Raw genomic sequence first — 114,074 nt, forward strand, 5'->3', positions numbered from 1 at the left:
GCCGTCGTCTGTACGACGTGCAGTGGCGAGGGCGCCGCTCCCGGCACCACCGCCCAGACCTGTGACATGTGCCGTGGTCGTGGTGAGGTCTCGCAGGTCACGCGGTCCTTCCTCGGCCAGGTCATGACCTCCCGGCCCTGCCCGCAGTGCCAGGGCTTCGGCACGATCGTCCCCAACCCGTGCCCCGAGTGCGCGGGCGACGGGCGGGTGCGGTCGCGGCGGACGCTGACGGTCAAGATCCCGGCCGGTGTCGACAACGGCACGCGCATCCAGCTGGCCGGTGAGGGCGAGGTCGGGCCCGGTGGCGGTCCCGCCGGTGACCTCTACGTCGAGATCCACGAGCTGCCGCACCCGACGTTCCAGCGGCGCGGCGACGATCTGCACTGCACGGTGACGATCCCCATGACGGCGGCGTCCCTCGGTACGAAGGTGCCGCTGGAGACGCTGGACGGGCTGGAGGAGGTCGACATCCGGCCCGGCACGCAGTCCGGGCAGTCGATCCCGCTGCACGGGCGCGGTGTCACGCATCTGCGCGGTGGCGGGCGGGGCGATCTGATCGTCCACGTCGAGGTGCAGACGCCGACGAAGCTGGACCCCGAGCAGGAGGGGCTGCTGCGGCAGCTGGCCGCGCTGCGGGGTGAGGAGCGGCCGACGGGGCAGTTCCAGCCCGGTCAGCAGGGGCTGTTCTCCCGGCTGAAGGACGCGTTCAACGGGCGCTGAGTGGGGTGCGTTGTCGGGTGCGGGTGCGTGGGGCTTCTCGCGCAGTTCCCCGCGCCCCTGAAAAGCGCGCGGGGAACTGCGCGAGCAACCCCCACCCACCCGCACCCCACGAACAACCGCCCGTCCCCGATTCGGCTCCCCCCGGAGGGCATGGCACCATGCCGTCATGTCCTCCGCACTGACCGATCTCGTCCCGCTCCCGATCGTGCAGGCCCCGATGGCGGGCGGTGTGTCCGTGCCGCGCTTGGCCGCCGCCGTGTCCGAGGCCGGCGGGCTGGGGTTCCTCGCCGCCGGGTACAAGACGGCCGACGGGATGTACCAGGAGATCAAGGAGCTCCGGGCGCTCACCTCCCGCCCGTTCGGCGTGAACCTCTTCATGCCACAGCCGGAGTATGCCGAGCCCGCCGCCGTCGAGGTCTACGCGGAGCAGCTCGCCGGTGAGGCCACCTGGTACGGCGCCGAGCTGGGCGACCCGGACAGCGGGCGCGACGACGGGTACGAGGCCAAGCTCGCCGTACTGCTCGACAACCCGGTGCCCGTGGTGTCGTTCCACTTCGGCTGCCCGACGCCCGAGGTCATCGAGTCGCTCGCCCGCAAGGGCACCCTCACCCTGGTCACCGCGACCTCGGCGGAGGAGGCACAGGCCGTGGAGCGGTCCGGGGCCCACGCCGTGATCGTCCAGGGCGTCGAGGCCGGAGGCCACCAGGGCACCCACCGCGACGACCCCGAGCGGGACTGCGCCGGCATCGGGCTGCTCTCGCTCGTCGCCCAGGTCCGCGAGGCCGTGGCGCTGCCGCTGGTCGCGGCCGGCGGCATCATGCGCGGCAGCCAGATCGCCGCCCTCCTCACGGCGGGCGTGAGCGCGGCCCAGCTCGGCACGGCGTTCCTCGCGACCGCCGAGTCCGGCGCGCACGCCGTGCACAAGCAGGCCCTGACCGACCCCCTCTTCGTCCGCACCGAGCTGACCCGGGCCTTCTCCGGCCGTCCGGCCCGGGGCCTGGTCAACCGCTTCCTGCGCGAGCACGGCCCGTACGCGCCCGCCGCCTACCCGGAGGTCCACCACCTGACCTCGCCGCTGCGCAAGGCCGCCGCCAAGGCCGGGGACGCGCAGGGCATGGCGCTCTGGGCCGGGCAGGGGCACCGGATGGCCCGGGAACTGCCGGCCGGTGAACTGGTCGAGGTGCTGGCCGCCGAGATCGCCGCCGCGCAGCACGCGCGGGCCGCCGCACAGGTCGGCAGCCCGGCCGCGGGGCAGGGCGGCGGACAGACCGGGAGCGAGGGACGATGACCGCACCGGTGTTCGTGGTCGACTCGCTGGACCTGCCGGGCGGTAGTGGCGGCGAGCTCGTCCTGGACGGCCCCGAGGGGCGGCACGCCGTCTCCGTGAAGCGGCTGCGGGCCGGTGAGGACGTCGTCCTCACGGACGGGCGCGGACGCTGGGCGGAGGGGATCGTCAAGGCCGCCGAGGGCAAGGACCGGCTCGTGGTCATGGACCTGGAGACGGTGCACGAGGAGCCCCCGGCACAGCCCCGGATCACCGTCGTCCAGGCGCTGCCCAAGGGCGACCGGGGCGAACTGGCCGTCGAGACCATGACCGAGGTCGGGATCGACGCGATCGTGCCCTGGGCGGCCTCCCGCTGCATCACCCAGTGGAGGGGCGACCGGGGGCTGAAGGCCCTCGCCAAGTGGCGGGCCACCGCCCGGGAGGCGGGCAAGCAGTCCCGCCGGACACGGTTCCCCGAGGTCGCGGACGCGGCCACGGGCAAGCAGGTCGCGGAGCTGCTGGCGAAGGCCGACTTCGCCGCGGTCCTGCACGAGAGCGGCGACGAGACACTGGCCACGGCCGAGCTGCCGACGGCCGGGGAGATCGTGCTCGTCGTGGGGCCCGAGGGGGGCGTGTCGCCGGAGGAGCTGGCGCTCTTCGGCGAGGCGGGCGCGGGGGCGTACCGACTCGGGCCCAGTGTGCTGCGCACGTCGACCGCCGGGACGGCGGCCGGGGCGTTGCTGCTGGGCCGAACCGGACGCTGGTCCTGACCGCCACCCGGTCCCGACCGGTGTCCCCGACCCCTCTGGGAGCATCGTGGAACTCGCCCAGGTAAGGCTGCTCGTCACCGACTTCGCCGTGTGTTATCGCTTCTACGCCGATGTGCTCGGGCTGAAGCCCCAGTCCGGTGCGGTCGACGGGCCGTACGAGAAGTTCAGCCCGGCCGTCGGGTCCGCGGGGATCGCCCTGCAGGACCGGGCGATGATGGCCGAGGTGCTCGGGGAGCTGGCCGACGAGGCGAACGGACACCGGTCGCTGGTCGTCCTACGGGTCGACGACCTCGACGCGTACTGCGAACGGATCACCTCGTTCGGCGTACGGCTCCTGCACGGGCCCGCACGTATGACCGACCGGATGCGGGTGGCCCATCTCAAGGACCCCGAGGGGAACTTGGTCGAGCTGCAGGAATGGCTGCTGATGAGCGGCTGACACCCCTCGCCCACGTCCCGCCGTCCCGGCGACTTGTCCGCATGCGGTCTTCCGCGCCGCCGCGGGCGGTGGCAGGCTGCCGGACATGGGGGCATGGAGGCGTGTCAGGGCGTACCGGTCGGGCGGGCGTCGGCTCCTGCTGGGAGCCGGGCTCGGTGTCTGCGCGGTCGTGGGTCTGGTGGCCTGCGAGGGCGGCGGGCTCAACACCGGCGCGGTCGCGTTCACCACGGACCAGCTCGCCACCGAGGAGCTGGAGCGGGAGGGCCTCGACGTCCAGTGGCTCAACTGCACGGCGTCGTACGACAGCGACGCCAAGGACGCCAAGGACGGCAAGGACGGCGAGAAAACCGCGTCGCCGTCCTCCTCGGTCGCCACCGTCGCGAAGGTCGACTGCACCGGCGAGGACAAGGAAGGCCGGGAGATCACCGTCACCGGGAAGGTGACCAAAGAGGTCAACGGCAGGTGCGTACGCGGCGATCTGACCGCGAAGGTCGGCGGCAAGGAGTGGTTCCACGTCGAGGGGCTCGGCAACTGCGACGCCCCGGAGTCCGACCAGCCCGGCCGACCCGGTCAGCCGGGACCGACCGTGACGGTCACCGTCACCCAGACCATCTGGTGCCAGAAGGACCCGGCGTGCGTGCCCGAGGGCAAGTGAGGCCCGGCCCGGAGCGGACCGGGCCCGCCCGGCGGCCACTCGGGCCCGGGGCGGGCGATGGACATGATCCAAACCCCTCCCCATCAGACCGAACGCTGCATAAAGTAACTGGGTGACTCAGCTCGCGTATTTCCGGTATCCGCACCTGCACGGCGACCTGGTCGCCTTCACCGCCGAGGACGACGTGTGGGTCGCGCCTCTGGACGGCGGCCGTGCCTGGCGGGTCAGCGCGGACAACGTACCCGTCAACCATCCGCGGATCTCCCCGGACGGCACCACCGTCGCGTGGACCTCCACCCGGGACGGCGCGCCCGAGGTGCACATCGCGCCCGTCGACGGAGGATCCGCCAAGCGCCTGACGTACTGGGGGAGCTGGCGCACCCAGGTGCGCGGCTGGACACCCGACGGTCAGGTCCTCGCGCTCAGCACCCACGGCCAGGCCAGCCTCCGGCGGAGCTGGGCGCGCGCCGTGCCGCTCGACGGCGGACCGGCCACCACCCTCCCCTACGGGCCCGTCGGCGATGTCGCCCACGGGCCCGCCACCGTGCTGCTGTCCGCGCCGATGGGCCGCGAGGCCGCCTGGTGGAAGCGGTACCGGGGCGGCACCGCGGGCAAGCTGTGGATCGACCGGTCCGAAGACGGCGGTGACGGCGGTGACGGTGCCGGGGCGGCCGGCGAGTTCGTGCGTCTGCACACCGAGCTGGACGGCAACCTCGAATACCCGATGTGGGTCGGTGACCGGATCGCGTTCCTCTCCGACCACGAGGGCGTCGGAGCGCTCTACTCCTCCCTCGCCGACGGCTCCGACCTGCGCCGCCACACCCCCGTCGACGGCTTCTACGCCCGGCACGCGGCCACCGACGGCACCCGCGTCGTGTACGCGTCCGCCGGTGAGCTGTGGCTGCTGGACGACCTGGACGGCGCCGAACCGCGCAGGCTCGACATCCGGCTGGGCGGGCAGCGCGTCGACCTCCAGCCGTTCCCGGTGAACGCCTCCCGCTGGTTCGGCTCCGCCTCGCCCGACCACACAGCCCGCGGCAGCGCCGTCTCCGTGCGCGGCTCGATCCACTGGATCACCCACCGCTCCGGCCCCGCCCGCGCGCTCGCCGCCGAGGACGGCGTACGGGCCCGGCTGCCCCGCACCTTCCGCGTGGAGGGCGAGGAATGGGTGGTGTGGGTGACGGACGCGGAGGGCGACGACGCCCTGGAGTTCGCCCCGTCGACCGGCGTCGGCCCGGGCGCCACCCCGCGCCGGCTCGCCGCCGGACAGCTGGGCCGCGTCCTCGGGCTCGCCGTGGCCCCCGACGGCAGCCGGGTCGCCGTCTCCGCGGACGACGGCCGGGTGCTGCTCGTCGAGCGGGAGACCGGCGAGGTACGGGAGGTCGACCGCAGCGAGGACGGCGAGGTGACCGGGCTCGTCTTCTCGCCCGACTCGGCCTGGCTGGCCTGGTCGCACCCGGGCCCGCGCCCGCTGCGCCAGCTCAAGCTCGCCAACACCGCCGACCTGTCCGTCACCGAGGCGACCCCGCTGCGCTTCCAGGACTTCTCGCCGGCGTTCACGCTCGACGGCAAGCACCTCGCCTTCCTCTCCGCGCGCGCCTTCGACCCGGTCTACGACGAGCACGTCTTCGACCTGCACTTCGTCAGCGGCGCCCGCCCGCACCTCATCACGCTCGCGGCGACCACCCCGTCCCCCTTCGGACCGCAGCGCCACGGCCGGCCGTTCGAGGCCCCCGACAAGGACGAGACCCCGGACAGCGAGGGCGCCCCGGCCACCCGGATCGACCTCGAAGGGCTCGGCGACCGGATCGTCCCCTTCCCGGTCGAGGCCGCCCGGTACTCCACGCTGCGCGCCGCCAAGGACGGCGTGCTGTGGCTGCGCCACCCCGTCACCGGCGTCCTCGGCCATCTGCGGGCCACACCCGACGACCCGGACCCGAAGACCTCCCTGGAGCGGTACGACCTCGCCCAGCGGCGCCTGGAGTACCTGGCCTCCGACGCCGACCACTTCGCCGTCAGCGGCGACGGCAAACGGGTCCTGCTGTGGACCGACGGCAAGCTCAAGGTCGTCCCCAGCGACCGGCGCGCCTCGGGCGACGACGACAGCGACAGCAACATCACGGTCGACCTCTCCCGGGTCCGGCGGACCGTCGACCCGGCCGCCGAGTGGCGCCAGATGTTCGACGAGACCGGCCGGCTGATGCGGGACAACTTCTGGCGGCCCGACCTGGGCGGCGTCGACTGGCCCGGCGTCCTCGACCGGTACCGCCCGGTCCTGGAGCGGGTGGCCACCCACGACGACCTCGTGGACCTCCTCTGGGAAGTACAGGGCGAGTTGGGCACCTCCCACGCGTACGTCACCCCGCGCGGCCGGGGCGGCTCCGGCGACCGGCGCCAGGGGCTGCTCGGGGCGGACATCTCCCGGCACGAGGACGGGCCCCAGGGGGCGCCGCTGTGGCGCATCGACCGGGTGCTGCCGTCGGAGACCTCCGACCCGGACGCGCACTCGCCGCTCGCCGCGCCCGGGGTCGCCGTACGGGCCGGGGACGCGATCATCGCGGTCGGCGGGCAGCCGGTCGACCCGCTGACCGGCCCGGGGCCGCTGCTCGTCGGCACCGCGGGCAAGGCGGTCGAGCTGACCGTGCTGCCGGCCGGCGGCGGCGATCTCCGGCATCCCGTGGTGGTGCCGATCTCCGACGAGGAGCCGTTGCGGTACCACGCGTGGGTCGCGGACCGGCGGGCCTACGTCCACGAGAAGTCCGGCGGCCGCCTCGGGTACCTGCACGTCCCCGACATGGTCGGCTCCGGCTGGGCCCAGCTCCACCGCGACCTGCGGATCGAGGTCGCGCGGGAAGGGCTGGTCGTGGACGTCCGGGAGAACCGGGGCGGGCACACCTCCCAGCTCGTGGTGGAGAAGCTGGCCCGGCGGATCGTCGGGTGGGACCTGCCGCGGGGGATGCGGGCGAGCAGCTATCCCGACGACGCGCCCCGGGGACCCGTCGTCGCCGTCGCCAACGAGTTCTCCGGGTCCGACGGGGACATCGTCAACGCGGCGATCAAGGCGCTCGGGATCGGGCCGGTGGTCGGTACGCGGACGTGGGGCGGGGTCGTCGGGATCGACAGCCGGTACCGGCTGGTCGACGGGACGTTGGTGACCCAGCCGAAGTACGCGTTCTGGCTGGAGGGGTACGGGTGGGGGGTCGAGAACCACGGGGTCGATCCCGACGTCGAGGTCGTCCAGGCGCCGCAGGACCACGCGGCCGGGCGTGACCCCCAGCTCGACGAGGCGATCCGGATCGCGCTGGAGGGGCTGGAGTCGACGCCGGCGAAGGTGCCGCCCGCGCTGCCGGAGTCGTAACCGGCTTTCGCCTCGCCCACGCCGCCCCTACCCGTCCCGTCCCAGGGGCTGCGCGCCCCTTCGATCCCCGCGTCGAAGACTCGGGGCTCCGCCCCGGACCCCGTTCGCGCAGTTCCCCGCGCCCCTGTCAGGGGCGCGGGGAACTGCGCGAGAAGTCCCACCGGGCCGCGGGCGACCGACAAGCGAGCGGGGCCGAAGGGGCGGCAGCCCCTGGGGATGGGAACGGGTAAGGGCGGCGGGGGCGGAATTCGCTCGATAGCATGCCCGGGTAGCAGGAGATCACCGGTGGCTGGAGGGAACGTATGGCTGGGGAGCCGCAGGACGACTGTCTGTTCTGCAAGATCATCGCGGGCCACGTCCCCGCGACGATCGTGCGGGAGACGGACACGACGGTCGCGTTCAGGGACATCAACCCCCAGGCACCGACCCACGTCCTGGTCATCCCGAAGGCGCACTACGCGGACGCCGCGACACTCGCCGCCGCCGCCCCCGACCTCGCCGCGGACGTCCTCCGCGAGACACAGGCCGTCGCCGACGAGGACAAGCTGGAGAGCTACCGCATCGTCTTCAACACCGGCACCGGCGCCGGCCAGACCGTCTTCCACGCGCACGCCCACGTCGTCGGCGGTCGCGGCCTGCAGTGGCCCCCCGGGTGACGAGCCGTGTCCGTACGTGAACTGGTGGTCCTCGGCACCGCCAGCCAGGTCCCGACCCGGCACCGCAACCACAACGGCTATCTGCTCCGCTGGGACGCCGAGGGGCTCCTCTTCGACCCCGGCGAGGGCACCCAGCGGCAGATGCTGCGCGCCGGGGTCGCCGCCCACGACCTCAACCGCATCTGCGTCACCCACTTCCACGGCGACCACTCGCTCGGGCTGGCCGGGGTGATCCAGCGGATCAACCTCGACCGGGTCCCGCACGACATCACCGCCCACTACCCGCGCTCCGGGCAGCGGTTCTTCGACCGGCTGCGGTACGCCACCGCGTACCGGGAGACGGTCCAGCTGACCGAGGCGCCGGTCGAGGGCGAGGGCGCAGTGCTGGCCGTCACCCCCGGCTACACCCTCGACGCGCACAAGCTCTCGCACCCCGTCGAGTCCTACGGGTACCGCCTCGTCGAACCCGACGGGCGCCGGATGCTGCCCGAGCGGCTCGCCGCGCACGGCATCAAGGGGCCGGACATCGGACGGATCCAGCGGGAGGGCGCGATCGACGGCGTCCGCCTGGAGGACGTCAGCGAACTGCGGCGCGGACAGCGGTTCGCGTTCGTCATGGACACCCGGTTGTGCGACGGGGTCTACGCCCTCGCCGACGCGGCCGACATGCTCGTCATCGAGTCCACCTTCCTCAACGAGGACATCGAACTCGCCGTCGATCACGGCCATCTGACGGCCGGTCAGGCAGCTTCCGTCGCCCGCGACTGCGGGGTACGGCATCTCGTCCTCACCCACTTCAGCCAGCGGTACACCGAACCCGAGGAGTTCGAACGGCAGGCGCGGGCCGCCGGGTTCGAGGGCGAGCTGACGGTGGCGCACGACCTGCTGCGGGTGGCGCTTCCGAAACGACGCTAGAGCGGCCGTACGATGCTGCGATGTCCCTCCCCAAAGCTGAACTGCACCTGCACATCGAAGGCACCCTGGAGCCGGAGCTGGCCTTCGCACTGGCCGCCCGGAACGGCGTCGCGCTGCCGTACGCGGACACGGAAGCGCTCCGCAAGGCCTACGAGTTCGAGGATCTCCAGTCCTTCCTGAACCTGTACTACGAGCTGATGGCGGTCCTGCGCACCGAGCAGGACTTCGCCGACCTCGCCGACGCCTATCTCGCCCGCGCCGCCGCCCAGGGCGTACGCCACGCCGAGATCTTCTTCGACCCGCAGGCCCACATCGCGCGGGGCGTCGGGATGGGGACGGTCGTCGAGGGGCTGTGGCGGGCGCTGGGCAGGAGCGTGGAGACGCACGGCGTCTCCACCCAGCTGATCATGTGTTTCCTGCGGGACGAGTCCGCCGAGTCGGCCCTCTCCACCCTGGACGCCGCGAAGCCGTACCTCGACCGGATCGTCGGGGTCGGGCTGGACTCCGCCGAGGTCGGGCACCCGCCGGTCAAGTTCCGTGAGGTGTACGAGGCGGCCGCCGCGCTCGGGCTGCGGCGCGTCGCGCACGCGGGGGAGGAGGGCCCGCCGGAGTACATCACCGAGGCCCTCGACATCCTCGGGGTCGAGCGCGTCGACCACGGGCTGCGCTGCATGGAGGACCCGGCCCTCGTCGAACGGCTGGTGCGCGAGCGGATCCCGCTGACGCTCTGCCCGCTCTCCAACGTCCGGCTGCGCACCGTCGACACCCTCGCCGACCACCCCCTGCCCGCCATGCTCGACGCGGGCCTGATCTGCACGGTCAACTCCGACGACCCGGCCTACTTCGGCGGGTACGCCGGCGACAACTTCGACGCCGTGCGCCGGACGCTCGGCCTGAGCGAGGACCGGCTGAGGGAGCTGGCCCGCAACTCCTTCACCGCGTCCTTCCTGGAGCACGACGAGGAGCGGCGGGCCCGGTATCTCGCCGAGGTGGACGCGTACGACTTCGGATGAGCCGGGAGTGCGCGGTGAGCGGGCGGTGAGCGGCGGGTGAGCGGGGTCAGGCCGCCGGGCGGTACTCCGGCTGCCCGGCGGTCGCCTGCTCCTGGTAGCGGGCGTGCTCCGTCGTGGACGTGGTGGTGCGCAGGGCCACCCAGGTCATGGGGGCCGTGATGAGGAGCAGGCCCACGGCGAGGATCGCGCCCATCGCGGGATAGCCGGCGTGCGCGGAGAGCAGGCTGCCGACGAGCGGCCCGGCGGCCGTGCCGAGCGAGGACGCCGAGCCGATCAGCACCGCCCAGCGGCCACGCGGGTCGAGTGAGGCGGCGAGACCGATGAGGTACGACAGGACGACCGGGTAGAGCGCGTTCCAGGCGATCTCGCCCGTGGCGAAGGTCGGCAGGTCGGTCGCGGTCGCGCTGAGCGCGATGCAGCCGGCGATGAGCGCCGTGCCGGCGCCGATGGGGAGCGCGCGGCCGAAGCGCACGCCGAGCGCGCCCGCCCCGATGACCCCGAGCAGGCCCGCGCCGAGCGCCGTCGCGAAGACGGCGCCGACGGTGACCTCGGAGAGCCCGGCCTGCGTGGTGCCGATCCGGCCGCTGACGCCCCAGAGGGAGTTCTGCGCCAGGGACCACAGCAGGAGGGTGACGGCGAGGGTCAGACCGTGGCGCGGGTGGGGGAGCGGGCCCCGTTCCCGGGTGGTCTGGGCGGTCCCCGCCGGGGCCGCGAGCCGGGAGGTCGCCGGGAGGGTGAGCAGGGCCGTGAGGGCGAGGGCGGCGAGCGGCAGGCCGTGGCCCGGGCCCAGCCGGGGGATCGTCAGATACAGCGCCCCGGCCAGGGCCGAGACGCTCAACAGGCCCGTCGTGGACACCCGGTGCGGGTCGCGCTGCGCGGCGATGCCGGTCGCGGCCACGGCGGTCGCCGTACCGGAGCCGAAGCCGCCGAGGACCGCGCCCATGACCATGGCGGGCAGGACCGTGGTGAGCGCGGCGGTGCCGTAGCCGGCGGCGGCCAGCAGCAGGCCCGCGCGGGCGAGGTGGCGGGGGCCGAGGCGTTCCACGTGGGCGGCGAGCGTGAAGCCGGCCGTGGCGGAACCCAACAGCAGGGCGCTGCCGACGGCGCCGGCCTCGGTGGTGGTGAGGGGGAGCGCGGCGTCCAGCCTGCCCACGGTGGTGGGCAGGAGGTACGCGGCGAGATACCCGGCCGTGAAAAGGGCGACGAGGGGCCAGGGCGGGGTGGTGGTGCGGGGGGACACGGGCGTTCCTGGACGTGCGAAGGTGCGGCTCGATGAGGGGGATTGGGCGGCTGGCTGTCGACGGACAGGGACGCGCGGAGAATTAGTATCACGCGCGTTTGGGGTGTGGATTGCTGGGTAGCCGTGGAGGCTTTTGAGGGTGGGTGGGTGGTGGGTGGGTGCGCGCTGGGGAGGGTTTGGGGGACGGGGGGTGCGTCGTCGGGTGCGGCTCAGTGGGGCTTCTCGCGCAGTTCCCCGCGCCCCTGAAGGAGCAGGCCCCGCGCCCCTGAAGGACCAGGCCCCGCGCCCCTGAAGGACCAGGCCCTGGGCCCCTGAAGGACCAGTCCCTGCGGGCCCGAAAGACCACGACCTCGCGGGCCCGGAAGACGACGGTGCTGCGCGGATGAAAAGCGACGGGGCTGCTGGATGAAAAGCACGGGGCGCAGCCCCTGCTTTTCAGGGGCGCGGGGAACTGCGCGAGAAGTCCCACCGGACCCGCACCCGCCGCCGAACCCGCACCCCCGAGCTATGAGGCGCCGCGCCTCAAGCCGACCGGCGGAAGCCGATCGTCGGGACCGCCCGCCGCAGCGGCCACGGGCTGACGTGGTCCTTCGGCAGGAACTCCTCCAGGAACGCGTACCGCCGCAGCGCCGCAGGCTCCTGGCGGTCCACCGACTGCACCCGCCGCCACCACGCCGCGATCTCCGGCCACCCGGGCGCGGACAGCGACCCGCCGAACTCCTGCACCGACAGCGCCGCCGTCAGCCCCGCGAAGGCCAGCCGGTCCGCCAGCGGCCAGTCCGCCAGCGTGCCGGTGACGAACCCGGCGACGAACACGTCGCCCGCGCCCGTGGGGTCCAACGCGTCCACCGCGATGGCCGGCACCTCCGCCGTCTCACCGGTCCGCCCGTCCACGGCGTACGCGCCCTCCGCGCCCAGCGTCACCACGGCCACCGGGACATGCTCGGTGAGGGCGCGGGCGGCTGCCCGGGGGCACTCGGCGCCGGTGTACCGCATCGCCTCGGCCGCGTTGGGCAGGAAAGCCTCGCAGTGGGCCAGATCGGCCAGCCCCGCCAGGTCCCACGCGCCGGTCTCGTCCCAGCCGACGTCCGCGAAGATCCGGGTGCCCTTGCCGGCGGCCTGCGCGATCCAGGGGGCACGAACGCCGGGCGTGAGGGAGGCGACGGCGGCGCGCGCGCGGGGCGGGCATTCCGGCGCGGACTCCTCCGGGGGCGCCTCGTGGCCGTGGGAGACCATGGTGCGCTCGCCCTCGTACGCCATGGAGACCGTGACCGGGGAGTGCCAGCCGAGGACCGTGCGGGAGTGGGAGAGGTCGATACCCTCGCCCTGCTCCAGGGCGTCCCAGCAGTACTCGCCGTAGTGGTCGTCGCCGAAGGCCGCCGCGAGGGAGGTCTTCAGGCCGAGCCGGGCCAGGGCCGTGGCCATGTTCGCCACGCCGCCGGGGCTGGACCCCATGCCGCGTGCCCAGGACTCCGTCCCGCGCACCGGGGCGGAGTCCAGGCCGGTGAAGATGATGTCGAGGAAGACGGTGCCGGTCAGATAGACGTCCCAGGGCGGGTCATCCGGTGCGCGCAGGGCCCTCAGCGGGTCTACCTGGGGCCGGTGCGGTCGCTCTCCCTTGAACGCGGTCACGATGTGCTCCCTGGCGTGGTGCGGATCCAGCCAGTCTGCACCAAACGCTCCGCCTGGGGGTGCCGGTCACGCCGGTGCGGGGGCGTGAGGGTGCGCTGTCGGGTGCGGCTCGGTGGGGCTCTTCTCGCGCAGTTCCCCGCGCCCCTGAAGCCCAGGCCCCTGCGGGCCTGAAAGGCAGGGGGTGCGCCCCCTGCCTTTCAGGGGCGCGGCTACCAGCGAGGTACGGTCGGGGTCACCCAGTCTGGCTTCGCCGCCCGCATCGCCGCCTCGTCGTCGCGGTCCCTCAGGGAGCCGTCGTCGTCCAGCCATCGGCGGTGCAGGAACTCCAGCCTGTCCCGGTCCAGTTCGACCCCGAGGCCCGGTGCGTCCGACACCCGTACCGCCCCGTTGTCGAAGGTGAGCCGCGAGGTGAGGACGTCCTCGGACTGCCAGGGGTAGTGGGAGTCGCAGGCGTGGTGGAGCCCGGGGACCGTGGCCGCCACATGCGTCATCGCGGCGAGGCTGATCCCCAGGTGAGTGTTGGAGTGCATGGACACCCCGACCCCGAACGTCCGGCAGATCGCGGCCAGTTCACGCGTGTTGCGCAGCCCGCCCCAGTAGTGGTGGTCGGAGAGGACGACCTGCACGGCCCCCTTGGTGAACGCCTCCTCGATCTCCGCGAAGGTCGTCACGCACATGTTGGTGGCCAGCGGTACGGACGTCCGCGACGCCACCTCGGCCATCGCGGGCGTCCCGAGCGCCGGGTCCTCCAGGTACTCGAGCACGTCCCCGAGGGCGTCCGCGACCTTCAGCGAGGTCTCCACGGACCAGGCCCCGTTCGGGTCCAGCCGCAGCGGATGCCCGGGGAACGCCTCGGCCAGCGCGCGGATCGCCGCGATCTCCTCGTCCGGCGGGAAGACACCCCCCTTGAGCTTGAACGACGTGAACCCGTACCGCTCCTTGAACCGCCGGGCCTGCTCGACGACCCCGGCCGGGTCCACGGCGGCCCCCCAGTCGTCCCGCTCGCCCACGACGCCCTCGGGGTGGTCGGCCCACTTGTAGAAGAGGTACGCGCTGTACTCCACGGTGTCCCGCACCTTCCCGCCGAGCAGCGCGTGCACGGGCAGCCCCAGCGCCTTGCCGAGCGCGTCGAGACAGGCGACCTCGCATGCGGACACGACCGACAGCCGCAGCTTGTCGGCGGTCTGGACACCGCGCAGCCCGCCCACGTCGACCTGCCCGGAGATCCGCGACCCGTCGACGGCCACCTCGTCGGCGAGCGCGAACAGCCCGTTCAGATCGCTGACCCCGCGGCCCACGAGCTTCGCCGCGAACGGCTCGGCCAGCTCCAGGTACTTGGTGTCGCCGTACGTCTCGCCCACTCCCGTCGTCCCGTCGGCGGTCACCACCTCCACGATCAGTCGGGGCGTGTACGGCTGGTGCACCCCCTGCGTGTTCAGCAGCGGCGGGTCGGCGACCAGGATCGGGGTCAGCCGGACCTCCGCGATGGTCAGGTCACGGGTCGCGGTCACGGAGGCGGCTCCTACGGTCGTCGACACGAGGTCATCCACGTACAGTCCTCACTAGGGTCGTCTACGTATAGAGATGGAGGTTAGATAGGCGAACAGGGCCGGTCAATGGCGCCGCGTCGTCTCCCACCGGAGCGGCGGGCCCAGCTGTGTGACGCTGAAAAGCAGCGGGCGCAGCCCGTGCCTTTTCAGGGGCGCGGGGCTGTGTCGACATGCGGCTCCGCCGCGTGGGCGCGAGAAGCCCGACCGGACCCGCAGCCCGCGAACGGCAGCCATCCCCCGAGCCCCCTGGTAAAAGCCCTACGGCACTGTCACCGCCGCGTCGTACTCTGGAAAAGGGCAACACGAGCCCCACGGCCAAGAGGAGGAACCGCGGCCTACAGAGCCGGCCCATGACTCAGACACGCACAGCTCACACCCCCGCGCAGGGCAAGGCGAGAGCGCAGTTCACCGTCCCCGCGGCGCACCCCATGGTGACCGTGCTGGGTTCCGGCGACTCCCTCCTGCGCGTGATCGAGAAGGCCTTCCCGGCGGTCGACATCCATGTCCGGGGCAATGAGATCAGCGCGGTCGGCGACGCCCCCGAAGTCGCTCTCGTCCAGCGCCTGTTCGACGAGATGATGCTGGTGCTCCGCACCGGACAGCCGATGACGGAGGACGCGGTGGAACGCTCGATCGCCATGCTGAGGGCGAGCGAGAACGGGAAGAGCGAAGGCCAGGAGACCCCGGCCGAGGTGCTCACACAGAACATCCTGTCCTCGCGTGGCCGCACGATCCGCCCCAAGACGCTCAACCAGAAGCGGTACGTCGACGCCATCGACAAGCACACGATCGTCTTCGGCATCGGCCCGGCCGGTACCGGCAAGACCTATCTCGCCATGGCCAAGGCCGTCCAGGCCCTGCAGTCCAAGCAGGTCAACCGCATCATCCTGACCCGCCCGGCGGTCGAGGCCGGAGAGCGCCTGGGCTTCCTGCCCGGCACCCTCTACGAGAAGATCGACCCCTATCTGCGCCCGCTCTACGACGCGCTGCACGACATGCTCGACCCCGACTCGATCCCCCGGCTGATGGCCGCCGGGACCATCGAGGTCGCGCCCCTGGCGTACATGCGCGGTCGCACGCTCAACGACGCCTTCATCATCCTCGACGAGGCCCAGAACACCTCGCCCGAGCAGATGAAGATGTTTCTCACCCGCCTCGGCTTCGACTCGAAGATCGTGATCACGGGTGACGTGACCCAGGTCGACCTGCCGAACGGCACCAAGTCCGGTCTGCGCCAGGTGCAGGACATCCTGGAGGGCCTCGACGACGTGCACTTCTCCCGGCTGTCGTCCCAGGATGTCGTCCGGCACAAGCTCGTCGGCCGTATCGTCGACGCGTACGAGAAGTACGACAGCGAGCACGGCACCGAGAACGGCTCCCACAAGGGCGGCCGGGGCAGGCAGTCCGGGCCCAAGGGGAAGTAGACAGACACAGCACCATGTCGATCGACGTCAACAACGAGTCCGGAACCGAGGTCGACGAGCAGGCGATCCTCGACATCGCCCGCTACGCGCTGACACGGATGCGCATCCACCCCCTCTCCGAGCTCTCGGTGATCGTGGTGGACGCCGACGCCATGGAGCAGCTGCACATCCAGTGGATGGACCTCCCCGGTCCGACGGATGTCATGTCCTTCCCGATGGACGAACTGCGTCCGCCGTCGAAGGACGACGACGAGCCGCCGCAGGGCCTGCTCGGCGACATCGTGCTGTGCCCCGAGGTCGCCGAGAAGCAGGGCAAGGAAGCGGACACGCAGCACTCCATGGACGAGGAGCTCCAGCTCCTCACCGTCCACGGGGTGCTGCACCTGCTGGGCTACGACCACGAGGAGCCGGACGAGAAGGCCGAGATGTTCGGCCTGCAGGCCGCCATCGTGGACGGCTGGCGCGCGGAGAAGGGCCTCACCGGCCCCTCCCCGGCACCGACCGTGTCATGAGCGCGACTCTCATCGGCGGTGCCGTCGCCCTGGTCGTCGTCGCCTGGCTCGCAGCCTGCGCGGAGGCGGGCCTCGCGCGCGTCTCCAGCTTCCGCGCCGAGGAGGCCGTACGGGCCGGGCGGCGCGGCGGCGCGAAGCTCGCCCAGATCGCGGCCGACCCCACCAGATACTTGAACGTCGCACTCCTTGTGCGCGTGGCCTGCGAGATGGCCGCCGCCGCGCTCGTCACCTACGCCTGCCTGAAGGAGTTCGACGCGACCTGGGAGGCCCTGGTCGTCGCCATCGGCGTGATGGTCCTCGTGTCGTACGTGGCCGTCGGTGTCTCCCCGCGCACCATCGGCCGCCAGCACCCCCTGAACACGGCCACGGCGGCGGCGTACGTCCTGCTGCCGCTGGCCCGGATCATGGGCCCGATCCCGAACCTCCTGATCCTCATCGGCAACGCGCTGACCCCCGGCAAGGGCTTCCGCCGGGGCCCGTTCGCCTCCGAGGCCGAACTGCGGGCGCTGGTCGACCTCGCCGAGAAGGAGTCCCTGATCGAGGCCGAGGAGCGCCGGATGGTGCACTCGGTCTTCGAACTGGGCGACACCCTCGTCCGCGAGGTGATGGTCCCGCGCACCGACCTGGTCGCCATCGAGCGGTACAAGACCATCCGTCAGGCCCTCACCCTTGCCCTGCGCTCCGGTTTCTCCCGCATACCGGTCACGGGGGAGAACGAGGACGACATCGTCGGGATCGTGTACCTGAAGGACCTGGCCCGCAAGACGCACATCAACCGGGACGCCGAGAGCGAACTGGTGTCCACGGCCATGCGCCCGGCCGTCTTCGTCCCCGACACCAAGAACGCCGGTGACCTGCTGCGCGAGATGCAGCAGGAGCGCAACCACGTCGCCGTCGTCATCGACGAGTACGGCGGCACCGCGGGCATCGTCACCATCGAGGACATCCTGGAGGAGATCGTCGGCGAGATCACCGACGAGTACGACCGGGAGCTGCCGCCCGTGGAGGAGCTGGGCGACGACCGCTACCGCGTCACCGCCCGCCTCGACATCACCGACCTCGGCGAGCTGTACGGGCTCGACGCCTACGACGACGAGGATGTGGAGACCGTGGGCGGCCTCCTCGCCAAGGCGCTGGGGCGCGTCCCCATCGCCGGTGCCACGTCGGTCGTCGCCCTGCCCGACGAGCGCGAACTGCGGCTCACGGCGGAGGCCGCCGCCGGCCGCCGGAACAAGATCGTCACGGTGCTGGTGGAGCCGATCGGCCCCGCCGAGGTGCCGGAGGTGGAGAAGAAGTCCGAGTGACGCCCGAGGAGTTGCGTGCCTTCTGCCTCTCGTTCAACGAGGCCGTCGAGGACTTCCCCTTCAGTCCCGAGATCTCCGTCTACAAGGTCCTCGGCAAGATGTTCGCCCTGAGCTGGGCGGAGCGGCGGCCCCTGAAGGTCAACCTCAAGTGCGACCCCGAGGACGCGGTCCGGCTGCGCACCGAGCACCCCGGTCTCATCGCCCCCGGCTATCACATGAACAAGCGCCACTGGAACACGGTGACCCTCGACGCCGGTCTTCCGGACCGGCTGGTCGAGGAGCTGATCGAGGACTCGTACGACCTGGTGGTGGCGGGACTGCCCCGCGGGGACCGGCTCCGGCTCGACCGGGCGTGAAACGTATGCTCGGCTCATGACCGACAGCAGCGCGCTCGACCTCGATCCCGAGGACCGGAAGATCGTCACCCTCGCCCGTTCCGCGCGGGCCCGCAACGGCGTGCCCGAGGGGGCGGCCGTACGTGACGAGACGGGCCGTACGTATGTCGCCGGGACCGTGGCCCTGGAATCCCTGCGGCTCAGCGCGCTGCGCACGGCCGTCGCCATGGCGGTGGCCTCCGGCGCGAAGTCCCTGGAGGCGGCGGCCGTGGTGACCGCCGGCGAGACCGTCTCCGACGAGGACCGGGCCGCCGTGCGGGACCTCGGCGGACCGGCGACCCCGGTCCTGCTGGCCGGGCCGGACGGGTCGGTGCGCGCGACGGTGACGGCGGGCTGAGGGTACGACGGTGACGTCGGGCTGAGGGCGCGGCGGATCGGGCGGGCCGAGGGTGCGACGGACGCGCGTCCGCCCGGTGCCGGGTGCCCGGTGCCGAGCTGCTAGTTCTTCTGCAGGGTGCGGGTCACTCCCGCGATGACGGCCGTCGTGAGGATCCAGCCGACGGCGATCAGGGCGTAGGCCAGCCACTGGAGGGTGTCGTTCGTCCAGTACCAGGCCGTTCGCTGGCCCAGACCGCCGATGGGGATCAGTAGGTCCAGGGTGTAGACGAGCGGCTGGAAGGGGGCGCCCTCGCCGCGTTTCACCGGAGTGGGGGAGCCCGTGTCGAACGCCGTCGTCCCCAGCAGGACCAGGGCGAGGAGCCAGACGCCGGCCAGCCAGGGGCGGTAGCCGTAGCCGACGGTCGCGTCGAGGAGGTGGCCCCAGACGCGGGCCGCCGGGGAGAGGGTGCGTCGCCGGTGGCGCTGCTTGGCCAGCAGCACCCGGCGGGCGTCGTCGTCGTGCCCGACCTTGCGGTACCAGGCCGCCAGTTGCTCGTACGGCTGCGGGCTGTAGCCCGGGCTGCGGCGTATCCACTCCACGCGGCGGGCCACGGCCGCCGGACCGCTCACCGCCTCCCGTCGCCCGCCGTCCGCCTCGGCGGACTTGATCGAGCCGTAGACGAAGCCGTCCAGTTCCACGATCTCCGGCCAGCTGTGCGTGCTCTCGTGGAGGTACGACACCTGGGCGCCCCGCAGATCCACCGCTCCCGTCGGTCTCCGGGCCAGGGTGAAGTCGAAGTCGGCGGCCTGCATGAGCATGGCCACCAGGGCCGGGCCGGTGCCCTCGTCGTCGGCGGGTGCTCCGTTCAGGACGGCGCCCTCGAAGGACAGGTTGTCCGTGATCTGGGTGCCCCGCAGGCGGACGGTCCCGTGGGAGACGAACCCCTCGGAGCAGTCGACGGTCTGGGCGACCGCGTTGTCCAGGGCGAGGGTCACCCCGTCCGGCCCGGGCCGCTCCAGGCGGGCCCCCTGGAGGAACAGTCCGCCGGGCAACTGGGCGCCCAGCAGCCGGATCTCGCCCTCGGTGACGAAGCCACGCCGGCAGAAGAGGCCCCCTTCGACGACCAGGCCCCCGGCGGCCATCGCCCATCCGCCGGGGGCGATCAGCCGGGCCTTGTTCAGCATGATGCCGCCGGCCACATGGGCGTTGACGAGCGACAGGGCGGTGCTGCTGCGGTGGAAGGGGGAGGAGGGAGGCCCCGCTTCCACCTGGGTGCCGTGCAGGTCGAGACGTCCCCCGATCCGGCCGGCCCCTGCCTCCAGCCTGGGCACCCGGCTGCGCATGATCGCGACCGTCCGTGTCTCGGCCCCGTAGAGGTTCACCTCCTGCTCGAACCAACAGCCCTCCAGCCAGAGGGGGTGCTCGATCCGGGCCCCCGCCAGGTCGAGGTGGCCGGTGATCCTGGCGCCGGCGAGGGAGAGCGAGCCGACCGCGCCCGGGCGCTGGGCGGCGTTGGCGCCCAGCAGCAGTGCCACGACTACCGCCGCCCGCACCGTGCGCTCGGGTCCCCAGCCCCCACCCTCGGTGGCCCGGTCCTCCTCCGCGACGCCGGTCCGCAGATCGACCCGCCGCCCCTCCGGAAACGCGTCCCACAGCTCACGTTCCGGCCCCGTCAACTCCTCGTAGGTGAGCACCAGTACAGGGTAGTGATCTTCGGGTCTTGGGGGATCGGTGGGCGCTCACGGCATAGCGTTACGGCCGGTAACAGCCCTCCGAGCTGCGTGAAAATCTTGCGCAGGCGAGTGGACACCCGGGCCGCGCCACCGGCGAAACCGTGCGGCACGGGACAGATCGGCTCACCACTCCGGCCGTGCCGGGGAGTTCGCCGACGGGGTCGGCGATCGGCTTCGGCCACTTTCGCCGACCCTTGGCGCGGCCACCGGAGCATCTCTTGCAATCTCGGCCCGCGCACGTCTCAATGGAGCCGTTCTCTTGGCGGACCGTCACATTCCGCCGCGCGGCCGCGCATTGCACCGCCCCCACATGGCAACGCCCGTACCGGGACGGACGGGGCTTCCCCAGGCCCCGTGCGCCTCCCGTACCAGGGAAGGGAATTCGCACGATGAGACGCATACGACTCGGAGTCGGCTCGGCGCTCGCGGCAGGGACGCTGGCCGTCACCGGCCTCGCGTTCGCGCCGACCGCCCTCGCGGTCACCCCGCAGACCGCGACCATCAACGCCAGCTGCACGATCGGCGGCTCCGGCGAGGCCACGCTCACGGCCACCCAGAGCGGTACGACCGCCACGGTCACCCTCTCCTCCGAGGGGATCACCGCACCGATCGCCCTCGCCGAGGACTCGATCCAGTCCACGCTCACCTTCGTCAAGGCGAGCGGCGGCACGACGGCCTTCACCGGCACCGAGAACCCGGCCCTGGCCGCCGGCGACGGCATGGTGGTGGGCCCGCTCACCGGCACCGTCGCCCCCGGCGACAGCCTGGAGGCGTTCGGCGGCTCCCTGCAGATGGTGGTCTTCGGCTTCCCCGTGACCTGCACGGCGAGCGGACCGCAGTCGCCGGGCCCGTTCGTCTTCGACTGATCCCTCGCCGCACCTGGGTGAACGGGTGAGGGGTGGTACCGCACCCGGCGGTACCACCCCTCACCCCGCTCCCGCCTACAGCGCGTCGGGACCCCGCTCGCCCGTCCGCACCCGTACGACCGTCTCGACCGGCAGCGCCCACACCTTGCCGTCGCCGATCTTCCCGGTCTGGGCCGCCTTCACGATCGCGTCGATGACGTCGTCGGACACGGCGTCCTCGACGACGACCTCGATCCGGACCTTGGGGACCAGGTCCACCTGGTACTCGGCGCCCCGGTACACCTCGGTGTGGCCGCGCTGCCGGCCGTAACCGCTGGCCTCGCTGACGGTCAGACCGTGCACACCCATCTCCTGGAGTGCGGTCTTGACCGCGTCGAGGCGGTACGGCTTGACGATCGCGGTGATGAGTCTCATGCCCTGGCCTTCTGGGGGGAGGGAGCGGACGAGGTGACCGGGGCGCCGTGGCCCGGGACGCCGTGATCGTATGCCGTCTCGGCGTGCACCGTAAGGCCGCGACGGGTGTGCTCGTGCCGAGCTGGGCGAGCCCGCCCAGGGTTTCGGAAGGCTCACGGTCCGTGGTGGGTGCGGCGGTGCTCCGGGGATCAGGGAGAATGGGCGCCATGAGCGTCCGTACCCAGTCATCCGAGCAGCCGGCCGAGGCCGCCCACCGCGCCGGCTTCGCCTGCTTCGTGGGCCGCCCCAACGCGGGCAAGTCCACCCTCACGAACGCTCTGGTCGGCCAGAAGGTGGCGATCACGGCGAACCAGCCGCAGACCACGCGGCACACGGTCCGGGGCATCGTGCACCGGCCGGACGCGCAGCTGATCCTGGTCGACACCCCGGGGCTGCACAAGCCGCGCACCCTGCTGGGGGAGCGCCTCAACGACGTGGTCCGCACGACCTGGGCCGAGGTCGACGTGATCGGCTTCTGTCTGCCGGCGAACGAGAAGCTCGGTCCGGGTGACCGGTTCATCGCGAAGGAACTGGCGTCCATCAAGAAGACGCCGAAGATCGCGATCGTCACCAAGACCGACCTGGTGGACAGCAAGGCGCTCGCCGAGCAGCTCATCGCCATCGACCAGCTGGGCAAGGAGCTGGGCTTCGAGTGGGCCGAGATCGTGCCCGTCTCGGCGGTCGCCGACAAGCAGGTGGACCTGCTCGCCGACCTGCTCGTCCCCCTTCTCCCGGAGGGGCCCGCCCTGTACCCCGAGGGCGATCTCACCGACGAGCCCGAGCAGGTCATGATCGCCGAGCTGATCCGTGAGGCGGCCCTGGAGGGCGTCCGGGACGAGCTCCCGCACTCCATCGCCGTCGTCGTGGAGGAGATGCTCCCCCGCGAGGACCGCCCCGCCGACAAGCCCCTCCTCGACATCCACGCCTTCGTCTACATCGAGCGCCCCAGCCAGAAGGGCATCATCATCGGCCCCAAGGGCAAGCGCCTGAAGGAGGTCGGCATCAAGTCGAGGAAGCAGATCGAGGCGCTGCTGGGCACGCCGGTCTTCCTCGACCTCCATGTGAAGGTGGCCAAGGACTGGCAGCGCGATCCCCGACAGCTGCGGAAGCTGGGGTTCTGAGGGGCGTCGAGACTCCCTGAGGGTGGCGCTTATTCGATCGCACGCTCTGGTCAAGTTTGACTAGGGTGAGGGTCATGGGCGAGAAGACGATTCCGATCCTTCCGTGTCAGACCCTCCAGCCTCTCCTCGACTTCTACGAGGCCCTCGGCTTCGAAGTCGCTTTCCGGCAGCGCAGCCCCAATCCGTACGCCGTGGTGGTGCGCGGCGGCATCGAGCTCCAGTTCTTCGGCCTGAAGCGGTACGAGCCGGCCCAGTCCTTCAGCACGTGCTACGTGCGCACGGACGACGTCGACGGCCTGTACACGGCGTTCCGGGCGGGCCTGAAGAAGACGTACGGGCGGATACCGACGCGGGGGCTGCCGCGTCTGGGACCGCTGAAGGACATGTCGTACGGCATGCGGCAGTTCCTGATGACCGACCCGGGCGGCAACTGTGTCCGGATCGGGCAGCCGACGAGTGAGGACCAGAGCCACCGGCCCGCACCGGAGGAGCCCGTCGCGCGGGCGCTGCACCTCGCCTCCCTGCTGGCGGACTCGAAGAACGATCCGGCGGGCGCGGCCAGGGTCGTCGACCGGGCGCTGCGGGCGGACGCCGAACGGCCGTCCGGGGCGGAACTGCTGCACCTGCTCGTGCTGCGCGCGGACGTGGCCCTCCGGCTCGGGGACGAGGAGACGGCGACGGGCGCGCTGGCACGGGCGGCGGTCGTCGAACTCACCGACGAGGAACGGCGCACGGCGCAGGACACCCTGGTGCGACTGGAGGACCTGCGGGGCCGGGAGCAGGCGTGAAAAGGGCCGCCGCCCCGGTTCTCCGGGGCGGCGGCCGTCAGGTCGTGCGGGGGCCGGCGATGGCCGGTGTCAGCGCGTCCACCAGGCGGCGGAGGTGCTCCGCAGGGTGTTCGTGCCGCAGTGGATCTCGCCCATGCCCAAGTGGTACGTCTCCCAGTCGTCCAGGTACGACACCTTCATGCCGGCGCTCGTGTACGCGGCCGTCACCGCCTCGGTGAAGATGTCCTTGCCGCCGATGACCGGGCCCCACTGGCGCGGCGCCAGGTAGTTCGTGCGGCTGAGGACGATGCCGTTGACCGCGCCGGGCACGTACGCGCTGGTCATCACCGACGGCGCGGGCGCCGCGGGGGAAGCGGCCCCGAAGCCCTCCCGGCCCTTCGCGCCCTGGTCCTCCGCCGTCTCGTCGAGGCGGCGCTGCTGGCCGTAGTCCCGTGCCACGTCCGGGAGTTCGGCGCCGGCGCCGAGACGGGTCAGCCGGGGGAGGCGGGTCTTGTCGTCGCCCGACTGCGTCTCGCCCACCTGCTCCGTGCCCTGGGTGTAGAGGGCCGGGACGCGGACGACCTCGGCGTCCGTGACGCCCGTCTCCCGCTGGAGCACCGCGAGGTTGGCCTCGATCTTGCGGGTGGCGAGGTTGTTGTCGGAGACCAGGGTCTTCGAGGCGAGGGCCTTGGCGATGGTCTCCGTGGGGCCGAGCTTCAGGGAGAACATCTTCGTCGACCCGTGACCGGCGGCCTTCGCGTCACGCAGCAGCTTCAGCCCCGCCTCGGGGTCGGCGACCGCGATCTTCCAGCCGCGGGGGGTGTCGGCGGGCAGGAACTGCACGAACTCGTCGACATGGCCCACGTGCAGCCAGGACGTGTCGAGGAACAGCGGGTCCTGCATGCCCTGGGACTTCAGGAACGTCCGCATCACCTTCGCCGGCTTGGAGCCGACGTCCGGGCGCTGCCCCATGATGATCCGGCCCGCCGGGAAGGAGCGCTCGCCGTGGGCGTACGGAGGAATGGTCTCCAGGTTGCCCATGGAGTTGAGCGTCCACTCCTCCGAGTCCTTGGCGCCCGTCACCTGCACGGCACCGATGTTCGGGCCGCGCATCTTCTCGAACAGCTCCCGGCCGGACTCGCGGTCCAGCTGGGCGGAGCGCAGCATCACGCGCATCGACTGCCGCTTGCCGTCGGCGCCGGTCATGCTGACGTACGCGGGCTCGACGAAGTCCTGCGCCCAGATGTCCCCGTACTTGGTGAAGTTCACCGTCGGCCGGGTGATGCCGGCGTCCTTGGCCGCCTCGTCGAGGCCCTTGCGGAACGCGGCGTTGAGCTTGCCGTAGTTGCCGCCGGAGATCTTGGTGACCAACAGCTGCTGGGCGTTCTGCAGATGGTGGTGGGTGAGGAGCGGGGCCACGCGCAGGGTGACCGAGTCGGCGGAGGTGCCGGCCGAGGACTTCACCGTCAGCCGGATCCGGGCGAGGCCGTCCCACTTGGCGGTGTCCCGGATGACGTCCTTGGCCTCGACGCCGAACTCCACACCGGCCTTCAGCTCGGCGCGCGACAGCCGGGTCTTGGCGGTGACCGGCTCCCACTTCTTGCCCCGCTTGACGAACACCCGGGTCTGCGCGGCGCCCGCCGTCACCTTCACGGTGCCCTGCGCCCCGGCCGGCACGCCGCGCATCGGCACGGACCGGACGCGGGCCAGGTCGGCGGCGTCGGCGGTGCCGTTCACCTTGGTGTCGGAGGCGTCGTTGCAGGCGGCCAGCTTGGCGTCCGTCAGGGGCTTGCCCTTGGGGCCGGTGGCCGGGCAACGGCGGGTGTCGTCGTCGATGTTGGGCAGCATCAGGGCGCCGCGGGCGACGGTCCAGCCGTTCTCGCCGGAGGTGTCGGTGGTGCCGGTGACGTCGACCGTGCCGTCGCGATTGGTGTCCACGCGCAGATCGGTCGGGGGCGCCCCGGCGGCGAACGCCGAGGGCACCGCCAGCGAGGGCGTCGCGAGGAGCGTGCCGGACACCGCCAGCACGGCTATCGCCTGCCGTGCGGGGCGGGTTCGGAGTGGTCTGGTTGAACGCGTAGGCACAGAGCGTCCCTTCGGCGGCGAGCGTGGTCAGCACTGAAGACGGACGAGAACACGAATCCGTTGTCTGTGCGGCGCCTGTGAAACAGTGATCTGCCGCACGTCGGCTGCGAACGGCGCCGGCCGGGCGCGTGCTGCGTGACATGGGCGGGCGCGTGCCGCATGCCGTGGCGGGGCGTGTCCCGAACGCCGCGGCGGGGTGCGTGCCGCATGCAGTGGGCGGGCGCGTGCTGCGTGCCGTGGCCGTGCGCGGGCCGTATGCCGTGGGCGGGCGCGTGCCGCTTGCCGTGGGCGGGCGCGTGCTCGACCCCGCCTACTCCACGCCGCGAATCCGTCCCACGAGTACCGCCCCCGCCAGTCCGATCACCGCCGCCACCAGATACAGCGTCCGGTAGCCGCCGAGGTGTGTCACGATCGGCGCCGCCAGCACCGGAGCGGCCACCTGGGGCAGGGAGTTGGCCACGTTGATGACGCCCAGGTCCTTGCCCCGGTCGAGGGCCTTCGGCAGGACGTCGGTCATCAGGGCGAAGTCGACCGAGGTGAACACCCCGAAGCCCAGGCCCAGCAGAGCCGAGGCGACGAGCGCACCGGGCCAGGTCGGCCAGAGGGCGATGAGTCCGGTCGCGGCCGCCATCAGCAGCCCCGACCAGTACACGAACGGCTTGCGCCGCCCCACCCGGTCCGACCACACCCCGGAGACCACCACGGTCGCCAGCAGCGTCGCGGCGTTCACCACCGTGAGGATCAGCACGCCCTCCTCCGGATCCGGGTACCCGACCCGGTCCCGCAGGTAGAACAGCAGGTAGAGCAGGCCGACGGCGTTGCTCAGATTGATCAGGAAGCGCGTCAGCCAGGCCCACGCGAAGTCCGGATGGCGCCGCGGGCTCAGCCAGAAGCCCGCCAGGAACCCCCGCCACGACCACCCCGGGCGGGCCCCCACCGGCAACGGGGGATCCCGGTGCGCCAGCACGTACGGCAACACGCCCACCAGCGTGAACACCGCACACGCCGCGTACCCCGCGCCGACACCCCCGCCCAGTGTCGCCAGCGCGGTGCCGCCGACCACGCCCAGGATCTGGGCCGCCCCCAACCAGCCGCCCACGGAGCCCCGTTGGAGCCGCGGCACCTGATCCGGGACCGCCGCGGTGACCGCCGCCCAGGACGCGTTCAGCGTGAGCTGCACCAGACACCAGCCGGCCACCATGGTCCACAGCCCGCCCGCGCCCGCGAGCAGCAGCAGCGACACCGCCCCGCCGGCCGCCCCCGCCACGATCCACGGCGTACGGCGGCCCCGGTGGGACGTCGTACGGTCCGACAGCGCCCCGAACAGCGGCGTGGCCAGCAGCGAGACGACCGCCCCGGCACCGGTCACCCACGCCAGCACCGACTCCTTCGACATGCCCGCGCCGGGTGCGAAGTCCTCCGCCTGGGAGGCCAGCAGGATCTGCAGCGGGCCGTACCAGCCCACCCAGATCGCCGCGTTGGCCAGCGCCAGGGCCGAGGTCCAGCCCCCGCCGACTCTCTCGACGGGCTCGGCGAGGGCGTCCGTCGTCCGCGCCGTCGTCATCCTCGGTTCTGCGCCCGCAGCAGGTCCCGGTACCAGGCGTACGACGCCTTCGGGGTCCGCTCCTGCGTCTCGAAGTCCACGTGGACCAGACCGAACCGCCGCGCGTACCCCTCGGCCCACTCGAAGTTGTCGAGCAGGGACCACACGAAGTAGCCGCGGAGGTCGACGCCCGCCTCGGACGCCGCGTGCAGCGCGCGCACATGGCCGTCCAGGTAGGCGATGCGCTCCTGGTCGTCGATCCCCTCGTAGGAACAGCCGTTCTCGGTGATGACGACGGGCGGCAGCCGGTCGCCGTAGCGGTCGCGGAAGCCGGTGAGGAGTTCGGTGAGGCCCTCGGGGACGACCGGCCAGCCGAAGTCCGTGGTCGGGACGTTCTCGATCTGCTTGACGGTGAAGGGCAGCTCGGCCGGGATGGAGATACCGCCGAACTCGATGTCCTCGCCCTCGGGGGCGCCCACGCGCGTCGGGGCGTAGTAGTTGACGCCGTACCAGTCGATCGGCTCGGAGATGGTCTTCAGGTCGGAGTCGATGTCCGTGCCCGGCATCAACTCGCCTATCCCCTCCGGGTATTCGCCGAGGAGGACCGGCTCCGCGAACAGGCGGTTGAGGAGCAGGTCGTAGAAGCCGGCCGCCTCCACGTCCGCCTGCTCCTGCGACGCGGGCCAGGTCGGCCCGTGCGAGTTGGCGATGCCGATGTCCGTGGCACCGGCCGCGCGCAGCGCCCGTACGGCCAGGCCATGACCCAGCAACTGGTGGTGGGCGGCCGGGAGCGCGTCGAACATCAGCTGCTTGCCGGGCGCGTGGGTGCCCAGGGCGTGGCCCAGCAGCGTGTGCTCGGCGGGCTCGTTGAGGGTGATCCACTTGCCGACGCGGTCGCCGAGCCGGGCGGCCACGACGGCGGCGTACTCGGCGAACCGCTCGGCCGTGTCCCGGTTCAGCCAGCCGCCGGTCTCCGCCAGCGACGACGGCAGGTCCCAGTGGAAGAGGGTCGGCACGGGGCGTACGCCGGCGCCCACCAGCTCGTCCACCAGCCGGTCGTAGAAGTCCAGGCCGTTCGGGGTGTTCACCCGGGGCCAGGAGATCGAGAAGCGGTACGCGCCGACACCCAGGTCGCGCAGGAGCGCCACGTCCTCCGGGTAGCGGTGGAAGTGGTCGCAGGCCACCGCCGCCGTCGAGCCGTCCTTGATCCGGCCCGGCTCGGCCGAGAAGGCGTCCCACACGGACGGCTCGCGCTCGTCCGCGGCCCCCTCGATCTGATGCGCGGAGGTCGAGACGCCCCACAGGAAGCCTGCCGGGAACTGGGGTATCGGGTCGGTCGCGTTCGTCGCCATGGGCGGATCATCCGTACCACGGGTAACGGAAGTCAACGCCCTTGGGTGAAGTGCCCGTTACGCACCCGGAGCAGCGCCGTCGGCGCGCTCACGCACCCTCCTTGAGCACCCTCCTGATCAGCTCCCGCTGCTCCTCCGACAGCGTGGGGTCCGCGCAGCGCACGACCCTGCCGTCCACCGTGATCTCGTACGAGAAACCGTCCGGCACCCCGAGCCCCGGCGAGCCCCGGCCGGTGGTGAGGGCCCGTTCGGCCAGGGCGTGCCAGTCGGGGGCATCGGGCCGCCCGGCGGTGTCCACCACCGCGTGCCGCTCGATGCCCGCGAAACCGCCCGTGCGCCGCACTTCAATCCGCATGGGTCCTGTCTAGTACGGATCGGGGCCGCGGCGCAGCACCGCCGCCGCCCGCCGCGCCCTACAGGGTCCGCACACCCACCTGCTCCCAGGCCTTCAGCACCGCCGTCAGTTCGTCGCCCTGTCCGTAGCGGTCCTTCGCCGCCTTGACCGTGAGCGTGGCGAAGTCGACGAAGAGGGCCTGCTTGTCCAGTTGGCCGCCGGTGAGGACGTCGTACCAGATCTGTCCGGCCCGCTCCCAGGCGTGGCCGCCGAGCGCGGTGGCCACGAGGTAGAACGCGTGGTTGGGGATACCGGAGTTGATGTGCACACCGCCGTTGTCGCGGCCCGTGCGGACGAAGTCGTCCATGGTCGCCGGTTGCGGGTCCTTGCCGAGGACGTCGTCGTCGTACGCCGTGCCCGGGGCCTTCATCGAGCGGAGCGCGACCCCGGTGACGCGGGGCGCCAGCAGCCCGGCGCCGATCAGCCAGTCCGCCTCGGCGGCGGTCTGGCCGAGCGTGTACTGCTTGATGAGGGCGCCGAAGACGTCCGACATCGACTCGTTGAGCGCGCCCGGCTGGCCGAAGTACGTGAGGTTCGCCGTGTACTGGGTGACGCCGTGGCTGAGTTCGTGGCCGATGACGTCGATCGGGATGGTGAAGTCGAGGAAGATCTCGCCGTCCCCGTCTCCGAACACCATCTGTTCGCCGTTCCAGAAGGCGTTGTTGTAGTCGCGCTCGTAGTGCACGGTCGCGTCCAGCGGCAGCCCGTCGCCGTCGATGGAGTCGCGGGCGAAGGACTTCCAGAACAGTTCGTACGTGGCGCCCAGGCCCGCGTACGCGCGGTTGACCGTGGCGTCCTTGCCGGGCTCGTCGCCCTCGCCGCGCACCTTCCTGCCGGGCAGGTCCGTGCCGTGGCGGGCGTCGTGGATCGTGCGGTGCGGTGTGCCCGCCTCGGCGCCGAGGGGCGCGGTGACGGACGGGGCGCCGATGACGGTGGTCAGCCGGCGGTGGGTGCGTTCGAGGGCGTCGCGCTCCAGGGTCTTGCGCGCGGCGCCGGCGAGCACCGGGTCCTCGGCCTGGGAGAGCTTGTCGAGGACATGGGGTGGGACGACTGTGCAGAAGACGGGCTCGTGGCCCCCGTTGGTGGTCATGTCCCGCACGATCGCACTCCGTCGGGGGGCTGTCACTGGGGGCAACCATGATTGGTGAAATGTCGCCGTATGGGTTACGTATCGTCCGCGTCGTGTTACTGAGGGTTGGTTTCGGGCTTTCCGCGCCGTCGTGGCTGGTCGGGCAGTTCCCCGCGCCCCTGAAGGGGTGCGCCGTCATGCCCGGTGTGGCATTGCGCACCTTTTGTCCCTTTATCTGCCTCGGTCCCGCATACTGATACGGCCCCCCGCACCGCGCTGGACTCGGCTAGGCTGCTCCGCATCATGCGTTTCGGGCTGCTTCTCCTTAGCTGCCGCGGCGAGGGCCTGTAGTCGAGGCCGACCCCCTCCCCGCGGTGCTTTGGCGTTGCGTCGTCGGCCGTCCTTTCCGGACCATCGAGGAGCCCACGCATCATGGCGAACCGCCAGCAGCCCACGTCCATGCCGATCCACAAGTACGGGCAGTACGAGCAGGTCGACATCCCCGACCGCACGTGGCCGAACAACCGGATCACCGTCGCCCCCCGCTGGCTCTCCACCGACCTGCGCGACGGCAACCAGTCCCTGATCGACCCGATGTCGCCCGAGCGCAAGCGCCGGATGTTCGACCAGCTGGTCAAGATGGGCTACAAGGAGATCGAGGTCGGCTTCCCCGCGTCCGGACAGACGGACTTCGACTTCGTACGGTCGATCATCGAGGAGCCGGGCGTCATCCCGGACGACGTCACCATCTCCGTACTGACCCAGGCCCGTGAGGACCTGATCGAGCGGACCGTGGAGTCCCTGAAGGGCGCCAAGCGGGCCACCGTCCACCTGTACAACGCCACCGCCCCCGTCTTCCGCCGGGTCGTCTTCCGTGGCTCCAAGGACGACATCAAGCAGATCGCCGTGGACGGTACGCGGCTGGTGATGGAGTACGCGGAGAAGCTGCTGGGCCCGGAGACGGAGTTCGGGTACCAGTACAGCCCGGAGATCTTCACCGACACCGAGCTGGACTTCGCGCTGGAGGTCTGCGAGGCGGTCATGGACGTCTGGCAGCCCGGTCCGGGCCGCGAGATCATCCTCAACCTGCCCGCCACGGTGGAGCGTTCGACGCCGTCGACGCACGCGGACCGCTTCGAGTGGATGGGCCGCAACATCTCCCGCCGCGAGCACGTCTGCATCTCCGTCCACCCGCACAACGACCGCGGCACCGCCGTCGCGGCGGCCGAGCTGGCGCTGATGGCCGGCGCCGACCGCGTCGAGGGCTGTCTGTTCGGGCAGGGCGAGCGCACCGGCAACGTCGACCTGGTCACCCTGGGCATGAACCTGTTCTCGCAGGGCGTCGACCCGCAGATCGACTTCTCCGACATCGACGAGATCCGTCGCACGTGGGAGTACTGCAACCAGATGGAGGTCCACCCGCGCCACCCGTACGTGGGCGACCTGGTCTACACGTCCTTCTCCGGCTCCCACCAGGACGCCATCAAGAAGGGCTTCGACGCCATGGAGGCGTCCGCGAAGGAGCAGGGCAAGACCGTCGACGACATCGAGTGGGCCGTCCCGTACCTGCCGATCGACCCCAAGGACGTGGGCCGGTCCTACGAGGCCGTCATCCGGGTCAACTCGCAGTCCGGCAAGGGCGGTATCGCGTACGTCCTGAAGAACGACCACAAGCTGGACCTGCCGCGCCGGATGCAGATCGAGTTCTCCAAGCTGATCCAGGCGAAGACGGACGCCGAGGGCGGCGAGGTCACCGGCGCCGACATCTGGGCGGTCTTCCAGGACGAGTACCTGCCCAACCCCGACAACCCGTGGGGCCGCGTCCAGGTCCGCAACAACCAGTCGACCACCGACAAGGACGGCGTGGACACGCTGACCGTGGAGGCCGAGGTCGACGGCGCGGAGACCACCCTGGTCGGCACCGGCAACGGCCCGATCTCGGCGTTCTTCCACGCGCTGCAGGGCATCGGCATCGACGCGCGTCTGCTGGACTACCAGGAGCACACGATGAGCGAGGGCGCCTCCGCGCAGGCCGCCTCGTACATCGAGGTCGCCATCGAGGACAAGGTCCTGTGGGGCATCGGGATCGACGCGAACACGACGCGTGCGTCGCTGAAGGCGGTCGTCTCCGCCGTCAACCGCGCGGCCCGCTGACCAGCCTGACCGGCGGTTTGAAAGCCCCGTTCGCCGGATTCCGGCGAACGGGGTGCGTCGTTAACCGGCCAAACCGTGTGCAGGTCGCGGGAAGGCCTCGTCCGGAGTACTGACTGCACCTCGCCGATGTGGCTAACATCACGCAAGCGCGGCAATGTTGCCGAGGGGGCACTTCCCGCGCCCAAGGGGCCGTGTGTGGGGGAGTTACGGAGGTGCGACGTGCTGCCAGGACCGGACCCGATCGGCCGTGCCGCCGCGCTCGCCCGCGACGGGCGGACCAGCCGTGCCACCGGCTTCTCGCGTGTGCTGGGGACCCGGATCGCGTGGACGGGCGTCGGTGACGGCGAGTTCTTCTGCCCCGGCTGCGGAGGCGACCGCAACTACCAGCGCCTCACCGGCCGCCGCCGCTTCACCCTCCTCGGCGTCCCCGTGCTGGCCCGCGGCGAGACCGGGCCCGTCGTCGAATGCGCGGCCTGCCGCCGCCACTACACCGTCGACGTCCTCGACCACCCCACCACCACCCGGTTCTCCGCGATGCTCCGCGACGCCGTCCACACGGTCGCCCTCGCCGTCCTCGCGGCCGGCGGCACCTGCTCGCGCACCTCGCTGACCGTCGCCGCCGGCGCCGTCCGCTCCGCCGGGTTCGACGACTGCACGGAGGACCAGCTCGGCGCCCTGGTCGAGGCCCTGGCCGCGGACACGGGCCGCGTCCACGGCGAACCCTGCGGCCCCGGTCTGGCCATAGAGCTCCATGAGGCCCTGGACCCGCTGGCACCCCACCTCGCCCCGACCGGGCGCGAGGCGATCCTGCTCCAGGGCGCGCGGATCGCCCTGGCGGACGGGCCGTACACCCCGGCGGAACGGGACGCGCTGGCCACGGTGGGAGCGGCGCTCACGATCTGCGCCGACGACGTGACCCGCCTCCTCGCGGCGGCCCGGACGCCGTCCTGACCTGACCAGGGCCCCGTCTCAGCGGGACCGCGTTCCAGCAGGACACCGCCCAGACCACTCCGCCGTGCACGCATACGTCCCGAAGTCGTCCGTGCGCCCTGTGGGGGCACGGCGGCTCGTGATCGTGGCGTACGAGTCGGGATGCCCCCGGCTCCCGGGGTCTGGCTCCTGTGGGGCCTCAGAGCAGGCCCGCCGCCGCCAGGTACTTGCCGACCCGCTCGGTCTCCGCCTCCGACAGGGGGATCTGGGGTTCCGCCGTGGCCGGGCAGGCGATGACGCCGCGCAGGTGCAGGGCGGCCTTGAAGGCGCCGAGGGCGGAGGACGAGCCGCCCATGCGGGCCGGGTCCCCGGCGCCGACCATGCCGAAGAGGGCGCACAGGCGCTCCTGTTCGGCGCGGGCCCGGTCCAGGTCGCCGGCACGGAAGAGGCGGTGGAGGCGGACGTACCCGGCGGGATCGACGTTCGCCAGCCCCGGCACCGCGCCGTCGGCGCCCAGGGCCAGCGCGGAGTCCACGAGGAGTTCGGAGCCGGTGAGGCAGCTGAAGCCGGTGACGGCGGGATCGGTACGCGCGCCCGTGACGACCCGGCGGAACGCGGCCAGGTCGCCGCTGGAGTCCTTCAGGCCGGCGAGGACCCCGTCCGCCGCCAGCTCCAGGACCACCTCGGCGGGCAGCGTGCAGTGGACGGCGACCGGGATGTCGTAGGCGAAGACGGGGACGGGGGAGCCGGCGGCGAGCAGCCGGTAGTGGCGGGAGATCTCCGCGGGGTGGGTGCGCGCGTAGAAGGGGGCGGTCGCCACGACGGCCTCCGCCCCGGCGGCGGTCACGGCGCGGACGTGGTCCAGGACGCGCGGCGTGGTCATGTCGATCGCCCCGGCGAGGACCGGGAGTTGGCCGCCGACGTGAGCGACCGCGGTCTCCACGACCCGCCGCCGCTGCGCGTCCGTCAGGAAGGCCGCCTCCGACGACGAACCGAGCACGAACAGCGCGTCCACCCCGCCCGCCACGAGATGGTCGACCAGCCGGACCAGTGAGGGGACGTCCACCTCGCGGTCCGGTGTCAGAGGCGTGCAGACGGGCGGGATGACACCGGTCAGCGGGGCGGGGAAGGTCATGGCGGCTCCCTGGTGCTGGACTTCGCTGGACGTCGCTGGGCATCGCGGACGGCGTCCGGCGCGGGCGCGGCCACCGCCTGGGCGACCAGGTCCCGCGTCGAGTCCGTCTCCTGCACAGGATGGTGGCAGCGGAAGCGGTGTCCGGGGGCCGACGCGGCCGCGAAGTCCGGCATGATCTCCGCGCAGACGTCGTCCGCCTTCCAGCAGCGGGTACGGAACGGGCAGCCGCTCGGCGGCCGGGTCGCCGACGGGACGGGGCCCACCAGGGGGATCGGGTCGATCGGGTCCAGCAGGCCCGGCGTCGCCGAGAACAGCGCGCGGGTGTACGGGTGCCGGGCGCGGCCGGTGACCAGGGCCGCCGGGGTCTCCTCCACGATCCGGCCCAGATACATGGTGACCACCCGGTCGCTCATCCGCCGTACCGTCTGGATGTCGTGCGAGACGAAGACCAGCGCCAGACCGAGGCGTTCCCTGAGGTCCAGGAGCAGGTTGAGGATCTGGGCGCGGACCGAGACGTCCAGCGCGCTCGTCGGCTCGTCCGCGACCACCAGCTCCGGGTCGAGCGCCAACGCCCGTGCGATCGCCACGCGTTGCCGCTGGCCGCCGGAGAGCTGTCCGGGCAGGCCGTCCGCGAGCGCCGGGGGCAGGCCGACCAGGGACATCAACTCCCGCACCCGGTCCTCCCGTTCGGCCGGGGTGCCGCGCCGGTGCACGTCCAGCGGGTCCCGCAGGATCCGGCGGACCGTCAGCCGGCGGTTCAGGGCCGTCGACGGGTCCTGGAAGATCATGCCCGTGCCGCCGCCGACGGTCGCCCGGCGCTCGCCCGGCGACATCGACCACAGGTCGCGCCCCCGGAACGCCACCGTCCCGGCCGTCGGCCGGTCCACCCCCACCAGCAGCTTCGCCAGCGTCGACTTGCCGCACCCCGACTCGCCCACCACGCCCACCGTCTCACCGGGCGCGATCACCAGGTCGGCGCCGGTCAGGGCGTACACCCGGTCCCGGGTGAACAACCCGCCGCCGCGCGCCCGGTGGACGACATGGGCGCCGGAGACCTCCACGAGCGCGTTCACCTGACCGTCTCCCTCCCGTCCATGAGGTCCACCACCGGGTGGTGGCAGGCCGCCGTGTGCGTACGGCCGCCCAGCAGGGCGGGGGCCGTCGTACGGCAGACCTCGCTCGCCCGGGGACAGCGGTCGGCGAAGCGGCAGCCCGCCGGGAAATCGGCGGGGGCGGGGACGACACCCCTGATCTGGGTCATCCGCTCGGCCGCCGACTCCAGGGAGAGGACGCTGCCCAGCAGCCCGCGCGTGTAGGGATGGGAGGGCCGTTCCACCAGGTCCGCCGTCACGCCCGTCTCGACGATCTGTCCGCCGTACATCACCACCACCCGGTCGGTCACGTCCGCGACCAGGGCCAGGTCGTGGGAGACGAGGATCAGCGCGAAGCCGAGTTCCGCGCGCAGCCGCAGCAGCAGTTCGATGATCTGGGCCTGCACGGTGACGTCGAGCGCGGTCGTCGGCTCGTCGGCCACGATCAGCCGGGGGGCGCGGGACAGGGCCATCGCGATGAGGACGCGTTGGCGCTGGCCGCCGGAGAGTTCGTGCGGATAGCTGCGCAGGGTGCGGTCGGGGTCCAGGCCGACCAGGCGCAGCAGTTCGGGCGCGGGGCGTCTGCCGCCCCTGCGCACCACCTGCTTCAGCTGGGCGCGGACGGTCATCGCCGGGTTCAGCGAGGACAGGGCGTCCTGGTGGACCATCGCCATCTCGTGGCCGAGCAGCCGGCGCCGGACCCGCATCGGCTCGCCCACCAACTGCCGCTCACCGAAGAGGACCTGGCCGCGTACGCGGGCGCCCCTCGGTTGCAGGCCCATCACCGTCAGCGCGGTCAGCGACTTGCCGCAGCCCGACTCGCCGACCAGGCCCAGCACTTCACCGGGGCGGACCTCGAAGCTGATGCCGTCGACGATGTCCACGCCCCCGTGCCGTTCGTCGAAGCCGATCGCCAGGTCCCGCACGGCCAGCACGGGCCGGCCCTCGGGGAGGGGACGGGCCCGGGAGCGCAGCCGCACGGCCGCCTCGGCCAGACCGGGCAGCTCCGCAACCTCGCCGCCGCCCGCAGCCTCTCCGCCCACCGCTTCCGCGCCACCACCGATCCCGGCGCCCTCCAATCGGCCGGCCTGCTCCTGTGGTTCCGGTCGGTCGGCCTGCTCCTGTGCGTCCAGCCAGCCGCCCCGCTCCTCTGCGTCCAGCCGGTCCGCCCGCTCCCGTGGTTCCGGTCGCTCCGTTTCCTTCAGCGGCTCCGGTCCTCCCGGCCCCGTGTCCCGCGCCGCCGGTGCGGCCCACGCGTCGGAGACGCCCTCGGAGAGGATGTTCAGGCAGAGGACGGTGACCAGCATCAGCAGGCCGGGGAAGACGGTCGCCCACCAGCCGCCGGTCAGCACCATGTTCTTGCCGTCCGCGATGACACTGCCCCAGGACGGGTCCGGCGGCCGTACGCCCGCGCCGATGAAGGACAGCGACGCCTCGAAGACGATCGCCTCGGCGACCTGGACGGTGCAGAACACGAGCACCGGGGCCGCGCAGTTGATCGCCACGTGCCGGACCACGATGTGCGGGGTGCGGGCCCCTATCACCCGCTCGGCGGTCACATAGTCCTCGCCGTACTGGTCGAGGACGTTGGCCCGGACGACCCGGGCGACCGGCGGGGTGAACAGGAACGCGATCGCGCAGATCAGCACGGTGATCCCGCCGCCGAAGACGGCCACCAGGACGGCGGCCAGCGCGATGCCGGGGAACGCCATGACCACGTCCAGGCAGCGCATCAGCGTCTCGTCGACCGCCTTGCGGGAGGTCGCCGCGACGGCGCCGACGACCGCGCCCACGACGAGGGCCAGCGCGGTCGCGCCGAGTCCGATCGCCAGCGACCAGCGGGCCCCGTACATCAGCCGGCTCAGGATGTCCCGGCCGAGGCTGTCCTGGCCCATCCAGTGGTCGGCGGAGGGCGCGCCGGTGCCGCCGACCAGGCTCCGCTGGTCGAGGGGGTCGTACGGGGCGAGCCACGGGGCGAGGAGCGCGGTGAGGACCACGACCGCCAGGAAAGAGACCGCGATCCGGGACAACGGCGGCAGCCCGCGCCAGGAGCGCGGCCGGACACCGGGCCGGGACAGGGCCTCGGTCAGGCGCCTGCGCGTGGTCACGATCAGACCGAACATCAGGGCATCAGCTCCCGCCCGAGTGCCTGTACACGACGGGTTGCGACACGACGGGTTGCGGCCCACGGCCCACGTCCCTCGGAGGGCGTCAACTCGCCTCCCTGATACGGGGGTTCACCAGCAGATAGAGGACGTCGATCACGAGGTTCACGACCACGAAGCCGACCGCCGTGGTCAGGACGACCCCCTGGACGACCGCCGGATCGCCGTTCTTCACGGCGTCGATCATCAGCTTGCCCATGCCCGGCAGCGAGAAGATCGTCTCGATGACGACCGCGCCGCCGAGCAGATAGCCGACGCGCAGCCCCAGCACGGTCAGCGGGTTGATCAGAGCGTTCCGCAGCACGTTCCGGCCCACCACCACCCGGGGCGGCAGACCGCTGCCGATCGCCGTCCGTACGTAGTCCTTGTCCAGCTCCTCGACGACCGCCGTCCGCACGATCCGGGTGAGCTGCGCCGCCACCGGCAGCGAGAGCGCGAGCGCCGGCAGGGTCATCGTCCGCAGCCACCCCGTGAAGGAGTCCGCCGGGTTGACGTACCCGCCCGTCGGGAACCAGCCCAGGTCCACCGCCAGGTACTGGATCATCAACAGCGCCAGCCAGAACCCGGGCGCGGCCACCCCGGTCAGCGACACCACCCGGATGAACTGGTCCGGCACCCGGTCCCGGTGGATCGCCGCCGTCACCCCGCCGAGCAGCGCCAGCACGACCGCGATCCCCAGCCCGAGGAAGGTCAGCTGGAGCGTGAGCGGCAGCGCGGTCGTCACCTGGTCGACCACGGGGGCCCGGGTGAGCGCGCTGATCCCCATGTCCCCGTGCAGCAGATCGCCGACGAAGCCGGCGTAGCGGACCGGCAGCGGGTCCAGCAGCCCGTTCTCCTCCCGGAACTCGTGCAGCTGCTCCGGCGTGGGATTGGCCCCCTGGAAGAACGCGGACGCCGGATCGACGTCCGAGAACCGCATGACGACGAAGACGAACAGGATGATCCCGAGCAGCAGCGGGACGAGCAGGGCGATCCGCCGCAGCAGGATGCGCAGGACGGCGATCACGCTAGACCCACTTGGCCTGGAGCAGGTTGATCCCCGGATACGGCTGTGCCCTTATCCCCGACAGCCGCTTCGGGTTCCACGCGGTCATCAGCTCGTTGTGCACCACCGGGTAGAGCACGGCCTGTTCGGCGACGACGTCGATGCAGTCCTGGACCATCGTCCTCTTGCGGTCGGCGTCCGGTTCCCGCGTCGCCCGGTCCATGTCCTTGAAGAGCGCCTTGGCCACCGGATCGTCGGCCCACCGCGCGTACTGCATCCACAGGTTCTGCGGACCGTAGTTGTAACGCATGATCAGATCCGCGTCGAGCCCGAACTGGTTGGGGTTCGAGGCGGCGGCGACCACCTGGTAGTCCTGCTTCTGGTCCATCTTCGTGAAGACGGCGGTGGTCTCCTGCGGCGAGAGCGTCGTCTCGACCCCGATCGCGTCCCAGGACGCCTTGATCGTCGGCAGACAGTCCAGGATCCAGCTGACGTTCACCGCCAGGATCTCGATCCGCAGCCCCTTCACCCCGGCCTCCGCCAGCAGGGCCTTCGCCCTGTCGGGGTCGTACGTGTACACGCTCTTGGCCGGCCGGTAACTCGGGTTCCCCTCGTCGAGGAACGAACTCGCCGGCTTCCCGTGCCCCTTGAGCGCCACCTCGATCATCTTGTCGCGGTCGATCGCGTGGTGCAGTGCCTGCCGCACCCGGACGTCGTCGAAGGGCTCGCGCCGGGTGTTGAACATCAGGAAGAGGTTGTTCATCCCGGAGCCGCCCTGGACGGACATGCCGCCCTTCTCCAGCTGCCCGATGTTGGCGTAGGGGATGTTGTCGGCGATCTGCGCGCCCGCGCTCGCCCCGGAGATCTTCGCCACGCGCGGGGCGGCGTCCACGATGGTCAGCCAGTTCATCTTCTTGAAGGCGGCCGGGCGGGGGCCGTTGTAGTCGGCGTACGCCTCGAAGGTGGTGTTGGACTTAGGGTGGTGCGCGGTCTGCCGGTACGGCCCCGAACCGATCGCCTTGCCCTTGATGGCCTCCTCCCAGGCACCCGGCCGGGAGAAGACGTGCTTCGGCATGATCTTCGCCAGCGTCAGCCGCGCGATGCCGTCCGGGAACGGGAACCTGAGCACCAGCTCGACGGTCCGCGCGTCGATCTTCCTGACCTCCTTCAGCCAGCTCGCGAAGAAGCCCTTGGCGAGGGTCTGGGTGCCGGGGTCGAGGATGCGCTCGTACACGAAGACGACGTCGTCGGCGGTGACCGGCCGACCGTCGTGGAAGGTGGCGCCGGGCCGCAGCTCGAAGGTCCAGGACGTGCCGTCGACATCGCCCGGCACGGCCGTCGCGAGCGCCGCGTACGGCTCGCGCGAGATGGGGTCGGTGTCGAGGAGGCCCTCGTAGATGTGGTTGTTGGCGGCCATGCAGAAGGCGGACGCGGTCTGGGTCGGGTCCCAGCTGCCGTCGTTGCCGTAGCCGATGACGGCCGTCAGCGTGCCGTTTTCGCCGCCTAGGTCGCCGGTGTCGTTGGTGGACTCCGGGCCCGCCGAACAGGCGGCCAGCGACGAGGAGACGGCGGCGGCCGCGCCCAGCGCGCCGGAGTACTTCAGGAGCGACCGGCGGCTCGGCGCCGGGGCGTCACGGATCACGTCGCGCACGGTTCCTCCAGGGAGGGAGAGGAGATACGACGTCCTACGTCCTACAGGGAGCAGCGTGACCTTAGGAGCGCCCGTGGGGGCGGTCAAGAGATCGCACACGAATGGCGTACGTGCCAGAGGTGCGACCAATGACGGATCAACACCGGTGTGAAATAACGACAGTTGAGGGTCCGTTAGGAGAGGGTTTCCCAGGGTGATCACGGGGCGTTAACCTGGCGTTCCCCTGGCCCTTTCGCGTGGTTCCCGTCCGGAGGTGGGACGTCGGATGTCCGGCGAGCGTACGATGCGGCGCATGTCTCAGGAGAGCGGGAGCAGGCGTCGGCCCGAGCGGCGGGTGGGCAGCCAGATCCAGCGCGAGGTCGTGCAGCTGATCCTCGACCGCGGGCTCCGGGCGGGCGCGCCCCTGCCCACCGAGACGGAGCTGATGGAGGACCTCGGCGTCAGCCGCAACTCCGTCCGCGAGGCCCTCAAGGCCCTCCAGGCCCTCGACATAGTCGACATCCGGCACGGCTACGGCACCTACGTCGGCGAGGCCTCCCTCACCCCCCTCGTCGACGGCCTGACCTTCCGCACCCTGGCCCGGCCCGACGGCGACACCGCCGCGCTCGCCGAGATCCTCCAGGTCCGCGAGGTGCTGGAGGACGGTCTCGTGCGACGGGTCGCGGGCACCCTCACGGACGACGAACTGGACGCGCTCGCGGCGGTCGTCGACCGGATGGAGGCGGCCGGGCAGGCGGGCGAACCCGTCGCCGAACTCGACCGCGACTTCCACGAACTCCTCTACGCCTCCCTCGGCAACGCGCTCATCCCGCAGCTCCTCGGCGCCTTCTGGACCGTCTTCCTGCGGGTCGCGGGCGCCCGCGGCTGGACCGACGACCCCACCCCCGAGCTGACGGTCCGCCGCCACCGGGACATCGTGGCCGCCCTGCGCGCCCGCGATGTCGAGGGCGCCCAGCGGGCGATGTCCGACCACTTCAGAGGCATCGAGGCGAGGGCGGCGCAGGCCTCGCGGGGGGTGGGCTAGGCCATGGGGGAGAACCCGGCCGGGCCGTGGGACCCCGCCGACGCCGGTGTGCTGCGGCTGCCCTCCGGGCGGCTGGTGCGCGGCCGGGGGCTGCGCCGGCCGCTGCCCGACGGCCCGGTCCCCACCTACGCCGTGTACCTCCTCGGCAAGGAGCCGCCCGAAGTCCCCTGGGAGTCCCGCTGGTTGCGCTGGCCCGACTTCCGGCTGCCCGGCGACCGGGCGGAGGCGGACCGGGTGCTGCGGGACGCCTGGGAACGGTCCGCCGTCGACCGGGTCGAGCTCGCGTGCGGTGGCGGCAGGGGCCGCACGGGTACGGCGCTGGCCTGTCTCGCCGTTCTCGACGGCGTACCGCCCGAGGAGGCCGTGGCGTACGTGCGCCGGCACTACGACCGGCACGCGGTGGAGACGCCGTGGCAGCGGAGGTATGTGCGGAGATTCGGCTGAGTGCCGGCTGAGCCCCGCTGAGCCCCGCGGAGTGCCGGCTGAGCGCCGGGGGAGGCCCGGGAGGAGGGGCCGGAGCGGGTAAATCGTTTCCTCATGATCCTTTCCGGATATTCGGCAGGTAATCCGAAGAAAGCGGTCCATGAGGGAGGTTCGGGCGGCACCATGAGGCAGGAGATCACTCTGCTGATCCGGCCCGAACACGCCCGTCGAACTCACCCCTGAGGCCGTCAGTGACGACACCACCTTCTCCGCCCACGCCACCCGCCCCGTCCGACTCCCGATGGCACACCGTCGGGATCATCGTCGCGGCCGTCATCACCGCGGCGGCGACCGTCACGGCGGGACTGATGAGCGCCGATTCCGAGAAGACCGAGTCCGAGGCCGGGCGATCCGTCCAGGCGACGGCACCGGTGGAGTCGCCCACCCCGGCCGCCGACCCCACACCCACCCCCTCCGTGATATCCACCCCGCCCTCGACACCACCTTCGGCCCCGCCCCCCACGCCCACCCCCACGCAGCCCACCGTCCAGGCGGAGCGTCCGGCAACGGAGTTGGCCGGAACCTGGGTGGGGACCGCCACGGAGTCCAACAACGACTCGACCGACTCCTACCGCGTGCGGCTGGAGCTGACCGGGGGCGCCGTCAGCGGGGACATCGGTGAGGTCCACTACGAGATGCGGGACTCCCGGTGCCAGGGCGACCTGACCCTGCTGGCGGTGGACCCGGTCAGCGAGGCCCTCTCCCTCGGCGAGTACATCCGGACCGGCAACTGTGTGAAGGGCGGGCGGATCACCCTCACCCCGCTGTCGGACGGCACCCTTGACTTCGCCTACACCGGCGCCAAGGTCGACGGCTCCCAGCAGTCGGTGAACGCCGTTCTGGCGAAGGTCCGCTGAGGACGGCGGACCCTCCTCCCCGCCGCCCCTGCCCGCCCCATCCGCAGGGTGCTGCCCCTGGCCCCGCTACGGGGTTTGCCGCCGAGGCGACAACGGGGGCGGGGTGCAGCCCTCGGGGATGGGACGGGTAGGGGCGGCGGGGACGGAAGGCCCCCGGGCCAGGTCCGGCTAGGGGCCGGTGCTCGCGGGCCCGTACAGCGCGTTCGGCGCGCCCGTCATCAGCGCCCAGTACCTGTCCCCGTACGACCAGTGCCACCACTCGGTCGGGTAGTTGACCAGCCCGGCCGTGATGAGCGCCGCCGAGAGGGTGCGCCGGTTGCGGCGGGCCGTGTCGGAGATGTTGGGCGCGTCGGTGTAGCAGGCGTCGTCGCTCTCCTCGGGGCTGGCGTCCAGGCGCGTGCCCATGTCGAGTTCCTCCCCGGCGGCCGTGCACAGGGTGAGGTCGACCGCGGCGCCGGCGACATGCGGCCCGATCTCCGGCGGGGAGAGTGAACGGCTGGTCTGCACGCGGAGGTGCTCCTCCGTCCAGTCGGGGTTGGCGAGCCGCAACTCGGCGGCGTACCGCTCGAAGTAATGGATCTGCAGGGCCAGCGGCCGGTACCCCTCGGTGACCAGCAGCCGCAGCCCGTCGGGCAGCAGCCGGGCGGCCCGCGCGAGACGCCAGGCGACGCCCTCACGGAGATGCGCGTACGCCCCCTCGGGGTCGGCCTGACGGGAGTCGACCACCACGAAGGGCAGCTCCCTCAGATCGACGAGGGGCTCACCGCACTCCTGGACCGGGACACCGGCGACCTCGGGGTCGCTCATGAGGATGATCGAAGGCATGCGTCGTCTTCCACCGGGCGGGAGGTGTGCTGCGTCGGGGTGCGCGGCAGCACCCCGGGGAGGGACTTGATCCCCTGATGTCCCTCCCCGGGGGCTTCCCCCCTTGAGTGGTGGTTCGTGGCCTGGCTCCGGGCGTCCCCCCAGCCCGTCCTGCTCGTGCGATTCCACTGTTGTCACGTTCCCACCGGTCCGTCCCCTGTGCGCTCCGGTGGGCCGACCGGCCGGGCGGTGGTCGCCCGGCCGATCCGTTGTTCCCCCGAGAACACCGAGAATGGCGGACTCCGCTGGAAGTTCTCTGCAAGTCCGCCGCAAGCGGGTTTCGGCCTGCCCGACCGTCCGGATCGCGCCGTGGACACCCGCGTTTACGTATCCACGTACGCAATTCCACGGATCCCGTGCCACCTTGGGCGCACGGATGCTGATCTTCCGCAGGGGAGAGGGGACAACGGTGGCCGGTCGCACCGACGCTTCATTGCTGGGCAGGGCCGTCAGGGGCGGTCCGCCGTTCATCGCGTGGCTCGTCGCGGGCTTCGTACTGGCACTGCCGGTCGCCCTCGCCGATCTGCCGGCCGGCCGGTACACCCTGCCCGAGCAGCCGACGCCCGCGCAGGCGGCCGTCGTGTACGGCGCCCCCTTCGCCGTCGCGTTCGGCGTGACCGCGTACACCAGGTGGTCCCGGCCCAGCCCGTGGTGGGCCTACGTCGTCCAAGCGGCGGTGGTGCTCGCGACGACCCAGGCGGCCGTGATCTGGACCGAGGCCCGGCTCGGTCTGTCGGAGTGGGACGCCCCGGGCCTGGCCCAGACCGGGGCCGCCGCCCTCACCGCCTACCTCTGCCACCGGGCGGTGCGCTGGTGGGACGACGGGGGGCTCAACGGAGGGCGGCGCCGCCCCGCGCCGGGCGAGATCTGGCACGCGTCGGTGCCGTTCCGGGAGTCCGCCGGTGAGAAGCCGCACTACTGCGTGGTGATGCGGCCCCGCCTCCGCCATGTCGAGGTCCTGCAGATCACCAGCCAGGACAAGGACCACCGCGCCGACTTCGTCCGGATCCCCAACGACGGCTGGGACTCCTCCTCCGGCAAGGCCCACTGGGTCGAGATCGGCCTGCCGCCCCGGCGCGTGCCCTACGAGAACTTCACCAGGAACCGGCCCAAGGGCCGCTGCCCGAAGCCGACCTGGCGCCAGCTGCGGGCCGGACGCCCGGCCAGTGGCGCGGTCCGTACCCTGCGGTCCCGCGTCAAGGGAGTCACACCCACGGCCACGGCTCGTACCGTTCGCGGGCCTCGCAGGCGTTGAACACCGCCATGGCCTCGGCCCGCAGCTCCTCCGCGCCGGCCCGGTCCCCGAGCGCGGCGCGGACCACCGACAGATTGCGCAGGGCGCGGGCCCGGGGGAGCGGCAGGGCGAGGACGCCCCAGAGCGCGGCGGAGGCCGTCAGCAGCCCCTCCGCGTCCGTCAGCCGCCCGTCGGCCAGCGCGCACTCGCCGAGCGTGCGCAGCGTCAGGGCCTCGCCGAAACGGTCCTCGTGGGTCCGGCAGACCTCCAGGATCTCGTGCAGCTCCGTCTCCACCTCCCGCACGTGCCCGAGCCGCAGCCGCGCCTTGGCACGGGCCCGCAGCGCGTACGCCGCCATGTGCGGGTCGCCGAGGTCGCGCAGGATCTCCAGCGCCTGCTCCGCCACCCGCGCCGCCTCCTCGTACGCGTCCAGCGAGCGGTGCACCAGGCTGAGCGTGCGCAACGCCAGCGCTTCACCGCGTCGGCTGCCGAGCCGCCGATAGGCCCGCAGCGACTCGTCGAGCAGCGGGAACGCGCCCTTCTGGTCGCCCAGTTCGAGGCGTACGGAACCGCCGTACCGGCAGGCGACGCCGACGCCTGTGTCGTCGCCGACCCGTCGGAAGCCCTCGGCGGCGTCGGTCAACGCCCTTTCCGCGTCGCGGAGTTCGCCGACCTCGCGGCAGGCGCTGCCGAGGCCCGCGAGGGCGGCGGAGCGGCCGCGTACGTCGCCGAGTTCGGTGCAGATGCGCTCGGCGGTGCGGAAGTACTCCTGGGACTCGGCGATGCGGTCCTGTTCGTAGCGGAGCTGTCCGAGGCCGATGATCAGCAGGGCCTCGCCCGAGCGGTCCTCGGCCCGGCGCGCCGCCGCGAGGGCGGCGTCGTGGCTGCGCCACCAGGCGTCGAACCGGTTCTTGATGGCGAACGAGGAGGAGCACAGGGCCGCTGCCGCTTCGCAGGCGAGGGTGTGCAGACCCATCGCTGCCGCGCGTTCCACCGCGGCGGTGAGGGTGTCGGCCTCGGCGTCGAACCAGGCGAAGGGGTCTTCGAGGGCTCGGCGGGTGGTTCGTGCGCCTACTGGGGTGGGGGGGGCTGTTGTGTCGCGGCTTTCGGCCGTGTGTGGTTGCTCGCCCAGTTCCCCGCGCCCCTTAGGGGTGAGCCTCTGTCTCAGAGTCACCGCGCCTGACGGGGACTGCTCCGTCACCCGGTCCATCAGCCACAGGCCGGCCGACAGCGCTCTGCCCACCGCCGCCGTGCGGTCGTCGGACGGGTCCTCGGCCTCCGCGCGTTCGGCGGCGTAGACGCGGACCAGGTCGTGGAGGCGGTAGCGGGGCTGGCCCACCTGGTCCCGGCCCGGGCAGGTGATCAGCTGGGCGTCCAGGAGTCGTTCGAGGACCTCCTCCGCCTCGTCCTCGGTCATGCCGGAGAGCGCGGCCACCGCCCACACGGCGACGTCGGCCGAGCCGAGCGTGGCGATCCGGCGCAGGACGCGTCGGGCGCACTCGTCCAGCGCCTGGTAGCTGAGGCCGAGCCCGGCCCGGACCTCCAGGTCGCCCACGGACAGCTCGTCCAGGCGGCGGTGTTCGTCGGCGAGCCGCTCGGCGAGGACGCTGGGCGTCCAGTGCCGCCGGGTCGCGAGGCGGGCGCCGGCGATCCGCAGGGCCAGCGGCAGCCCGCCGCACAGCTCGACGATCCGGCGGGCCGCGGCCTGTTCGCGCGGGTCGTCCGGGGTACGTTCCGGACCGGTGACCCGGGTGAGCAGTTCGAGGCCGCGGGCGTCGTCCAGGACGTCCAGGTCGGTGCGCCGCGCCCCGACGAGCCCGCCGAGCCGGGCCCGCGAGGTCACCAGGACCCCGCAGCTGGCGCTGCCCGGCAGCAGCGGCCGTACCTGGGCCTCGCCGTTCGCGTCGTCGAGGACCAGCAGGATCCGGCGTCCGGCGACCATGCTGCGGAACAGGTCGCCGCGTTCGGCCGTGTCCTCCGGCGGGTCGGCGCCGAGCGCCCGCAGCAGCCGGCCCAGGACCTCGGCGGGCGGCACGGGCTCGCTGAAGCCGTGCAGTTCGGCGTAGAGCTGCCCGTCGGGGTACGCACCGGCGACCCGGTGCGCGGCCTGCACGGCGAGCGCGGACTTGCCGACCCCGGCGGCCCCCGAGACCACGACGACGGGCATCGCCTCCCGGGCGGCGGTCAACCCCTCGACGACCCGGGCCAGTTCCTCCTCCCGGCCGGTGAAGTCGCCGATGGCGGGCGGCAGGAGCGACACCGCCCGGGGAGGGGTCGAGCCGACGGGACCCGGAGCCGCGGGCGCCGCCGTCGCGGCGAGCAGGGCCGGGTCGGCCCGCAGGATGGCCTCGTACAGGCGGTTGAGCTCCGGGCCGGGGTCGAGGCCCAACTCCTCGGCGAGCACGGCCCGCCCCTCCGCGTAGACGGCCAGCGCCTCGGCCTGCCGCCCGAGCCGGTAGAGGCCCAGCATCAGCTGCCCGCGCGGCCGTTCCCGGGTCGGATGCGCGCCCACCAGCTCGGTCAGTTCGGTGACCAGTTCCGCCTCGTGCCCACCGGTCTCCAGCTCGGCGGCGATCCGTTCCTCCAGCGCCGCCTGCCGGGCCTCCTCCAGCCGCCCGGCCTCACCCCGCAGCGCCTCCCCGACCCCGCCCAGCGCCGGGCCCCGCCACAGCTCCAGCGCCCGGCGCAGCAGCCGCGCGGCCTCCGTGTGGTCGCCTTCGGCGGCGGCCCGCCGCCCGTCGGCCGTGCGGGCCTCGAACTCCGCCAGATCGACCCGGCCGACGCCGGGCCGCATCACGTATCCCGGCGGCCGGGTCTCGATCGCCTCCGCCGCCTCAGGGGGCAGCGCCCTGCGCAGGGCCGACACATACGTCTGCACCAGCGCCCGCGCCGTGTCCGGGGGTTCGTCCCCCCAGATCACGTCCACGAGCGCGTCGGCGGGCACCACCTGTCCGGCGCGCAGCAGCAGCACGGCCAGCAGCGCGCGCGGTTTCGGGCCGCCCAGCCGCAGGGGTCCGTCACCGTGCCATGCCTCGACCGGGCCGAGCAGTCGGAATTCCAGCTCCACGGGTCCCCATCTTCCGTGCTGTCGGACCGCCGGGACAGCGGTTGCTCACGCACCGTCCGACGCTCGTGTACGGCGAGTGGTTTCCCATGCCGCGCGATGCGCCGCGGAGTTGTCGGAAAACGGGGCAACCGAAGGGAATCTTAGGGGGACGACGCGGAGATTCCCCACGTGTGTGAGGACCACATGTGGCGATGCTGTGAGGACCGCCGGGCTACGCGTGCACGGGGTACGACGCCTGGAAGGCCGGCCGACGGTCCGCGCCGGCGCCGAGCGGACCGAGGAGGTCGTCGAGGGCGAGGAACTCCTCCCGATCGGGCCGGCCGCTCGCCTCCGCCAGCCGGCCGACGACGAGGCCTCCAGCTCCCGCACCCGCTTGTTCTTCCACACCTTGTCGGCCGGCCTCCTCGTGCGCGGAGCCGGCGGATCGGTGGAGTGTGACGAATTCACGGGATGTGTCCACCGGTCCGCGGGGGTCGGCGGGCGAATTCAACGCGTCCGCGTCGACCCGGAGTTGTGCGGGACAGACTCCAGCTGAGTTTAGACACAGCGGGTCATCGAGGAGATGCGAAGAGTGAAATTCGATGGCGCGGGGGAGCACCGTGAAGGCAGGTGGAGAAGGCTCGGGGACGGTACTCGGCGGGCGCGTCGAAGAGGCGGAGGAATCGGTGGAGGAATTGCGGCGGACGGCCGAAAAGGCGGGAATTGTTCTGCCGTCGCCGGGCCTCTCGGCGGCGGCCCTGCGGTGAACGGCAACGGGAGGAAACCGGCGATCGGCACCTACGCGGTGGACACCCGCACCGGGCAGGTCGGCCGCGTCATGGGCCACGAGGGGCCCTACGTACAGCTCCGGCCGGTCGGCGGCGGAAGGGAGTGGGACTGCGCCCCCGAGGTCGTACGGGCCGCGACGACCATAGAACGGCTGCGGGCCGCGACGGCCTACGAGAACGCACGCAGCCGGGGCGAGGTCCCTTGAAGAGGTGACCGCCGGACGAGGTCCCGCCGCGCCCGGGCCGTAGGCGAGAATGGGCGGCATGAGCCTTTTCCGGGACGACGGTGTCGTGCTGCGCACCCAGAAGCTGGGTGAGGCGGACCGGATCATCACGCTGCTCACCCGTGGGCACGGGCGGGTGCGGGCCGTGGCGCGCGGGGTACGGCGGACCAAGTCCAAGTTCGGGGCGCGGCTCGAACCCTTCTCCCACGTGGACGTGCAGTTCTTCGCACGGGGCAGCGAGCTGGTCGGACGCGGGCTGCCCCTGTGCACCCAGAGCGAGACCATCGCTCCCTACGGCGGCGGCATCGTGAGCGACTACGCCCGCTACACCGCCGGGACGGCCATGCTGGAGACCGCCGAGCGGTTCACGGACCACGAGGGCGAGCCCGCCGTGCAGCAGTACCTGCTGCTCGTCGGCGGGCTGCGCACCCTCGCCCGCGGCGAACACGCCCCGCACCTGGTCCTCGACGCCTTCCTGCTGCGCTCCCTCGCCGTCAACGGCTACGCCCCCACCTTCAGCGACTGCGCCAAGTGCGGCATGCCCGGCCCGAACCGTTTCTTCTCCGTCGCTTCCGGAGGCTCCGTCTGCGTGGACTGCCGGGTGCCCGGCAGCGTCGTACCCTCGCCACAGACGCTGGAACTGCTCGCCGCGCTCCTTACGGGAGACTGGGAGACCGCGGACGCGAGCGAGCCGCGGCACGTCAGGGAGGGCAGCGGGCTGGTGTCCGCCTATCTGCACTGGCATCTGGAGCGCGGCCTGCGCTCCCTTCGGTACGTGGAGAAGTCGTAGGCACGACCGACCCACCGGCACCCCTAAGGAGACGAGAAGCACATGGTGGTACGCGGGTTCCTCGGGCGTCAGCGCCGCGAGTACAAGGCGCCGACGCCGCACCCGTCCGGCGCCCGCGCGCCCAAGCTCCCCGGCGAGCTGGTCCCCGAGCACGTGGCGATCGTCATGGACGGCAACGGCCGCTGGGCCAAGGAGCGCGGGCTGCCGCGCACCGAGGGCCACAAGGTCGGCGCCGAGCGCGTGCTCGACGTCCTCCAGGGCTCGATCGAGGTCGGCGTCCGCAACATCTCCCTCTACGCCTTCTCCACCGAGAACTGGAAGCGCTCGCCCGACGAGGTCCGCTTCCTGATGAACTTCAACCGCGACTTCATCCGCAAGACCCGCGACCAGCTCGACGAACTCGGCATCCGGGTCCGCTGGGTGGGCCGGATGCCGAAGCTGTGGAAGTCGGTCGCCAAGGAACTGCAGGTCGCGCAGGAGCAGACCAAGGACAACGACCTGCTGACGCTGTACTTCTGCATGAACTACGGCGGCCGGGCCGAGATCGCCGACGCGGCCCAGGCCCTCGCCGAGGACGTCCGCGCGGGCCGCCTCGACCCCTCCAAGGTCACCGAGAAGACCTTCGCGAAGTACCTCTACTACCCGGACATGCCGGACGTCGACCTCTTCCTGCGCCCCAGCGGCGAGCAGCGCACCTCCAACTACCTGCTCTGGCAGAGCGCCTACGCCGAGATGGTCTTCCAGGACGTGCTGTGGCCCGACTTCGACCGCCGCGACCTGTGGCGGGCGTGCGTGGAGTTCGCCTCCCGCGACCGCCGTTTCGGCGGCGCCGTCCCGAACGAGGAACTCCTCGCGATGGAAGCCGCGATGGAGGGCCGGACGGAGGACCGGGCGGAGGGCTGACCGTGACGCGGGCCGGCGGGGAGAACGTGGAGCTGGTGTACCGGGCGGCGGTCGGGGACTTCCGCGAGGCGGTACGCGTCTCCACGCGCGCCTCGGCCGCCGGCCGGTGGGGCCGGGGACTGCTGTTGTTCGCCGCCGGGGCGGGCCTGTTCGTCGCGGTCGTGACGCTCGCCCTGGGCGCCGTGCCCGACGCGCGGGCCCTGGTGATGCCGATGGCGGCTGCGGGCGGCCTCGTCCTGCTGCCGCGGCTCCAGGCCCGCCTCCTGCACCGGCGGGCGGCGGCCCTCGGGCAGCACCGCGCCGTGCTGGACCCGTGGGGCGTGACGGTCGCGCACGACCGGGGCACCGAGCGCCCGGCCCGCTGGTCCCAGGTCTCCCGGTACGCGGAGACCCCGCACACCTTCGTCCTGCTCAGCGGCGCCCACGCGCCCCGTCTCACCGTGCTCCCCAAGCGCGGCCTGGCGACCCCCGCGGACGCCGACCGACTCCGCGCCGTGCTGACCCGCGAGGGCCTGACCCGGCTGTAGGGCGGGGGCGCGGGATGAAAGGCGCGGGGCGAAGCCCCCGGCCTTTCAGGGGCGCGGGGAGCTGCGCGAGAAGCCCCACGCACCCGCACCCGCCGACGCGCCCTGGGCGCGGGAGACGGGCCCGGTGGGCCCAGGGCGCCCCCTACGACGTCTTGGCCGCGCAGTCCGCGCAGGTGCCGAAGATCTCCACCGTGTGCGCGACGTTCACGAAGCCGTGCTCGGCGGCGATCGCGTCGGCCCACTTCTCGACCGCGGGGCCCTCGACCTCCACGGCCGCGCCGCACATCCGGCAGACCAGGTGATGGTGGTGCTCGCCGGTCGAGCAGCGGCGGTACACGGACTCGCCGTCGGAGGTGCGCAGGACATCGACCTCGCCCGCGTCGGCGAGGGACTGCAACGTGCGGTACACGGTGGTGAGCCCGACCGAGTCGCCCTTGTGCTTGAGCATGTCGTGGAGTTCCTGCGCGCTGCGGAACTCGTCGACCTCGTCCAGTGCCGCGGCCACGGCCGCCCGCTGGCGGGTGGAACGACCTCGTACAGGTCCGGCGGTCGTCACCGTTGCCTCCTCACGTAGCGGTCTCGCGGGGGCCATTGTGCCAGCCCCCGCCGACCCCGTTCAGCCGCCGGTCATCCCGCGGACCCCTCCACGGAGCCCCGGGCGGCCGGAACCGTGTCCTTCGCCACACCTGTCCCGGCGGCCTCCCGGGCCTGCGGGACCCCGCACTCCGCCGGGTCCCCGGGCGCCGTCTCCAGGGCCCGCGCGCGGCGCCTGGCCAGCGGTGTCGCCAGCGCGGTCAGCACCATGAACGCGGCGATGGCGAGCAGCACGATCGTCGCGCCGGGCGGCACGTCCTGGTAGTACGAGGTGACCGTGCCGCCGATCGTCACGGTCACCCCGAGCGCGACGGCGATCGCGAAGGTCGCCGCGAAACTGCGGGTGAGCTGCTGTGCGGCGGCGACGGGCACCACCATCAGCGCGGACACCAGCAGCAGTCCGACGACGCGCATGGCGACCGTCACGGTCACCGCCGCCGTGACCGCCGTGAGCAGGTTCAGCGCCCGCACCGGCAGACCGGTGACCCGGGCGAACTCCTCGTCCTGGCTGACCGCGAACAGCTGCCGGCGCAGCGCCAGCGTGATCACGATCACGAACGCGGCGAGCACGCAGATCGCGGTGATGTCCTCCTGCGACACGGTCGACAGCGAGCCGAAGAGGAACGACATCAGGTTGGCGTTGGTGCCGCCGGGCGCGAGGTTGATGAGCATCACACCGCCGGCCATGCCGCCGTAGAAGAGCATGGCGAGCGCGATGTCGCCGCGCGTCCTGCCGTACCAGCGGATCAGCTCCATGAGCACCGCGCCCACCACGGACACCAGCGTCGCCATCCACACCGGCGACCAGGAGAGCATGAAGCCGAGGCCGACGCCGGTCATCGCGACATGGCCGATGCCGTCGCCCATCAGGGCCTGACGGCGCTGGACGAGGTAGATGCCGATCGCGGGCGCGGTGATGCCGACGAGAACGGCGGCGAGCAGGGCCCGCTGCATGAAGGCGTAGTCGAGGAATTCCATCGTGGGTGCCTTCTCAGCTCAGCAGACCCGTACGGACGGGCTCGGCGCCCGGTGCCGAGTGCGGGTGGACGTGGTCGTGGCCGGGCAGCGCGTGCTGGCCGACCGCCTTCGGGGGCGGGCCGTCGTGGGTGACACAGCCGTCGCGCAGTACGACCGCGCGGTCGATCAGCGGCTCCAGCGGACCGAGTTCGTGCAGGACCAGCAGCACGGTCGTGCCCTGGGCGACCTGCTCGCGCAGGGTCGCGGCCAGCACCTCCTGGCTGGCCAGGTCGACGCCCGCCATCGGCTCGTCCATGATCAGCAGCTCGGGTTCGGAGGCGAGGGCGCGGGCGATGAGGACGCGCTGGTGCTGGCCGCCGGAGAGGGCGTTCACCGAGTCCTTGGCGCGGTCCGCCATGCCGACCATGTCCAGGGCGTGCCGGATCGCCTCGCGGTCGGCCTTGCGGAAGATGCCGAGGCGGGTGCGGGAGAGCCGGCCGGAGGCCACGACCTCCGTGACCGTCGCCGGGACCCCGCCAGCCGCCGTGGTGCGCTGCGGCACGTACCCGACGCGCCGCCAGTCGCGGAAGCGGCGCCGGGGGGTGCCGAACAGCTCGATCTCGCCGGCGCTGACCGGCACCTGCCCGATCACCGTGCGGACGGCGGTGGACTTGCCGGAGCCGTTGGCGCCGAGCAGCGCGACGACCTCACCGCTGCGCACGGTGAGGTCGATGCCGCGCAGGACGGTGCGCGAGCCCAGTTCGGCGCGGACGCCGCGCAACGCGATGACGGGCTCGGTCATGCCTGCTGCCTCCGGATGATCAACAAGGTCACTTGGCTCCCAGGGCCGTCTGGAGGGCCTTGAGGTTGGCTTCCTGGACCGCGAAGTAGTCCTTGCCGCGCGACTTCTCCGTGATGCCCTCGATCGGGTCGAGGACGTCGGTCTTCAGGTTCGCGTCGGCGGCGATGGTCTTCGCGGTCTTGTCGCTGACCAGTGTCTCGTAGAACACCGTGGTCACACCGTCGGCCTTCGCCATCTTCTCAAGGTCCTTGACCCGGGCGGCACTCGGCTCGGACTCGGGGTCGAGACCGGAGATGGCCTCCTCGGTGAGGCCGTAGCGCTCGGCGAGGTAGCCGAAGGCGGCGTGGGTGGTGATGAAGACCTTGGTCTTCGTGTCCTTCAGCCCGCCTGCGAACTGGTCGTTCAGCGCGCCCAGCTTCTCGACCAGGGCCTCGGTGTTGGTCTTGTAGGTGTCCGCGTGGTCCGGGTCGGCCTTCTCGAAGGCGGCGCCGACACCCTTGGCGACCTCGGCGTACTTCACGGGATCGAGCCAGATGTGCGGGTCCTTGCCCTCAAGCTCCTCGTTCTCGTGCTCGTCGTGCTCGGCGGAGTGGCCGCCGACCTCGTTGCCGTGGTGCTCCAGGTCGGTCAGCGTGGCGGCGTCGATCTTCGTCTCGTGGCCGGACTGCGCGACCGCCTCGTCGACGGAGGGCTGCAGGCCCTTGAGGTAGAGCACGGCGTCCGACTCCTGGAGCGCGGCCGTCTGCTTGGCGCTGATCTCCAGGTCGTGCGGCTCCTGGCCGGGCTGGGTCAGACTGGTGACGTTCACGTGCTTCCCGCCGATCTGCTCGGCGAGGAAGGCCATCGGGTAGAACGACGCGACGACGTCGAACTTGTCGGTGTTGCCCGCGGCGGCGCTGTCGCCGCCGCACGCGGTGAGAGTGGTGAGGCCGAGAGCGGCGGCCGCGGTCGCCGCCGCGGGTATCAGAAGGCGTCGTCGTACTACGTTCATGACAGTCATTTTCATCTTGTCTGGAAACGATTGTCAACAAGCCTGGTGGTAAGCCCTTGGTAAGGCGTTTGTCCGGCATCGGCCGTCTCCTTCTCCGAACCGATTTGATCCGAGGGCAGCCCCCGCCGGTAACCTGAAGCATTCGCTCTGAAGCGCGTCCGCTTCCTCCAGGAGCGCATCGCTTCGTCGCCCGTCGTCGTAATGAAGAGAGCACCGTGGCCGCCGACAAGATCGACACCATCGTCAGCCTGAGCAAGCGCCGTGGCTTCGTATTCCCGTGCAGCGAGATCTACGGCGGCCAGCGTGCCGCCTGGGACTACGGACCGCTGGGTGTCGAGTTCAAGGAGAACATCAAGCGTCAGTGGTGGCGCTACATGGTCACGTCGCGCGAGGACGTGGTCGGTATCGACTCGTCCGTCATCCTGGCCTCCGAGGTCTGGGTGGCCTCCGGCCACGTCGCCACCTTCTCCGACCCGCTCACCGAGTGCACCTCGTGCCACAAGCGGTACCGCGCGGACCACCTGGAAGAGGCGTACGAGGAGAAGAAGGGCCACGCCCCGGCGAACGGCCTGGCCGACATCAACTGCCCCAACTGCGGCAACAAGGGCCAGTTCACCGAGCCCAAGCAGTTCTCGGGTCTGCTCTCCACCCACCTCGGTCCCACCCAGGACACCGGCTCCATCGCCTACCTGCGTCCCGAGACCGCCCAGGGCATCTTCACCAACTTCGCCCAGGTGCAGACCACTTCGCGCCGCAAGCCGCCGTTCGGCATCGCCCAGATGGGCAAGTCCTTCCGCAACGAGATCACGCCCGGCAACTTCATCTTCCGCACCCGCGAGTTCGAGCAGATGGAGATGGAGTTCTTCGTCAAGCCGGGCGAGGACGAGAAGTGGCAGGAGTACTGGATGCAGGAGCGGTGGAACTGGTACACCGGCCTGGGTCTGCGTGAAGACAACATGCGCTGGTACGAGCACCCGCAGGAGAAGCTCTCCCACTACTCCAAGCGCACCGCCGACATCGAGTACCGCTTCCAGTTCGGCGGCAGCGAGTGGGGCGAGCTGGAAGGCGTCGCCAACCGCACCGACTACGACCTCGGCGCGCACTCCAAGGCCTCCGGCCAGGACCTGTCGTACTACGACCAGGAGGCGGGCGAGCGCTACACGCCGTACGTCATCGAGCCGGCGGCCGGTGTCGGCCGCACGATGCTGGCGTTCCTCCTCGACGCCTACACCGAGGACGAGGCGCCCAACGCCAAGGGCAAGCTGGAGAAGCGGACGGTGCTGCGCCTCGACCACCGTCTCGCCCCGGTGAAGGTGGCGGTCCTCCCGCTGTCCCGCAACCCCGAGCTGTCCCCGAAGGCGAAGGGGCTCGCGTCGGCGCTGCGGCAGAACTGGAACATCGAGTTCGACGACGCGGGTGCGATCGGTCGGCGTTACCGCCGTCAGGACGAGATCGGTACGCCGTACTGCGTGACCGTCGACTTCGACACGCTCGACGACAACGCGGTGACCGTGCGTGAGCGGGACTCGATGAAGCAGGAGCGGGTGTCTCTCGACCAGATCGAGGGGTACCTTGCCGCTCGGCTCGTGGGCGCGTGAGCGTCTGCCCGGCTTGAGTGATTGAGCGGCTGCGGCTTCGTTCGTGGCTGGTCGCGCAGTTCCCCGCGCTCCTTGAAGGGCCCTTCGGCCCTCACGGGCGCGGGGAACTCGGCGTTTTACAGGTCCAGGTCGGCGAAGACGGCCGCGTGGTCGGAGGCCTGGTCGACCTTCGAGGTGACCGTGGCGAAGGACGGGAAGGTCCTCGGTGCCCAGATGCCCCGGCGTTCCACGCCCACGTGCGTGACCCGGTCCCACAACTCCGGGCTGAACATGAGGTAGTCGAGCTTCTGCTCGTCACGCTTGCCGGTGCCGTGGGTGCCCGGGGGCTGGGTGCCGTAGCTCTCGTGGGTCATGGCCTCGCGCAGGCCCGCGTCGAGGAGGAGCTTGACGGGGGGACTCGCGAGGGAGTCGTTGAGGTCGCCGGCCACGACGACCCGGGAAGAGTGGGCGAGCGCCGCCTCGTAGATCTCCCGGACCCGTGTGGCCTGGGCCTTGCGGCGTTCGTCGTTCTCGGAGGCCCTTCCGAAGCCCTTGCTCTTGAAGTGGTTGCCGAGGATCCACAGCGGTTCACCGGCGACCTCGACCTCGAACTCGGGGCAGTCCCGGCTGAACACGGGTCGGCCGTTCGCGCCGAGGTCGAAGATGTGCGACCGCACGGACGTGATCGGGAACCGGCTGAGTATGCCGACGTCTATGCCACGGATGTCGTTGCCGTCGACGAGCAGGTTGAACGGATACGGCGTGCCTCCCACCGTGCCGCCCAGCACCTGGGTGTTGAAGCGGTCCAGTGTCAGCCGGTCCTCGACCTCGACGGTGAGCAGGATGTCCGCGTTCACCTCGGCTATCACCCGGGCGGTGTTCTCCACCGCCTCCCACTTGATGTCGTCCCGCAGCATCTCGGCCCAACCCGACCACTTGGGGCGCCCCTTGGCGACGATCTTGACGGCCGGGCTGCCCGACTGGGGGACCGTGAAGAGCTTGGCGCCACCGCGGGGCTGGTTGATGAAGAACGGCCGGCGGTCGCCCGCCTGTGAGTTGTGCGCGTCGTGCTTCACGATCAGCTCGGTGATCCGCTCCTTGTCCGAGTCCTGGTAGATCTCCTTGTCGAGGAGGCCGACCAGTTCGTTGAAGTCGTCCAGGATCTCCTTGCGCCGTTCGTCGTCGTCGAGGCCGAACACGGTCGGCCGGCGGAAGAGGTTCTCGGCGTTGAAGGTGGCGATACGGATCGTCATACGCCCTCCTTGAGGGTCGCGCGGCCGGTGAGGGGGCCGACGGCAGACACCTCGAATTCTCCGAGGGCGGATGAATGGTGTCCAACGGAGCGTCGGGGGAACTTCCGAAGTTCCGGAAAAAATCTCCTACGACCCACCAATCCGGGCCCGTCGTCGGTTCCGAAGGAGAGGGCACACGGCCCGCAGAGGGCGGGCCGCGCATCTTCACGGGGGCGTTCATGCGCAAGCAAGCGGTCATCGGCGCACTGACCATGGCGGTGGCGATCGGGACGGTCGGTGCCGTCGGCGCCGGGGCACTGGGCGGGTCCGGGGCGTCGGACGGATCGGCGGCGTCGACGGAGGTCGCGGCGAGCGACTCCTCCGGCACGGGGACCGGCACCGGGGCCGGTGTCGAGTCCAAGGGCGGTGTCCTCGGTGGCGGGGCGAAGGTGCCCGGCGGGCTGAAGGCCGTCGGTCTCACCACCGACCAGCGGCTCGTCGTCTTCCGCGTCGACAAGCCCGCCGCCGCCGTCCCGCTCGGCAAGGTCCGCGGTCTCAAGGGCGACACCCGGCTCGTCGGCATCGACTACCGCGTCCAGAACAACAAGCTGTACGGCGTCGGCGACAAGGGCGGTGTCTACACCCTGCGCGAGGTGGGCGCCAAGGCCACCAAGGTCTCCCAGCTCACCGTCGCCCTCCAGGGCACGGCCTACGGCGTCGACTTCAACCCCGCCGCGAACCGCCTCCGGGTGATCAGCGACACCGGCCAGAACCTCCGCCACAACCTCGACGACCCCCAGGGCGCCCCGGCCGCCGGCACCACGGCCGTCGACGGCACCCTCGTCAACCCGCCGGTCCCGCCCGCCACGGCCGGCGTCACCGCCCGGGGGGTGACCGGGGCCGCGTACACGAACAACGACCTCGACGCCGCCACCGCGACCACCCTCTTCGACCTGGACACCGCCCAGGACCAGATCTCCGTCCAGTCCCCGGCCAACGCGGGCAACCTCGCCCCCACGGGCAAGCTCGGCGTCGACGCCCCGCTGAACGCCGGGTTCGACATCTACAGCTCGGCGGGAAGCGGGGTGAACGCCGGGTACGCGGTGACGGGGGCGCGGCTGTTCGCCGTCAACCTGCTGACAGGGAAGGCGAGTTCGGCGGGGGCCTTCCCGAAGGGCCGCCAGGTGGTGGACCTGGCGATACCGCTGCGACAGGGCTGACGGACGCCCGGCCGTGAGCGCGCCGGGCGACAGGTGACCGATCTGCGAAACCCAGGCGGCTGACACATGACAGCTGACAGATATTGAAATCTGTCAGCTGTCATGTCATCGTGGAGCCATGACGACGACGATGCGGACCCGCACCCTCGGATCCACCGGCCCCCAGGTCTCCGCCCTCGGCCTCGGCTGCATGGGCATGTCCGCGCTGTACGCGGGCGCCGACCGGGCCGAGTCCCTCGCGACGATCCACGCGGCCCTCGAAGCCGGGGTCACCCTGCTGGACACCGGCGACTTCTACGGCATGGGCCACAACGAACTCCTGATCGGCGAAGCCCTGCGCACCGCGCCCGCGGCCCGCCGGGAGCAGGCCCTGACCAGCGTCAAGTTCGGCGCGCTGCGGGACGCGGACGGCGGCTGGTACGGATACGACGGCCGTCCGGCGGCGGTGCGCAACTTCGCCGCCTACTCCCTCCAGCGCCTCGGCACCGACCACATCGACGTCTACCGGATCGCGCGGGTCGACCCCGGCGTGCCGATCGAGGAGACGGTCGGCGCGATCGCGGAACTGGTCGAGAAGGGGCACGTCCGCCACATCGGCCTGAGCGAGGTGGGCGCGGACACCATCCGCCGCGCGGCCGCCACGGCCCCGATCGCGGACCTCCAGATCGAGTACTCCCTCATCTCGCGCGGCATCGAGCGGGAGATCCTGCCGACCACGCGCGAACTGGGCATCGCGGTCACGGCGTACGGCGTCCTGTCCCGCGGCCTGATCTCCGGCCACTTCACCCGCGACCGCCGGCTGGAGCCCGGGGACTTCCGGTCCTTCTCGCCCCGCTTCCAGGGGGAGAACCTCCAGCACAACCTGGACCTGGTCGACGCCCTGCGGAAGGTCGCCGAGCAGAAGGGCGCGTCGGTGGCCCAGATCGCGATCGCCTGGGTGCTCTCGCGCGGGGAGGACATCGTCCCGCTCGTCGGGGCCCGCCGCCGGGACCGCCTCGCGGAGGCGCTGGGCGCGCTGGAGGTGACCCTGGACGCGGCCGACCTCGCCGCGATCGAGGGCGCCGTACCGGCCGACGCGGCGGCCGGCGACCGCTACCCCGCCGCCCAGATGGCACACCTCGACAGCGAGCACTGATCCCGCCGCCGGGTACGGTTCCCACCATGGCACCGACCTCCGAGATCCTGACCGCCGAGCGCATCCTCGAAGCGACCGAGGAGGTCCTGCGCCGCCACGGGCCCGCCAAGGCCACCGTGGTCGACGTGGCCCGCGCGCTCGGCGTCAGCCACGGCAGCGTCTACCGCCACTTCCGGACGAAGGCGCTGCTGCGGGAGGCGGTGACCAAGCGCTGGCTGGACCGTACGACGGCCACCCTGACCGCCCTCGCCGCCGAGGACCGCGACCCGGAGGACCGGCTGCGCGCCTGGCTGGCCGCGCTCTTCGAGGCCAAGCGCCGCAAGGCGGGCGACGACCCGGAGCTGTTCGCCACGTACCAGGTCCTGACCGAGGAGAACGGCGAGGCGGTGGGCGCCCACATCGCCGAGCTGACGGACCAGTTGGCCCACATCGTCCGCGCCGGTGTGGACGCTTCGACGTTCGCGCCCGCCGACCCGGCCCGCACCGCCCGGGCCGTCTTCCATGCGACCGCCCGCTTCCACGACCCCTCATACGCCCCCACCTGGCGCCAGCCGGACATCGAGGCCCAGTTCGAGGCGGTCGTGGACCTGGTGGTACGGGGCCTGAGCGCCCGCTGAGGCCGCCGTCCCGACCGGGGCGCCGTGCCGCCGGTTACGCCACGCAGAACTCGTTGCCCTCCGGGTCACGCATGACCCACCAGTGGCCCGCCGGGCCCCGGTCGAACTCCTCGACGCGGGTGGCGCCCAGGGTCTCCAGGCGGGTGGCCAGGGCCTCCAGGCCGTCGGGGCCCGCGTGCACGTCGATGTGGAGGCGGTTCTTGACCGTCTTGGGCTCGGGGACGTCCTGGAAGAGGAGACGGCGGCCCTTGCCGATGCCGGTGAAGGGGTCGTACGGGTCGTCGGGGTGGCGCACGGCGGCGTAGCCGCGGAAGACACGGTGGCCGTGGTGCTCGGCCACCGCCGCCTCGGGGAGGTCGCCCGTGGCGAGGAGGTGGGTGATCAGGGTGCTCGGGTCCTCCACCTCGTATCCGAGCGCCGCGGCCCAGAAGTCGGCCAGGGGCTGGGCGTCCCGCGTGTCGATGACCAGTTTCCAGTTCAGTGCGGTGGTCGAAGCCATGTAACCGGTTATATTGGTTACATGGGTACGGCGTCCAGGGCATCGGCTGCGCAGGGGGTGTCGGGAGTGTCGGAGGTGTCGGCACCGGGTGGCATCCGGCTCCGCTCCTACTCCGGGCACGTCTACCGGTTCGATCCGGGCGCCCTGTGCCTGGAGCTGCTCGTCACCGGCGGCCCCGGCGCCCTGACCCGTCACGAGGTGCTGCACACCCCCGATGACCTGCTCGAATGGGTCGAACAGTCCCGGCTCACCCCCACGCCCCCCACCCTCCACGTGACGGCGGACGACGTGGCGTGCGCCCGGCGGCTGCGCGACGCGCTGACCCGTACGGTCGTCTCCCATGTCGTCGGCGGCGCCGGACTCCCCGAGCTGGGCATCGCCCCGGCGGACACCGCCGACCTGGACCTCGTCAACGAGGCCGCGGCCCGCCCCCCGCTGGCCCCGGCGATCCGTGCCGACGGCACCCGGGGCTGGGCCGCCGGCACGGCGACCGGCGCGCAGCTCCTGTCCACCGTCGCGCGCGACGCCGTCGACCTCCTCACCGGCCCGTACGCGGAGCGGGTCCGGATGTGCGCCGGCGACCGCTGTTACCTCCTCTACGTCGACACCTCACGCCCCGGCCGCCGCCGCTGGTGCTCGATGGAGCACTGCGGCAACCGCCACAAGGTCCGCGCCCACCGCGTACGGCAGAAGCCCTAGCGAACGGCCGAAGCCTCAGAGAACGGCAGAAGTCCCAGAGAGGGTGATCCCCATGTCCGCTCGATCCACCGGACTCACCAAGGACGCCGGTTGGCAGGTCGGTGTCTCCCGCACCCTGCCCCAATCGCCCGCCACCGTATGGGAGTTCATCAGCGGGCCGCGCGGGCTGGAGCTGTGGCTCGGGGCCGGGGCGCGGCTCACTCCGGAGCGCGGCGCCGGGTACGAGACCGACGCGGGCGCCACGGGCGAGGTGCGCGGCTATCGCCCCGGCGACCGTATACGCGTCACCTACGGCGACACGACCGTCCAGGTCGCCGTCTCGGCGGCCGGTGGCGGCAGATCGGTGCTCGTCTTCCACCAGGAGCGCATGGCGGGCCCGGAGGAGCGGGAACGCCAGCGGGCCCACTGGCAGCACGTGATGGACCGGGTCGCCGAGGAACTCGACCAACTGGCCTGACCGGCAGGGGCCTGAGGAACCGCGGAGGCCCAAGGAACTGTCCAGCCCTGAGGAACCGCGCCGGCCCGCGGACCTGTGGAGGGAGCCCCTGTGGACCTTCGGCGGTCACGAGTCCGTCGGGTCCACCGTCGCCTGGTGGGCCTCGGCGAGGTGTTCCTCGGCCTTCAGCCAGGGCAGGAACTGTGCGCCCCGGCGCCAGCCGCAGGTGTCGCATCTGATCGTGCGCTGCACTCCCGAGCGCTGGATCCGCACGGTGTGTTCCCGGCCGTGCTGGTCCCAGCGGGTCACCTTGCTCGTGTTGATCTGCTGCATGAGGTCTCCAGCCGTACGGTCCGCGAGGCTCGTGTGGCCCGTGAGGAGTGTGCGGCAAGACCAACATCAACAGGGCGGATCGACCGAGGAGTTGTCCCAGGCGTTACCTCAGGCACTCATCGGAAATCCCCCGTTGCTCGGGGCCACCGCCGCTCGGCGTCACCCCACCGCGCGCGGCAGCCGCAGACTCAGGCCCACCGTCAGGGCCACTCCGGCCAGTTGGACCAGCAGGGTCGTCACCAGCGCGTCCCGCATCCCCATCCCCGGCACCAGCCCGAGGAACAGCGAGCCGAGCGTCGCCACGCCCAGCGCCAGCGCGGACTGCTGGGTGGTGATCATCACTCCGCTGCCGACGCCGGCCCGCGCCGGCGGGACCTCGGAGAGGATGATCCGGAAGATGATGGGGAGTTGGAGCGCCTGACCACCGCCCGCGACCGCCACGCCGGTGAGCAGCAGCGGCCAGTCCGGCTCGGGCCAGGCCCGCCCCACGGCGAGGGCGACGAGGGCGAGACCCACGCCCTGGATCAGACCGCCCGCCGTCACCACGCGGGTGCCGTACCGCGTCACCAGGCGCGGCCCGGCCAGCGAGAGAACGAAGAACACCACCGCCATGGGGGAGAGCGCGAGCCCCGCCGCCGTCGGCCCGAGCCGGGCACCCTCCTGCAGCGCCACCGCGATCACGAACATGAACCCGCTGAACCCGATCGAGAACGGCAGGATCATCACCAGCCCCCGCCGCAGCGAGAGCAGCCGGAACAGGCTCGGCGGCACCAGCGGCGTACGGCCGAGACGGTCGGCGCGCCGCTCGACGAGGTAGAAGGCGGTCGCGGCGAAGGGGAACGCGGCCAGTCCCAGCCAGGTCCACAGGGGCCAGCCGGCCGCCCGGCCCTCGGTCAGCGGGACCAGCAGCGTCAGGAGGGAGACCGCCAGCAGGACCGTGCCGGGGCCGTCCACCGGCTCGGGGCGGGCCGAGCGGGTCTCGGGCACCGCGCGGGCGGTGAGGAGCAGCCCGAGGACGACCACCGGCACGTTCACCAGGAAGACGGACCGCCAACCGGTGCCGGCGAGGTCGGCCGAGACCAGCACCCCGCCCAGGATCTGCCCGGCCACCATGGAGAGCCCGGCCGTGGCGCCGTACAGGCTCATGGCACGGGCCCGGCGGGCGCCGGCCGTCGTCGACTGGATGGTGGCGAGCACCTGCGGGAGCATCGCGGCGGACGCGGCGCCCTGCGCGACCCGCGCGGCGACCAGCGTCCAGGCGTCCGGCGCGAGCCCGCACGCCAGCGAGGTCAGCCCGAAGGCGGCCATGCCCCACAGGAACAGCCGCCGCCGGCCGAACAGATCGCCCAGCCGGCCGCCCAGCACCAGCAGTACGGCGTACGAGACGCCGTACCCGGCGACGACGAGTTCGAGCACGGCCTCGCTCGCGGTGAGGTCCCGGCCGATCGTCGGCAGGGCGACGTTGACGATGAAGAAGTCGATGAGGGGCAGCGCCGCGCCGAGCAGGACGGTGAAGAGCCCCAGGTCGCCCAGGGCGGCGGGGGAGCCGGGGGACGGGCCGCCGGACTGTGTCGAAGTCGGGGTCGATGCCGGGGGCGGTGTCGTAAGGCTCTCGGTCACATGGACCAGGTTCACGCGCCGCTCAGACTGGTACCAGAGTCTCTTCATCCTGGTACTGGCGGTACCTGGCAACAGGATCCGCAGGGCGGCACCCTGGAGGCATGACGACCACGTCCGCACCGGAGACGACGGCACACCCCCGGACCGGGACGCCCGAACGTCCGCCCGCCGCCCCCGAGTCGGTGATCCGGCGGCACGAACTCGCCGCCTTCCTGCGCCACCGGCGCGAGCACATCGCCCCCGAGCAGGTCGGCCTGCCCCGGGGCCGCCGCCGGCGTACGCCGGGACTGCGCCGCGAGGAGGTCGCACAGCTCTCCGCGGTGGGTGTCACCTGGTACACCTGGCTGGAGCAGGCCCGCGACATCCATGTCTCCGGCCAGGTCCTCGACGCCCTGGCCCGCGCCCTGCTCCTGGACCCCGGGGAGCGCGCCCACCTCTTCAACCTGGCCGGGGCCGCCGATCCGGCGCCGGGGACGCGGTGCCACGCGATCACCGACGCCCAGTACGCCCTGCTGGAACAGCTGGAGCCGATTCCGGCGTCCATCCAGAACAGCCGCTACGACATCCTGGCCCACAACCGCACCTTCGGGCTGCTCTTCTGCGACCTCTCCGAGGTGCCGCCCGAGGACATGAACTGCATGATCCTCGCCTACACCCACGCGCAATGGCGTGCCTCCATGGTCCAGTTGGAGGAGACCACCCGCTTCCTCGCGGGCAAGCTGCGCGCCGCGATGGCCGACCATCTGACCGACCCGGCCTGGAAGACCCTGCTCAAGCGGCTGCGCACCGAGTCCGCCGAGTTCCGCGCGGCGTGGGAGCGGCACGAGGTGGTCGAGACCTTCAACAAGCGCAAGCAGTACCGCAACGCCCACGTCGGACTCCTCGACGTCGACCACACCGACCTCTGGCTCGGCCCCCGCCCCGGCCCGCGCATGGTGACGTACGTACCGGCCGACGAGGAGACCCGCCGCCGCATGGAGAAACTGCTCGCGATGGCCCTGGAGAGGGAGAAGGAACGGGGGAGGGCAGGGGACTGCTAGAGAACAAGGTGCGGCCCGGTGGGGTTGCTCGCGCAGTTCCCCGCGCCCCTTGAAAGGCACGGGGCGCGCCCACGCTTTGAGGGGCGCGGGGAACTGCGCGAGCAACCACGACGAACCCGAACCCGCCCACCAGCGCAGCGCACCCCCATACGCACCCGGCCGCCTAGCGGAGCGAACCCGCCGCGTCCCGTACCTCCGGCGCCTCCAACCGCCGCGCCGCACGCGCGGCGGTCTCCCGCGCCCACGCGCCCGTGGTGACCGCGCCCAGGACGAGGACGGCGAAGCCGCACACCGCGACGATCCACCAGGCGGGGCGGGCCGCCGCGACGAAGGAGTCGGCGTACGAGGAGGAGCCGATGCCCGCCGCCAGCACCGCGCCTATCACCGCGACGCCCAGCGTCTGGCCGATCTGGCGGCTGGTGGAGGCGACCGCGGCGGCGACACCGGCCTGGGCGCGCGGCATGCCCGAGACGGCCGTGTTGGTGATGGGCGCGTTGACGAAGCCGAAGCCGAGGCCGAACAGGACGTAGCCGATGACGAGGGTGACGTCACCGGTCTCGGCCTCGAACGCGGCGAAGAGCACCCCGCTCGCGGTCATCGCGACCCCGGCGATCAGGAGGGGCAGGCGCGGGCCCCGGCTGCCGACCAGCCGCCCGGCGATCGGCGCGCAGACGAAGCAGAGCAGTGCCATCGGGAGCATCCACAACCCGGCGTGCAGGGCGTCGAGGCCCCGTACGTTCTGCAGGTACAACGTCGACAGGAACAGGAAGCCGCCGAGCGCGGCGAACGCGCTGACCGCGGTCACCGTCGCTCCGCTGAACGGTGCCGAGCGGAAGAAGCGCAGGTCGATGAGGGGTTCCGCGCGCCGGGGCTCGTAGCGCAGGAGGCCGAGGAACGCGGCGAGTGCGACACCGCCGAGGGCGAGGGTCTCGGCGACCGGCGCGGTCGGCGCCTCGATGATCGCGTAGGTGAGGGAGCCGAGCAGCGCGATGACGAGCAGCTGGCCGACGGGGTCGGGGCGGCGGGCCTTCGGGGCGCGGGACTCGGGGACGTACCGCCAGGTCAGCAGGAGTGCGGCCAGCCCGACCGGCAGGTTGATCCAGAAGATCGAGCGCCAGCCGACCGACTCCACGAGGAGTCCGCCGATGATCGGCCCGGCGGCCATCGAGATGCCCACCACCGCACCCCAGATACCGATCGCGCGGGCCCGCTCGCGCGGGTCCGTGAATGTGTTGGTGATGATCGACATCGCGACCGGGTTGAGCATCGAGCCGCCGACCGCCTGCACCGTCCGGAAGGCGACCAGCGATTCGAGGTTCGGGGCGAGGGAGCACAGCAGGGAGCCGAGGGCGAAGACGACCAGGCCGACCATGAAGACCCGCTTGCGGCCGATCCGGTCCGCGGTGGAGCCGGCCAGCATCAGCAGCGCGGCCAGCACCAGGGTGTAGGCGTCGATGGTCCACTGGAGCCCCGCGAGGCTCGCGTTCAGGTCGCGCTGCATGGAGGGCAGGGCGACGTTCAGGACGGTGTTGTCCAGGCTCACGATCAGGAGGCTGGTGCAGCAGATCGTGAGCACCAGCAGACGGTGGCGGCGGCTGAGCTCCGGCATGCGCCCCATCGTACGCCCGACTCAATAGTGCGCCTAACTAATGAATGGCGAGCATGCGTCCGTGTGCGTGACAATGGGGGAATGTCCACGCCCGTGTCCCTCGCCCCGGCCCCGCTGCGGATCGGCCCGCACGCCGTCACCCCGCCCGTCGTCCTGGCCCCGATGGCCGGGATCACCAACGCGCCCTTCCGCACCCTGTGCCGGGAGTTCAGCGGTGGCAAGGGGCTGTTCGTCAGCGAGATGATCACGACGCGGGCGCTGGTCGAGCGCAACGAGAAGACCATGCAGCTGATCCACTTCGACGCGACCGAGAAGCCGCGCTCGATCCAGCTGTACGGCGTGGACCCGGCGACCGTCGGCAAGGCCGTCCGCATGATCGCGGAGGAGGGCCTCGCCGACCACATCGACCTCAACTTCGGCTGCCCGGTCCCCAAGGTGACCCGCAAGGGTGGCGGCTCGGCCCTCCCGTACAAGCGGAACCTGCTGCGCGCCATCCTCCGTGAGGCCGTGAGCGGCGCCGGTGACCTCCCGGTCACCATGAAGATGCGCAAGGGCATCGACGACGACCACATCACCTACCTCGACGCCGGCCGGATCGCCGTCGAGGAGGGCGTCACTGCGATCGCCCTGCACGGCCGCACCGCCGCCCAGCACTACGGCGGCACCGCCGACTGGGACGCCATCGCCCGCCTCAAGGAGCACGTCCCCGAGATCCCCGTCCTCGGCAACGGCGACATCTGGTCCGCCCAGGACGCGCTGCGCATGGTCCGCGAGACCGGCTGCGACGGAGTGGTCGTGGGGCGCGGCTGCCTGGGCCGGCCGTGGCTCTTCGCCGACCTGGTGGCGGCCTTCGAGGGGCGTACCGAGGACATCGCGCGTCCGTCGCTGCGCGAGGTGGCAGACGTCATGGTCCGGCACGCCACCCTGCTCGGTGAGTGGATCGGGGACGAGTCCAAGGGGGTCGTCGACTTCCGCAAGCACGTCGCCTGGTACCTCAAGGGCTTCGCCGTCGGCTCCGAGATGCGCAAGCGGCTCGCCATCACCTCCTCCCTCGCCGAACTCCGCGCCGGCCTCGACGAGTTGGACCTCGACCAGCCCTGGCCCACCGGCGCCGACGGCCCGCGCGGCCGCACCTCCGGCAACAACCGCGTCGTCCTGCCCGACGGCTGGCTCAAGGATCCCTACGACTGCGCGGGCGTGGGCGAGGAAGCCGAACTGGACACGTCCGGGGGGTAGTTGCCCGCTTCTGTCGGTGTTCCGGTCGTTGTGCGGCCGGTTTCCGTCATCTCGGAATGAGTACGGAAATGTCCGGGTAGCGCCTTTTGGTGTGCGGAGCGAACGAGACACCGAAGAAGCCGACGAAGACACCGACGAAGACGCCCTCGAAGCGGCCGACGCGGAAACCCTCGGCGCCCCCGTCCTACGTCCCCCACTGCGCCCACTACGTCTCGTACGTCCTGACCGTGCTGGACCGGCTGGTCCCGGCCGGCACCCGGTGCGCGCTCATCGGCGCGCCGCTCAACTCCAACGTCGGCGACAGCGCCATCTGGCTCGGCCAGCGCGCCCTGCTGGACGCGCTCGGCGCCGACGTGCGCTACGCCTGCGACCTGATGTCGTACGACGCCGGGCAGTTGGCGGCCTGTCTCCCGGACGGCCCGATCATGCTGACGGGCGGCGGCACCCTCGGCGACCTGTGGGAGGACAGCCAGCTCCTGCGCGAACAGGTCCTGCGGGACTTCCCGGACCGCCGGATCGTCCAGCTGCCCCAGTCCGTGCACTTCACGGACCACGGCAACCTCACCCGCGCCCGCCGTGTCTTCGACGCCCACCCCGACCTGACCCTGCTCCTGCGCGACCGGCACAGCCTGCACCGCTGCCGCGCCGTCTTCGAGGCCCCCTCGCTGCTCGCCCCCGACCTGGCCTTCGCCGTGCCGCCGGACGCGCTCACCGGCGGCACGGTCGCCCATGACGTGGTCTGGCTGGCCAGGGAGGACAAGGAGTCGGCGAAGGGCCCACCGGCCGGGCGCGGCACGGCACGCAAGGAACGCGGCGGCCCGTACGTCTTCGACTGGGCCCGGGAGGGCGAGGACACCGACTGGCGGCGGGCCAAGGAGGCGCTGTGGCGGAGCCGGGCCCGCGCCCTGTGCCGCGCCGCCTCGGGCGACCCGCCCGGCGCCGTCCCCGCGCTCCTCGCCGCCTACGACGGCCTCGCCCGTCTTCAACTCGCGCGCGGCTGCCGCCTGTTGGCCGCCGGCCGGGTCACGGTCACCGACCGCCTCCACGGCCACGTCCTCGCCCTCCTCCTGGGCCTCCCGCACGTCCTGCTCGCCGACCGCTACGGCAAGGCCCGCAGCTACTGGGAGACCTGGACGACCCACCGGCCCCCGACCACGGAGTGGGCGTGGACGGAGGTGGAGGCGAGGCAGAGGGCGGGAGCCTTGCTGGCGGGCCTCGGCGCCCCGTGAGGGGCGAGGGGAACCGCGCGAGAAGCCCCACCGGGCCCGCAGCCGCCTCGCCCCCGACCCCCCCAGCTACTAGGCGCCCCCCACCGCGGTCAACAACGCCAACGGGGCCGCCGCGGACCGCGCCTCCCGCACGCACGCGTGCGGATACGGCACCGGCTCCGGATGCGTGTCCCGCCCGTACCCGGCCAGTACCTCCGGCAGCCGGTGCCCGGCGGCCGACGCCGCGTCCACCATGCCGGAGGCCACCACCCGCGCCTCGTCGTGCAGCCCGTACCGCGCCAGACCCAAGGTGATCAGCGCGTTGTCGTGCGGCCAGACCGACCCCCGGTGGTACGACAGCGGGTGGTACGCCGGCTGCCCGGCGGCCAGCGTCCGCACGCCCCACCCGGAGAAGAAGTCCGGCTCCAGCAACCGCCGCCCGACCACCTTCCCGTACTCCTTGTCCAGCAGCCCCGACCACAGCAGGTGCCCCGCGTCCGAGGCGAGGGCGTCGACCTGCGCGCCCTCGCCGTCCAGCGCCAGCGCGGGGAACTCGTGCCCGGGCATCCAGAAGTCCCGCTGGAACCGGTCGCGCAGGTCACCCGCGGCCTGTTCCAGGAGTGCCGCGTACACCTCGTCCTCCCAGACCGTGCGGGCCAGCACGGCGGTGCGGCGCAGCGCGTCGTACGCGTAGCCCTGCGCGCCCGCCGCCATCACCGGCCCGCCGGCGGGCCGGTCGCCGTCGGCGGAGCAGATCGCGCCGGGGGAGTCCTTCCAGTTCTGGTTGGCGAGGCCGCCCTGGTCGGCGCGGTAGACGAGGTAGCCGCGCGAGGTGAGGCCGCCGTGGTCGAGCATCCAGCCGATCGCGGCCCGCGCGTGGCGTTCGAGACGGCGGGCCAGGGAGACGTCCCCGGTCTGCTCGACATACGTGCCGAGCAGCACGAGGAAGAGCGGGGTCGCGTCCACCGAGCCGTAGTAACGGCCGTACGGGACCTGCCCGAAGTGGGCCAGCTCGCCGTGCCGCACCTCGTGCACGATCTTGCCGGGCTGGGCCACCGAGTCGACGCCGACCTCGGTCGCCTGGGCCGCGGCGAGCGCGAGCAGGGTGGCGGCCGCCGGCTCCGGTCGGTAGGGGAGCGTGAAGAGAGAGGTCAGCAGGGCGTCCCGGCCGAGGAGGGTGAGGAACCAGGGCGCCCCGGCGGCGGGCACCCGCAGGGTCTCCCCGTCCGGGCCGGTCGCCGGGATCTGGAGCGCGGCGAGATCGGCGAGACCGCGCGCGCACGCGGCGGCGAGCTCCGGCCAAGCCGTGGGGAAGGCCACGCCCTCCACGAACTCGTCCTCCAGGCCGCGCAGTTGTTCGTGCACGGCGGCAGGGGAGCTCGGCACCCGCAGGGCCCGACGGTCACCGTGCGTCCGCGCCATCACCCGGCAGGTCAGCTCCGCCGAGCCGTGCGGCGCGACATCGAGGGCCCAGACGAGGCGCCGCGCCCCCGTCCCGGTCTCCTCCACACCGTCCGGCGCGGGCTCGGTCGTCACCGTCGTACAGGACCGCCACTCGCCGCGCCGGTAGCTGAACTCCACTCCGTCGTCCAGGACTTCGCGCCTGCGGACGACACCGCTCTTGGTGTACGTACGGAAGTCGGAGCGCAGCTCGAACTGGTCGGTGAAGTCGGCGTCGACGGTGATCGCGATCCGGACGGTCGTCGCCACCGGCCGGTTGCTGGTGACGCGCAGCGTCTCCACGAACGCGCTGTCGGAGACGGCCTGTTCACGGAAGAGCGTGTACGCGGGCGGCTCCCGGCGCCCGCCCCGGGGCACGAGCACACAGCGGGCGACGTCACCGTCCGCGACGGGTGCGAGCGTCTCGGGAACCGCGCCGTCGACGGTCAACTGCCACCTGCTGAGATGCCGGGCGTCCCGGACGAACAGCCCGTCCGGTGAACTGCCGCCCCGCACCCCGCTGATGTCGCCGCCGTCGCCCACGGCGGCGAACGTCCCGCCGCGCACGAGCAGGTGATGCCGGTCCGTCATCCCCGTTCCCCTCCCTGGTCACTCATACCGATCTTGGTCTCGTCCCAGCCGAACCCGGCCCCGCCCGTGCCGGACTCCACCCCGTCCCTGCCGGACTCCATCCCGTTCCTGCCGAACCCGGCTTTGTCGGTGGTGTGGTGCCGTGCGTGATGCCGTTCCCGGGCGCGCTGCCGCTCGCGGGCGGGCGGGTGGCCGTGGTCGTCCCGGTGCAGCAGGTCGAGGGTGAGCGCGGCCGTCCAGCCGAAGCCGGCCGCTCCGCACGCCTCGCCGGTGTACGGGTCGACGTACTCGGCGAACCCGGACGACACAGCCGTCTCCAGCAGCGCCGTCCGCAGCGCGTCGGCCCGCCCCCGCTCCCCGTGCAGCCTGAGTCCCCGCTCCAGCATCCAGTTGGTGTTGAACCAGGCGGGCCCGCGCCAGTAGCGGTGCGGATCGAAGGCCTCGCCGGTCAGGTCGTACGACGGCACCAGCAGGGTGGTGTCGCCGAGCCCGAAGTGCGGGCCGTGCATCGTGCGGACGAGGGCGGCGGCGATGTCCCGGGGGAGACCCGGGAGCAGCAGCGGGACGAGGCCGGAGACACCGCGCTCGGGAATGAGGGCGCCGGTGGTGACGTCGCGGCAGAGGAACATGCCCTCCGCCGGGTCCCACAGCCGCTCCACCAGGGCCGCCGTCAGCCGTTCGGCGCGTGTGTGCCTGGCCGTCCCCGACGCGCCCAACTCCTTCGCGATCCGGGCGAGGGCGTGCTCGGAGGCGATGAGCAGCGCGTTGAACGCCGGGTCCTCGACGGCGAACTCCGCCTCCCCGGCCCCGCTCCTCCCCCCGAGCCGCTCGCCCGCCCGGTCCCGGTACCCGGCGTCCCGGTAGTCCGCCGCCAGCCGCACGTACCGCCCGTAGTCCAGATCCGTCGGCCGGTCCTCGGGCGCGCCGTGGTCGAGGTCGGCGCGGCGGAAGGAGCGGGCGGGGGCCGGGGTGATCCGGGCGAGGGGCGCGTCCCAGGCGGGGCTGTTGTCCATGCCCTGCTCCCAGGGGTGGACGACCGAGGCCAGCCCGCCGCCACCCAGGTCACGGCGGTCCAGCAGATAGCGGTGCCAGGCGGCAAGCCCCGGATAGACCCGGCCCAGGAAGCCGCGCGCCCTGGAGAGCTCCGGGTCGGCCCGGTGCACCAGCCACGCCGCCAGCGCGTGCACCGGCGGCTGCACGATGCCCGAGGTCTCGGTGGTGCGCGGGGCGCCGGCGGCGCGTCCCGCGGTCGAGGAGCGCCAGAAGTCGGGGCTCGGGAAGTACGCGTCCAGCGGCACCGAGGGGTTGAAGACGATGTGCGGGATCCGCCCGTCCCCCCACTGCGCGGCGAGCAGCGTCTCCAGCTCGGTCTGCGCCCGCAGCGGCGACACATGCCGCAGGCCGATCGCGATGAACGCCGAGTCCCAGGACCACTGGTGCGGATACAGCGTGCGCGACGGCACGGTGGACCGCCCGGTCCAGTTGGCCGCCAGCACCTCGGCCGCCGCGCGGTGCGGCGAACCGGGCGGATCGTATACGTAGTCCCAGGCACGGGTTGTCATGCCTGGTCGACGGGCGGTGAGCTGGGTAGTGCGGTCCACGCAAGGCTCCCTGAGGACAAGGTGCCGACCGGTTCGGCAGTAGCTACCGTAGGGTTACGTCTACTTAACACGCAAAACTCAATATGTAATGCAGAGTTGGTGAGCGCAAGAGGGTGCGGGGGAAGTAATTCCCCCAGGGCCGCGACAATGGCGGCATCGAGGACCACATGAGCGAAGGGCCGTGAAGGTGGGCAGTCACGCGGGGGCAGGAGATCTGCTGGAGCTGGTCCGCAGCGGCCGGGCCACCACCCGGGGCGCGCTCCAGCAGGCCACGGGCCTCTCCCGGGCGACCGTCGGCCAGCGCCTGGACCGGCTCTTCCGCGCGGGCTGGCTGCGCGAGGGCGCCGGCGGCCCCGTCGGCTCGCCGCTCGGCGGCCGCCCCTCCATCACCCTGGAGTTCGACGACGAGCACGCGGTCGTCCTCGCCGCCGACCTCGACACCCGCCATGCCCGCGCCGCCGTGCTCTCCCTGACCGGTGAGATCCAGGCCGAGCACGCCGGCGTCCTGCTCATCGAGGAGGGCCCGGACGCCGTCCTGGACGAACTCGGGCGCTGGTTCGCCGAGTTGCTGGAGAAGGCGGGCCAGCCGGCCGATGCCGTCTGCGGGATCGGCCTCGCGGTCCCCGGCCCGGTCGACATCGACACCGGCCGCGTCGTGCAGCCGCCGATCATGCCCGGCTGGGACGGCTACGACATACGAGGCCGCCTGGCCCGCGCCTTCACCGACCACGCGTCCGGCCCCGCCGGGACACCGGTCCTCGTCGACAACGACGCCAACCTCATGGCGTACGGGGAACAGCGCGCGGGATACGCAGACTGCGCGGCGTTCGCGCTGGTCAAGGTCTCCACGGGTATCGGCGCCGGCGTCGTGGTCGGCGGCTCGATATTCCGGGGCGTCGACGGCGGTGCCGGGGACATCGGCCACATCCGGGTCCCGCAGGGCGCGGAGGCGCTGTGCAAGTGCGGCTCGTACGGCTGTCTGGCGGCGATCGCGAGTGGTGGCGCCGTGGCCCGACGGCTGGCGGAGGCGGGGGTTCCGGCGGCCTCCGGCTCAGATGTGCGGGATCTGCTGGTCGCCGGCCACCCGGGGGCGACGGCGCTCGCGCGGGAGGCGGGCCGGGCCGTCGGGGACGTCCTGGCGACGGTCGTGACCCTGCTGAACCCCGGTGTCCTGATGATCGCCGGCGATTTGGCCGGAACTCCCTTCCTCACGGGCGTCCGCGAACTGCTCTACCAGCGCGCGCTGCCCCGCTCCACGGCACATCTGGACGTGGTGACCTCGAAGCTCGGGGAGCGCGCGGGGCTGGTGGGGGCGGGTGCGCTGGTCGTCGAGCACCTCTACGCGCCGGAGCGGGCCGAGCAGCGGTTGGTGGCGCTCGGGGTGTGACGGGGGCGTTTCCGTCCCGTGGAGCGGTCCGCATGGTGAAATCGGACCCCCTCGAACGGCGTGATTCTCGCCACCCCTGATCGGGGCTCCGCTCAGATGAGCGAATCATGGGCGGCTCTGCGACTTCAAAGGGTGGCACTGGGTGCCACCCTTTGATCGTTCATCGAGCGAACTCAGGCGTGTCGATAGCCGCTCATGTGAGCGAAATGCGGGCCGGGTGGGGCCTGGTCCCTTCAAGAGGTGAACACATTCCGGCTGTCTTCCTTGCCAAGCTTTGACTTTCGATCTCTTGGCGGACGGGTGGTTACAGGCGCATGACGCGCAAGTGGACGTACCCAGGTGCCTTCGATCTGGGTATGTTCCTGGCCGTCAGGGCAGCCACCGCGTCCTCAAGGAGTTGGGACCTGTGTCGGAAAACAAAGATCCCCACGTAGGCCACGTAGCTCAGAGCGTTGAGGGCGTGAAGTTTGTTTATGACTTCACCGAAGGCAACAAGGACCTCAAGGACCTCCTCGGCGGCAAGGGCGCGAACCTCGCCGAGATGACCAACCTCGGGCTCCCCGTGCCTCCCGGCTTCACCATCACCACCGAGGCCTGCAAGGTCTACCTCGACAGCGGCGACGAGCCCGCGGCACTCCGTGACGAGGTCACCGCCCATCTCGTCGCCCTCGAGGAGAAGATGGGCAAGAAGCTCGGCCAGGCCGACGACCCGCTCCTCGTCTCGGTCCGCTCCGGCGCGAAGTTCTCGATGCCCGGGATGATGGACACGGTCCTCAACATCGGCCTCTCCGACAAGTCGGTCCAGGGCTTGGCCAAGCAGGCCGGCGACGACCGCTTCGCCTGGGACTCCTACCGCCGTCTCATCCAGATGTTCGGCAAGACGGTCCTCGGCGTCGACGGCGACCTCTTCGAGGAGGCCCTGGAGGCGGCCAAGGCGGCCAAGAAGGTCGTCGTCGACACCGAGCTGGAGGCGGCCGACCTCAAGAAGCTCGTCACCAAGTTCAAGAAGATCGTCAAGACCGAGGCCGGCCGGGACTTCCCCCAGGACCCGCGCGAGCAGATGGACCTCGCCATCAAGGCCGTCTTCGACTCCTGGAACGGCGACCGCGCCAAGCTCTACCGCCGCCAGGAGCGCATCCCCGGCGACCTCGGCACGGCGGTCAACGTCTGTTCCATGGTCTTCGGCAACCTGGGCCCCGACTCCGGCACCGGCGTCGCCTTCACCCGCGACCCCGCCTCCGGCCACCAGGGCGTCTACGGCGACTACCTGCAGAACGCCCAGGGCGAGGACGTGGTCGCGGGCATCCGCAACACCGTCCCCCTGGCCGAGCTGGAGTCGATCGACAAGAAGTCGTACGACCAGCTGATGCAGATCATGGAGACCCTGGAGAACCACTACAAGGATCTCTGCGACATCGAGTTCACCATCGAGCGCGGCCAGCTGTGGATGCTGCAGACCCGCGTCGGCAAGCGCACCGCGGGCGCGGCCTTCCGCATCGCGACCCAGCTGGTGGACCAGGGCCTGATCGACGAGGCGGAGGCCCTCCAGCGGGTCACCGGCGCCCAGCTCGCGCAGCTGATGTTCCCCCGCTTCGACGAGGACGCGAAGGTCGCCCAGGTCGGCCGCGGCATCGCCGCCTCCCCGGGCGCGGCGGTCGGCAAGGCGGTCTTCGACTCGTACACGGCCGTGAAGTGGTCGCGCTCGGGCGAGAAGGTCATCCTGGTCCGCCGCGAGACCAACCCCGACGACCTCGACGGCATGATCGCGGCCGAGGGCATCCTGACCTCGCGCGGCGGCAAGACCTCCCACGCGGCCGTGGTCGCGCGCGGCATGGGCAAGACCTGTGTCTGCGGCGCGGAGGAGCTGGAGGTCGACACCAAGCGCCGCCGCATGACGATCCCCGGCGGCCATGTGGTGGAGGAGGGCGACCTCATCTCCATCGACGGTTCGAGCGGCAAGGTGTACCTGGGCGAGGTGCCCGTGGTCCCCTCCCCGGTCGTGGAGTACTTCGAGGGCCGGATGCACGCCGGCGCCAACGACGCCGACGAACTGGTCGAGGCCGTCCACCGGATCATGGCCTTCGCCGACCGCAAGCGCCGGCTCCGCGTCCGCGCCAACGCCGACAACGCCGAGGACGCGCTGCGCGCCCGCCGCTTCGGCGCCCAGGGCATCGGCCTGTGCCGTACGGAGCACATGTTCCTCGGCGACCGCCGCGAGCTGGTCGAGCGCCTGATCCTGGCCGACACGGAGGCGGAGCGCGAGGAGTCCCTGAAGGCCCTGCTCCCGCTGCAGAAGCAGGACTTCGTCGAACTCTTCTCCGCGATGGACGGCCTCCCGGTCACGATCCGTCTCCTGGACCCGCCGCTGCACGAGTTCCTCCCCGACATCACGGAACTGTCGGTCCGCGTGGCCCTCGCGGAGTCCCGCCAGGAGCCGCACGAGAACGAACTCCGTCTCCTCCAGGCCGTCCACCGCCTGCACGAGCAGAACCCGATGCTGGGCCTGCGCGGCGTACGCCTGGGCCTGGTGATCCCGGGTCTGTTCACGATGCAGGTCCGCGCCATCGCGGAGGCGGCCGCCGAGCGCAAGAACGCGAAGGGCGACCCGCGCGCCGAGATCATGATCCCGCTCGTGGGTACGGTCCAGGAGCTGGAGATCGTCCGCGAGGAGGCGGACGCGGTGATCGCGGAGGTCGAGGCGGCCACGGGCGTGACGCTGAAGCTGTCGATCGGCACGATGATCGAACTGCCGCGGGCCGCGCTGACCGCCGGTCAGATCGCGGAGGCGGCGGAGTTCTTCTCCTTCGGCACGAACGACCTGACGCAGACGGTGTGGGGCTTCAGCCGCGACGACGTCGAGGCGTCCTTCTTCACGGCCTACCTGGAGAAGGGCATCTTCGGGGTGTCGCCGTTCGAGACGATCGACAAGGACGGCGTGGGCTCCCTGGTGAAGCTGGCGGCGGAGGCGGGCCGGGCGACCCGCCCCGACCTCAAGCTCGGCGTCTGCGGCGAGCACGGCGGTGACCCGGAGTCCGTCCACTTCTTCCACGAGGTCGGACTCGACTACGTCTCCTGCTCCCCGTTCCGCATTCCCGTGGCTCGCCTGGAGGCGGGGCGGGCGGCGTCGCAGTCGACGGGGAGCGACCACCGGTAGCCTCCGGCGGCCACGCCGCCCTCCAGACCCCGGAACCGCCGCTTGTCCCCGACCGACCCTCACCGATGGGCGGCGGTTCCGGCCCACGAAACAGAAGGCGGCACCCCGTGCGGGGGGTGCCGCCTTCTGGGTTTTGGGCGGGTTGTGCACCCTTCGGTGCATCTTGTGCTTCAAGATCACCTGATTTGGTGGTGGTGGGGTTGATCGATCGTTTCTTTAAGTATTCGGGGCGTTACCTTCTGTGATTGCGGGTGGCTGTGGGGCTGCTTGTGACTACGGAGGTAAGCATGAAGAGGGCGGCGGTGGGCGCGGTGGCGGCCGGGCTGATTTTTGTGGCGGCGGGGGCGGCGCTCGCGCTGGAGCAGGGCAGGATCCCGACGCTCAAGTCGGCAGGCAGTCGATTCGATGAGGGCGCGTACAAGTTCAACCCCCCTGGCACCAATCACGGAGCCTTCGAGTGGGCCGGCACTTTGACGGACACGAGCCCGCGCGACGGGCACAACGTGTACGTGCAGGTCAAGGTCGAAGGGCACGGCTGGGCTCGGTACTACGGGAAGCAGCGGAGCGCCGTCCGGCTGCATCACTCCGACTGGAGCGGTTCTCAACGCTATACGGACGACGCTTCGATCCGCGTCTGCCGAGATCGCGGTGTCCTTAACCCGGACAATTGCTCGCGAGTCGTGCACTTCAGTTACAAGCGGGACTGAGTCGATCAGCATCCACAGCCCAGGCGACCTCGCCTGGGCTCGTTTTGCTCTTCTTAGGGGAACGCGATCAATACTTCAGAAATCCTTGCTGCCCGAGGGGTCGACCTCCTCTACGGCGAGAGCCCTGCCGTCAGGAACGCAGAGATCTCTCTGCGCCGGGGGGAGGTTGTGGCGATCACCGGCCAGAGCGGATCGGGTAAGTCGTCGCTCTTGTACTGCCTGGCCGGGGTGTTGCCGGTGGCTCGTGGTGCGGTCTGCTTCGAGGGCCGCGAACTCGGCCGTCTTGATGACGAGGAGCTGAGCGAATTGCGCCGCGAGCGATTCGGGTTCGTCTTCCAGTACGGCGAACTCCTGCCAGAGCTCACGGTGGAGGAGAACACCGCGCTTCCGCTGAGGCTCGCCGGGCAAAGGAAGAAGGAGGCACTCGCCGCAGCCCGAGAAGTGCTGGGTCGGCTCGGTCTCGCTGATCTGCGTGAGCGAAGGCCCTCACAGGTGTCCGGTGGTCAGAGTCAACGTGTAGCGGTTGCCCGCGCGTTGGTGCACCGGCCGACTGTCGTCTTCGCCGACGAGCCGACCGGATCACTCGACAGTTCCAACGCGACGGCAGTACTGGAGGAGTTTCTGGGCCTTGCCCGCTCTCAGGGAACGACCGTCGTCCTGGTGACTCACGATTCCCAGGTGGCGGCCCGGGCAGACAGTCGTTACACGATGTGCGACGGCGTCCTCGCAGCCCATGTGCGGGAGGCGCCGTGAAGGAACTCCTCCTGGGAATGAGGCTGTTGCTGAGAGGTGGGCGGGGAAATCGGATCCGCTTCCTGCTCATGGTCGTCGGCAGCGCGATCGGAGTGTGTTGCCTGGCAGTCGTGCTGGCCATCCCCGGTGTGCTGGCCGCACAGGACGCCCGCAAGGCGGCTCGTGAGCCGGACTGCGTAGCGGATCCGGTCAGAATGGTCTGTCCGGCGGCCAAGGGTGACTCCTTCGAACTCACCAGGACCGATCCCTATGGGTCGGAGCCTTTCACTCGGGTGTTCCTGGCACGGGGCGACAGGCCGATCGAGCCACCGCCGGGTCTACGAGAACTCCCAGCCCCGGGTGAGCTGTTCGTGTCACCACGGTTGCGTGAGGTGCTGCAAAGGGAGCCTGCCTTGGCGCAGCTCGTGCCGGGCAGGGACAAGGGGCTCATCAGCACCCAAGGCCTGGCCCACCCCGACGAGCTGTACGCGTATTTAGGCGTCCGTCCCGAGGAGCTTGCGGGCCACGGCAACCGCGTGACGATGTTCGGTGCAAGGTACGCGAGTATCCCCACAGTGGAGCCCTCGACACTCGACATGGTGCGCTTCACCATCGCCGGCGTCGTTCTACTCCCGCTCACCGTCTTCCTGGCCGTGTGCGCCAGGCTCTCGGCAGTCGCACGCGCCAGGCGGTTGGCCGCTCTACGGTTGTTGGGCCTGAGCAGGAAGGGCACCCAGCGCGTCAATGCCGCCGAGACCGTGGCCGCAGCGTTGTTGGGTGCCGTACTCGGCCTGGGTATCTATTGGGTCGCGAATCAGGTGATGTCACGTGTGGGGCTGCCCGGCCTCAAGTGGTATCCCCCCGATGGTGCGTTGTCCGCTTCCACCGTCCTCGTTTGTGTCGTGGGCTGCCCCGCGCTCGCGTGGTTCGTGGGCCGGGTGGGCGCGAGGAAGACGGCGGCCCAGCCGCTGGCCGTACGGCGCGGCGCTGCGGAGAAGTCACCAGGAAAGTGGGGCATCTTCCTGTTCGTACCGGGACTGAGCATCGTCGCCGCGTACTGCGTGGCCGGTGCGACCGGTCATCCGCCCCGGGACACCGGACTCTCGTCGCTCCTCATGCCCCTTGCGGTCGTTCTGCTCGGCATCGGACTCGTTGCCATGCTGCCGAGTTTCTCCCGAAAGCTCGCCCAAAGGGCGGCTCACTCCACCCAGTCGATTTCCCTCGGCCTTGCCATGCGGCGCAACGAGGTGGAACCCGGCGGCGCGCTGCGGGTGGCCACGGGGTTGGTGATCCTGGTCTTCGCGGCGTCGCTGGTGCAGGGGGTGCTGATCGAGCTGGATCAGGTCTCCAAGAACACGTCGTCGGTCCAGACGTACAACATCTCTCTCGCGGGGACCACGGCCGACCGGCAGCGGGCCTGGGAGAAGGTGAAGGGTGTCCGGGGGCATGCGGTCGTCATGCGATCGCGGTCGCGTCCCGACGTCGATCGCTGGGTTCCGAGTCTGGAAGCCGTGGTCGCCACGTGCGAGCAACTGCGCAGCATGGTGCAGAAGATCGACGGTTGTGTGGACGGTCGGCCCATGCGGTTGTGGGACCCGAAACAGGTTGCTGTGGATGACAGCAAGCCCGGTGCACGCTTCCCCTTCGACCTGTGGCACGACGGGCAACGCCGTGTCATGCAGGTGACCGTTCCGCGAGCGGTCCTCCGGTACAGCGACGACACCGGTCTCCCGGTCTTCCAGAACGGTTCCGTACTGCTGCCCCCTTCGGCGGTTCCCGCCGGACATCGCCCCGACTCCGCCACCCTCACCCTCCTCAGCAGCTCCGCCCCCGAAACAGTGCGGCAGGTTCTCGATGGCATCGGTGGTGTGGACCCCACTACGGAGGTCGACACGCCAGGGGTGGTGGTGACGTCGTTGCAGCAGATCACCGTGGTGAAGAGCCTGTTGGGCATCGGCATGGTGTTGGGGCTCGTCATCGGTGTTGCCGCGTACCTCGTCGCCGCCACCGACCGTGCCGTGGAGCGCAAACCCCAGGTCACCGCGCTGTCGCTGCTCGGTGCCCGGCCCCGTACGCTCCGGGCCGTGCAAGTCGCGCAGGTGGTCGTGCCGTTGGCCGTCGGGCTCGCCCTCGCCGTGGTGCTGGGCAAGCTCGCCGAGTCCAGCTACCTCGTGACCGGCGGCGGTGCCGTCTACTGGGACGGCGCCGGCATCCCCCTGCTGCTGGCCTGCGCCCTCGGCGCGGTCGCCGTGGCCGCGGTCGGTGCGCTGCCGCTCGTCGGGCGTCGGATCGATCCGGAGCTGATCCGGCGGGATTGAGCGACAGTCCACGGCGGGCAGGCGCCGCCTGCCCGCCGTGGCCTGTCGCGGCTCAAGTCACCGGCCCCCGGCGCGCCGCGCCCCCGATCACCACGCGCTCACGATCGGCGCCCCCGGCTCGTACCGCTGCCACGCCTCGTTCAGGCGACCCAGCCGGTGCGCGGCGGCGACACCGCACAGGTACGCGACCTTGCCCTCTGCGACTTCGAACGCCACCGCCCCCACGACCTGCCCCTCGACCACGGCGACGACGGCCGGGGAACCGTTGAGCAGCGCGAGGTGCATCGTGAGGGTGCCGCCCGCCATCCGCCGCTTCGCCGCACTCGGCTTGAAGCCGGCCCGCACGAGGGACGCGATGCGCTCGGGCGTCCGGTAGCGCAGCAGCCGCCTGGCCAGCCCGGCCCCGTCCGAGACCGCGACCGCGTCGGCGGTGAGCAGCTCCACCAGCCGTTCGGTGCGCCCCGACGTGGCCGCGGCGAGGAACTCCTCCACGACCTTGCGCGCCGTCGCCGGATCCACCGCGTCGCCGCCGCGGCGCTCGGCGGCGACCCGGCGCCGGGCCCGGTGTACATGCTGCTGGCTCGCGGACTCGGTGATGTCGAGGATCCCGGCGATCTCGGCGTGGGGATACGCGAAGGCCTCGCGCAGGACGTAGGCGGCCCGCTCGACCGGTGAGAGGCGCTCCATGAGGGTCAGTACGGCCAGGGACACCGATTCGCGCTGCTCCACCGTCTCGGCGGGGCCGAGCATCGGGTCGCCTTCGAGGAGCGGCTCGGGCAGCCAGTCCCCGACCGCCCGCTCGTGGCGGGCCTGCGCCGAGCGGAGCCGGTCGAGGCAGAGATGGGTGACGACCTTCGTCAGCCACGCCTCCGGTACCTCGATGTGGTCCCGGTCCGCGGCCTGCCAGCGCAGGAACGCGTCCTGTACGGCGTCCTCGGCGTCGGCCGCCGAGCCGAGCAGACGGTACGCGAGCGAGGCCAGCCGTCCCCGGCCGGCCTCGAATCGGTCGATGGCTGCGATGTCCATGCACAGGAGCCTATGCGGCGGTCTTCACAACAGGGCCTTCACAACAGCGCCGCCACGACAGGGCCTCCGCAACAGGGCTTTCGCAGCAGGACCTTCGCACCAGGGCCCTCACGCCGCGGAGTTCGCACCCGCGGCCTCCACCCCCGCCGCCCTCACTCCACCCCGTTCGGCCCCGGCGGCCAGCCGCTGCCGTCGCTTCGGTACTCCGAAGGTCGGGTGGGCGATGCTCAGCGCCGCCCCCTTGAGCACGCTCGCTTTGAGGTGCGCGGCGGTTCGGCCGCCGAGGTACCAGGACTTCGACCTGACCTCCTCGTCCACCATCTGGAAGATCGCGTCCCGCCGTCCGAGGCTGATGTGGTTGCCGTGGTACTTCAGCCCGACCGTCGGGATCTCGCTGCCCGTCAGACGCGCGATGATCGCGGCGGTCGCCTGCGTGATGGTGTAGCCGGCCGAGGCGCAGGACATCGGCAGCGGGCGGCCGTTGTCCCCGATCGCGTAGGCGCAGTCACCGCCGGCGTAGACGTCCGGGTGCGACACCGAGCGCATGGTGCGGTCGACGAGTATCTGACCGGTCTCGGCGACCCGCAGGCCGGCCGCGGCCGCGAGCGGGTGCACGGCGAACCCGGCTGACCAGACCGTCACGTCCGCCGGGATGGCCGTACCGTCGGCGGTGATCACCCGTGTCGGCTCGACGGCTTCGACCGTGGTGTGCTCGTGGACGGTGACGCCGAGCCGGTCGAAGGCCCGGCGCAGATGCCGACGGGCCTTCGGGGACAGCCAGGCGCCCAGTTCCCCGCGGGCGACGAGCGCGACCGAGAGGTCGGGCCGGGACTCGGCGAACTCGGTGGCGGTCTCGATGCCGGTCAGTCCCTCGCCGACGACCAGCACCGTGCCGCCCTCGCCCAGCCCGGCCAGGCGCTCACGCAGCCGCAACGCCGAGGACCTGCCGGTCACGTCGTAGGCGTGCTCGGCCACACCGGGCACGCCATGGTGGGCAACGGAACTGCCGAGCGCGTAGAGCAGGGTGTCGTACGGGAGCTCGTGGTCCCGGGCCTCGCCGGCCGCCTCCGCTCCCGCCCCCGCCTCGCTGAGCACCCGGCCTGCCCCGATCGCCCCCGCCGCGCCGGTCTCCTCCGTCACGGTGACCGTCCGCCGCTCGGGATCGATGCCGGTGACGCGCGCCACGCGCAGCCTCACCCCGGTGCCGGCGAACACGTCGGCGAGCGGGCGGGGCGTGAGTTCCTGGCCGCTCGCGAGCTGGTGGAGCCGCATCCGCTCGACGAAGTCGGGCGCGGCGTTGACCACGGTGATCTCGGTGTCGGCGGGGGAGAGCCGGCGGGCCAGGTTCCCGGCGGCGAAGGCTCCGGCGTATCCGGCGCCGAGGACGACGATGCGGTGCTTCATGGCGGATGCTCCTGTCTCGTTCGCGTGCCTCCTGAACGGGATGGCGCCCCGGTTCCTGACAGGAGTCGGGTGTGACGTGGGTCACGGGAGCGCGGTGCGTCGGCGAGCCTCCGGGGAGCTCGGCGCGGGGCTTATTCCCGTGCCTCCCCCGCCGGGCGTCGGTAGTGTCGCCGCCCGGCGGGCCGAACCGCGGTCGCCGTGTTCGGAGAGTGATGCGTTCCGTGAGCGGGCAGCGAGTGACGACGACCCTGTGGCGGCCGACCGGCCCCGTGGAGCTGGGGCTGGTGCGGGAGGCGGGATGGCGGGCCTGGCCGCCCCGGCTTCCGGAGCAGCCGATCTTCTACCCGGTGCTCGACGAGGAGTACGCCGTCAAGATCGCTCGGGACTGGAACGTGAAGCACGACGGGGCGGGGTACGTCACCCGGTTCGAGGTCGAGACCGACTTCCTGCGGCGGTACCCGGTGCGGCAGGCCGGCGGGGAGACGATCCTCGAACTCTGGGTGCCGGCGGAGGAGCTGGAGGAGTTCAACGCGCACCTCGTGGGTGAGATCGAGGTCGTGCACGAGTTCCACTGAGAGCGGCCGCCGCGAGGCCCGCGCGCGGTGGCCCGGCAGGCACGGTGACCTGCCGTCGAGGGGCGGCGGGCGGGCCCAGCGGCGCCCCGCCGCCCCTCGACGCCGGTCGGTCCCGCGATGCCGATGAGTCCCGCGACGCCGATCAGTCGTCCCTCGTCGTCGGTCAGCTCCGTACGGCCGGCCTTGCCCGGGAGGGGCGGGGGATGTTGACCGGCACGCTGTCCCGCTCGCCCGCGATCTCCCGCAGGACGCGTACGAGTTCCTCGTGGAGGGCGTCGCCGATCTCGTGTGCCTGGGGTGTGTCCACGTGCAGCATGTTGACGTGGAGACCGGTGGCGGTGCGGTGGAACCAGTGGCTGATGCCGTTGCCCCGGGCCGCCCATACGTGCAACTTCGGCTTCCAGAGCGGGTGTTGGGCGCCGCCGGGAGTCCTGCGGAAGTCGATGTAGGAGAAGAAGTTCACCGGGAACGGCCAGTGGTGCAGCGCGAAGGTTTCCGGGGCCAGCAGCTCCCACGCCCGTACGAAGGGGACGGCCGTGTGCCGCTGCAACTCGCCGTACGCCGTGCGCGCCCGCGCGATCGTGGTGGCGTGGTCCGCGCCGCCCTCGCCCACCCGGAACTCGATCGGCATCGTGTTCACGAACCAGCCGACCGAGTGCTGCCAAGGGTTCGAAGCCCCGTCGGCGGCCCCTCCGGCCGTCCCGCCGAGCTCGCCCGCGCCTTCGTCCGTCCGTTCGCTGATGGGGAGCAGGCCCCGGTAGACCCCCGGCCCCCCGAAGCGGTGCTGGGCCGTCGCCGCGGCCGCCAGTACGGCGGTGAAGACGCTGCCGCCCGAGGCGCGGGCGCCCGCCGCCAGGGCGTCGGCGCGGTGCGGGTCGAGCAGGGGGAGGGCCCGGTTCACCAAGGGGTACAGATGGCCCTCCGGTACGCCCAGGTCGAAGGGGAACCTGGGGAAGAACCCGCCGTTGCCGCGGATGAAGTCCTTCCAGTACCGCAGGCGGTCGTCGTCGGGGCGGAGCGCGGCGTAGCGGCGTCGCTGGTCGTCACCGAAGGTCAAGTAGCTTGCTGCGGCGGGGAGTTCAGGGGCTCGGTCGGCCGACAGAGCGGCGTACGAGGTCTGGAGTTCGTTCACCACGACGGGCATGGACAGGCCGTCGCACACGATGTGGTCGAAGCAGAGGTAGACCGTCGCGCCGTTCTCCCGGACCACCGCGCCCATGAGGAACAGCGGCCAGGAGAGTGTGTCGATGCTCTTGAACGTCTTGTCGAGGTGGGTGTGCAGATCGTCCCCGCTGTGGAAGTGGCCGACCTCTTCCGCCTCCAGGGTGATGGAATCGGGCGCCAACGCCGTGCAGTTCAGGTCGCCGGCGAGCCGCTGGAACTCGCAGCGGAGCACCTCGTGGCGCTGTACGAGCAGCAGGAGTGCCGCTTCGAGCGCCTTGGTGTCCAGCTCTCCCGTGATCTCGAAGGTGACCGTGATCGAGCTGGCGATTCCGTCGCTCGTGCTCCGGGTCGCCTCCGACGACGAGTGATGCTTGTCCTGGTTGAACGAGGCCGATGTGAAGGAAATGGATGCGGAGCGCCTCGTATGGAGGGACCAGGAGATGACGGTGCCGGGCTCGATGGTGGCGTCGGAGAAGGGGATCTGCAGCACTCGGGGGCTTTCTGTTCATGACTTGTGGGGGGAAGTCGAGGGAGTATTCGAGCGGTGAATCAGGTGGGGGGCGAATCAGATAGGAGGTGAATCGGGTGAGGGGATGGTCGTTGCATTCGGTGGTCAATGGTGGTCGGGATCAAATGACGTGTGTCAGGAGGGAATTCACCGCCGCGTCCACACCGTCCTCGGCCCGGACGAGGCGGGCGATCTCGGTCGCCCGGTGTGCCAGGTGGCGGTCCGTCACCGCCGTCGTGATCGCCTCCGCGAGCCCGGGCGCGGTGAGGGTGCGCGCGGTGAGGGGGGCTGGGGCGACGCCCAGTGCTCGCATACGGGCGGACCAGTGGGTCTGGTCGCCCATGTGTGGGCAGAGGACCTGGGGGCGGCCCGCGGCGAGGGCGGCTCCGACCGTGCCCTGGCCGCCGTGGTGGACGATCGCGGCCGCGCGCGGGAAGAGCCAGTCGTGCGGGGCCTGTTCGATCATCAGCATGTTCGGTGGCAGGGGAGCGGAGTTCCTGCCCGGCGCCCCGATGCCGCCCCAGCCGGTCGCGACGACGGCTCGTACGCCGGTGCGGCGGATCGCCTCGGTGACCAGGGCGTGGTTCCGGCGGGCCCGGGTGCCGGCCATGCTGCCGAAGCCGATGTAGACGGGGGGCGGGCCCTCGTCCAGGAACCGGCTCAGCTCCCTCGGCGGCGTCCAGCCGGGGCGCGCGGGCAGGTACCAGAAACCCGTGGTGCGTACGGCGTCGCCCCACGCCGGGTCGACCGGGGTGATGTGCCGGCTGAACGGCTGGAGCACCGGGCGCCGACGGCCCGCGGGGTCCCGCAGCCACCGCCGGGCACCGTGCCGACGGGGGGCCAGCCCCAGTTCGCCCGTCCGCCAGCGCTCCACCTCACGTGACCGCTGGGCCGCCGTGACCAAGGCGTACGTGCTCCGGTTCAGGAAGCGGGGCACCTGGGGGAGCGGCATCAGCGGGCAGGGAAAGGCGTCGGTGGGGATCCAGCCCGGCTGGAGCGCCACGACGACGGCGGGTACGTCCAGCATGTCGGCGACGTGCTGGACGGGGAACGCCGCCGAATGCACCACCGCCGCCACGTCCCCGTGGTCGTGCGCGATGGCCGCCACGTCGCGCAGCGGAGCGACCATCAGCTGTCTCAGCCGGGCCACGGTCCGCGCGGCCGCGATCTTTCCCCGCACGCCCATGAGGCCGCCGTCGATGATCCTCCGGGTCGCCATCTCGTCGAGGATCCGGGTCGGGCCGTCGTCGATCGCGGCGAAATCGACACCGTACGCTGCCGCTTCGGGCGCGTATGCGGAAGGGGCCGCCAATAACGGCTGTTGGCCGTGGCGACGCAGCGCCACGGCCAATGCGAGAAAAGGCTGTACATCCCCGCGGGTACCGCATGCCGCCAGAAGTACCTTGCGGGGGCGGGCGCCGACCACGAGGCTCTCCGGCCCCCGTTCATTGGGCATGACCACGCGCTGAACCTAGCAGAAGGAAAATCGAACTAGGCTGGCGTGGTAATGAGTTCGATATCTCCGGAGGCGCCGATTTTCCGATTACGCGGACCGGAAAGGACCCGTCACCTCATAGGTGATCCCGCCCGATGAACTGCCGCTGGTGCCGCGCTGGCTGGAGAAGTAGAGACGGCGGCCGTCGGGGGAGAAGGCGGGGCCGGTGATCTCGGAGGCGGACTGGCCGTCGACGCGGAGGAAGGGGGCGATGGTGTCGTTCGGGGTGATGAGGCAGATCTCCATGTTGCCGCCGTCCTCGGCGACGTAGAGGTCCCCCGAGCTGGTGCTCGTGATGTTGTCGACCCCGGTGAGTGGTGCCGTTCCGCCGGTGACCAGCGAGTCGTCGTAGGCGAGTTCGATGGTCTGCGCGGCGGCGTCGTACTGCCAGACGCGGTTGTCGCCCTTGGTCGTGAACCAGCAGGTGCCGTCGGCGTAGTGGCAGCCCTCGCCGCCGTTGAAGCGCTTGGCGCCGGGCACCTGGTTACGGGTGGCGGTGGCGCCGGTGGGGTCCGGGACCCGGGACCAGGTCACCGGCCCGCTGGTGGCGGTACCGGCGACCAGCACCTCCAGCGTGCCCGACGACAGGTCGCCCCAGGTGGTGGGCCGGAAGCGGTAGAAGCAGCCGTCGGAGACGTCCTCGGTCAGGTAGACGACACCCCGGGTGGGGTCGGCGGCCGCCGCCTCGTGCTTGAAACGGCCCATCGCGTCCCGGCGGACCGCCGCCTTCGTGCCCCACGGGTCCGTCTCGTAGACATAGCCCCGGTCCACCTCCTCGCAGGACAGCCAGGTGTTCCAGGGCGTCCGCCCGCCGGCGCAGTTCTGGCGTGTGCCGGACAGGATCCGGTACGCCGACGTCACCGCGCCCGTCGAGGAGAAGCGCACCGCGCTCGCGCCCCCGGACGGATTGATCTCCGAGTTGGAGACGTAGATCCACCCGCTGCCGTCCGCGTAACAGGCGCCGCCGTCGGGGGCGTTGTGCCAGGTGTACGACGTCCCGGGGACCGTCTGGCCGGAGCGGGCGATCACCCGGCTCGTAAACCCGCTCGGCAATCGGATGCCGTTGGCGTCCGGCGAGCCGAGCGCCCCGTAGGGACCGGGACCGGGCTGGGCGGGGGCGGCGTACGCGGCGCCACGCCACAGGGTCCCGCCGAGGACGGTCGACGTGCCGCCGAGTACGGCCGCGCGCAGGAGAGTACGACGTTCCACAGTCGCTCCAAGGGATGCCTTGACCGGCCCGCCGCACGGTCGGCGGCGGGGTCGCGCGCTGATGGAACCTAGAGGAGCAGAATTGACGGTACATGGACAACACATGACGTCGCGAGTGCGTGAGTGCGCGTACGCGACTCCGCGGTCCGTGAGTTCGTGCGGCCGGGTGTCCGTGCACAGGTTCCGGCTGCTGAGTGGCCTTCGCTCAGGCCGGCAGCGGCGGTGCCTCGCGGCGGCGTTGCCCGGGACGTCCGCCGAACCCGTGGCCGTGGCCGTGGACCGGTCCCGGCGGCTCGGCCGACGGCAGGCGGACGACCGCGTCCAGGCCGCCCGTGGCCGCCTCCCGCAGCGTCACCTCACCACCACTGGCGTGAGCCAGTCGCTGGACGAGGGAGAGGCCGAGCCCGGTGCCTCCCTTGGGTGCGCCGGGGGCGCGCCAGAAGCGGTCGAACGCGCGGGTGCGCTGCTCCGCCGTCATACCGGGGCCCTCGTCGGTGACATGCAGGTCGACCCAGTGGGGCCGGGCGTCGCGCAGTGCCCGGCGGGCGGGGACGAGGAGCCGTAGCTCCATGGTGACCGTGCTGCCCGCCGGGGAGGCGCGCAGGGCGTTGGAGAGGAGGTTGTCGAGGATCTGCTCCACGGCTCCGGGAACGGCCGTCACCGGACCCACCGCACCCGCGAAGAGGACCAGGGAGACCCCCTCGCGTTCGAACAACGGCCCCCACGTACGGTGCCGTTCCGCGCAGATCGCCCCCAGGTCGACCGGGGCCGGAATGGCCGCCGACTCCTCCAGACGGGCCATCGCCAGCAGCCCCTCGACCATCCGGGCCAGCCGGTCGGTCTCGGTGACGGCGGCGTCGAGGCTCGGCCGGGCGCGCCGGGCGATGTCCGGCTCCAGGTTCTCCAGCCGTAGCCGCAGGGCCGCGAGCGGGGTCTTCAGCTGGTGCGAGGCCTCACCGGCGAACGCCCGCTGGGAAGCCAGCAGATGTTCGAGGCGGGCCGCGGTCGTGTTGAAGGCCGCCGCGAGACTCCGTACCTCCGGCGGGCCCGAGGTGACCACCACGCTGGTCGCCGTACCGCCCTCGGCCAGCCGGTGCGTGGCCTCCTCCAACTGCCGGATGGGGCGCCCCGTCCAGCGCGCGAACGCGAAGGCCACGGCGGCGACGCCGGTGAGCACGGCGAGTCCGGCGAGCGCCAGCAGCAGCCAGACCGCGAACACGCGGGCGTGCACCATGGTGGTCGGGAGCGTGATGCGCACGGCCCCCTGCGCCGACGCGCCCGTCTCCCGACCGGGCTCCGAGACGGGCCGCGGGTACGAGATCGCGGCGACACCCGAGTCGCTCTCCGAGCCCGCGCCGTCTCCCGAGCCGGAGTCGGGGCCCCGGTCGGGGTCCGTGTCGGAGTCGGTGTCCGCTGTCGCGTGGCCCACCGGGGCCGCCACGGACAGGTAGTGGACACCGCCCGTCGTCGTGGTCCGTACGTCCGTGGTGGCGCGGCCCCGCAGCGCGGCGGAGATCTCGGGGAGGGAGGCGAGGGACCGCTTCTCCTCGGCGGACAAGGAGTGGGAGGAGGCCAGCAGTTCACCGTCCGCGTCGACGATCACGACCTTCCCGCCGATGCGCTGGGCGCAGTGCCTGGCCCGTTCGGCGAGTTCGTCCGGGCGGTGCGCGGCGAGCGAGAGCGCGGCGAACGCGGCCACCGACTCGGCCTCGTCGTTGGCCGAGTTGACGATCCGCTCGCGCTCGGCCCGGGAGTAGACGAAGCCCAGTGGGATCTCCAGCCCGAGCAGGACGAGGGCGGCGAGACTGAGGTAACTCAGCAGCAGGCGTCGGGTCATGACGCCCTGGCCTCGGGCGTGCGATGCCTCCCCGTGCCCGCCCTCGACTCCGTGCCGGCCCTCGACTCCGTCGCGGACCTCGTCCTCGGTCCGCGCCCGCCACCGTGCGCCTGTCCCGGCCCCGGGGCGCGTACGGCGAGCCGGAAGCCCACGCCGCGCAGGGTCTGGATCCACGCCGGGTCGCCCAACTTGCGCCGCAGGGTGGCGACATGGACGTCCAGTGTCTTGGTCGGGCCCTGGTAGTGGTCGTCCCAGACGCGGTTGAGGATCTGCTGCCGGGAGTAGACCGCGCCGGGGTCCTCGGTGAGCAGCGCCAGCAGCTCGAACTCCTTGGGCGTCAGCGCGACCGGGACCTCGCCCACCCACACCTGCCGGGTCCGCCGGTCCACGACGAGCGGACCGGGCGGCGGGGCCGAACCGACGTCGGCCGCCGGACCCCCGGCAGGGGCACGGGGCGCGGGCGGCGCCTGCTCGTACACGGGGGGCTCGTAGGGCTCGAAGACCGGGGGCTCGTAGGCAGGGGGCTCGTAGGCCGGGCTGCCGTACGCCGGAGTGCGGTACGCCGGGCCGCCCAGGGCGGGAGCGCCGGGCGCGGGGCTCCCGACGGTGGGCGCGTTCTGCGCCGGGTCGGCGTGCGTGGGCGTCCCGTGCGCCGGCGTCTCGTACGCGGCCGACCAGTCGTACTCGGCGCCACCGCCTTCACCGGCGCCGCCCGCTCCTCGGATGCCGCCCCCTTCTCCGGTTCCGCCGGCTCCTCGGAGGCCGTCCGCTGCTCCGGTTCCGACTCCGCCCACCCCTCCGGCTCCTCCAGCCCCGCCTGCTCCTGCCCGATTGAGGTCCTCGGCTTCGAAGTCCCCGACCGACGTGAAGTCGCTGTCGGCCCCGAAACGGCTCCCGGCCCGGCGCCTGCCCCCGAAGCCGGCCCCGGCCGCCGATTCCCCGTGCGCCGCGGGCTCCGGTGCGGGCGCCGACCAGTCGCCGTACGCCGAACTCCCGCCCACGGACTCGAACTCGGCCACTCCACCGGGCCCGGCCCCCCGCCCGAGCCCGGTCCCGGGGCCGACCCCGGCCAGGTCGTCGGCCCCGGCCGGCCTCCCGACCCCCGCCTCGGCCACCACGACCCCGGCCACCACCTCGCCGCCCATGGTCCCGCCCGCGACCCCACCCGTCGCTCCGGCGCCCGGGCGCTGGTGGCGGCGTGACACCGCCCGTATCCGGGCGACCAGTTCCCGAATGCTGAATGGTTTCGCCAGGTAGTCGTCGGCGCCGAGTTCCAGGCCCAGCACACGGTCGGCCTCCTCGCCGCGCGCGCTGAGGATGATGATGGGGACGTCGGAGGTCCGACGGATCCCGCGGCAGACGTCGATGCCGTCCATGTCGGGCAGGCCGAGGTCCAGCAGGACGACGTCGCCGTGCGGACCTCTCAACCCGTCCGCTCCGGTGGCCACGTGGTGGACCGTCAGGCCGAAGTGCCGCAGCCCGTCGGCGAGCGGTTCGGCGATCGTCTCGTCGTCCTCGATGAGCAGCACTCGTACGCCCATGGCCGCCTGTCTCTCCAGAAAGTCGGGACAACACGAGAGCCGTGCTGTGGGGCGCCACGCTACAAGAGAACGAACAGCTCTGTGGAGGGAATCCAGAGCATTGTGAAATGACCCTCAGAAACCGCTTGTATTCGGTCGCCCGACCTGCGGCGCAGGGCTTCCTGGCTGAAATCTGTGGAAAATCTGGCGTCGTTTTAGTGTTCGCTTAACCTTCCTCTGGTCATCGCCCCTCTACGGTCGTCAAGGCAGGTCAGGACAGGTTAGGACAGGTCAGGACGGGTCAGAGCAGGCTGGAACAGCTCGGAACCAGTACAGGGAGGCACGATGAAGGCGTTGCTGGACCGCGCCCGGTCGTTCAAACGGCGGGTCGACTTCGAGAGCGACGAATACCGAAAACTCGCCGTCGGGCAATTTCCCGAGGCGCTGTTCATTACCTGCTCGGACTCGCGGGTGATTCCCGCGCTGATCACCGGGGCGCGGCCCGGTGAGATATTCGAGCTGCGAAATGCGGGCAACATCGTGCCGCCGCACGACGCGTACGGGGCCGCCTCCGGCGAGGCCGCCACCATCGAGTACGCGCTGGAGGTGCTCGGCGTTCAGGACATCGTGGTGTGTGGTCATTCCCACTGCGGTGCGATGGGCGCGCTGAAGTACGGCGCCGACCTGTCCGGGCTGCCCCGGGTGGACGCCTGGCTCGACTACGCCAGGCCCGCGCTCGAACCGGTCCTCGGCGATGCCACCGGCAGGGACGGCACAGGCAGTGACAACTCCGGCAGCGACAGCGGTAGCACCGGCAGCGACAGCGCCTCGTCCGAGGATCCCGCCCTGCGTGAGGTCGTCCAGCTCAACATCCGCAACCAACTGGCCGTCCTGCGGGACTACCCGGTCGCCCGCCAGCAACTCGATTCCGGACGGCTGCGGTTGCACGGCTGGTACTACGAGATCGACACCGGCAAGGTGCACGAACTCGACGCGGACGGCGACTTCCAGGTGCACGGCTCATGAGCGGGGCGCACGGGCGCCGGCACGCGGCGGGCGGCGGCGCCCACCGGTCCCACCGGAACGGCCGAAGCGGTGGACCCGGGTTACCCGGATATGTACCCGACCCGCCCCCGTACGCCCCGGACTTCCCGGAGTGGACCGCCACCGAGACCCTGGGCCGGGAGCATCCGGGCCGGGAGCATCCGGGCCGGGACGATGCGGGTCTGGACGGTCCGCCCTCCGGGCCCGAGCGCTCCCGCACCGGGGGCTCCGCCGGGCGCATCGACTTCGGTACGGAGATCACCGCGTCCCTCGTCGTCTTCCTGGTCGCGCTGCCGCTCTGCATCGGCGTGGCCGTGGCCTCCGGCGTACCGGCCGAACTGGGCATCATCTCGGGGGTGATCGGCGGTCTGGTGGTCGGCGCGGTGAGGGGCAGCACCCTCCAGGTCAGCGGCCCGGCGGCCGGACTCGCGGCGCTCGTCGCGGAGACGGTCATGGAGTTCGGCGTCGCGATGCTCGGCGTGATCGTCCTCTTCTCCGGCATCCTCCAGATCGTGCTGGGCCTGGTGAAACTGGGCCGGATGTTCCAGGCGATCTCCATCGCCGTCGTGCAGGGCATGCTCGCCGGCATCGGAGTTCCGCTGATGTTCAGCCAGCTGTACCCGATGTCCGACTCCAAGGCGCCGGGCGCCCCCCTGGACAACATGGCGGGCGTCCCCGGACTGATCGCCGACACCGTGACGAACCCGCAGGCGCTGATCGCGGCCGGGCTCGGGATCGTTACGATCGTGCTGAGCTTCGTGTGGAAGCAGGTGCCGGGGCCGGTCAAGAAGATCCCGGCCGCGCTCGTGGCCGTCGGGATCGGTATCGCGGTCGCCTCGTTGCCGGGCGTCGAGGTGAAGACGCTCCAGGTCGGCAATCTGCTGGCGTCCGTGGACGTGCCGGGGCCGGAACAGTTGTCCGGGCTGGCCAGTGCCGGGGTCATCACGGCGATCCTCACCTTCACCGTGATCGCTTCGGCGGAGAGTCTGTTCACCGCCGCCGCCGTGGACCGGATGCACGACGGACCGCGCACCCGGTACAACACCGAGCTCATCGCCCAGGGCGCGGGCAACACCGTCGCCGGCATCCTCGGCGCGCTGCCCATCACTGCGGTGGTCGCGCGCAGCTCGGCGAACGTGCAGGCCGGTGCCAAGACCCGTCTCTCCCGTACGCTGCACGGCCTCTGGCTGCTCGCCTTCGCGCTGCTGCTGCCGCAGGTGCTGGCGCTGATCCCGATCTCGGTGCTCGCGGGTGTCCTCGTGCACAGCGGGTGGAAGCTGTTCGCGCCGGAGCAGTTCCCGAAGATGTGGCGGCAGGACCGGGGCGAGTTCGCCGTGATGACGCTGACCACGCTGGTCATCACGGCGACCGCGCTGCTCGAAGGGGTGCTGTTCGGGCTGGCCGCGGGGGTGGTGCTGGCCGCGCTGCGGATGTCGCAGACCGTCATCCGGCAGCACATCGAGGACGACACCGCGAAGGTCGTCATGGCGGGCAACGCGACGTTCCTGCGGCTGCCGAAGCTGATCGACGCGCTGGAGGGCGCGGCCGCCTCCGGCAAGCCGCGCATCCGGCTGGACCTGCTCGGGGTGACCCACCTAGACCACGCCTGCCGCAGCCAGATCGAGGAGTTCGTGGCACAGCAGCGGGGGGCGGGGCTGCGGGTGGAACTGCTGATGCCGGACCTCACGAAGTCGCCTGCGGCGGCCGAGCCGAAGGGGGCGGTGGCCGAGGAGCCGGCGTTCACGGGGGCGGCGGAGTCGGAGCCGGTGTCGACGGAGGTGTGGGACTACGCGACGGTCGGTACGGCGGCGGTGGGCGGTACCGGGCGGCCGATGCCGACCGGGGCCGGGGTCGGGGGTGGACCGGGGCCCGACGCCGAGTGGTTCTATCTCGACACCCGGCCGATGCCGGGGGTGCCGGAGGGCCGGCCGTCGTTGTTGCGCCGGGGGCGCGACTGGGGGGAGTGAGCGGAGGGCTCGTGGGCGGGTGCGGGTCCGGTGGGGGCGGGCCGCGCAGTTCCCCGCGCCCCTGAAAAGCGAAGCCGGGGCTACGCCCGGCTTCGCTTTTCAGCCCGGCCGCGTGACCCACCGGAGCCTCCGTCGCCGCACCTCCCGCAACACCCCCACCCGGTCTACGCTGGGAACCGCCCCAGGAGCCCTCGGGAAGGCGGCGTCATGACCGGCTGGAGCGTGCGTGACATCCCCGATCAGCGTGGCCGTTCAGCCGTCGTCACCGGTGCCAACAGCGGTATCGGATACGCCGCCGCCAGGGAACTCGCCCGCCGCGGCGCGCATGTCGTCCTCGCCTGTCGGAGCGCGGAGCGCGGCGCCGCCGCCCTGGAGCGGATGAGCTCCGAAGTGCCGGACGGCAGCGTCGAGTTGATGCGGCTCGACCTCGGCGACCTCGGCTCCGTGCGGGAGTTCGCGGAAGCCTACGCGCAGGCGAGCGACCGACTGGATCTGCTCGTCAACAACGCGGGTGTGATGGCCGTGGCGCGGAGCCGTACGGCCGACGGCTTCGAGACACAGTTCGGGACCAACCACCTCGGCCACTTCGCCCTCACCGGCCTGCTCCTGCCGGCCCTCCTCGCCACGCCGGGCGCCCGTGTCGTGACCGTCTCCAGCCTGATGCACCTACGGGCGAACATCGACATCGACGACCTCAACAGCGAGCGGAAGTACGGGCGTTGGCTCGCCTACGGCCGCTCCAAGACCGCCAACCTGCTGTTCACCCACGAGCTGGCCCGGCGCCTGGCGGCCTGCGGCTCGGAGGTCGTCGCCGCGGCCGCGCACCCCGGTTACGCGTCGACCAACCTCCAGACGGCCGGACCCAGCGCCGAGGGCCGCAAGGGCGTCGAACGCTTCATGCGGGTCGGCAACCGCTTCTTCGCCCAGTCGGCCGAAGACGGCGCCCTGCCCACCCTCTACGCGGCGACCGCCCCCGCCGTGCGCCCCGACTCCTTCATCGGCCCGTCGTTCGCGATGTGGCGCGGCGCCCCGTCCCCGTCCCCGCGCGCCCCCTGGACCGTGGACGACCGGGCGAGCGAACGCCTCTGGACCGCCTCAGAGCACCTCACCGGCGTCACGTACGACGAGCTGAAGGCCTGACCGCCGCCCCGGCCGGGCCCGCCATGGCCGCCTACCCGACCCGTATCCCCAGCAGTTCCCGGAACGCCGCGCTCCCCACCGGCGTCACCTTCACCGCGCGCCCGGAGCCGACCCGTCGTACCCAGCCCCGGTCCAGCGCGGTGGCGCACAGGGCCGCGCCGAGGGTGCCCGCCAGATGGGGCCGGCGTTCGGTGCGGTCCAGGCAGCTCCGCACGAGGGGGCGCCGGGCATCCTCCCGGGGCCGGAAGCCGAGCGTGTCGGCGAGCCAGTCGAGGCCCGCCCGGGTGACATGAAGCCCCGCCGCGTTCGTGACCAGGGCCCGGGCGACCATGGCGTCCGCCAGGGTTACGCCCAGCCGCCCCGCCAGATGGTCGTAGCAGGTGCGGGCCCTGGCCTCGGCATCGAGCCGTACCGACTGGCTCAGGTTTCGCGGGCGGGTGTCGTCCGGCGCGTACGAGGCGAGGGCCTCGATCAGGGCGGCCGCCTCCGGGCCGGCGAGGCGGACGTACCGGTGCCGGCCCTGACGCTCCTCGGCCAGCAGCCCGCCCTCGACGAGACGGGTGAGGTGCTCGCTGGCTGTGGACGCCCCCACCCCGGCCACCCTGGCCAGCTCGCCCGAGGTCCGGGCACGGCCGTCCAGCAGGGCCATGCAGAAGGCGGCCCGGGTACGGTCGGCGAGGAGACCGGCGGTCTCGGCTAGCGGGGACATGCCCCTCATGATGCCGCGAGGACGTTTCGGCCACCGCCGAAGCGTCCCGCCCCCACCATCGGACCATGACACCCACACCCCGCATGCCGCCCCCGGCCTCAGCACCGCCCGCGCCCCGCACACAGCCCGCGGCGCCGCCCGCGCCCCGCACACAGCCCGCGGCGCCGCCCGCGGCCCGCGCACAGCCCGCGGCCTCTACGCCGCCCACGCCCCGCACCCCGTCCGTCACCCCCGAACGGCCGCCCACGCCCCCCACACGACAGTCCACGCTTCCCAGGGCCATGCTGAGCAGGGCACACAGCACGCTCTCGCCCTTCGCCCGACTGCATCACGAAGCCTTCCCGCTGCTGCTGCCCAACGCCTGGGACCACGCCTCGGCGGCGGCCCTCGTGGCCGCGGGGTTCCCGGCCGTCGGCACGACCAGCCTGGGCGTGGCCGCCGCTCTCGGGTTGTCGGACGGGGCCGCCGCCACCGTCGGCGCGACCGTGGCGCTGACCCGCCGCCTCGGGTCGGGCCCGTTCCTGCTCAGCGTCGACGCGGAGGGCGGCTTCAGCGACGACCCGGAGCAAGTGGCTTCCCTGGCCGTCGAGTTGTACGAGGCGGGCGCTGCCGGGATCAACCTGGAGGACGGCCGCCCCGACGGCACGCTCACCCCCGTGGAGGCGCACGCCGCGAAGATCACCGCCGTCAAGGCCGCCGTACCCGGGCTGTTCGTGAACGCCCGCACCGACACCCACTGGCTGGGCCGCGCACGGGAGGAGACCGCCACACGGCTCGCGGCCTACGAACGGGCCGGTGCGGACGGGGTCTTCGTGCCGGGACTCGCCGACCCGGAGGCCATCGCCGCGCTGACCGCCACCCTCGTCGTACCGCTGAACATCCTGTACACACCCACCGGCCCCACCCTCCCGGAGCTGGCCGCCCTGGGCGTGCGCCGGGTCAGCCTCGGCTCGCTGCTCTACCGCACCGCCCTCGCCGCGGCGGTCACCACCGCGACAGCCGTGCGGGACGGCCGCCCGACGGACCCGGACATCCCCTCCTACGCCGAGGTGCAGGGGTACAGCCGCTGAGGAGCGGGCCGGGAGCGGCCCGCGCGAGCCCGCCCCCCCGCCGGCACGACAGCGCTACGCGGCCCGCACCTCGTACGCCGTGATCCGTACGTCCTCGTCGTCCAGGCACTGCCCGGTCTCCAGGTCGAATCGCTGCTTCAGAAGCGGGGAGGCGACGAAGGGGCGGCCCCGGTGGCTGCCGGTGAGGCCCCGGGAGAGGACGGCGGCGCCACCGAACGGGTCGCGGTTGTCGATGGCGTACAGCTTGCCCGCGCGGTCGAGGAACAGCGCCGCCTGGTTGCCGTCGGGGAGCAGGGCGGCCACACCGCGGCCCGGGATCAGCAGGGCCAGGTCGCAGACCGTGAACCAGCCGTCCGTCAGCCGCAGTTGGACCTTGACGTCGATCTTCTCGGGGGCGAGGGTCATCGGGCGCTTCCTTCCAGGACATCGGCGGGCCGCAGGCCGATGGACAGCAGGGGCAGGTCGGGCTTGATCTGGTCGCGCTCGGGGACGAAGCCGACGACCGGGTCCGGGGTGTCCGGGGCGTTGACGAAGGACACGAACCGGGCGAGCTTCTCGGGGTCGTTGATGGTGGCGGCCCACTCGTCGGCGTAGTGCGAGACGTGGTCCGCCATCAGGGACTCCAGCTCCTCGCAGATGCCGAGGGAGTCCTCCACGACCACGTCCCGGACGTGGTCCAGGCCGCCGGGGATCCGCTCCAGCCACGTCGAGGTGCGCTCCAGGCGGTCGGCGGTGCGGATGTAGAACATCAGGAACCGGTCGATCAGCCTGATCAGTTCGGCGTCGGAGAGGTCCTGGGCCAGCAGGTCCGCGTGGCGCGGGGTGGCGCCGCCGTTGCCGCCGACGTAGAGGTTCCAGCCGTTCGACGTCGCGATGACGCCGAAGTCCTTCGACTGGGCCTCCGCGCACTCGCGGGCGCAGCCCGAGACAGCCGACTTCAGCTTGTGGGGGGACCTGAGTCCCCGGTAGCGCAGCTCCAGGTCGATCGCCATGCGGACCGAGTCCTGGACGCCGTAGCGGCACCAGGTCTGGCCGACGCAGGACTTCACCGTGCGCAGCGACTTGCCGTAGGCGTGGCCCGACTCGAAGCCGGCGTCCACCAACCGGGTCCAGATGACCGGCAGTTGCTCGACGCGGGCGCCGAACATGTCGATCCGCTGACCTCCCGTGATCTTCGTGTAGAGACCGAAGTCGCGGGCGATCTCACCGATCACGATCAGGCCCTCGGGGGTGATCTCACCGCCGGGGATGCGCGGGACGACCGAGTACGAGCCGTTCTTCTGCAGGTTGGCCAGGAAGTGGTCGTTGCTGTCCTGGAGCGCGGCCTGCTCACCGTCCAGGACGTAGCCGCTGGCCCCGATGGTCGGGGCGAGGGAGGCGATGATCGAGGCGACCGCCGGCTTGCAGATCTCGCAGCCGTCGCCGCCCTTGGCCTCGTCGCGGCCGTACCGGTCCAGCAGATCCTGGTAGGTGTTGACGCGCAGGGCGAGGACGATCTCGTACAGCTCCTCGCGGGTCTGCGAGAAGCAGCCGCACAGGCCCTTGTCGACGACGACGCCGCCGGCCTCCAGCTCGGCGGTGACCAGCTGGCCGAGGACCTTGACGCAACTGCCGCAGCCCGTACCGGCCTTGGTGCACTTCTTGACCTCGGGGACGGTCGTGCACCGGTGGTCGGTGACCGCGCCCCGGATCGCCCCCTTGGACACGTTGTGGCAGGAGCAGATGATCGCGTCGTCCGGCAGCGCGGACGGGCCGAGCTGGGCGCCGCCGCCGGAGCCCGCCGGGAGGACCAGCGACTCGGGCGAGACCGGGGGGACCGATCCGGTGAAGGCCTTCAGCGTGCCGTACGCCTCCGCGTCACCGACCAGGATGCCGCCGAGCAGCTCGCCGTCGCGGCCGATGACCAGCTTCTTGTAGATGCCGGAGCGGGAGTCGGAGTACACGACGTCCAGGCAGTCGGCGGTCGCGCCGTGCGCGTCACCGAAGGAGGCCACGTCGACGCCGAGGAGCTTCAGCTTGGTGGACAGGTCGGCGCCGGTGAAGGCGGCCTCGTCGGCGGCGATGGTCGCGGCGGCCGTCTCGGCCTGCTCGTAACCGGGGGCCACCAGGCCGTACACCCGCCCGTCGGCGGCCAGCGCGCACTCGCCGATCGCGAACACGTGCGGGTCGTCGACCGTGCGGCACTGCTCGTCGACGGTGATGCCGCCGCGCTCGCCGACCGTCAGACCGCAGTCACGGGCCAGCTGGTCGCGGGGGCGGACACCGGCGGAGAACACCACCAGGTCGGTGGCGAGTTCGGAGCCGTCGGACAGCTTCATGCCGGTGACCGCGCCGGACTCGTCGACGACGATCTCCTGCGTGCCCACACCGGTGTGGACCGACAGACCCATGTCCTGGATGGTGCGCAGCAGGGCGGCGCCACCGCCGTCGTCCACCTGCACCGGCATCAGCCGGGGCGCGAACTCCACGATGTGCGAGGTGAGTCCGAGACCCTTCAGCGCACCGGCCGCCTCCAGGCCCAGCAGACCGCCGCCGACCACGGCACCGGTCCGGGCCGTCCTCGCGTACTCCTCGATCGCGAGGAGATCCTCGATCGTGCGGTAGACGAAGCAGCCCGTGGCGTCCTTGTGGGGGACCGGCGGCACGAACGGGAACGAACCGGTGGCGAGGACCAGGATGTCGTACTCGAAGACCTGCCCGGAGCGTGCGGTGACCTTCTTCGACTCACGGTCGATCGTCTCGGCCGGGTCGCCGACGAACAGCTCGATGCCGTGCGTCTCGATGAACTCCATGTCGGTCATCGACAGGTCCTCGGGCGTCTTGCCCGCGAAGTACGAGGTGAGCGCCACCCGGTCGTACGCCGGGCGCGGCTCCTCGCAGAGCACGACCACGCGGTGCGTGGCGGTCAGGCCGCGCTCGGCGAGCGCTTCGAGGAAGCGCTGGCCGACCATGCCGTGGCCGACGAGCACGATCGTGGGGGTGGCCCCCAGGGTGGCGGACATTCAGGAGCCTCCATCGTTGGTGAGCAGGTGGAGCAGGGGAGCGCCGTTCGCGGGGAGCGGCTCCGCTCCCTCCCAGGCGCGGGCGAGCGCGCCGACGGTGCCGAGTTCGCCGACGAGCACCCCGCCGACCAGGCGGTCGTCGCGGACGACGACCTTGCGGTACGTGCCGCGCGTGGCATCCGCCAGCTGGATGACGTCGTCACCGGGCAGGGCCTCGGGCTCCCCGAACGCGGCGAGGTCGAGGAAGTCCGCTCCGGCGAGCGTCAGCCGGGTCAGGGCGCGGGTGCCGGTGTACCGGGCACCCGCGTTCCCCGCCAGCAACTCGGCCAGGACATCGGCCTGTTCGAGCGCCGGGGTGGCGAGCCCGTACACCGTGCCCTGGAACTGGGCGCAGTCGCCGATGGCGTGGATGCGCGGGTCGGAGCTGCGCAGCTCCTCGTCGACGATGACGCCCTTGTGCACCGCGAGCCCCGCCTCCTGGGCGAGACCCACCCGGGGGTGGACCCCGCAGGCGATGACCACGAGGTCCGCGTCGAGGGCGTATCCGTCGGCCATCGAGACCGACCGCACGCTCCCGCCGACGCTGCCCACGGCGCGTACGCGCGTCTCGGTGTGCACCTCGACACCGAGGTCGGTGAGGTGCCGGCGGACCAACTTCGAGGCGGACGGGTCGAGCTGACGCTCCATCAGCCGCTCTCCCTGCTGGGCGAGAACGACCTGGGCGCCGCGCAGGGCGAGCGCGCGCGAGGCGGAGACTCCGAGGAGCCCGCCCCCGATGACGACGGCCCGCACACCCGGCCGGACCGCCTTCGACAGCCCCAGACAGTCGTCCATGGTCCGGAAGGCGTGCACCCCGTCGGGGAATTCGTGCCGCTCCGGGTCCCAGAGGCCGCGCAGCGGCGGCAGCACCGGGTTGGAACCGGTCGCGAGGACCAGCCTGTCGTACGCGATCTCCACACCGTCCGCGAGATGTACGGCTCGCATCTCGCGGTCGATATGGACCACCCGGCCGCGCGTCAGCTCGGCAGGGGCGGGCAACGCGATGACCTCGGGCGCGTACCGTCCGGCCAGCACCTCGGCGAGCAGCACCCGGTTGTAGGGTGTGTGCTCCTCCTCGCCCACCAGCGTGGCGGGCATGCCGAGCTCTCCCAGCCGCCGGGCGAGACGTACACCCGCGAGGCCGGAGCCGATCACCACCACACGCTCGTTCGAGGTCATGTCCTTGAGCGTGCGGTGCCGGTGTTACCCGACCGCATCACATCTGTTTCCCACGAGGAACGCTGCCCTCCCCATGGCTCCGAGCGGTGTGTGAGGGGTTTCCGTACGGCCCGGGTGGGGTGTGAGGACACCCGGGACCACCGCGCTGACCTGGTGATACGAGGCTCATGCGGGCGTATACGTGAGGACGGGCCGAGGCGCGGGCCGACGCGGGCGCTCCGGGGCGCGGAGCCGTAGGTCACGTCGGGCGGTGCGGTACGTCACGTCGCGCGGGGCCGCGGCGAAACATTCCGGGGGCGGACCGGCGGTCGGCACGGGCGTACCGGCGGGGCGGCGCGGGCGGAGGGGCCGGGCGGGGCGGGCGGAGGGGCCGGGCGGCACGGGCAGAGGGCCGGGCGGGGCAGGCGGAGGGGCGCCCGACCTCAGAAGATCCTCAGGTCGATGGACGGCACACCCATCCCACCGCATAGGGTCGCGATCATGCCTGACATATCGCTGACCATGGTCGTCGTCCTGTGCGTGGCCGCCCTCGCGGCCGGCTGGATCGACGCCGTGGTGGGCGGCGGCGGGCTCTTGCTCCTCCCCGCCCTTCTCCTCGGCCTGCCGAACGGCGCCTCGGCCGCGCAGTACGCGCTGGGCACCAACAAGGCCGTCGCCATCGTCGGGACCACGGGCGCCGCCGTGACATACGCCCGGCGCACCCCCGTCGACGTGAAGACCTCCGTACGCATCGGCCTCGCGGCACTCGCGGGCTCGACGGCCGGCGCCTTCGTGGCCGCCGGCATGAGCACCGAGGTCCTGAAGCCCGTCGTGATGGTGGTCCTGCTCGCCGTGGGCGCCTTCGTGATCCTGCGCCCCTCCTTCGGCACGGCCCCCGGCACCGGCCCGGTCTCCGCGCGCCGCGTCCTCGCCGCGATCGGCCTCGCGGGCGTCGGCATCGGCTTCTACGACGGCCTCGTCGGCCCCGGCACCGGCACGTTCCTGGTCCTCACCCTGACCGCCGTCCTCCACCTCGACCTGGTCAGCGCCTCCGCCACCGCCAAGATCGTCAACTGCTGCACGAACGCGGGCGCCCTGGCCACCTTCGCCTGGAAGGGCACGGTGTACTGGCAACTGGCGGCCCTGATGGCGGTCTTCAACCTCGTCGGCGGGACGGTGGGGGCCCACACCGCCCTCAAGAAGGGCAGCGGCTTCGTCCGAGTCGTCCTGCTGACGGTCGTGTTCACCCTGGTGGCGAAGATGGGGTACGAGCAGTGGGTGGCGTGACTTACCGACTGGCCGACTGGCCGACTGGCCCATTGACCGACTGACCGACTGACCGACTGACCGACTGACGGGCTGACCGACTGACGGGCGTGCGGGGGTGGGGGCGGGCGCCGGTGATCAGCCGGTGCGGCTGCCATCGCGGCTGCCGTTGCTACTGCCGTCGCGACCAACGGCGCGGCTGCCGTCGCGACCAACGGCGCGGCTGCCGTCGTGACCAACGGCGCGGCTGTCGGGGCGGCTGCCGGTGAGGTGGGCGAAGACGACGATGTTCCCCCGGTAGCCGGTCGCCCGTGAGTATCCGCCGCCGCAGGTGATGACCCGCAGTTCGGGCCTCGGCGCGGCCCCGTACACCTTCTCGTCGGGGAAGTCGCGCGCGTCGTACACCTCCACCGCGTCCACCGTGAACAGGGCGGTCCCGCCGTCCCGCCGGTCCACCTCGATGGTGGCGCCCCGCCGCAGCGCGCCGAGGCGGTAGAACACGGCGGCTCCGTCGGCGTTGTCCACGTGCCCGGCGACGATCGCGGTGCCCCGCTCACCCGGTGTCGTACCGGCCTCGTACCAGCCCGCCAGGTTCTCCTTCTCGGCGGGTGGGACGTCGAGGCTGCCGGTGGTCGTCAGTCCGAGCCCCATGAGCGGCGCGTCGACGCGGAGGGAGGGGACGCGGATCCGGACGGGTGGGGAGGCCGGCAACGCGGCGGCCGCGGACCCGTCGTCCCCCCGTCCGCTCGACGTGCCCGACGCACCGCCCGACCGGCTGTGGGCCTGCGCGGCCGACGGCTGCGGCGGCGCGTGCGACGCGGTCCCGCTGCGCAGCAACCACGCGCCCGAACAGAGGGCCACCACGGTGACCCCGGCTATGACGCCATTGGTGAGCCGACGCACAGAAACCTCCTCATGGGCCGACGGGCACCCCTCGGGCGCGCCGCAAGCTGGTGCCCCCTTGTTCCTCCCCTCCGGGGCGAGGGGCGTCGGACCCGGAGGGGAGGAGGGGACGGCGGTACCGGCGGACGGACGGCGGAGGGTGTCCGTCAGATCCCGTCGCCTCTCGCCCGGCGATGCAGGAGCCAGGTACCGCCCGCGGCGGCGACGGCCAGGGCCGCCACACCCGCCGCGGTCTGCACGGGGTCGGGACCGAGTGCGCCACCGACCCCCGTCTTCACACTTCCCCTCGGATACGCCGGCTGTCCGGCCCGCGTGCCGGTGAGCGAGACGACCAGGTCGCCGGTGACCCGGGAGGCCCCGTCCGCGCAGGTCGCGACGATCTCGTACGTTCCCGGCTGCGCGCTCGGCGGCACCTCGAACCGCCCGTCGAGCCGCCCCTGTCCCGCGCCCGGGGTGAGCGAGAAGGCGCCGGCGCCGACCGCGCTGGCGTCCCCCGTGGCGGTACCGTCCGCACCGCAGGCCGCCGTGCGGACGGTGACCTCGTCGCCGGGGACGACACCGGTGGGGGACAGTTCGAGCCGCCCGGTGCCCGCACCGCCGTACGCGGGTGTGCCGGAGAGGGCCGCGAAGGCGAGGGCGAGCGCGGTCGTGGCCAGCGGCCGGGCGGTACGTCGCATCGTGCTGCCTCCTCCGAGAGTCCTCCGTTCCCTTCCGAGGTAAGTGGCTCTCCGCCCCGCGCGCTTGCTGATGGGGTGTCAGAAATGAGGTGAATGGGTGTCAGGGGGTGGGCGGGGAAAGACGGACCGGCGGATGTTTGGGCAGGTCATGGGGGTGCGCGCGGAGGGTGCGGAGAAAAGGAACGCGCCGGGCGACCGGTGGGGGTGTGAACGGGTGACTGGGGCCGGGGGCGCGGAGCCGTCCGCCGGTACGGGAACCCCGAGCGATCCGTCGCCGCTTGACCTGAAGCAAGGTTGAGGTATCACGCTGAGGCCCATGAAATCCGCGACGCACACCACCGACGCAAATCCAGCCCCGGCTCCCACCTCAGCGCGCGCGCCCGCACCCGCACCCGATCCCACCCCCGATCCCACCCCCACCCCCGATCCCACCCCCACCCCCGCTCCCTTCTCCGCCACGCCGGTGCGGGTGACGCTGGTCATCGGCAGCAACCGCACCGGCCGCTTCGGATCGGTGATCGCCGACTGGCTGCTGCGCCGGGTCCGGGAGCACGGTGGCTTCGAGGTCGACGTCGTGGACGTAGCCGAGGCCGACCTGCCGACGACGTTCGCGCCGACCGCCGAGGCCACGACACGACTGGCCGAGATCACCCCGAAGCTGGCGGAGGCGGAGGCGTTCATCGTCCTGACGCCCGAGTACAACCACTCGTACCCGGCGGCCCTGAAGAACCTCATCGACTGGCACTACGAGGAATGGCGGGCCAAGCCGGTGGCGCTGGTCTCCTACGGCGGCGTCTCAGGAGGCCTCCGCGCGGCGGAGCACCTCCGTCAGGTCTTCGCGGAACTCCACGCGCCTACGATCCGGGACACGGTCTCCTTCCACAACGCCCACGCCGCCTTCGACGACACCGGCGACCTCCACGAGCCGACGGCCCCGAACGCGGCGGCCCGGACGATGCTGGACCACCTCTCCTGGTGGGGCCACGCACTACGCGAGGCGAAGGAGAGGCGACCGTACGGGGGTTGAGGGACGCGGCGCCGACAGGGGAGAAGCGGAAAGCGCGGCGGGGCGAAGCCCCTGCCGCGCATTCCGAGGGGCGCGGCGAACTGCGCGAGAACCCCGGACGACCGGCACCTGCCCGCCAGCCCCGGCGCTACCAGGGAGGGGCGAACCGGGAGGACGGGCCGCGCCCTGAAAGGGGCGCGGGGAACTGCGCGAGGACCTCAGCGGACCTGCGGACGAACGACAGGCGCCCGGGGGGTCGAAGGGGCGCAGCCCCTGGGTGGGGGAGGGACGGGTAGGGGCGGCGGGGGCGAGAAATCCACGTGCCCCACCGCCACCCCTTCACCATCCACAACCGCCCCCAGACCCCCCGCCCCCACCTTCCGGATCCTCCGGCGACGGCTCGACGGGCTCCTCGGCGGGCGGCGTCTCCTCGGCGGGCGGTTCGACGGCAGGCGGGGCTTCCTCGGCAGGTGGTTCGACTACGGGTGGGGCTTCCTCAGCTGGGGGTTCCACCACCGGCGGTTCGACCACGGGCGGGACCTCCTCAACAGGGGGTTCCACCTCAGGTGGTTCGACTACGGGTGGGGCTTCCTCAGCTGGGGGTTCCACCACCGGCGGTTCGACCACGGGCGGGACCTCCTCAACAGGGGGTTCCACCTCAGGCGGTTCGACCACGGGTGGGGCTTCCTCCGCAGGCGGTTCCACCACAGGCGGGGCCTCCTCTACAGGCGGCTCCACCCCAGGCCCAGCCGGTTCCTCGACCCCTGGTTCCTCAACCCTCGGCTCCGCGCCCCCAGTCCCGTCAACCCCCGGCTCCTTGCCGCCAGATCCCTCACCCCCCGGCGATCCAGGCGCCCCTACCTCCAGCCCGCCCCCCTCCTCACCGGAGCCCACGCCCCCACGGCCGCCACCCGTACCCTCCACACGAGGCGAGACCACCACATCCGTAACCGCTCCCCGGTGCTCGACGACACCGGGAGGCACCACCTCGGGCCGATGCGGCGCGGGCGCCTGCGCGACCGGCGCCCGCCGCTCGGGACCCGCCCCCGAGTCGAGGGGCCCGAGCACGATGCCGGCCACGACCGCGGCGGCAGCCGCGGCCGCACCGACCGCCGCGACGGTGGGCACCTTCACCCCACCCACGCCACTCGCCCCGCCCGCCGCCTGCCGCACGGCATGCAGCAACTGGCCACCCCCGTGCCCACCCGCGGAGCCGAGCACCGCGGCCGTACCGGCGGAGCCACCCGTGAGGGCCATCAGCACCTTGCCCCCACCTCCACCCACGACGAACACCAGCAGGGCGGGACCGACGAACGCGGGCAGCCGGTCGTTCGTGCGCATCAGCACGGCGAGCCGCGCCCGGCAGTCGTCGCACGCATCCACATGGCTGAGCAGTTGCTCGGACTGCCGCGCGGTCGCCGTACCGCGCACGTACGCCGGCATGCGCCCCCAACGCACCTGGCACGCCGGATCGATCGGCGCACCGGGCTGCTCGCGCAGAAACGCCTGGCGCATCCCCTCGCGCGCTCGGTGCAGCAGGACCGCCGTCGCGCCCTGCTTCGCGCCGATGCGCTGTCCGACCGTCTCCAGCGGCTGCCCCTCCGCCTCGGCCAGCCACAGCGCCTGCACCCACCGCTCCGGCAGCTGGCCCAGCACCCGCACCAACAGATCGACGGAGGAGACCTGTTCGGCGGGGTCGGCGGCGTCGGCCACCCGGACATCGGCCTCGGCCCGCTCGGGAGCCGTCGGATCCAGCGGTGTCTCCCGCGTCGCGGTGGAGCCCACGGCCGCCGCGAGATGCCGCACCGTCGTCATCAGATACGCGGGCACGTTGTCGATCTCGTGCCCTCCGGAGAGCCGCCGCCACACGCGGAAGTGGGCCTCGGCGACGAGGTCCTCGGCGGTCCAGGTGTTCCGGGTGAGGGAGCGCGCGTACGCGACCAGGCGCGGATGCTGTTCCTCGTAGATGCGGGTGTACGCGGCGGTCGCGGACCCGGACAGGCCGTCGGTCATGGCGGGAAACGCTCTCCAGTCGCCTGTTGGATGGAATGACGACGATTTTGTATGTGGAGATGGCAAAAAACTCAAGCAATCACCCAAAGTGACGCGCGTCACAGCGGGTAACTTCGAAAGCGGCGTAATACATGGGGGCTTGGCGCGGTCGACAGGGTGTGTCGCCCGAAGAAGCATCTGGCGAACGCATGAACCCACAACATCCGAGCATCCGAAGTACCCGCAGCCGCTGAAGCATCCGCGGCTTCCGCAGTGCCGACATACCTGACGCCATACCTACCTGACGCCACACCTGACGACCTACCTGAAGCGCCCGAACTGGAGACCGCCCATGGCCCCCGCCCGGCCCGCCCGCCCGACGCCCCCCGCCCTCGAACAGAGCGCCCGCGCCCGACTGATCACCCCGGGCTACGACGAGATCCCGGTACGCACCACCCTGCGCTACACCCCGGCCGACCCCTTCGCCGTGCACATCGACTTCCCGTCCGGCTCCTCCGCCGACGGCGACGACGTGACGTGGGCGTTCGCCCGCACGCTCCTCGCGGAGGGGCTGACCGGCCCGGCCGGGATCGGCGACGTGCACCTGTGGCCCTGCGGCCCGGCCCACACCGTCGTAGAACTCCACTCCCCGCACGGCATGGCCATGATTCGTTTCGACACCCCCTCGCTCCGCCGCTTCCTGCACCGCTCGTACGCCGTCGTCGCGCTCGGCGCCGAGGACCTGGAACCGGCTCTCGACGACGGTCTGGCGTCTCTGCTGGGTGGGGTCTGACGCGCCGGCCCGGAGCGCCCGCTATGTTCGATCCGATCGTCCGGATATTCGGAGTGGGCACATGCAGACGACAGCAGAACCGGCCGGCCGGACAGGGCTGGGGGAAAGACCGTGACCGAGGCCGCGAGCAGGACCTCGAACAGCACCACCGCGGAAGCGGCCTTCGCCGGGGCGGAGGCCGATGACACCGACGCCGACGCACACCTGAACGCCGCCACCCCCGAGCGCCCCGCCACCCCCGAGAACCCCGAACACCCTGAGAGCGCCGAGAACCTCAAGCGTCCCGAGAACGCCGAGAACACCGAGAACGCCGAGAGCCCCTGGCCCCGTCACTGGCCCCTGCTGCTCCTCGGTGCGGCCCTCGTCCCCGGTGTCGTGCTGTTCGTGGTGGGACGGTGGATGGAGGAGCCGGCGGTTCAGGCGTGGCGGACGGTGTGCCTCTCCATCACCGTGCAGGCGCTGCCGTTCCTGCTGCTCGGGACGGCCCTGTCGGGCGCCATCAACGCCTTCGTCCCGGCGCGCGTGTTCACCCGGGTGCTGCCGAAAAGGCCGGCGCTCGCGGTCCCGATCGCCGGCGCCGCCGGGGTCGTGCTGCCGGGCTGTGAGTGCGCCTCGGTACCGGTCGCGCAGAGCCTGATCCGCCGGGGCGTCGACCCGGCAGCGGCCTTCGCGTTCCTCCTCTCCGCCCCCGCCATCAACCCGATCGTCCTGACCGCCACGGCCATCGCCTTCCCCGGCAGCCCCGCGATGGTGCTGGCCCGGCTGCTCGCCTCCCTCGTCACCGCCGCCGCGATGGGCTGGCTGTGGCTCTGGCTGGGGCGCGCGGAGTGGCTCAAGCCGGTCGCGCGGCACACCGGGCACCGGCCGGGGCAGAGCCGCTGGAACGAGTTCCGGACCGGCTTCCAGCACGACTTCCTGCACGCGGGCGGCTTCCTCGTCGTCGGTGCGATGGCGGCGGCCACGTTCAATGTGCTCGTCCCGCGCACCGTGCTCGACACCTTCGCCGAATCGCCGTGGCTGTCGGTGCTGTTCCTCGCCGCGCTCGCCATCCTCCTCTCGGTGTGCTCCGAGGCGGACGCCTTCGTCGCCGCGTCGCTCACCGGCTTCTCGCCCACCGCGCGGCTGACCTTCATGGTGGTCGGCCCCATGGTCGACCTGAAGCTGATCGCCCTCCAGACGGGCACCTTCGGCCGGGCCTTCGCGGTCCGCTTCTCCGCCGCGACGGTCGTCGTCGCGATCCTGTGCAGCGCGCTGATCGGAGCAGTACTCCTGTGAAACGACCCCTCCAGGCGCTCCTGCTCCTCCTCAGCGGCCTCGGCCTCCTGCACGCGACCCTCGTCACCGACGACTACCTGCGATACGTCAAGCAGGGCATGCACCCCCTCCTCGTGGCCTCGGGTGCACTGCTCCTCGTGCTGGGTGCGGCGGAGGCGTGGTCGCTGTGGAGACCACAAGGAAAAGACGAACGGGAAGCCGATGCCGATGCCGACACCGCCACCACGGACACCGACCCCGGCGACACCGACCCCGCCGCAGGCACCGCCCCCGACGGTCACGGCCACGACCACTCCACCCCGCCCCGCGTCGCCTGGCTCCTGCTCCTCCCCGCGCTGAGCCTGCTCTTCTACGCCCCGCCGGCCATCGGCGCGTACACCGCGTCCCGGGAGGCACCCAAGCCGGTGGCGGTCACGGACCAGGACGACTTCGACCCGCTGCCGAAGACCTCACCGCTCCCGATCACCCTCACCGACTTCACCCGCCGGGTGCAGCAGGACCGCGACCGGGCCATCGACGGCCGCACCGTCGAGATGACGGGCTTCGTCACCCCTGACAAGGGCACGTCCGCCGGGGACAGCGGGGACAGCGGGGACGACGGGACGACCACCTGGTACCTGACCCGCGCCATCTTCAGCTGCTGCGCGGCCGACGCCCAGTTCGTGAAGGTGCGCGTCCACGACGCCCCAGCCCCGCCCGCCGACACCTGGGTCACCCTCACCGGAACCTGGCACCCCTCCGGCACCCTCGGTACGAGCTCCGCCGAGGCGGCCGTCGACGCCGACGCAGTCAAGAAGGTCCCCCGCCCACCCAACGCGTACGCCGACGCCCTCACCCCCACGCGCTGAGCACCGGGAGTCCGCGGTAGGTCCGGTCGCGGACGTCGGAGGTGCCGTACCCGGCGCCTGTCTCCCAGGGACGAGGAGCGAGGAGCGAGGGGCGAGAATCGTTTCTGCAAAGAGTCCCGATCCCCTTGGAGAGGAGAGACGAGAACGGTGCTCCCCATATTCGTCTACGGCACCCTCCGCCCCGGCGAGCCCAACCACGACCTCTTCCTGCGCGGTCGCACCGTCGCGGAGGAACCGGCCCGGATGCGCGGCATGGCGCTCTACGACGGCCCCGGGTATCCGTACGCGGTCGAGTGCCTCGGCGATGGGGCCGCGGACGGAACCGGGACCGTGACCGGAACCGGAACTGGGACCGGGATCGCGCCCGGGACCGTGGCCGGAACCGGGATCGCGACCGGAACCGGAACTGGGACCGGGATCGCGCCCGGGACCGGGGAAAGGCCCGGGGGAGTGGGAGGGGTGAGCGGTGAGGTCGTCACGGCCCTCTCCGAGGACTACGCCGAACTGCTCCGCGTACTCGACCAGTTGGAGGAGTACGCCCCGGGCGACCCCGCGAACCTCTACGAACGGGTGGAACGCCCGGCCGTCCTCGCCGACGGCACGGTCGTACGGGCCTGGGTCTACGTCGCCGCCCCGACCGTCGCGGCCGGACTGCGAGCCAGGGGGAAACTGATCGAGAGCGGGGACTGGCGCCTGCGGAGTTAGCTCCTCACCGGGGTCAGCCTCAGCAGCACGACCGAGGGCGCCTCCGGCAGGCTCACCCGAAGCTCGGCGCCGTGCCACCGAGCCGAGGCCGTCGTCGCCCTCGGATGCAGGATCTCCACCCGTACGCCCCCCGCGCCCACGCCAGGCGGCGTGAAGCACCGTGCGGTGTCCCCTCCCCGACGCCAGACCGTCACGTACACCGGACCCGCGTCCGGTGCCGACGGTCTCAGACCCAGCGCGACCCAGTCGTCCGACCAGCCCGGCAGTCCCAGGGGCCAGAACGGCAGGGCGGTGCGCAGGTCGCCCCGGATCGCCTTGTACGTGTCCAAGGCGTCACGAACCAGACCGAGTTGATGTTCCGTCATACGGTCCAGGCGGCCGGAGAGATGGAGCCGGCCGAGGAGCGCGGAACCGAGCGTGAAGGCGATCTCCTCGTCCGTGCAGGACGGTTGCGGGTACGCCCGGACCGCGCCCTGTTCCGGCGGCACGGCGGTGGGGGCGGAGGCGGCGATCGGCGGACAGCGCAGGGGATCCTGCTGGTCGGAGGTGGACTGGAGCTGGGCCACGGCGAGGGAGGCGCCGTCCATGCGCATACCGCCCGAGGCGCAGTTCTCGATGACCAGGCCGGGGTGGCGGTCCAGGACCGAGGACAGCCAGGCGAGCCAGGCCCGGGAGTGGGCGAGGTGGGCCGGTGCGGAGGTGGTGATGTTGTAGTCGAGTTTGAGGTAGCCGACGCCCCACTCGTCGACGAGACGGTCGACCGTCCCGTCCAGATGGGCGCGGGCCGCCGGATGGGTCAGGTCCAGCTGGTGGCGGCCCTGTTCGGTGACCCGGGTGCCGTCCTCGTGCCGGAGAAAGGCCTCGGCGGGCAGACCGGCGGCGAGCGGACTGCGGACCCCGACGACCTCGGGCTCCAGCCACAGCCCCGGTACCATGCCGCGCTCCCGGATCCGGTCGAGCACGCACCGGATGCCACGGTCGCCGGGGAACCGCCGGACCGACGGCAACCAGGCCCCCGCACTGTCCCACCAGCCCCCGGGCGAGCCACCACCCTCGTGCCCCTCGCCGCGCGCCCTCCCGCCAAGCGCCCCTCCTCCGGGTTCCCCGTCTCCCTCCTCTCCACTCCCTCCGTCGTCGTACCACCCGGCGTCCACGCAGAAGTACTCCGCGCCCACTTCCGCCGCCGCGTCGATCAGCGGGAGCAGTTTCTCGGTGGTCGGGTCGCCCATGCGGGTGTTCACGCAGTCGTTGAAGATCACCGGCAGTCGGGTGTGGTCCGGGTGCGGGCGGCGTACGACGCGGCGGTAGGAGGTCAGCGCGGCCAGGGCGCCGTCGAAGCGGTCGCCGAGGGCGAGGGCGGCCCACTCGGAGATGAACTCGGCCCCGGGCGCCAGTACTTGGCGCCACTGGTGCTCGTCGTGGGTAGGGCCGCCGAGGGCCAGATACGTCTGCCCCGCCGACTCGCCGGCCTCCCAGACCCAGCTGGACGCCGACTCGATCTGCCACAGCCAGCAACGGTCGTCCGTACGGTGGCGGAGCGCGCCCATCGCGAGATGCCCGTCCGTGGGCCAGCTGCCGCGTCCGGCGAGCCGGGCCGCCGCGTGCCCGGTGCCGCCGTGCACCGTGTGGTTGACGTCGGGGACGGAGTCCCGCAGCGGCTCGGTGTACCAACGGCACTCCGCGAGCCAGTCGTTGCGTGCGCGGAGGACGGACAGGTCGTCGGGGGAGGGGAGTCCGCCGAGGAGGAGGCTGCCGAGGGAGCGTACGGTGACCGACCCGGACCCGTCGTTGCGCAGCCGGACCCGGGAGCGCAGCACGGAGGTGCCGTCCGGTGAGGCGTACTCGACGAAGGCGGTCAACCCGGTGACGGGGTCGTGGAGTTCGAAGGTCAGCCGATGCCACCGCACGCGGTCGGACGAACCGCCAACCGAATCGCCAACCGAACCACCAACCGAACCGCCAACCGAACCACCTGCCGAACCCTCCTGCTCCGCAGTCGCGTTGTCGGGCCCGGGACCGCAAGTGGAGTGATGGGCACGGTACTTCAGGCGGGCGCCGATCGCCGTGCCGGTGAAGCGGGGTCTGGCCCAGCCGGTGCCGTCGCCGAGCAGGACCAGGTCGACCAGGGGCAGTGAGGGGGCGGCCTTGGTCTCCTCGGGGCCGGGCTCGGGGTCGTCGGGGCGACGGAAGCGCAGCAGCCGGGGAGTGTCTCCGCTGAGGTCGAAGTCGGCGGTCAGTGCGGAGTGGCCCCAGCGGTAGGAGAGGCTCCACGGAAACGCGTCGGTCCACCGGTGACTGTCGTGCTGCGGCATGTGATCCCCCCGGGTCGGCTGTGCCCCAAGTGTTCACGGCGAGCTGTGCGTCCGCTGTCCCCATCGTGTGCGAAGCGGCGGGTCGACCACACAGGATCTACGTATCCGAAAGCATGAACGTTCAAGCAGGCGGGGTGTCGATGCAGATCATCACAGCCACATCAGCACCGATGCGGCGAGCAGAGGAGCCCCGCCTTGCTTGTCGGGCGGGCTACCCGGTCCTTCAGGGCCGGGGTGAATGCCCGTTGTGCCCGGCTGCGGCTGGGTCCGCTTCCGTCTCAGTGCCAAGGGCGAGGGGGCGAAGCTGCCCGAGGCGAAGACGTTCCGCGTCACGCTCAGGAACGGGCGGTGGCACATCGCGTTCGCCGTGATTCCTGATCCGGTCGAGGGGCCGGGCAAGGATGAGGTGACCGGCATCGACCTGGGTGTCGCGGTCACTTGCCGCCCCTTCGACGGCCGGAAGCTGAACTGTCCCCAGCTCACCCCTCGTGAGCGGGCGCAGATCCGCAAGCACCAGCGGCGGGCTGCGCGCGTGAACGGGGCGGCCGTCGTCGTGGTGGGCAAGAGGGTGGCGGGGGTCACCGCCGAGCACCTCGCGCCGATCGGCGTCAGTGACCTGCAGACCGACACGTCCGGTGTGGCCCGCCCGCCGGCCCGCCCTCCGGGCCCCGCCGCCCCTACTTCTCCACCGCCTCCAAGCGCACCGCGCACGTCTTGAACTCCGGCATCCGGGAGGTGGGGTCGAGGGCGGGGTTGGTGAGGGTGTTGGCGCGGCCCTCGCCCGGCCAGTGGAACGGCATGAAGACCGTGTCCGGGCGGATGGTGGTCGTGATGCGGGCCGGGGCGACGGCCCGACCCCGGCGGGAGACCACGGCCACCGGGTCGCCCTCCGCCGCGCCGAGCCGCTCGGCCAACCGGGGGTGCAGCTCCACGAAGGGCCCGGGCGCGGCGGAGTTGAGCTCGTCGACCCGCCGGGTCTGGGCGCCCGACTGGTACTGGGCGACCACGCGTCCGGTGGTGAGCAGCACCGGGTACTCCGCGTCCGGTTCCTCGGCCGACGCCCGGTGCGAGACGGGCACGAACCGGGCCCGGCCGTCCTCGGTGGCGAACCGGTCGAGAAAGAGCCGCGGCGTCCCGGGATGCACCTCGGCGGACTCCACGGGGCTTCCGCCCCCGCCCACCACCTGTTCCGCGGCCGGGTCTGTTCCGGCGCCCGTCATCTGCTGCGCCCCGGCGTCCGCGGCCTGGTCTGTTCCGGCGCCCGTCATCTGCTGCGCCCCGGCGCCCGCGGCCTG

96 protein-coding genes and 3 pseudogenes (2 of these 99 running past the window's edge) are annotated in these 114,074 nt (G+C 72.0%); 53 read left to right on the top strand and 46 right to left on the bottom strand.

The window, feature by feature from the left end; translation table 11 throughout:
- The 9 genes from dnaJ to ACZ9QC_RS28490 all read left to right on the top strand — a co-directional run.
- On the top strand, positions 1 to 720 hold the 3' portion of the coding sequence (dnaJ, locus tag ACZ9QC_RS28450; protein ID WP_472915708.1) for a molecular chaperone DnaJ. 417 nt of this gene lie to the left of the window's left edge; only the last 720 of its 1,137 coding nucleotides appear in the window; its start codon lies beyond the left edge, outside the window; it ends in the stop codon at positions 718 to 720.
- Between the two features lie 166 nt (positions 721 to 886).
- A complete protein-coding gene (locus tag ACZ9QC_RS28455; protein WP_472915709.1) occupies positions 887 to 2,008 on the top strand; it encodes a nitronate monooxygenase in 1,122 nt (373 codons plus the stop codon).
- Positions 2,005 to 2,754, top strand: coding sequence for a 16S rRNA (uracil(1498)-N(3))-methyltransferase (locus ACZ9QC_RS28460; RefSeq protein ID WP_472915710.1), 750 nt, complete (start codon positions 2,005 to 2,007; stop codon positions 2,752 to 2,754). Before ACZ9QC_RS28455 ends, ACZ9QC_RS28460 begins: the two co-directional genes overlap by 4 nt.
- A 46-nt stretch (positions 2,755 to 2,800) precedes the next feature.
- Positions 2,801 to 3,193 carry a VOC family protein gene (locus ACZ9QC_RS28465; RefSeq protein ID WP_472915711.1) on the top strand — a complete coding sequence of 131 codons (393 nt, stop codon included), beginning with the start codon at positions 2,801 to 2,803 and terminating at the stop codon, positions 3,191 to 3,193.
- Between the two features lie 85 nt (positions 3,194 to 3,278).
- Positions 3,279 to 3,848, top strand: a complete 570-nt coding sequence (locus ACZ9QC_RS28470; protein WP_472915712.1) for a hypothetical protein — start codon at positions 3,279 to 3,281, stop codon at positions 3,846 to 3,848.
- Between the two features lie 112 nt (positions 3,849 to 3,960).
- Positions 3,961 to 7,206 carry a S41 family peptidase gene (locus ACZ9QC_RS28475; protein WP_472915713.1) on the top strand — a complete coding sequence of 1,082 codons (3,246 nt, stop codon included), beginning with the start codon at positions 3,961 to 3,963 and terminating at the stop codon, positions 7,204 to 7,206.
- Between the two features lie 302 nt (positions 7,207 to 7,508).
- On the top strand, positions 7,509 to 7,862 hold the full coding sequence (locus tag ACZ9QC_RS28480) for an HIT domain-containing protein (protein ID WP_472915714.1): 354 nt from the start codon (positions 7,509 to 7,511) through the stop codon (positions 7,860 to 7,862).
- Positions 7,863 to 7,868: 6 nt separating this feature from the next.
- Positions 7,869 to 8,777 carry a ribonuclease Z gene (locus ACZ9QC_RS28485; protein ID WP_472915715.1) on the top strand — a complete coding sequence of 303 codons (909 nt, stop codon included), beginning with the start codon at positions 7,869 to 7,871 and terminating at the stop codon, positions 8,775 to 8,777.
- Between the two features lie 20 nt (positions 8,778 to 8,797).
- The gene (locus ACZ9QC_RS28490) at positions 8,798 to 9,790 is read left to right on the top strand and encodes an adenosine deaminase (protein ID WP_472915716.1); all 993 of its coding nucleotides are present in this window, start codon (positions 8,798 to 8,800) and stop codon (positions 9,788 to 9,790) included.
- A 46-nt stretch (positions 9,791 to 9,836) separates the two neighbouring features.
- Here the strand turns inward: ACZ9QC_RS28490 and ACZ9QC_RS28495 are convergent, their stop codons facing one another.
- The 3 genes from ACZ9QC_RS28495 to ACZ9QC_RS28505 form a co-directional block, all read right to left on the bottom strand.
- A complete protein-coding gene (locus tag ACZ9QC_RS28495) occupies positions 9,837 to 11,030 on the bottom strand; it encodes an MFS transporter (RefSeq protein WP_472915717.1) in 1,194 nt (397 codons plus the stop codon).
- Between the two features lie 522 nt (positions 11,031 to 11,552).
- On the bottom strand, positions 11,553 to 12,662 hold the full coding sequence (locus ACZ9QC_RS28500) for a carbohydrate kinase family protein (RefSeq protein WP_472915718.1): 1,110 nt from the start codon (positions 12,660 to 12,662) through the stop codon (positions 11,553 to 11,555).
- Positions 12,663 to 12,871: 209 nt separating this feature from the next.
- A complete protein-coding gene (locus tag ACZ9QC_RS28505; RefSeq protein ID WP_472915719.1) occupies positions 12,872 to 14,173 on the bottom strand; it encodes a glucarate dehydratase family protein in 1,302 nt (433 codons plus the stop codon).
- A gap of 389 nt (positions 14,174 to 14,562) precedes the next feature.
- Here ACZ9QC_RS28505 and ACZ9QC_RS28510 point away from each other — a divergent pair, with 389 nt between their 5' ends.
- The 5 genes from ACZ9QC_RS28510 to ACZ9QC_RS28530 are packed head-to-tail and all read left to right on the top strand — an operon-like array spanning position 14,563 to position 18,184.
- Positions 14,563 to 15,636, top strand: coding sequence for a PhoH family protein (locus tag ACZ9QC_RS28510; protein WP_184894222.1), 1,074 nt, complete (start codon positions 14,563 to 14,565; stop codon positions 15,634 to 15,636).
- Positions 15,637 to 15,650: 14 nt separating this feature from the next.
- On the top strand, positions 15,651 to 16,148 hold the full coding sequence (gene ybeY, locus ACZ9QC_RS28515) for an rRNA maturation RNase YbeY (RefSeq protein ID WP_184894224.1): 498 nt from the start codon (positions 15,651 to 15,653) through the stop codon (positions 16,146 to 16,148).
- Positions 16,145 to 17,452 carry a hemolysin family protein gene (locus ACZ9QC_RS28520; RefSeq protein WP_472915720.1) on the top strand — a complete coding sequence of 436 codons (1,308 nt, stop codon included), beginning with the start codon at positions 16,145 to 16,147 and terminating at the stop codon, positions 17,450 to 17,452. Before ybeY ends, ACZ9QC_RS28520 begins: the two co-directional genes overlap by 4 nt.
- The gene (locus tag ACZ9QC_RS28525) at positions 17,449 to 17,808 is read left to right on the top strand and encodes an MmcQ/YjbR family DNA-binding protein (RefSeq protein ID WP_472915721.1); all 360 of its coding nucleotides are present in this window, start codon (positions 17,449 to 17,451) and stop codon (positions 17,806 to 17,808) included. The genes ACZ9QC_RS28520 and ACZ9QC_RS28525 overlap by 4 nt, the downstream gene beginning before the upstream one ends.
- 16 nt (positions 17,809 to 17,824) lie before the next feature.
- Entirely contained in the window at positions 17,825 to 18,184 is a 360-nt protein-coding gene (locus tag ACZ9QC_RS28530) for a cytidine deaminase (RefSeq protein WP_472915722.1), read from the top strand.
- A 101-nt stretch (positions 18,185 to 18,285) separates the two neighbouring features.
- Here ACZ9QC_RS28530 and ACZ9QC_RS28535 read toward each other — a convergent pair whose 3' ends face one another.
- Complete coding sequence (locus ACZ9QC_RS28535; protein WP_472915723.1) at positions 18,286 to 19,860, bottom strand: oxidoreductase; 1,575 nt, start codon at positions 19,858 to 19,860, stop codon at positions 18,286 to 18,288.
- A 428-nt stretch (positions 19,861 to 20,288) separates the two neighbouring features.
- Here ACZ9QC_RS28535 and ACZ9QC_RS28540 point away from each other — a divergent pair, with 428 nt between their 5' ends.
- Complete coding sequence (locus ACZ9QC_RS28540) at positions 20,289 to 20,765, top strand: hypothetical protein (protein ID WP_230211768.1); 477 nt, start codon at positions 20,289 to 20,291, stop codon at positions 20,763 to 20,765.
- Between the two features lie 75 nt (positions 20,766 to 20,840).
- Here ACZ9QC_RS28540 and ACZ9QC_RS28545 read toward each other — a convergent pair whose 3' ends face one another.
- On the bottom strand, positions 20,841 to 21,179 hold the full coding sequence (locus ACZ9QC_RS28545) for a P-II family nitrogen regulator (RefSeq protein ID WP_184894236.1): 339 nt from the start codon (positions 21,177 to 21,179) through the stop codon (positions 20,841 to 20,843).
- A 197-nt stretch (positions 21,180 to 21,376) separates the two neighbouring features.
- On the opposite strand from ACZ9QC_RS28545, the gene era reads away from it, so the two are divergent.
- Entirely contained in the window at positions 21,377 to 22,339 is a 963-nt protein-coding gene (era, locus tag ACZ9QC_RS28550) for a GTPase Era (protein ID WP_177261760.1), read from the top strand.
- A 74-nt stretch (positions 22,340 to 22,413) separates the two neighbouring features.
- On the top strand, positions 22,414 to 23,127 hold the full coding sequence (locus ACZ9QC_RS28555) for a bleomycin resistance protein (protein WP_472915724.1): 714 nt from the start codon (positions 22,414 to 22,416) through the stop codon (positions 23,125 to 23,127).
- Positions 23,128 to 23,196: 69 nt separating this feature from the next.
- Here ACZ9QC_RS28555 and ACZ9QC_RS28560 read toward each other — a convergent pair whose 3' ends face one another.
- The 5 genes from ACZ9QC_RS28560 to ACZ9QC_RS28580 form a co-directional block, all read right to left on the bottom strand.
- The gene (locus ACZ9QC_RS28560; RefSeq protein ID WP_472915725.1) at positions 23,197 to 25,134 is read right to left on the bottom strand and encodes a protein-arginine deiminase domain-containing protein; all 1,938 of its coding nucleotides are present in this window, start codon (positions 25,132 to 25,134) and stop codon (positions 23,197 to 23,199) included.
- Between the two features lie 367 nt (positions 25,135 to 25,501).
- Positions 25,502 to 26,755 (bottom strand): MFS transporter, encoded by a 1,254-nt coding sequence (locus ACZ9QC_RS28565; RefSeq protein ID WP_472915726.1) that lies wholly within the window; start codon positions 26,753 to 26,755, stop codon positions 25,502 to 25,504.
- Positions 26,752 to 28,086 carry a GH1 family beta-glucosidase gene (locus ACZ9QC_RS28570; RefSeq protein WP_472915727.1) on the bottom strand — a complete coding sequence of 445 codons (1,335 nt, stop codon included), beginning with the start codon at positions 28,084 to 28,086 and terminating at the stop codon, positions 26,752 to 26,754. The genes ACZ9QC_RS28565 and ACZ9QC_RS28570 overlap by 4 nt, the downstream gene beginning before the upstream one ends.
- An 88-nt stretch (positions 28,087 to 28,174) precedes the next feature.
- Entirely contained in the window at positions 28,175 to 28,441 is a 267-nt protein-coding gene (locus ACZ9QC_RS28575; protein WP_230211773.1) for a protealysin inhibitor emfourin, read from the bottom strand.
- 58 nt (positions 28,442 to 28,499) lie between these two features.
- Positions 28,500 to 29,570, bottom strand: a complete 1,071-nt coding sequence (locus ACZ9QC_RS28580; protein ID WP_472915728.1) for a M4 family metallopeptidase — start codon at positions 29,568 to 29,570, stop codon at positions 28,500 to 28,502.
- A 411-nt stretch (positions 29,571 to 29,981) separates the two neighbouring features.
- On the opposite strand from ACZ9QC_RS28580, the gene leuA reads away from it, so the two are divergent.
- Positions 29,982 to 31,703, top strand: coding sequence for a 2-isopropylmalate synthase (leuA, locus tag ACZ9QC_RS28585; protein WP_472915729.1), 1,722 nt, complete (start codon positions 29,982 to 29,984; stop codon positions 31,701 to 31,703).
- Between the two features lie 303 nt (positions 31,704 to 32,006).
- Positions 32,007 to 32,654: a tellurite resistance TerB family protein gene (locus tag ACZ9QC_RS28590; protein ID WP_472921837.1), complete on the top strand. Its 648-nt coding sequence runs from the start codon at positions 32,007 to 32,009 to the stop codon at positions 32,652 to 32,654.
- 178 nt (positions 32,655 to 32,832) lie between these two features.
- On the opposite strand, the gene ACZ9QC_RS28595 is transcribed toward ACZ9QC_RS28590, so the two are convergent.
- The 5 genes from ACZ9QC_RS28595 to ACZ9QC_RS28615 all read right to left on the bottom strand — a co-directional run bounded on the left by ACZ9QC_RS28595 (position 32,833) and on the right by ACZ9QC_RS28615 (position 39,660).
- Complete coding sequence (locus tag ACZ9QC_RS28595) at positions 32,833 to 33,768, bottom strand: dihydrodipicolinate synthase family protein (RefSeq protein ID WP_472915730.1); 936 nt, start codon at positions 33,766 to 33,768, stop codon at positions 32,833 to 32,835.
- A complete protein-coding gene (locus ACZ9QC_RS28600) occupies positions 33,765 to 34,841 on the bottom strand; it encodes an oligopeptide/dipeptide ABC transporter ATP-binding protein (protein WP_472915731.1) in 1,077 nt (358 codons plus the stop codon). Before ACZ9QC_RS28600 ends, ACZ9QC_RS28595 begins: the two co-directional genes overlap by 4 nt.
- Positions 34,838 to 36,982, bottom strand: coding sequence for a dipeptide/oligopeptide/nickel ABC transporter permease/ATP-binding protein (locus ACZ9QC_RS28605; protein ID WP_472915732.1), 2,145 nt, complete (start codon positions 36,980 to 36,982; stop codon positions 34,838 to 34,840). The genes ACZ9QC_RS28600 and ACZ9QC_RS28605 overlap by 4 nt, the downstream gene beginning before the upstream one ends.
- A gap of 88 nt (positions 36,983 to 37,070) precedes the next feature.
- Positions 37,071 to 38,030 (bottom strand): ABC transporter permease, encoded by a 960-nt coding sequence (locus ACZ9QC_RS28610; RefSeq protein ID WP_472915733.1) that lies wholly within the window; start codon positions 38,028 to 38,030, stop codon positions 37,071 to 37,073.
- A 1-nt stretch (position 38,031) separates the two neighbouring features.
- Positions 38,032 to 39,660 (bottom strand): ABC transporter substrate-binding protein, encoded by a 1,629-nt coding sequence (locus ACZ9QC_RS28615; protein ID WP_472915734.1) that lies wholly within the window; start codon positions 39,658 to 39,660, stop codon positions 38,032 to 38,034.
- Positions 39,661 to 39,943: 283 nt separating this feature from the next.
- On the opposite strand from ACZ9QC_RS28615, the gene ACZ9QC_RS28620 reads away from it, so the two are divergent.
- From ACZ9QC_RS28620 to ACZ9QC_RS28630, 3 genes are all read left to right on the top strand, one after another.
- Complete coding sequence (locus ACZ9QC_RS28620; protein ID WP_316731795.1) at positions 39,944 to 40,684, top strand: FadR/GntR family transcriptional regulator; 741 nt, start codon at positions 39,944 to 39,946, stop codon at positions 40,682 to 40,684.
- Positions 40,685 to 40,687: 3 nt separating this feature from the next.
- On the top strand, positions 40,688 to 41,128 hold the full coding sequence (locus ACZ9QC_RS28625) for a protein-tyrosine phosphatase family protein (RefSeq protein WP_472915735.1): 441 nt from the start codon (positions 40,688 to 40,690) through the stop codon (positions 41,126 to 41,128).
- A gap of 347 nt (positions 41,129 to 41,475) precedes the next feature.
- The gene (locus ACZ9QC_RS28630; RefSeq protein WP_472915736.1) at positions 41,476 to 42,024 is read left to right on the top strand and encodes a hypothetical protein; all 549 of its coding nucleotides are present in this window, start codon (positions 41,476 to 41,478) and stop codon (positions 42,022 to 42,024) included.
- 168 nt (positions 42,025 to 42,192) lie between these two features.
- Here ACZ9QC_RS28630 and ACZ9QC_RS28635 read toward each other — a convergent pair whose 3' ends face one another.
- Positions 42,193 to 42,849, bottom strand: coding sequence for a M15 family metallopeptidase (locus ACZ9QC_RS28635; RefSeq protein WP_472915737.1), 657 nt, complete (start codon positions 42,847 to 42,849; stop codon positions 42,193 to 42,195).
- Between the two features lie 472 nt (positions 42,850 to 43,321).
- On the opposite strand from ACZ9QC_RS28635, the gene ACZ9QC_RS28640 reads away from it, so the two are divergent.
- Entirely contained in the window at positions 43,322 to 44,143 is an 822-nt protein-coding gene (locus tag ACZ9QC_RS28640; RefSeq protein ID WP_472915738.1) for a hypothetical protein, read from the top strand.
- On the opposite strand, the gene ACZ9QC_RS28645 is transcribed toward ACZ9QC_RS28640, so the two are convergent.
- Positions 44,094 to 47,189 carry an AfsR/SARP family transcriptional regulator gene (locus tag ACZ9QC_RS28645; RefSeq protein WP_472915739.1) on the bottom strand — a complete coding sequence of 1,032 codons (3,096 nt, stop codon included), beginning with the start codon at positions 47,187 to 47,189 and terminating at the stop codon, positions 44,094 to 44,096. The genes ACZ9QC_RS28640 and ACZ9QC_RS28645 overlap by 50 nt on opposite strands.
- Positions 47,190 to 47,400: 211 nt before the next feature.
- Positions 47,401 to 47,574 carry a hypothetical protein gene (locus ACZ9QC_RS28650; protein ID WP_472915740.1) on the bottom strand — a complete coding sequence of 58 codons (174 nt, stop codon included), beginning with the start codon at positions 47,572 to 47,574 and terminating at the stop codon, positions 47,401 to 47,403.
- Between the two features lie 357 nt (positions 47,575 to 47,931).
- Here ACZ9QC_RS28650 and ACZ9QC_RS28655 point away from each other — a divergent pair, with 357 nt between their 5' ends.
- From ACZ9QC_RS28655 to ACZ9QC_RS28670, 4 genes are read left to right on the top strand one after another with little or no spacing between them, the layout of a single operon-like run.
- A complete protein-coding gene (locus tag ACZ9QC_RS28655) occupies positions 47,932 to 48,162 on the top strand; it encodes a hypothetical protein (protein ID WP_215455351.1) in 231 nt (76 codons plus the stop codon).
- Positions 48,163 to 48,220: 58 nt separating this feature from the next.
- Positions 48,221 to 48,970 carry a DNA repair protein RecO gene (recO, locus tag ACZ9QC_RS28660; protein WP_184894268.1) on the top strand — a complete coding sequence of 250 codons (750 nt, stop codon included), beginning with the start codon at positions 48,221 to 48,223 and terminating at the stop codon, positions 48,968 to 48,970.
- Between the two features lie 42 nt (positions 48,971 to 49,012).
- Positions 49,013 to 49,873, top strand: a complete 861-nt coding sequence (locus ACZ9QC_RS28665; protein ID WP_472915741.1) for an isoprenyl transferase — start codon at positions 49,013 to 49,015, stop codon at positions 49,871 to 49,873.
- A gap of 2 nt (positions 49,874 to 49,875) precedes the next feature.
- Positions 49,876 to 50,400 (top strand): YcxB family protein, encoded by a 525-nt coding sequence (locus ACZ9QC_RS28670; protein WP_472915742.1) that lies wholly within the window; start codon positions 49,876 to 49,878, stop codon positions 50,398 to 50,400.
- 142 nt (positions 50,401 to 50,542) lie between these two features.
- On the opposite strand, the gene ACZ9QC_RS28675 is transcribed toward ACZ9QC_RS28670, so the two are convergent.
- The 4 genes from ACZ9QC_RS28675 to ACZ9QC_RS28690 all read right to left on the bottom strand — a co-directional run bounded on the left by ACZ9QC_RS28675 (position 50,543) and on the right by ACZ9QC_RS28690 (position 53,744).
- Complete coding sequence (locus ACZ9QC_RS28675) at positions 50,543 to 50,956, bottom strand: Fur family transcriptional regulator (RefSeq protein ID WP_472915743.1); 414 nt, start codon at positions 50,954 to 50,956, stop codon at positions 50,543 to 50,545.
- A 71-nt stretch (positions 50,957 to 51,027) separates the two neighbouring features.
- On the bottom strand, positions 51,028 to 51,972 hold the full coding sequence (locus tag ACZ9QC_RS28680) for a metal ABC transporter permease (RefSeq protein ID WP_472915744.1): 945 nt from the start codon (positions 51,970 to 51,972) through the stop codon (positions 51,028 to 51,030).
- A 13-nt stretch (positions 51,973 to 51,985) separates the two neighbouring features.
- Positions 51,986 to 52,753, bottom strand: a complete 768-nt coding sequence (locus tag ACZ9QC_RS28685) for a metal ABC transporter ATP-binding protein (protein ID WP_472915745.1) — start codon at positions 52,751 to 52,753, stop codon at positions 51,986 to 51,988.
- Between the two features lie 28 nt (positions 52,754 to 52,781).
- Entirely contained in the window at positions 52,782 to 53,744 is a 963-nt protein-coding gene (locus ACZ9QC_RS28690) for a metal ABC transporter substrate-binding protein (protein ID WP_472915746.1), read from the bottom strand.
- 215 nt (positions 53,745 to 53,959) lie between these two features.
- Here ACZ9QC_RS28690 and ACZ9QC_RS28695 point away from each other — a divergent pair, with 215 nt between their 5' ends.
- Entirely contained in the window at positions 53,960 to 55,342 is a 1,383-nt protein-coding gene (locus ACZ9QC_RS28695; protein ID WP_472915747.1) for a glycine--tRNA ligase, read from the top strand.
- A gap of 116 nt (positions 55,343 to 55,458) precedes the next feature.
- On the opposite strand, the gene ACZ9QC_RS28700 is transcribed toward ACZ9QC_RS28695, so the two are convergent.
- The gene (locus ACZ9QC_RS28700; RefSeq protein WP_472915748.1) at positions 55,459 to 56,574 is read right to left on the bottom strand and encodes an endonuclease/exonuclease/phosphatase family protein; all 1,116 of its coding nucleotides are present in this window, start codon (positions 56,572 to 56,574) and stop codon (positions 55,459 to 55,461) included.
- A gap of 218 nt (positions 56,575 to 56,792) precedes the next feature.
- Here ACZ9QC_RS28700 and ACZ9QC_RS28705 point away from each other — a divergent pair, with 218 nt between their 5' ends.
- The 3 genes from ACZ9QC_RS28705 (at position 56,793) to ACZ9QC_RS28715 (ending at position 59,525) form a co-directional block, all read left to right on the top strand.
- Positions 56,793 to 57,773, top strand: a complete 981-nt coding sequence (locus ACZ9QC_RS28705; protein ID WP_472915749.1) for a DUF4394 domain-containing protein — start codon at positions 56,793 to 56,795, stop codon at positions 57,771 to 57,773.
- A 130-nt stretch (positions 57,774 to 57,903) separates the two neighbouring features.
- On the top strand, positions 57,904 to 58,908 hold the full coding sequence (locus ACZ9QC_RS28710) for an aldo/keto reductase (protein ID WP_472921838.1): 1,005 nt from the start codon (positions 57,904 to 57,906) through the stop codon (positions 58,906 to 58,908).
- A gap of 26 nt (positions 58,909 to 58,934) precedes the next feature.
- The gene (locus tag ACZ9QC_RS28715; RefSeq protein ID WP_472915750.1) at positions 58,935 to 59,525 is read left to right on the top strand and encodes a TetR/AcrR family transcriptional regulator; all 591 of its coding nucleotides are present in this window, start codon (positions 58,935 to 58,937) and stop codon (positions 59,523 to 59,525) included.
- Between the two features lie 34 nt (positions 59,526 to 59,559).
- Here ACZ9QC_RS28715 and ACZ9QC_RS28720 read toward each other — a convergent pair whose 3' ends face one another.
- On the bottom strand, positions 59,560 to 60,024 hold the full coding sequence (locus ACZ9QC_RS28720) for a VOC family protein (protein ID WP_472915751.1): 465 nt from the start codon (positions 60,022 to 60,024) through the stop codon (positions 59,560 to 59,562).
- Between the two features lie 21 nt (positions 60,025 to 60,045).
- On the opposite strand from ACZ9QC_RS28720, the gene ACZ9QC_RS28725 reads away from it, so the two are divergent.
- Positions 60,046 to 60,723, top strand: coding sequence for a CGNR zinc finger domain-containing protein (locus ACZ9QC_RS28725; protein WP_472915752.1), 678 nt, complete (start codon positions 60,046 to 60,048; stop codon positions 60,721 to 60,723).
- Between the two features lie 52 nt (positions 60,724 to 60,775).
- The gene (locus ACZ9QC_RS28730; protein WP_472915753.1) at positions 60,776 to 61,180 is read left to right on the top strand and encodes an SRPBCC domain-containing protein; all 405 of its coding nucleotides are present in this window, start codon (positions 60,776 to 60,778) and stop codon (positions 61,178 to 61,180) included.
- 105 nt (positions 61,181 to 61,285) lie between these two features.
- On the opposite strand, the gene ACZ9QC_RS28735 is transcribed toward ACZ9QC_RS28730, so the two are convergent.
- Positions 61,286 to 61,492 (bottom strand): hypothetical protein, encoded by a 207-nt coding sequence (locus ACZ9QC_RS28735; protein ID WP_184894293.1) that lies wholly within the window; start codon positions 61,490 to 61,492, stop codon positions 61,286 to 61,288.
- Between the two features lie 159 nt (positions 61,493 to 61,651).
- Entirely contained in the window at positions 61,652 to 63,112 is a 1,461-nt protein-coding gene (locus tag ACZ9QC_RS28740) for an MFS transporter (RefSeq protein WP_472915754.1), read from the bottom strand.
- A 101-nt stretch (positions 63,113 to 63,213) separates the two neighbouring features.
- On the opposite strand from ACZ9QC_RS28740, the gene ACZ9QC_RS28745 reads away from it, so the two are divergent.
- A complete protein-coding gene (locus ACZ9QC_RS28745) occupies positions 63,214 to 64,152 on the top strand; it encodes an MmyB family transcriptional regulator (RefSeq protein ID WP_472915755.1) in 939 nt (312 codons plus the stop codon).
- A gap of 163 nt (positions 64,153 to 64,315) precedes the next feature.
- On the opposite strand, the gene ACZ9QC_RS28750 is transcribed toward ACZ9QC_RS28745, so the two are convergent.
- The gene (locus ACZ9QC_RS28750; protein WP_472915756.1) at positions 64,316 to 65,761 is read right to left on the bottom strand and encodes an MFS transporter; all 1,446 of its coding nucleotides are present in this window, start codon (positions 65,759 to 65,761) and stop codon (positions 64,316 to 64,318) included.
- A gap of 81 nt (positions 65,762 to 65,842) precedes the next feature.
- Here ACZ9QC_RS28750 and dusB point away from each other — a divergent pair, with 81 nt between their 5' ends.
- A complete protein-coding gene (dusB, locus tag ACZ9QC_RS28755; protein ID WP_472915757.1) occupies positions 65,843 to 66,997 on the top strand; it encodes a tRNA dihydrouridine synthase DusB in 1,155 nt (384 codons plus the stop codon).
- 89 nt (positions 66,998 to 67,086) lie between these two features.
- Positions 67,087 to 68,226, top strand: a complete 1,140-nt coding sequence (locus ACZ9QC_RS28760) for a polysaccharide pyruvyl transferase family protein (protein ID WP_472915758.1) — start codon at positions 67,087 to 67,089, stop codon at positions 68,224 to 68,226.
- Positions 68,227 to 68,295: 69 nt separating this feature from the next.
- On the opposite strand, the gene ACZ9QC_RS28765 is transcribed toward ACZ9QC_RS28760, so the two are convergent.
- Positions 68,296 to 70,236 carry an amylo-alpha-1,6-glucosidase gene (locus ACZ9QC_RS28765; protein WP_472915759.1) on the bottom strand — a complete coding sequence of 647 codons (1,941 nt, stop codon included), beginning with the start codon at positions 70,234 to 70,236 and terminating at the stop codon, positions 68,296 to 68,298.
- Entirely contained in the window at positions 70,233 to 71,837 is a 1,605-nt protein-coding gene (locus tag ACZ9QC_RS28770; protein ID WP_472915760.1) for an MGH1-like glycoside hydrolase domain-containing protein, read from the bottom strand. Before ACZ9QC_RS28770 ends, ACZ9QC_RS28765 begins: the two co-directional genes overlap by 4 nt.
- 187 nt (positions 71,838 to 72,024) lie before the next feature.
- On the opposite strand from ACZ9QC_RS28770, the gene ACZ9QC_RS28775 reads away from it, so the two are divergent.
- The 5 genes from ACZ9QC_RS28775 (at position 72,025) to ACZ9QC_RS28795 (ending at position 80,135) form a co-directional block, all read left to right on the top strand.
- A complete protein-coding gene (locus ACZ9QC_RS28775) occupies positions 72,025 to 73,224 on the top strand; it encodes an ROK family protein (protein WP_472921839.1) in 1,200 nt (399 codons plus the stop codon).
- Between the two features lie 406 nt (positions 73,225 to 73,630).
- Positions 73,631 to 76,378, top strand: coding sequence for a pyruvate, phosphate dikinase (gene ppdK / locus ACZ9QC_RS28780; protein WP_374116913.1), 2,748 nt, complete (start codon positions 73,631 to 73,633; stop codon positions 76,376 to 76,378).
- Positions 76,379 to 76,665: 287 nt separating this feature from the next.
- Positions 76,666 to 77,085, top strand: coding sequence for a hypothetical protein (locus ACZ9QC_RS28785; RefSeq protein ID WP_472915761.1), 420 nt, complete (start codon positions 76,666 to 76,668; stop codon positions 77,083 to 77,085).
- Positions 77,086 to 77,166: 81 nt separating this feature from the next.
- Complete coding sequence (locus tag ACZ9QC_RS28790) at positions 77,167 to 77,838, top strand: ABC transporter ATP-binding protein (RefSeq protein ID WP_472921840.1); 672 nt, start codon at positions 77,167 to 77,169, stop codon at positions 77,836 to 77,838.
- Entirely contained in the window at positions 77,835 to 80,135 is a 2,301-nt protein-coding gene (locus ACZ9QC_RS28795; protein ID WP_472915762.1) for an FtsX-like permease family protein, read from the top strand. Before ACZ9QC_RS28790 ends, ACZ9QC_RS28795 begins: the two co-directional genes overlap by 4 nt.
- Before the next feature lie 87 nt (positions 80,136 to 80,222).
- Here the strand turns inward: ACZ9QC_RS28795 and ACZ9QC_RS28800 are convergent, their stop codons facing one another.
- Positions 80,223 to 81,161, bottom strand: coding sequence for a sigma-70 family RNA polymerase sigma factor (locus ACZ9QC_RS28800; RefSeq protein ID WP_472915763.1), 939 nt, complete (start codon positions 81,159 to 81,161; stop codon positions 80,223 to 80,225).
- Positions 81,162 to 81,269: 108 nt separating this feature from the next.
- A complete protein-coding gene (locus ACZ9QC_RS28805; protein WP_472915764.1) occupies positions 81,270 to 82,565 on the bottom strand; it encodes an NAD(P)/FAD-dependent oxidoreductase in 1,296 nt (431 codons plus the stop codon).
- A 212-nt stretch (positions 82,566 to 82,777) separates the two neighbouring features.
- On the opposite strand from ACZ9QC_RS28805, the gene ACZ9QC_RS28810 reads away from it, so the two are divergent.
- A complete protein-coding gene (locus ACZ9QC_RS28810) occupies positions 82,778 to 83,140 on the top strand; it encodes a hypothetical protein (RefSeq protein ID WP_472915765.1) in 363 nt (120 codons plus the stop codon).
- A 163-nt stretch (positions 83,141 to 83,303) separates the two neighbouring features.
- On the opposite strand, the gene ACZ9QC_RS28815 is transcribed toward ACZ9QC_RS28810, so the two are convergent.
- The 6 genes and pseudogenes from ACZ9QC_RS28815 to ACZ9QC_RS28840 all read right to left on the bottom strand — a co-directional run.
- On the bottom strand, positions 83,304 to 84,794 hold the full coding sequence (locus ACZ9QC_RS28815) for a condensation domain-containing protein (protein ID WP_472915766.1): 1,491 nt from the start codon (positions 84,792 to 84,794) through the stop codon (positions 83,304 to 83,306).
- A gap of 139 nt (positions 84,795 to 84,933) precedes the next feature.
- Positions 84,934 to 86,157 carry a glycosyltransferase gene (locus tag ACZ9QC_RS28820; RefSeq protein WP_472915767.1) on the bottom strand — a complete coding sequence of 408 codons (1,224 nt, stop codon included), beginning with the start codon at positions 86,155 to 86,157 and terminating at the stop codon, positions 84,934 to 84,936.
- 198 nt (positions 86,158 to 86,355) lie between these two features.
- Positions 86,356 to 87,516 (bottom strand): alkaline phosphatase PhoX, encoded by a 1,161-nt coding sequence (locus ACZ9QC_RS28825; RefSeq protein ID WP_472915768.1) that lies wholly within the window; start codon positions 87,514 to 87,516, stop codon positions 86,356 to 86,358.
- A 205-nt stretch (positions 87,517 to 87,721) separates the two neighbouring features.
- Positions 87,722 to 89,353, bottom strand: coding sequence for a sensor histidine kinase (locus ACZ9QC_RS28830; protein WP_472915769.1), 1,632 nt, complete (start codon positions 89,351 to 89,353; stop codon positions 87,722 to 87,724).
- A pseudogene (locus ACZ9QC_RS28835) lies at positions 89,350 to 89,757 on the bottom strand (winged helix-turn-helix domain-containing protein); the annotation flags it as partial. The pseudogene ACZ9QC_RS28835 and the gene ACZ9QC_RS28830, both read right to left, overlap by 4 nt.
- Before the next feature lie 768 nt (positions 89,758 to 90,525).
- Positions 90,526 to 90,894, bottom strand: a pseudogene (locus ACZ9QC_RS28840) (response regulator transcription factor); the annotation flags it as partial.
- A gap of 324 nt (positions 90,895 to 91,218) precedes the next feature.
- On the opposite strand from ACZ9QC_RS28840, the gene ACZ9QC_RS28845 reads away from it, so the two are divergent.
- The 3 genes from ACZ9QC_RS28845 (at position 91,219) to ACZ9QC_RS28855 (ending at position 95,024) form a co-directional block, all read left to right on the top strand.
- Positions 91,219 to 91,899 (top strand): carbonic anhydrase, encoded by a 681-nt coding sequence (locus ACZ9QC_RS28845; protein WP_472915770.1) that lies wholly within the window; start codon positions 91,219 to 91,221, stop codon positions 91,897 to 91,899.
- On the top strand, positions 91,896 to 93,884 hold the full coding sequence (locus ACZ9QC_RS28850) for a SulP family inorganic anion transporter (RefSeq protein ID WP_472915771.1): 1,989 nt from the start codon (positions 91,896 to 91,898) through the stop codon (positions 93,882 to 93,884). Before ACZ9QC_RS28845 ends, ACZ9QC_RS28850 begins: the two co-directional genes overlap by 4 nt.
- 207 nt (positions 93,885 to 94,091) lie before the next feature.
- Positions 94,092 to 95,024 carry an oxidoreductase gene (locus ACZ9QC_RS28855; RefSeq protein ID WP_472915772.1) on the top strand — a complete coding sequence of 311 codons (933 nt, stop codon included), beginning with the start codon at positions 94,092 to 94,094 and terminating at the stop codon, positions 95,022 to 95,024.
- A 31-nt stretch (positions 95,025 to 95,055) separates the two neighbouring features.
- On the opposite strand, the gene ACZ9QC_RS28860 is transcribed toward ACZ9QC_RS28855, so the two are convergent.
- Positions 95,056 to 95,733, bottom strand: a complete 678-nt coding sequence (locus ACZ9QC_RS28860) for an ArsR/SmtB family transcription factor (protein WP_472915773.1) — start codon at positions 95,731 to 95,733, stop codon at positions 95,056 to 95,058.
- Between the two features lie 281 nt (positions 95,734 to 96,014).
- Here ACZ9QC_RS28860 and ACZ9QC_RS28865 point away from each other — a divergent pair, with 281 nt between their 5' ends.
- Positions 96,015 to 96,803: an isocitrate lyase/PEP mutase family protein gene (locus tag ACZ9QC_RS28865; protein ID WP_472915774.1), complete on the top strand. Its 789-nt coding sequence runs from the start codon at positions 96,015 to 96,017 to the stop codon at positions 96,801 to 96,803.
- 54 nt (positions 96,804 to 96,857) lie between these two features.
- Here the strand turns inward: ACZ9QC_RS28865 and nirD are convergent, their stop codons facing one another.
- From nirD to ACZ9QC_RS28880, 3 genes are read right to left on the bottom strand one after another with little or no spacing between them, the layout of a single operon-like run.
- Positions 96,858 to 97,208 carry a nitrite reductase small subunit NirD gene (gene nirD, locus ACZ9QC_RS28870; RefSeq protein WP_472915775.1) on the bottom strand — a complete coding sequence of 117 codons (351 nt, stop codon included), beginning with the start codon at positions 97,206 to 97,208 and terminating at the stop codon, positions 96,858 to 96,860.
- On the bottom strand, positions 97,205 to 99,805 hold the full coding sequence (gene nirB, locus ACZ9QC_RS28875) for a nitrite reductase large subunit NirB (protein WP_472915776.1): 2,601 nt from the start codon (positions 99,803 to 99,805) through the stop codon (positions 97,205 to 97,207). The genes nirD and nirB overlap by 4 nt, the downstream gene beginning before the upstream one ends.
- A complete protein-coding gene (locus ACZ9QC_RS28880; protein ID WP_472915777.1) occupies positions 99,806 to 101,023 on the bottom strand; it encodes an NAD(P)/FAD-dependent oxidoreductase in 1,218 nt (405 codons plus the stop codon).
- A 480-nt stretch (positions 101,024 to 101,503) separates the two neighbouring features.
- Here ACZ9QC_RS28880 and ACZ9QC_RS28885 point away from each other — a divergent pair, with 480 nt between their 5' ends.
- Entirely contained in the window at positions 101,504 to 102,289 is a 786-nt protein-coding gene (locus ACZ9QC_RS28885) for a sulfite exporter TauE/SafE family protein (RefSeq protein ID WP_472915778.1), read from the top strand.
- 234 nt (positions 102,290 to 102,523) lie between these two features.
- Here ACZ9QC_RS28885 and ACZ9QC_RS28890 read toward each other — a convergent pair.
- Together ACZ9QC_RS28890 and ACZ9QC_RS28895 are read right to left on the bottom strand one after the other, a co-directional pair.
- Positions 102,524 to 103,171 (bottom strand): annotated as a pseudogene (locus tag ACZ9QC_RS28890) (class F sortase); the annotation flags it as partial.
- A 146-nt stretch (positions 103,172 to 103,317) separates the two neighbouring features.
- A complete protein-coding gene (locus ACZ9QC_RS28895) occupies positions 103,318 to 103,848 on the bottom strand; it encodes a hypothetical protein (RefSeq protein ID WP_472915779.1) in 531 nt (176 codons plus the stop codon).
- 316 nt (positions 103,849 to 104,164) lie between these two features.
- On the opposite strand from ACZ9QC_RS28895, the gene ACZ9QC_RS28900 reads away from it, so the two are divergent.
- Positions 104,165 to 104,875, top strand: a complete 711-nt coding sequence (locus ACZ9QC_RS28900; protein WP_472915780.1) for an NADPH-dependent FMN reductase — start codon at positions 104,165 to 104,167, stop codon at positions 104,873 to 104,875.
- Positions 104,876 to 105,193: 318 nt separating this feature from the next.
- Here the strand turns inward: ACZ9QC_RS28900 and ACZ9QC_RS28905 are convergent, their stop codons facing one another.
- Positions 105,194 to 106,867: a sigma-70 family RNA polymerase sigma factor gene (locus tag ACZ9QC_RS28905; RefSeq protein WP_472915781.1), complete on the bottom strand. Its 1,674-nt coding sequence runs from the start codon at positions 106,865 to 106,867 to the stop codon at positions 105,194 to 105,196.
- Between the two features lie 331 nt (positions 106,868 to 107,198).
- On the opposite strand from ACZ9QC_RS28905, the gene ACZ9QC_RS28910 reads away from it, so the two are divergent.
- The 4 genes from ACZ9QC_RS28910 to ACZ9QC_RS28925 all read left to right on the top strand — a co-directional run bounded on the left by ACZ9QC_RS28910 (position 107,199) and on the right by ACZ9QC_RS28925 (position 110,467).
- A complete protein-coding gene (locus tag ACZ9QC_RS28910) occupies positions 107,199 to 107,639 on the top strand; it encodes an SsgA family sporulation/cell division regulator (RefSeq protein WP_472915782.1) in 441 nt (146 codons plus the stop codon).
- A 111-nt stretch (positions 107,640 to 107,750) separates the two neighbouring features.
- On the top strand, positions 107,751 to 108,914 hold the full coding sequence (locus ACZ9QC_RS28915; RefSeq protein ID WP_472915783.1) for a permease: 1,164 nt from the start codon (positions 107,751 to 107,753) through the stop codon (positions 108,912 to 108,914).
- Complete coding sequence (locus ACZ9QC_RS28920; RefSeq protein ID WP_472915784.1) at positions 108,911 to 109,762, top strand: TIGR03943 family putative permease subunit; 852 nt, start codon at positions 108,911 to 108,913, stop codon at positions 109,760 to 109,762. The genes ACZ9QC_RS28915 and ACZ9QC_RS28920 overlap by 4 nt, the downstream gene beginning before the upstream one ends.
- Positions 109,763 to 109,909: 147 nt before the next feature.
- Entirely contained in the window at positions 109,910 to 110,467 is a 558-nt protein-coding gene (locus ACZ9QC_RS28925) for a gamma-glutamylcyclotransferase family protein (RefSeq protein WP_472915785.1), read from the top strand.
- Here the strand turns inward: ACZ9QC_RS28925 and ACZ9QC_RS28930 are convergent.
- A complete protein-coding gene (locus ACZ9QC_RS28930) occupies positions 110,464 to 112,779 on the bottom strand; it encodes a glycoside hydrolase family 36 protein (RefSeq protein ID WP_472915786.1) in 2,316 nt (771 codons plus the stop codon). The two genes, ACZ9QC_RS28925 and ACZ9QC_RS28930, sit on opposite strands and share 4 nt — an antisense overlap.
- A gap of 238 nt (positions 112,780 to 113,017) precedes the next feature.
- Here ACZ9QC_RS28930 and ACZ9QC_RS28935 point away from each other — a divergent pair, with 238 nt between their 5' ends.
- Entirely contained in the window at positions 113,018 to 113,497 is a 480-nt protein-coding gene (locus tag ACZ9QC_RS28935; RefSeq protein ID WP_472915787.1) for a hypothetical protein, read from the top strand.
- On the opposite strand, the gene ACZ9QC_RS28940 is transcribed toward ACZ9QC_RS28935, so the two are convergent.
- Positions 113,457 to 114,074: the final stretch of a molybdopterin oxidoreductase family protein gene (locus ACZ9QC_RS28940; protein ID WP_472915788.1), read on the bottom strand. Its footprint extends 1,878 nt past the window's final position; only the last 618 of its 2,496 coding nucleotides appear in the window; its start codon lies beyond the right edge, outside the window; its stop codon occupies positions 113,457 to 113,459. The two genes, ACZ9QC_RS28935 and ACZ9QC_RS28940, sit on opposite strands and share 41 nt — an antisense overlap.

Source organism: Streptomyces sp. HUAS MS02, from assembly GCF_055702265.1.

What these genes read in the sequence shown, in the direction of transcription:
- ACZ9QC_RS28455 (WP_472915709.1), top strand. Translation starts at nt 887, where the DNA reads ATGTCCTCCGCACTGACCGATCTCGTCCCGCTCCCGATCGTGCAGGCC.
- ACZ9QC_RS28460 (WP_472915710.1), top strand. Translation starts at nt 2,005, where the DNA reads ATGACCGCACCGGTGTTCGTGGTCGACTCGCTGGACCTGCCGGGCGGT.
- ACZ9QC_RS28470 (WP_472915712.1), top strand. Translation starts at nt 3,279, where the DNA reads ATGGGGGCATGGAGGCGTGTCAGGGCGTACCGGTCGGGCGGGCGTCGG.
- ACZ9QC_RS28480 (WP_472915714.1), top strand. Translation starts at nt 7,509, where the DNA reads ATGGCTGGGGAGCCGCAGGACGACTGTCTGTTCTGCAAGATCATCGCG.
- ACZ9QC_RS28490 (WP_472915716.1), top strand. Translation starts at nt 8,798, where the DNA reads ATGTCCCTCCCCAAAGCTGAACTGCACCTGCACATCGAAGGCACCCTG.
- ACZ9QC_RS28510 (WP_184894222.1), top strand. Translation starts at nt 14,563, where the DNA reads ATGACTCAGACACGCACAGCTCACACCCCCGCGCAGGGCAAGGCGAGA.
- ybeY (WP_184894224.1), top strand. Translation starts at nt 15,651, where the DNA reads ATGTCGATCGACGTCAACAACGAGTCCGGAACCGAGGTCGACGAGCAG.
- ACZ9QC_RS28520 (WP_472915720.1), top strand. Translation starts at nt 16,145, where the DNA reads ATGAGCGCGACTCTCATCGGCGGTGCCGTCGCCCTGGTCGTCGTCGCC.
- ACZ9QC_RS28530 (WP_472915722.1), top strand. Translation starts at nt 17,825, where the DNA reads ATGACCGACAGCAGCGCGCTCGACCTCGATCCCGAGGACCGGAAGATC.
- ACZ9QC_RS28540 (WP_230211768.1), top strand. Translation starts at nt 20,289, where the DNA reads ATGAGACGCATACGACTCGGAGTCGGCTCGGCGCTCGCGGCAGGGACG.
- ACZ9QC_RS28545 (WP_184894236.1), bottom strand. Translation starts at nt 21,179, where the DNA reads ATGAGACTCATCACCGCGATCGTCAAGCCGTACCGCCTCGACGCGGTC.
- era (WP_177261760.1), top strand. Translation starts at nt 21,377, where the DNA reads ATGGGCGCCATGAGCGTCCGTACCCAGTCATCCGAGCAGCCGGCCGAG.
- ACZ9QC_RS28555 (WP_472915724.1), top strand. Translation starts at nt 22,414, where the DNA reads ATGGGCGAGAAGACGATTCCGATCCTTCCGTGTCAGACCCTCCAGCCT.
- ACZ9QC_RS28565 (WP_472915726.1), bottom strand. Translation starts at nt 26,755, where the DNA reads ATGACGACGGCGCGGACGACGGACGCCCTCGCCGAGCCCGTCGAGAGA.
- ACZ9QC_RS28570 (WP_472915727.1), bottom strand. Translation starts at nt 28,086, where the DNA reads ATGGCGACGAACGCGACCGACCCGATACCCCAGTTCCCGGCAGGCTTC.
- ACZ9QC_RS28575 (WP_230211773.1), bottom strand. Translation starts at nt 28,441, where the DNA reads ATGCGGATTGAAGTGCGGCGCACGGGCGGTTTCGCGGGCATCGAGCGG.
- ACZ9QC_RS28580 (WP_472915728.1), bottom strand. Translation starts at nt 29,570, where the DNA reads ATGACCACCAACGGGGGCCACGAGCCCGTCTTCTGCACAGTCGTCCCA.
- leuA (WP_472915729.1), top strand. Translation starts at nt 29,982, where the DNA reads ATGGCGAACCGCCAGCAGCCCACGTCCATGCCGATCCACAAGTACGGG.
- ACZ9QC_RS28595 (WP_472915730.1), bottom strand. Translation starts at nt 33,768, where the DNA reads ATGACCTTCCCCGCCCCGCTGACCGGTGTCATCCCGCCCGTCTGCACG.
- ACZ9QC_RS28605 (WP_472915732.1), bottom strand. Translation starts at nt 36,982, where the DNA reads ATGTTCGGTCTGATCGTGACCACGCGCAGGCGCCTGACCGAGGCCCTG.
- ACZ9QC_RS28620 (WP_316731795.1), top strand. Translation starts at nt 39,944, where the DNA reads ATGCGGCGCATGTCTCAGGAGAGCGGGAGCAGGCGTCGGCCCGAGCGG.
- ACZ9QC_RS28625 (WP_472915735.1), top strand. Translation starts at nt 40,688, where the DNA reads ATGGGGGAGAACCCGGCCGGGCCGTGGGACCCCGCCGACGCCGGTGTG.
- ACZ9QC_RS28630 (WP_472915736.1), top strand. Translation starts at nt 41,476, where the DNA reads ATGAGCGCCGATTCCGAGAAGACCGAGTCCGAGGCCGGGCGATCCGTC.
- ACZ9QC_RS28635 (WP_472915737.1), bottom strand. Translation starts at nt 42,849, where the DNA reads ATGCCTTCGATCATCCTCATGAGCGACCCCGAGGTCGCCGGTGTCCCG.
- recO (WP_184894268.1), top strand. Translation starts at nt 48,221, where the DNA reads ATGAGCCTTTTCCGGGACGACGGTGTCGTGCTGCGCACCCAGAAGCTG.
- ACZ9QC_RS28665 (WP_472915741.1), top strand. Translation starts at nt 49,013, where the DNA reads ATGGTGGTACGCGGGTTCCTCGGGCGTCAGCGCCGCGAGTACAAGGCG.
- ACZ9QC_RS28680 (WP_472915744.1), bottom strand. Translation starts at nt 51,972, where the DNA reads ATGGAATTCCTCGACTACGCCTTCATGCAGCGGGCCCTGCTCGCCGCC.
- ACZ9QC_RS28685 (WP_472915745.1), bottom strand. Translation starts at nt 52,753, where the DNA reads ATGACCGAGCCCGTCATCGCGTTGCGCGGCGTCCGCGCCGAACTGGGC.
- ACZ9QC_RS28690 (WP_472915746.1), bottom strand. Translation starts at nt 53,744, where the DNA reads ATGAACGTAGTACGACGACGCCTTCTGATACCCGCGGCGGCGACCGCG.
- ACZ9QC_RS28700 (WP_472915748.1), bottom strand. Translation starts at nt 56,574, where the DNA reads ATGACGATCCGTATCGCCACCTTCAACGCCGAGAACCTCTTCCGCCGG.
- ACZ9QC_RS28705 (WP_472915749.1), top strand. Translation starts at nt 56,793, where the DNA reads ATGCGCAAGCAAGCGGTCATCGGCGCACTGACCATGGCGGTGGCGATC.
- ACZ9QC_RS28710 (WP_472921838.1), top strand. Translation starts at nt 57,904, where the DNA reads ATGCGGACCCGCACCCTCGGATCCACCGGCCCCCAGGTCTCCGCCCTC.
- ACZ9QC_RS28715 (WP_472915750.1), top strand. Translation starts at nt 58,935, where the DNA reads ATGGCACCGACCTCCGAGATCCTGACCGCCGAGCGCATCCTCGAAGCG.
- ACZ9QC_RS28720 (WP_472915751.1), bottom strand. Translation starts at nt 60,024, where the DNA reads ATGGCTTCGACCACCGCACTGAACTGGAAACTGGTCATCGACACGCGG.
- ACZ9QC_RS28725 (WP_472915752.1), top strand. Translation starts at nt 60,046, where the DNA reads ATGGGTACGGCGTCCAGGGCATCGGCTGCGCAGGGGGTGTCGGGAGTG.
- ACZ9QC_RS28730 (WP_472915753.1), top strand. Translation starts at nt 60,776, where the DNA reads ATGTCCGCTCGATCCACCGGACTCACCAAGGACGCCGGTTGGCAGGTC.
- ACZ9QC_RS28735 (WP_184894293.1), bottom strand. Translation starts at nt 61,492, where the DNA reads ATGCAGCAGATCAACACGAGCAAGGTGACCCGCTGGGACCAGCACGGC.
- ACZ9QC_RS28745 (WP_472915755.1), top strand. Translation starts at nt 63,214, where the DNA reads ATGACGACCACGTCCGCACCGGAGACGACGGCACACCCCCGGACCGGG.
- ACZ9QC_RS28750 (WP_472915756.1), bottom strand. Translation starts at nt 65,761, where the DNA reads ATGCCGGAGCTCAGCCGCCGCCACCGTCTGCTGGTGCTCACGATCTGC.
- dusB (WP_472915757.1), top strand. Translation starts at nt 65,843, where the DNA reads ATGTCCACGCCCGTGTCCCTCGCCCCGGCCCCGCTGCGGATCGGCCCG.
- ACZ9QC_RS28765 (WP_472915759.1), bottom strand. Translation starts at nt 70,236, where the DNA reads ATGACGGACCGGCATCACCTGCTCGTGCGCGGCGGGACGTTCGCCGCC.
- ACZ9QC_RS28785 (WP_472915761.1), top strand. Translation starts at nt 76,666, where the DNA reads ATGAAGAGGGCGGCGGTGGGCGCGGTGGCGGCCGGGCTGATTTTTGTG.
- ACZ9QC_RS28800 (WP_472915763.1), bottom strand. Translation starts at nt 81,161, where the DNA reads ATGGACATCGCAGCCATCGACCGATTCGAGGCCGGCCGGGGACGGCTG.
- ACZ9QC_RS28805 (WP_472915764.1), bottom strand. Translation starts at nt 82,565, where the DNA reads ATGAAGCACCGCATCGTCGTCCTCGGCGCCGGATACGCCGGAGCCTTC.
- ACZ9QC_RS28810 (WP_472915765.1), top strand. Translation starts at nt 82,778, where the DNA reads ATGCGTTCCGTGAGCGGGCAGCGAGTGACGACGACCCTGTGGCGGCCG.
- ACZ9QC_RS28830 (WP_472915769.1), bottom strand. Translation starts at nt 89,353, where the DNA reads ATGACCCGACGCCTGCTGCTGAGTTACCTCAGTCTCGCCGCCCTCGTC.
- ACZ9QC_RS28845 (WP_472915770.1), top strand. Translation starts at nt 91,219, where the DNA reads ATGAAGGCGTTGCTGGACCGCGCCCGGTCGTTCAAACGGCGGGTCGAC.
- ACZ9QC_RS28850 (WP_472915771.1), top strand. Translation starts at nt 91,896, where the DNA reads ATGAGCGGGGCGCACGGGCGCCGGCACGCGGCGGGCGGCGGCGCCCAC.
- ACZ9QC_RS28855 (WP_472915772.1), top strand. Translation starts at nt 94,092, where the DNA reads ATGACCGGCTGGAGCGTGCGTGACATCCCCGATCAGCGTGGCCGTTCA.
- ACZ9QC_RS28860 (WP_472915773.1), bottom strand. Translation starts at nt 95,733, where the DNA reads ATGTCCCCGCTAGCCGAGACCGCCGGTCTCCTCGCCGACCGTACCCGG.
- ACZ9QC_RS28865 (WP_472915774.1), top strand. Translation starts at nt 96,015, where the DNA reads ATGCTGAGCAGGGCACACAGCACGCTCTCGCCCTTCGCCCGACTGCAT.
- nirD (WP_472915775.1), bottom strand. Translation starts at nt 97,208, where the DNA reads ATGACCCTCGCCCCCGAGAAGATCGACGTCAAGGTCCAACTGCGGCTG.
- nirB (WP_472915776.1), bottom strand. Translation starts at nt 99,805, where the DNA reads ATGTCCGCCACCCTGGGGGCCACCCCCACGATCGTGCTCGTCGGCCAC.
- ACZ9QC_RS28880 (WP_472915777.1), bottom strand. Translation starts at nt 101,023, where the DNA reads ATGACCTCGAACGAGCGTGTGGTGGTGATCGGCTCCGGCCTCGCGGGT.
- ACZ9QC_RS28885 (WP_472915778.1), top strand. Translation starts at nt 101,504, where the DNA reads ATGCCTGACATATCGCTGACCATGGTCGTCGTCCTGTGCGTGGCCGCC.
- ACZ9QC_RS28895 (WP_472915779.1), bottom strand. Translation starts at nt 103,848, where the DNA reads ATGCGACGTACCGCCCGGCCGCTGGCCACGACCGCGCTCGCCCTCGCC.
- ACZ9QC_RS28900 (WP_472915780.1), top strand. Translation starts at nt 104,165, where the DNA reads ATGAAATCCGCGACGCACACCACCGACGCAAATCCAGCCCCGGCTCCC.
- ACZ9QC_RS28905 (WP_472915781.1), bottom strand. Translation starts at nt 106,867, where the DNA reads ATGACCGACGGCCTGTCCGGGTCCGCGACCGCCGCGTACACCCGCATC.
- ACZ9QC_RS28910 (WP_472915782.1), top strand. Translation starts at nt 107,199, where the DNA reads ATGGCCCCCGCCCGGCCCGCCCGCCCGACGCCCCCCGCCCTCGAACAG.
- ACZ9QC_RS28930 (WP_472915786.1), bottom strand. Translation starts at nt 112,779, where the DNA reads ATGCCGCAGCACGACAGTCACCGGTGGACCGACGCGTTTCCGTGGAGC.
- ACZ9QC_RS28935 (WP_472915787.1), top strand. Translation starts at nt 113,018, where the DNA reads ATGCCCGTTGTGCCCGGCTGCGGCTGGGTCCGCTTCCGTCTCAGTGCC.